Annotated in this window: 98 protein-coding genes, 2 tRNA genes and 2 pseudogenes (1 of these 102 running past the window's edge); 51 read left to right on the forward strand and 51 right to left on the reverse strand. The window is 67.2% G+C overall.

Annotation, left to right across the window (positions count from 1 at the left end):
* Positions 1-335: 335 nt before the first annotated feature.
* Together pip and Q0053_RS09260 are read right to left on the reverse strand one after the other, a co-directional pair.
* Entirely contained in the window at positions 336-1,331 is a 996-nt protein-coding gene (gene pip / locus Q0053_RS09255; protein WP_298099168.1) for a prolyl aminopeptidase, read from the reverse strand.
* A 24-nt stretch (positions 1,332-1,355) separates the two neighbouring features.
* Complete coding sequence (locus tag Q0053_RS09260; RefSeq protein WP_298099171.1) at positions 1,356-1,727, reverse strand: DUF423 domain-containing protein; 372 nt, start codon at positions 1,725-1,727, stop codon at positions 1,356-1,358.
* Here Q0053_RS09260 and Q0053_RS09265 point away from each other — a divergent pair.
* The gene (locus Q0053_RS09265; protein WP_367276683.1) at positions 1,726-2,955 is read left to right on the forward strand and encodes an MFS transporter; all 1,230 of its coding nucleotides are present in this window, start codon (positions 1,726-1,728) and stop codon (positions 2,953-2,955) included. The two genes, Q0053_RS09260 and Q0053_RS09265, sit on opposite strands and share 2 nt — an antisense overlap.
* Here Q0053_RS09265 and Q0053_RS09270 read toward each other — a convergent pair.
* The 3 genes from Q0053_RS09270 to Q0053_RS09280 all read right to left on the reverse strand — a co-directional run bounded on the left by Q0053_RS09270 (position 2,919) and on the right by Q0053_RS09280 (position 6,620).
* The gene (locus tag Q0053_RS09270) at positions 2,919-3,515 is read right to left on the reverse strand and encodes a hypothetical protein (protein ID WP_298099174.1); all 597 of its coding nucleotides are present in this window, start codon (positions 3,513-3,515) and stop codon (positions 2,919-2,921) included. The two genes, Q0053_RS09265 and Q0053_RS09270, sit on opposite strands and share 37 nt — an antisense overlap.
* A gap of 114 nt (positions 3,516-3,629) precedes the next feature.
* Positions 3,630-6,005 carry a tipN gene (locus Q0053_RS09275; protein WP_298099176.1) on the reverse strand — a complete coding sequence of 792 codons (2,376 nt, stop codon included), beginning with the start codon at positions 6,003-6,005 and terminating at the stop codon, positions 3,630-3,632.
* A 270-nt stretch (positions 6,006-6,275) separates the two neighbouring features.
* A complete protein-coding gene (locus Q0053_RS09280; protein WP_298099178.1) occupies positions 6,276-6,620 on the reverse strand; it encodes a hypothetical protein in 345 nt (114 codons plus the stop codon).
* 33 nt (positions 6,621-6,653) lie between these two features.
* Between Q0053_RS09280 and Q0053_RS09285 the strand changes: the two genes are divergently transcribed.
* Positions 6,654-8,135 carry a phospholipase D-like domain-containing protein gene (locus Q0053_RS09285; RefSeq protein WP_298099180.1) on the forward strand — a complete coding sequence of 494 codons (1,482 nt, stop codon included), beginning with the start codon at positions 6,654-6,656 and terminating at the stop codon, positions 8,133-8,135.
* On the opposite strand, the gene Q0053_RS09290 is transcribed toward Q0053_RS09285, so the two are convergent.
* From Q0053_RS09290 to folD, 5 genes are all read right to left on the reverse strand, one after another.
* Positions 8,107-8,844, reverse strand: a complete 738-nt coding sequence (locus tag Q0053_RS09290) for an endonuclease/exonuclease/phosphatase family protein (RefSeq protein ID WP_298099182.1) — start codon at positions 8,842-8,844, stop codon at positions 8,107-8,109. The two genes, Q0053_RS09285 and Q0053_RS09290, sit on opposite strands and share 29 nt — an antisense overlap.
* An 82-nt stretch (positions 8,845-8,926) precedes the next feature.
* Positions 8,927-9,619, reverse strand: coding sequence for a TPM domain-containing protein (locus Q0053_RS09295; protein ID WP_298099184.1), 693 nt, complete (start codon positions 9,617-9,619; stop codon positions 8,927-8,929).
* Complete coding sequence (locus tag Q0053_RS09300) at positions 9,613-10,440, reverse strand: TPM domain-containing protein (protein ID WP_298099186.1); 828 nt, start codon at positions 10,438-10,440, stop codon at positions 9,613-9,615. Before Q0053_RS09300 ends, Q0053_RS09295 begins: the two co-directional genes overlap by 7 nt.
* Positions 10,437-11,120, reverse strand: coding sequence for a LemA family protein (locus Q0053_RS09305; protein WP_298099188.1), 684 nt, complete (start codon positions 11,118-11,120; stop codon positions 10,437-10,439). Before Q0053_RS09305 ends, Q0053_RS09300 begins: the two co-directional genes overlap by 4 nt.
* A 52-nt stretch (positions 11,121-11,172) precedes the next feature.
* On the reverse strand, positions 11,173-12,096 hold the full coding sequence (folD, locus tag Q0053_RS09310) for a bifunctional methylenetetrahydrofolate dehydrogenase/methenyltetrahydrofolate cyclohydrolase FolD (RefSeq protein WP_298099190.1): 924 nt from the start codon (positions 12,094-12,096) through the stop codon (positions 11,173-11,175).
* Between the two features lie 98 nt (positions 12,097-12,194).
* Between folD and Q0053_RS09315 the strand changes: the two genes are divergently transcribed.
* The gene (locus Q0053_RS09315) at positions 12,195-14,018 is read left to right on the forward strand and encodes a PPC domain-containing protein (protein WP_298099192.1); all 1,824 of its coding nucleotides are present in this window, start codon (positions 12,195-12,197) and stop codon (positions 14,016-14,018) included.
* A 33-nt stretch (positions 14,019-14,051) separates the two neighbouring features.
* On the forward strand, positions 14,052-15,080 hold the full coding sequence (fni, locus tag Q0053_RS09320; protein WP_298099194.1) for a type 2 isopentenyl-diphosphate Delta-isomerase: 1,029 nt from the start codon (positions 14,052-14,054) through the stop codon (positions 15,078-15,080).
* Between the two features lie 445 nt (positions 15,081-15,525).
* Here fni and hutH read toward each other — a convergent pair whose 3' ends face one another.
* The gene (hutH, locus tag Q0053_RS09325; protein ID WP_298099196.1) at positions 15,526-17,055 is read right to left on the reverse strand and encodes a histidine ammonia-lyase; all 1,530 of its coding nucleotides are present in this window, start codon (positions 17,053-17,055) and stop codon (positions 15,526-15,528) included.
* A 169-nt stretch (positions 17,056-17,224) separates the two neighbouring features.
* Positions 17,225-18,895, reverse strand: a complete 1,671-nt coding sequence (gene hutU / locus Q0053_RS09330; RefSeq protein ID WP_298099198.1) for a urocanate hydratase — start codon at positions 18,893-18,895, stop codon at positions 17,225-17,227.
* A gap of 300 nt (positions 18,896-19,195) precedes the next feature.
* On the opposite strand from hutU, the gene Q0053_RS09335 reads away from it, so the two are divergent.
* Both Q0053_RS09335 and hutI read left to right on the forward strand, forming a co-directional pair.
* Positions 19,196-20,083: an agmatinase family protein gene (locus Q0053_RS09335; RefSeq protein ID WP_298099200.1), complete on the forward strand. Its 888-nt coding sequence runs from the start codon at positions 19,196-19,198 to the stop codon at positions 20,081-20,083.
* Positions 20,080-21,297, forward strand: a complete 1,218-nt coding sequence (gene hutI, locus Q0053_RS09340) for an imidazolonepropionase (RefSeq protein ID WP_298099202.1) — start codon at positions 20,080-20,082, stop codon at positions 21,295-21,297. Before Q0053_RS09335 ends, hutI begins: the two co-directional genes overlap by 4 nt.
* A 4-nt stretch (positions 21,298-21,301) precedes the next feature.
* On the opposite strand, the gene Q0053_RS09345 is transcribed toward hutI, so the two are convergent.
* Complete coding sequence (locus Q0053_RS09345) at positions 21,302-21,904, reverse strand: nitroreductase (protein ID WP_298099204.1); 603 nt, start codon at positions 21,902-21,904, stop codon at positions 21,302-21,304.
* A gap of 46 nt (positions 21,905-21,950) precedes the next feature.
* On the opposite strand from Q0053_RS09345, the gene Q0053_RS09350 reads away from it, so the two are divergent.
* The 3 genes from Q0053_RS09350 (at position 21,951) to Q0053_RS09360 (ending at position 23,718) form a co-directional block, all read left to right on the forward strand.
* Positions 21,951-22,601 carry an NUDIX domain-containing protein gene (locus Q0053_RS09350; RefSeq protein ID WP_298099207.1) on the forward strand — a complete coding sequence of 217 codons (651 nt, stop codon included), beginning with the start codon at positions 21,951-21,953 and terminating at the stop codon, positions 22,599-22,601.
* 20 nt (positions 22,602-22,621) lie between these two features.
* Positions 22,622-23,443: a serine O-acetyltransferase gene (gene cysE, locus Q0053_RS09355; RefSeq protein ID WP_298099209.1), complete on the forward strand. Its 822-nt coding sequence runs from the start codon at positions 22,622-22,624 to the stop codon at positions 23,441-23,443.
* A 62-nt stretch (positions 23,444-23,505) separates the two neighbouring features.
* On the forward strand, positions 23,506-23,718 hold the full coding sequence (locus tag Q0053_RS09360) for a DUF3126 family protein (protein ID WP_055832479.1): 213 nt from the start codon (positions 23,506-23,508) through the stop codon (positions 23,716-23,718).
* Positions 23,719-23,796: 78 nt separating this feature from the next.
* Here the strand turns inward: Q0053_RS09360 and Q0053_RS09365 are convergent, their stop codons facing one another.
* Positions 23,797-24,360 carry a hypothetical protein gene (locus tag Q0053_RS09365; RefSeq protein WP_298099211.1) on the reverse strand — a complete coding sequence of 188 codons (564 nt, stop codon included), beginning with the start codon at positions 24,358-24,360 and terminating at the stop codon, positions 23,797-23,799.
* Between the two features lie 94 nt (positions 24,361-24,454).
* Between Q0053_RS09365 and Q0053_RS09370 the strand changes: the two genes are divergently transcribed.
* From Q0053_RS09370 to Q0053_RS09380, 3 genes are all read left to right on the forward strand, one after another.
* Entirely contained in the window at positions 24,455-25,324 is an 870-nt protein-coding gene (locus Q0053_RS09370; RefSeq protein WP_298099214.1) for a 50S ribosomal protein L11 methyltransferase, read from the forward strand.
* Positions 25,325-25,417: 93 nt separating this feature from the next.
* Positions 25,418-27,229 (forward strand): aminopeptidase P family protein, encoded by a 1,812-nt coding sequence (locus Q0053_RS09375; RefSeq protein ID WP_298099217.1) that lies wholly within the window; start codon positions 25,418-25,420, stop codon positions 27,227-27,229.
* A gap of 58 nt (positions 27,230-27,287) precedes the next feature.
* Positions 27,288-28,277, forward strand: coding sequence for an aldo/keto reductase (locus Q0053_RS09380; protein WP_298099220.1), 990 nt, complete (start codon positions 27,288-27,290; stop codon positions 28,275-28,277).
* Here the strand turns inward: Q0053_RS09380 and ligA are convergent.
* Complete coding sequence (gene ligA, locus Q0053_RS09385; RefSeq protein ID WP_298099224.1) at positions 28,274-30,613, reverse strand: NAD-dependent DNA ligase LigA; 2,340 nt, start codon at positions 30,611-30,613, stop codon at positions 28,274-28,276. The genes Q0053_RS09380 and ligA overlap by 4 nt on opposite strands.
* Before the next feature lie 159 nt (positions 30,614-30,772).
* Here ligA and Q0053_RS09390 point away from each other — a divergent pair, with 159 nt between their 5' ends.
* The 3 genes from Q0053_RS09390 to Q0053_RS09400 all read left to right on the forward strand — a co-directional run bounded on the left by Q0053_RS09390 (position 30,773) and on the right by Q0053_RS09400 (position 33,088).
* Positions 30,773-31,753, forward strand: coding sequence for a M28 family peptidase (locus Q0053_RS09390; protein ID WP_298099227.1), 981 nt, complete (start codon positions 30,773-30,775; stop codon positions 31,751-31,753).
* A gap of 96 nt (positions 31,754-31,849) precedes the next feature.
* Positions 31,850-32,482 (forward strand): isoprenylcysteine carboxylmethyltransferase family protein, encoded by a 633-nt coding sequence (locus Q0053_RS09395; protein WP_298099230.1) that lies wholly within the window; start codon positions 31,850-31,852, stop codon positions 32,480-32,482.
* 60 nt (positions 32,483-32,542) lie between these two features.
* On the forward strand, positions 32,543-33,088 hold the full coding sequence (locus Q0053_RS09400) for a hypothetical protein (RefSeq protein ID WP_298099232.1): 546 nt from the start codon (positions 32,543-32,545) through the stop codon (positions 33,086-33,088).
* 7 nt (positions 33,089-33,095) lie between these two features.
* On the opposite strand, the gene Q0053_RS09405 is transcribed toward Q0053_RS09400, so the two are convergent.
* From Q0053_RS09405 to Q0053_RS09415, 3 genes are all read right to left on the reverse strand, one after another.
* On the reverse strand, positions 33,096-34,604 hold the full coding sequence (locus tag Q0053_RS09405) for a Ppx/GppA phosphatase family protein (RefSeq protein WP_298099235.1): 1,509 nt from the start codon (positions 34,602-34,604) through the stop codon (positions 33,096-33,098).
* Complete coding sequence (locus Q0053_RS09410) at positions 34,604-36,826, reverse strand: RNA degradosome polyphosphate kinase (protein WP_298099238.1); 2,223 nt, start codon at positions 36,824-36,826, stop codon at positions 34,604-34,606. The genes Q0053_RS09405 and Q0053_RS09410 overlap by 1 nt, the downstream gene beginning before the upstream one ends.
* 103 nt (positions 36,827-36,929) lie before the next feature.
* Positions 36,930-37,946 (reverse strand): RcnB family protein, encoded by a 1,017-nt coding sequence (locus tag Q0053_RS09415; protein WP_298099241.1) that lies wholly within the window; start codon positions 37,944-37,946, stop codon positions 36,930-36,932.
* A gap of 391 nt (positions 37,947-38,337) precedes the next feature.
* Here Q0053_RS09415 and Q0053_RS09420 point away from each other — a divergent pair, with 391 nt between their 5' ends.
* Positions 38,338-38,640 (forward strand): sel1 repeat family protein, encoded by a 303-nt coding sequence (locus tag Q0053_RS09420; RefSeq protein ID WP_298099244.1) that lies wholly within the window; start codon positions 38,338-38,340, stop codon positions 38,638-38,640.
* A gap of 27 nt (positions 38,641-38,667) precedes the next feature.
* On the opposite strand, the gene Q0053_RS09425 is transcribed toward Q0053_RS09420, so the two are convergent.
* Positions 38,668-39,336 carry a heme-binding protein gene (locus Q0053_RS09425; RefSeq protein ID WP_298099246.1) on the reverse strand — a complete coding sequence of 223 codons (669 nt, stop codon included), beginning with the start codon at positions 39,334-39,336 and terminating at the stop codon, positions 38,668-38,670.
* Between the two features lie 119 nt (positions 39,337-39,455).
* A complete protein-coding gene (locus tag Q0053_RS09430) occupies positions 39,456-40,292 on the reverse strand; it encodes an enoyl-CoA hydratase-related protein (RefSeq protein ID WP_298099249.1) in 837 nt (278 codons plus the stop codon).
* Positions 40,293-40,372: 80 nt separating this feature from the next.
* Here Q0053_RS09430 and Q0053_RS09435 point away from each other — a divergent pair, with 80 nt between their 5' ends.
* Complete coding sequence (locus tag Q0053_RS09435) at positions 40,373-41,230, forward strand: NAD(P)-dependent oxidoreductase (protein ID WP_298099252.1); 858 nt, start codon at positions 40,373-40,375, stop codon at positions 41,228-41,230.
* 116 nt (positions 41,231-41,346) lie between these two features.
* Here the strand turns inward: Q0053_RS09435 and Q0053_RS09440 are convergent, their stop codons facing one another.
* Both Q0053_RS09440 and Q0053_RS09445 read right to left on the reverse strand, forming a co-directional pair.
* Positions 41,347-42,309 carry a hypothetical protein gene (locus Q0053_RS09440; protein ID WP_298099255.1) on the reverse strand — a complete coding sequence of 321 codons (963 nt, stop codon included), beginning with the start codon at positions 42,307-42,309 and terminating at the stop codon, positions 41,347-41,349.
* Positions 42,310-42,444: 135 nt separating this feature from the next.
* The gene (locus Q0053_RS09445; RefSeq protein ID WP_298099258.1) at positions 42,445-43,224 is read right to left on the reverse strand and encodes a polysaccharide biosynthesis/export family protein; all 780 of its coding nucleotides are present in this window, start codon (positions 43,222-43,224) and stop codon (positions 42,445-42,447) included.
* A 123-nt stretch (positions 43,225-43,347) separates the two neighbouring features.
* Here Q0053_RS09445 and Q0053_RS09450 point away from each other — a divergent pair, with 123 nt between their 5' ends.
* Positions 43,348-44,790: a chain-length determining protein gene (locus Q0053_RS09450; protein ID WP_298099260.1), complete on the forward strand. Its 1,443-nt coding sequence runs from the start codon at positions 43,348-43,350 to the stop codon at positions 44,788-44,790.
* Positions 44,791-44,838: 48 nt separating this feature from the next.
* Entirely contained in the window at positions 44,839-45,540 is a 702-nt protein-coding gene (locus Q0053_RS09455) for a hfsB (protein ID WP_298099263.1), read from the forward strand.
* A gap of 39 nt (positions 45,541-45,579) precedes the next feature.
* On the opposite strand, the gene Q0053_RS09460 is transcribed toward Q0053_RS09455, so the two are convergent.
* Genes Q0053_RS09460 through Q0053_RS09475 form a run of 4 tightly spaced genes read right to left on the reverse strand, consistent with a single transcriptional unit; the run spans position 45,580 to position 50,507 of the window.
* The gene (locus Q0053_RS09460) at positions 45,580-46,521 is read right to left on the reverse strand and encodes a glycosyltransferase family 2 protein (RefSeq protein ID WP_298099265.1); all 942 of its coding nucleotides are present in this window, start codon (positions 46,519-46,521) and stop codon (positions 45,580-45,582) included.
* Positions 46,521-47,459 (reverse strand): glycosyltransferase family 2 protein, encoded by a 939-nt coding sequence (locus Q0053_RS09465; protein ID WP_298099268.1) that lies wholly within the window; start codon positions 47,457-47,459, stop codon positions 46,521-46,523. The genes Q0053_RS09460 and Q0053_RS09465 overlap by 1 nt, the downstream gene beginning before the upstream one ends.
* Positions 47,456-48,904: a lipopolysaccharide biosynthesis protein gene (locus tag Q0053_RS09470; protein WP_298099271.1), complete on the reverse strand. Its 1,449-nt coding sequence runs from the start codon at positions 48,902-48,904 to the stop codon at positions 47,456-47,458. Before Q0053_RS09470 ends, Q0053_RS09465 begins: the two co-directional genes overlap by 4 nt.
* Positions 48,905-48,917: 13 nt before the next feature.
* The gene (locus Q0053_RS09475) at positions 48,918-50,507 is read right to left on the reverse strand and encodes an exopolysaccharide biosynthesis polyprenyl glycosylphosphotransferase (protein ID WP_298099274.1); all 1,590 of its coding nucleotides are present in this window, start codon (positions 50,505-50,507) and stop codon (positions 48,918-48,920) included.
* 136 nt (positions 50,508-50,643) lie between these two features.
* On the opposite strand from Q0053_RS09475, the gene Q0053_RS09480 reads away from it, so the two are divergent.
* Positions 50,644-50,735 (forward strand) — tRNA-Ser (locus tag Q0053_RS09480).
* Between the two features lie 276 nt (positions 50,736-51,011).
* Positions 51,012-51,509 (forward strand): hypothetical protein, encoded by a 498-nt coding sequence (locus Q0053_RS09485; RefSeq protein ID WP_298099277.1) that lies wholly within the window; start codon positions 51,012-51,014, stop codon positions 51,507-51,509.
* 390 nt (positions 51,510-51,899) lie between these two features.
* Here the strand turns inward: Q0053_RS09485 and Q0053_RS09490 are convergent, their stop codons facing one another.
* A complete protein-coding gene (locus Q0053_RS09490) occupies positions 51,900-52,526 on the reverse strand; it encodes a TetR/AcrR family transcriptional regulator (RefSeq protein ID WP_298099280.1) in 627 nt (208 codons plus the stop codon).
* Positions 52,527-52,632: 106 nt separating this feature from the next.
* Between Q0053_RS09490 and Q0053_RS09495 the strand changes: the two genes are divergently transcribed.
* The 3 genes and pseudogenes from Q0053_RS09495 to Q0053_RS09505 all read left to right on the forward strand — a co-directional run bounded on the left by Q0053_RS09495 (position 52,633) and on the right by Q0053_RS09505 (position 53,940).
* A complete protein-coding gene (locus Q0053_RS09495; protein WP_298099282.1) occupies positions 52,633-52,935 on the forward strand; it encodes an SCP2 sterol-binding domain-containing protein in 303 nt (100 codons plus the stop codon).
* A gap of 160 nt (positions 52,936-53,095) precedes the next feature.
* A pseudogene (locus Q0053_RS09500) lies at positions 53,096-53,242 on the forward strand (SUMF1/EgtB/PvdO family nonheme iron enzyme); the annotation flags it as partial.
* A complete protein-coding gene (locus tag Q0053_RS09505; RefSeq protein ID WP_298099285.1) occupies positions 53,239-53,940 on the forward strand; it encodes a glutathione S-transferase N-terminal domain-containing protein in 702 nt (233 codons plus the stop codon). The pseudogene Q0053_RS09500 and the gene Q0053_RS09505, both read left to right, overlap by 4 nt.
* Positions 53,941-54,098: 158 nt before the next feature.
* Here the strand turns inward: Q0053_RS09505 and pcaF are convergent, their stop codons facing one another.
* Positions 54,099-55,301 carry a 3-oxoadipyl-CoA thiolase gene (pcaF, locus tag Q0053_RS09510; RefSeq protein ID WP_298099288.1) on the reverse strand — a complete coding sequence of 401 codons (1,203 nt, stop codon included), beginning with the start codon at positions 55,299-55,301 and terminating at the stop codon, positions 54,099-54,101.
* Positions 55,302-55,387: 86 nt separating this feature from the next.
* Here pcaF and Q0053_RS09515 point away from each other — a divergent pair, with 86 nt between their 5' ends.
* From Q0053_RS09515 to Q0053_RS09530, 4 genes are read left to right on the forward strand one after another with little or no spacing between them, the layout of a single operon-like run.
* The gene (locus Q0053_RS09515) at positions 55,388-55,996 is read left to right on the forward strand and encodes a glutathione S-transferase family protein (RefSeq protein WP_298099289.1); all 609 of its coding nucleotides are present in this window, start codon (positions 55,388-55,390) and stop codon (positions 55,994-55,996) included.
* A complete protein-coding gene (locus Q0053_RS09520; RefSeq protein ID WP_298099292.1) occupies positions 55,993-56,898 on the forward strand; it encodes an amidohydrolase in 906 nt (301 codons plus the stop codon). The genes Q0053_RS09515 and Q0053_RS09520 overlap by 4 nt, the downstream gene beginning before the upstream one ends.
* Before the next feature lie 49 nt (positions 56,899-56,947).
* Complete coding sequence (locus Q0053_RS09525; protein ID WP_298099294.1) at positions 56,948-58,261, forward strand: MFS transporter; 1,314 nt, start codon at positions 56,948-56,950, stop codon at positions 58,259-58,261.
* A complete protein-coding gene (locus Q0053_RS09530) occupies positions 58,258-59,052 on the forward strand; it encodes an enoyl-CoA hydratase-related protein (protein ID WP_298099297.1) in 795 nt (264 codons plus the stop codon). Before Q0053_RS09525 ends, Q0053_RS09530 begins: the two co-directional genes overlap by 4 nt.
* 1 nt (position 59,053) lies before the next feature.
* On the opposite strand, the gene Q0053_RS09535 is transcribed toward Q0053_RS09530, so the two are convergent.
* Positions 59,054-59,794, reverse strand: coding sequence for a GntR family transcriptional regulator (locus Q0053_RS09535; RefSeq protein WP_298099299.1), 741 nt, complete (start codon positions 59,792-59,794; stop codon positions 59,054-59,056).
* Between the two features lie 153 nt (positions 59,795-59,947).
* Between Q0053_RS09535 and Q0053_RS09540 the strand changes: the two genes are divergently transcribed.
* From Q0053_RS09540 to Q0053_RS09560, 5 genes are all read left to right on the forward strand, one after another.
* On the forward strand, positions 59,948-60,376 hold the full coding sequence (locus tag Q0053_RS09540) for an OB-fold domain-containing protein (protein WP_298099302.1): 429 nt from the start codon (positions 59,948-59,950) through the stop codon (positions 60,374-60,376).
* A 9-nt stretch (positions 60,377-60,385) separates the two neighbouring features.
* Positions 60,386-61,528 (forward strand): thiolase family protein, encoded by a 1,143-nt coding sequence (locus Q0053_RS09545; protein WP_298099304.1) that lies wholly within the window; start codon positions 60,386-60,388, stop codon positions 61,526-61,528.
* A gap of 2 nt (positions 61,529-61,530) precedes the next feature.
* Entirely contained in the window at positions 61,531-62,739 is a 1,209-nt protein-coding gene (locus tag Q0053_RS09550) for a CaiB/BaiF CoA-transferase family protein (protein ID WP_298099306.1), read from the forward strand.
* An 89-nt stretch (positions 62,740-62,828) separates the two neighbouring features.
* Positions 62,829-63,416 (forward strand): carboxymuconolactone decarboxylase family protein, encoded by a 588-nt coding sequence (locus Q0053_RS09555; protein WP_298099307.1) that lies wholly within the window; start codon positions 62,829-62,831, stop codon positions 63,414-63,416.
* Between the two features lie 4 nt (positions 63,417-63,420).
* The gene (locus Q0053_RS09560; RefSeq protein ID WP_298099309.1) at positions 63,421-64,908 is read left to right on the forward strand and encodes a 3-hydroxyacyl-CoA dehydrogenase; all 1,488 of its coding nucleotides are present in this window, start codon (positions 63,421-63,423) and stop codon (positions 64,906-64,908) included.
* Between the two features lie 4 nt (positions 64,909-64,912).
* Here the strand turns inward: Q0053_RS09560 and Q0053_RS09565 are convergent, their stop codons facing one another.
* A complete protein-coding gene (locus tag Q0053_RS09565) occupies positions 64,913-65,839 on the reverse strand; it encodes an alpha/beta hydrolase (RefSeq protein ID WP_298099312.1) in 927 nt (308 codons plus the stop codon).
* A gap of 309 nt (positions 65,840-66,148) precedes the next feature.
* Between Q0053_RS09565 and Q0053_RS09570 the strand changes: the two genes are divergently transcribed.
* The 3 genes from Q0053_RS09570 (at position 66,149) to Q0053_RS09580 (ending at position 73,350) form a co-directional block, all read left to right on the forward strand.
* Positions 66,149-68,944 (forward strand): TonB-dependent siderophore receptor, encoded by a 2,796-nt coding sequence (locus Q0053_RS09570; RefSeq protein WP_298099314.1) that lies wholly within the window; start codon positions 66,149-66,151, stop codon positions 68,942-68,944.
* 63 nt (positions 68,945-69,007) lie between these two features.
* The gene (locus Q0053_RS09575) at positions 69,008-71,188 is read left to right on the forward strand and encodes a nuclear transport factor 2 family protein (protein ID WP_298099317.1); all 2,181 of its coding nucleotides are present in this window, start codon (positions 69,008-69,010) and stop codon (positions 71,186-71,188) included.
* A 29-nt stretch (positions 71,189-71,217) separates the two neighbouring features.
* Positions 71,218-73,350: a nuclear transport factor 2 family protein gene (locus tag Q0053_RS09580; protein ID WP_298099318.1), complete on the forward strand. Its 2,133-nt coding sequence runs from the start codon at positions 71,218-71,220 to the stop codon at positions 73,348-73,350.
* Positions 73,351-73,369: 19 nt separating this feature from the next.
* On the opposite strand, the gene Q0053_RS09585 is transcribed toward Q0053_RS09580, so the two are convergent.
* Entirely contained in the window at positions 73,370-74,017 is a 648-nt protein-coding gene (locus Q0053_RS09585) for an A24 family peptidase (RefSeq protein ID WP_298099321.1), read from the reverse strand.
* 372 nt (positions 74,018-74,389) lie between these two features.
* On the opposite strand from Q0053_RS09585, the gene Q0053_RS09590 reads away from it, so the two are divergent.
* From Q0053_RS09590 to Q0053_RS09600, 3 genes are all read left to right on the forward strand, one after another.
* Positions 74,390-74,695: an SCP2 sterol-binding domain-containing protein gene (locus tag Q0053_RS09590; RefSeq protein WP_298099324.1), complete on the forward strand. Its 306-nt coding sequence runs from the start codon at positions 74,390-74,392 to the stop codon at positions 74,693-74,695.
* Between the two features lie 74 nt (positions 74,696-74,769).
* Positions 74,770-75,978 carry an acyl-CoA dehydrogenase family protein gene (locus Q0053_RS09595; protein ID WP_298099326.1) on the forward strand — a complete coding sequence of 403 codons (1,209 nt, stop codon included), beginning with the start codon at positions 74,770-74,772 and terminating at the stop codon, positions 75,976-75,978.
* A 108-nt stretch (positions 75,979-76,086) separates the two neighbouring features.
* Positions 76,087-77,364 carry an amidohydrolase family protein gene (locus Q0053_RS09600; protein WP_298099329.1) on the forward strand — a complete coding sequence of 426 codons (1,278 nt, stop codon included), beginning with the start codon at positions 76,087-76,089 and terminating at the stop codon, positions 77,362-77,364.
* Positions 77,365-77,368: 4 nt separating this feature from the next.
* Here Q0053_RS09600 and alr read toward each other — a convergent pair whose 3' ends face one another.
* Positions 77,369-78,406 (reverse strand): alanine racemase, encoded by a 1,038-nt coding sequence (gene alr, locus Q0053_RS09605; RefSeq protein ID WP_298099331.1) that lies wholly within the window; start codon positions 78,404-78,406, stop codon positions 77,369-77,371.
* Between the two features lie 85 nt (positions 78,407-78,491).
* Complete coding sequence (locus Q0053_RS09610; RefSeq protein WP_298099333.1) at positions 78,492-80,684, reverse strand: DEAD/DEAH box helicase; 2,193 nt, start codon at positions 80,682-80,684, stop codon at positions 78,492-78,494.
* Positions 80,685-80,912: 228 nt separating this feature from the next.
* On the opposite strand from Q0053_RS09610, the gene Q0053_RS09615 reads away from it, so the two are divergent.
* Complete coding sequence (locus tag Q0053_RS09615; RefSeq protein WP_298099336.1) at positions 80,913-82,013, forward strand: hypothetical protein; 1,101 nt, start codon at positions 80,913-80,915, stop codon at positions 82,011-82,013.
* 37 nt (positions 82,014-82,050) lie between these two features.
* Here the strand turns inward: Q0053_RS09615 and Q0053_RS09620 are convergent.
* A tRNA-Val gene (locus tag Q0053_RS09620) sits at positions 82,051-82,125 on the reverse strand.
* Positions 82,126-82,170: 45 nt separating this feature from the next.
* Positions 82,171-82,888, reverse strand: a pseudogene (locus Q0053_RS09625) (HAD hydrolase-like protein); the annotation flags it as partial.
* 60 nt (positions 82,889-82,948) lie between these two features.
* Between Q0053_RS09625 and glmU the strand changes: the two are divergent.
* The 5 genes from glmU (at position 82,949) to trpE (ending at position 90,688) form a co-directional block, all read left to right on the forward strand.
* Positions 82,949-84,304, forward strand: coding sequence for a bifunctional UDP-N-acetylglucosamine diphosphorylase/glucosamine-1-phosphate N-acetyltransferase GlmU (gene glmU, locus Q0053_RS09630; protein WP_298099341.1), 1,356 nt, complete (start codon positions 82,949-82,951; stop codon positions 84,302-84,304).
* Positions 84,301-84,984, forward strand: coding sequence for a ribose-5-phosphate isomerase RpiA (gene rpiA, locus Q0053_RS09635; RefSeq protein WP_298099344.1), 684 nt, complete (start codon positions 84,301-84,303; stop codon positions 84,982-84,984). The genes glmU and rpiA overlap by 4 nt, the downstream gene beginning before the upstream one ends.
* Positions 84,985-85,014: 30 nt before the next feature.
* On the forward strand, positions 85,015-86,400 hold the full coding sequence (gene gor / locus Q0053_RS09640) for a glutathione-disulfide reductase (protein ID WP_298099347.1): 1,386 nt from the start codon (positions 85,015-85,017) through the stop codon (positions 86,398-86,400).
* A gap of 851 nt (positions 86,401-87,251) precedes the next feature.
* Positions 87,252-89,180 (forward strand): peptidylprolyl isomerase, encoded by a 1,929-nt coding sequence (locus Q0053_RS09645; RefSeq protein WP_298099350.1) that lies wholly within the window; start codon positions 87,252-87,254, stop codon positions 89,178-89,180.
* On the forward strand, positions 89,177-90,688 hold the full coding sequence (gene trpE, locus Q0053_RS09650) for an anthranilate synthase component I (RefSeq protein ID WP_298099352.1): 1,512 nt from the start codon (positions 89,177-89,179) through the stop codon (positions 90,686-90,688). The genes Q0053_RS09645 and trpE overlap by 4 nt, the downstream gene beginning before the upstream one ends.
* A gap of 8 nt (positions 90,689-90,696) precedes the next feature.
* Here trpE and Q0053_RS09655 read toward each other — a convergent pair whose 3' ends face one another.
* Positions 90,697-90,882 (reverse strand): peptidoglycan-binding protein, encoded by a 186-nt coding sequence (locus Q0053_RS09655; protein ID WP_298099354.1) that lies wholly within the window; start codon positions 90,880-90,882, stop codon positions 90,697-90,699.
* Positions 90,883-90,984: 102 nt separating this feature from the next.
* On the opposite strand from Q0053_RS09655, the gene Q0053_RS09660 reads away from it, so the two are divergent.
* From Q0053_RS09660 to lexA, 4 genes are all read left to right on the forward strand, one after another.
* Positions 90,985-91,575: an aminodeoxychorismate/anthranilate synthase component II gene (locus tag Q0053_RS09660; RefSeq protein WP_298099357.1), complete on the forward strand. Its 591-nt coding sequence runs from the start codon at positions 90,985-90,987 to the stop codon at positions 91,573-91,575.
* Positions 91,575-92,609 (forward strand): anthranilate phosphoribosyltransferase, encoded by a 1,035-nt coding sequence (gene trpD / locus Q0053_RS09665; RefSeq protein ID WP_298099360.1) that lies wholly within the window; start codon positions 91,575-91,577, stop codon positions 92,607-92,609. Before Q0053_RS09660 ends, trpD begins: the two co-directional genes overlap by 1 nt.
* The gene (gene trpC, locus Q0053_RS09670) at positions 92,606-93,397 is read left to right on the forward strand and encodes an indole-3-glycerol phosphate synthase TrpC (RefSeq protein WP_298099364.1); all 792 of its coding nucleotides are present in this window, start codon (positions 92,606-92,608) and stop codon (positions 93,395-93,397) included. Before trpD ends, trpC begins: the two co-directional genes overlap by 4 nt.
* Before the next feature lie 95 nt (positions 93,398-93,492).
* Positions 93,493-94,185 carry a transcriptional repressor LexA gene (lexA, locus tag Q0053_RS09675; protein WP_298099367.1) on the forward strand — a complete coding sequence of 231 codons (693 nt, stop codon included), beginning with the start codon at positions 93,493-93,495 and terminating at the stop codon, positions 94,183-94,185.
* Here lexA and Q0053_RS09680 read toward each other — a convergent pair.
* Entirely contained in the window at positions 94,166-96,334 is a 2,169-nt protein-coding gene (locus Q0053_RS09680) for a ComEC/Rec2 family competence protein (protein WP_298099370.1), read from the reverse strand. The genes lexA and Q0053_RS09680 overlap by 20 nt on opposite strands.
* Between Q0053_RS09680 and gltX the strand changes: the two genes are divergently transcribed.
* Both gltX and gltA read left to right on the forward strand, forming a co-directional pair.
* Positions 96,333-97,757: a glutamate--tRNA ligase gene (gltX, locus tag Q0053_RS09685; RefSeq protein WP_298099373.1), complete on the forward strand. Its 1,425-nt coding sequence runs from the start codon at positions 96,333-96,335 to the stop codon at positions 97,755-97,757. The two genes, Q0053_RS09680 and gltX, sit on opposite strands and share 2 nt — an antisense overlap.
* Before the next feature lie 66 nt (positions 97,758-97,823).
* Positions 97,824-99,125 (forward strand): citrate synthase, encoded by a 1,302-nt coding sequence (gene gltA / locus Q0053_RS09690; protein WP_298099376.1) that lies wholly within the window; start codon positions 97,824-97,826, stop codon positions 99,123-99,125.
* A gap of 31 nt (positions 99,126-99,156) precedes the next feature.
* Here gltA and lpxB read toward each other — a convergent pair whose 3' ends face one another.
* The 14 genes in view from lpxB to Q0053_RS09760 are tightly spaced (at most 55 nt apart) and all read right to left on the reverse strand, a layout consistent with a single transcriptional unit that may run on beyond the window.
* The gene (gene lpxB / locus Q0053_RS09695) at positions 99,157-100,329 is read right to left on the reverse strand and encodes a lipid-A-disaccharide synthase (protein ID WP_298099379.1); all 1,173 of its coding nucleotides are present in this window, start codon (positions 100,327-100,329) and stop codon (positions 99,157-99,159) included.
* Positions 100,326-101,156, reverse strand: a complete 831-nt coding sequence (locus tag Q0053_RS09700; RefSeq protein ID WP_298099381.1) for an LpxI family protein — start codon at positions 101,154-101,156, stop codon at positions 100,326-100,328. The genes lpxB and Q0053_RS09700 overlap by 4 nt, the downstream gene beginning before the upstream one ends.
* Positions 101,157-101,169: 13 nt before the next feature.
* A complete protein-coding gene (gene lpxA / locus Q0053_RS09705) occupies positions 101,170-101,958 on the reverse strand; it encodes an acyl-ACP--UDP-N-acetylglucosamine O-acyltransferase (protein ID WP_298099384.1) in 789 nt (262 codons plus the stop codon).
* A complete protein-coding gene (fabZ, locus tag Q0053_RS09710) occupies positions 101,955-102,422 on the reverse strand; it encodes a 3-hydroxyacyl-ACP dehydratase FabZ (RefSeq protein WP_298099387.1) in 468 nt (155 codons plus the stop codon). Before fabZ ends, lpxA begins: the two co-directional genes overlap by 4 nt.
* 24 nt (positions 102,423-102,446) lie before the next feature.
* Positions 102,447-103,448 (reverse strand): UDP-3-O-(3-hydroxymyristoyl)glucosamine N-acyltransferase, encoded by a 1,002-nt coding sequence (gene lpxD / locus Q0053_RS09715; RefSeq protein WP_298099389.1) that lies wholly within the window; start codon positions 103,446-103,448, stop codon positions 102,447-102,449.
* Positions 103,449-103,455: 7 nt separating this feature from the next.
* Complete coding sequence (locus Q0053_RS09720; protein WP_298099392.1) at positions 103,456-104,034, reverse strand: OmpH family outer membrane protein; 579 nt, start codon at positions 104,032-104,034, stop codon at positions 103,456-103,458.
* A 32-nt stretch (positions 104,035-104,066) separates the two neighbouring features.
* Positions 104,067-106,511, reverse strand: a complete 2,445-nt coding sequence (bamA, locus tag Q0053_RS09725) for an outer membrane protein assembly factor BamA (protein WP_298099395.1) — start codon at positions 106,509-106,511, stop codon at positions 104,067-104,069.
* 32 nt (positions 106,512-106,543) lie between these two features.
* Positions 106,544-107,758, reverse strand: coding sequence for an RIP metalloprotease (locus Q0053_RS09730; RefSeq protein WP_298099398.1), 1,215 nt, complete (start codon positions 107,756-107,758; stop codon positions 106,544-106,546).
* A 23-nt stretch (positions 107,759-107,781) separates the two neighbouring features.
* Positions 107,782-108,978, reverse strand: a complete 1,197-nt coding sequence (gene dxr / locus Q0053_RS09735; RefSeq protein WP_298099401.1) for a 1-deoxy-D-xylulose-5-phosphate reductoisomerase — start codon at positions 108,976-108,978, stop codon at positions 107,782-107,784.
* Positions 108,975-109,790: a phosphatidate cytidylyltransferase gene (locus Q0053_RS09740; RefSeq protein ID WP_298099404.1), complete on the reverse strand. Its 816-nt coding sequence runs from the start codon at positions 109,788-109,790 to the stop codon at positions 108,975-108,977. Before Q0053_RS09740 ends, dxr begins: the two co-directional genes overlap by 4 nt.
* Positions 109,790-110,572 (reverse strand): polyprenyl diphosphate synthase, encoded by a 783-nt coding sequence (gene uppS, locus Q0053_RS09745; protein WP_298099407.1) that lies wholly within the window; start codon positions 110,570-110,572, stop codon positions 109,790-109,792. The genes Q0053_RS09740 and uppS overlap by 1 nt, the downstream gene beginning before the upstream one ends.
* A gap of 30 nt (positions 110,573-110,602) precedes the next feature.
* On the reverse strand, positions 110,603-111,160 hold the full coding sequence (gene frr, locus Q0053_RS09750) for a ribosome recycling factor (protein WP_298099410.1): 558 nt from the start codon (positions 111,158-111,160) through the stop codon (positions 110,603-110,605).
* A gap of 35 nt (positions 111,161-111,195) precedes the next feature.
* The gene (gene pyrH / locus Q0053_RS09755) at positions 111,196-111,936 is read right to left on the reverse strand and encodes a UMP kinase (RefSeq protein ID WP_298099413.1); all 741 of its coding nucleotides are present in this window, start codon (positions 111,934-111,936) and stop codon (positions 111,196-111,198) included.
* Between the two features lie 55 nt (positions 111,937-111,991).
* Positions 111,992-113,033, reverse strand: the 3' portion of a protein-coding gene (locus Q0053_RS09760) for a ribonuclease J (protein ID WP_298099416.1). The gene runs 632 nt beyond the window's last position; 1,042 of the gene's 1,674 nt are visible here — the last part of the coding sequence; its start codon lies beyond the right edge, outside the window; the stop codon is at positions 111,992-111,994.

Below are 113,033 nucleotides of genomic sequence, written 5' to 3' on the forward strand. Positions count from 1 at the left end.
ATGTCGGCGGGCTGTGGTCGAGCGATGAAGCCCGGGGGACGGATACTCCGGGGGTCCTCGCAGGGGTCGATGGATGGCTCCTGTTTGCTCGCCGCGCGCTTCCCGCGCGGACCGCTGGCACCTGTCGCCATGTCCGCCGCGCGTCGGCGCCCGCAAGGGCGAAGGCGTGATCCGGTCAGGTCCGAACTCAGGGCCACTACCCGGAAGGCGCGTGGAAAACGGCTGCGCGGGGCGATCTGTCTCGTCGAAACGGTAAATCTACAACAGCACCGGGCGAGGCCCGGCCGCCCCGCGCCCTCCCCAACCTCCGGCGACTCTCCGCCGGGGGCGACGACTCACGTCCGGTCTTTGAAAACCTGGAGTCCTGCGGCCCAGTCCGTGGCCCGCACCAGACTGTCCACGATACCCGGCTCGCTCGAGGCGTGGCCGGCGTCCCGGATGATATCCAGCTTTGCCTCGGGCCAGGCCCGGTGCAGGGCCCAGGCGCTGGCGATCGGGGTCACCACATCGAACCGGCCCTGGGCGATCCAGCAGGGAATGTGTTTGATCCGGCTGACGTTTTTGAGCAGCCAGCCCTCTTCGGGAAAGAAGCCGCCGTTCATGAAATACCAGCATTCGATCCGGGCGAAGGCGACGGCGAACTCGGGTTCGGCGAACTTTTCCGGTCGGGCGTCGGGGCCCTCGACACTGACCGTCTCGCCCTCCCAGCTCGACCAGGCCACGGCACACCGCTCGCGCTCGGCCTTGTCGTCGCCGATCAGCCGCTTGTAGTAGGCCCCCATAAGGTCATGACGCTCGTCTGCCGGGATGGGTGCGACGAACCGCTCCCAGGCGTCCGGGAAGATGTTCGAGGCCCCGTCCTGATAGAACCAGTGCAGCTCTGGCCGGGTCAGCAGGAAGATGCCCCGCAGCAGCAGGGCCGTGACCCGTTCGGGATGGGTGATGGCATAGGCCATAGCCAAGGTTGAACCCCAACTGCCGCCGAACACGACCCATTTGTCGATACCCAGCAGTTCGCGAAGGCGTTCGATGTCCTCGATCAGCGTCCAGGTCGTGTTGTCTTCCAGCGACGCATTCGGCCGGCTCTGGCCGCAGCCCCGCTGGTCAAACATGACGACCCGGTAGCGGGCCGGATCAAAATAGCGCCGCATGCCGGGATTGACCGCACCCCCGGGTCCGCCGTGCAGCACGACGACCGGAAGGCCCTGCGGATTGCCGGATTCCTCATAGTAGATCTCGTGTACGCCGTCGGTCGCCATGAAGCCTGAGGCATAGGGCTCGATCTCGCGGAACAGGTCGCGACGCGGGGCGTCGGGCGCGGGGAAGGCCATGGGGGTGATCGGACTCTCTGCTCGTCAGGCGACTGTGGACGCCGACCGCAATGCGGCAACCAGCACCAAAAGCCAAGCCGCGATCATGAGCACGCCCCCGACCGGTGCGACGGCGCCCATGATCGGAAGGCCCAGCAGACCGATCGCTGCCAGGGACAGGCAAAAGACCATGCCGCCCCCTGCCGCCAGCCAGCCTGCCAGGCCGACCAGCCGGCTGCGGCCCGGCCAGATCGCACAGACCAGCGCGAGGACGGCATGAACCATCTGGTAGTGGCCGCCGGTCGTCAGCAGGGCCTTGACCTCGGGAGCCGCCCCATGGGCTGCAAACGCCCCGATCAGGACGGCGAGGGCTCCATTCAGCGCCGCAAAGGCCGTCAGACTGCGAGTCGCGTTCATGCCGCAGACGGTAGCCGACAGAATCCCGCGCGTCTGCTATGCGCCGACCATGACCGCCGCCCAGCGCATGGCCCTGCAATATGTGTTGCTCTTCGGTGCCACAGGCGTGAGTCTCCCGTTTGCAGGCCTTTGGCTCAGCGCCCAGGGGCTGACCGGGGCCCAGGTCGGAGCCGTTCTGGCGGCACCGATGCTGGCGCGACTTGTCACCGGACCGCTGCTGGCGGTCTGGGCCGACGGCTTCCGGCTCAGGCGCACGCCGATCGCCCTGCTCGGTCTGGTCATGGCGCTGGGCTATGGCCTCGCGGGGCTCGCTGACGGTTTCGCCGCGCGCGCCGCCGGCTGGTTCATCGGCGCCACCGCCATGGGGGCGCTGGTGCCCCTGACGGATGTCATGACCCTGCGTCTGGCCTCCCGTCTCGGTTTCACCTTTGCCCTGCCCCGGGGCCTGGGCTCCACCGCCTTCGTCGTCGCCAATATCGGCATGGGCGTGCTTCTGCTGGCGACACCGGTCGACGCCATCATTGTCTGGATCGTGGCCGCGTCCATCGCCTTCGCCGCCGCCGCTGTCCTGGCCTTGCCGCCGGAGCCCGTGGCGGACGGTGCGCCGCTGCTCGGCCGCGAGCGGTTCCGGGGACTGGGCCGCCTGCTCGTTGATCCGGTCTTCCTGATCACCATATTCGCCGTCGGGGCCGTCCAGGCCGCCCATGCCTTCCAGTACGGCTTCTCCGCCCTTCTGTGGAAGGCGCAGGGCATCAGCGAGGCCGTGACCGGCCAGCTCTGGGCCTTCGGTGTCGTGGTCGAGATCGCGCTGATGTGGTTGTTCGAGCCCTGGCGTCGCCGGATCGGCATCGGGCCCTGGAGCCTGCTGATGGTCGGCTCGGCCGCGGCCATCCTGCGCTGGAGCGTCATGGCCCTGGCCCCGCCGCTCTGGCTGCTCTGGCCCCTGCAGGCGCTGCACGCCCTGACCTTCGCCGCGACCTTCCTCGCCGGGGTCCAGCTGGTCGAACGCCTCTCGCCTCGGGGCACCCACACCGCGGCACAGACGCTCAGCTCAGTCCTGTCCGCAGGTGTGTTGATCGGCCTCGCAACCGCCGTCTCGGGCCCGTTGTACGATCGCTTCGGTGCCGGCGGCTATTGGGCGATGGCGGCCCTCTCAGGGGCAGGCCTGCTGGCTGCCATCCCGCTACGCGGTCAGTTGGCGCGGGACCGGGGCAATGGCGACATGTGACGGGCCATGGCCTGGGCGGCGGCCTTGACCGCCCGCTGCACCGCTCCGTCTGTCTCATGCTCGGGCGCGCGCAGCAGCCCGATCGCCGGCGTGTCCGGCCCGTCCGGCAGGCCAGACAGGACGCGATACAGCAGATAACTGCCGGCATCCTCCTCGGACTCGGAACTCGCGGCCGCGGCCAGTCCGGCTTCGTTCAGCGCCCGGACAATCTCAGCGACAGGGGCGGTTGCCCGCGCCATTCCCGGCCCGAAGCCATCCAGCCGGCCGCCGTCCAGTGACCGGTTTTCTGCCCGGATCTGGAGTCGAAAGGCGTCACTGCGCCGCGTGCGTCCCACCAGCAGCAGGCCACGGCAGTTTCGGTCACTGAGATGGACGGAGAGGGTCGTTGCGAGGGCCTCGGGCTCGCCGGCAGCCACCGCAAGGGTCCGCGCGCCGACCGGACTCCACGGCCTGCCCGACAGGTCCTCCACCGGATCCCAGCCGGCTTCATCAAGGTCCCAGGCGCAGATGACGAGCGCCGGCCGATAGTCCGGGGCGGCCTCATCCGATGGCTCAAGCATGACCGGCCTGTGTATGACGGAAACGTGACAGTGACTGCTACGGTGTCGCTACCCACGGTCCGGCGTCAAGGCGCAATCACCGTCGGAGAGGTCAAGGAGCGTGAAATTCACGCTTCAGGCGAGATCGCCGACAGCAGCATCCAGCAGCATGAAGGCCCGTCCGCCCGCCGAAGTCAGGCGGCCCAGAATCCCGGCTCCGTCGTTTGCGGCGGCCCGGGTCGCAAGGTCGCGTGAGAAGCCACGAACAAAGGCCTCGGCGTCTGCGCGCAGATCCGGATCGGTGAGGACCCGACGCGAGACGCTTCGCACAGCCGCCGGTGCGACCCGACGAACAATCTGTCGTGCCCGATCCGGATCGCGCCCGGCCAATGCGTGTGCCGCTTCTTCGACCCGGGAGCGGGGCAGGAGGGCGTTGGGATCGACGCCCATCCGCCGGATCGCCGCCATGATCCGCTCTTCCAGCGCCTCCGACGACTCTGTGGGCATGGCGGGCGTATCGAGATCCTGCGGGGGGGCACCGGGACCGTCGTCGACCAGATCATTCCAGTCCAGCCCGTCGCTGGCCAGGGTGTCCGCTCCTGCCATGGGTTCCAGCTTGAGCCGTCCGCGAAGTCCCGACGGGCGCGGTTCGTCGCCTCTGGCCTTGGGCAAGCGCCCGGCATCGGAACCGGCGGGGTCTGTCCCGGTGGCCGGCACCGGCTCGCGCCGTCGCAGGACGGGTGCGTCGCCCGATACCACGCCCATGAGCCGGACCGCCTCGGTCAGCATGTCATAGTTGCGCCGCACCCGCTCCTGGAAGCCGACATCGAGCGCCTCGGTGTCTGCGGCGGCCTTCCGCGAGGCAGCGGCCAGGGCGTCGAGGCCTTCCTCCACGGAGGCGCGGACAGCCTCGACCCGCTTCTGGGTTTCCTCAGGCAGACGGGCCGCGCGTTCATCCAGGTCCCCGATCGTTTCATCGATACGGGTGAGGGCAGAGGTCATCCGCTCCACCGTCAGTTCGAGGCGCTCCAGCGCCCGGTCCCCGGCGACATCGACCAGCCCGGTAGTCTCGATGACAATCTTGCGAGCCGAGTCGATACGGGCGTCTGCCGCCTGGTCGGCTTTCTGGGCTGCGTCGAACAAGGCCTCGCCCAGGCGTTCGGCGCGAATCCGGGCCTGTTCAGCCGCATGACTCGCGGCCTCGCGGGACTCCTCGGCCGTTGCCTGCAGCGCGTTGAGAGCGGAGCGGGTTTCCTCGACCAGGACGTCCCGGGCCTCAGCGGCCAGGGCTTCAAACCGGTCCAGGGCCATTTTTGTCGCTGCGTCGAAGCCATCGGCTTCCCGTTGGGACATCTCGACAAGGGCCCTGAATTGGTCAGTTGCCGCCTCGACCAGATCCTTGATGCTTTCAGTCGTCCGGGAAGAGGTTGCGCCCAGTTCCCCCGCAGCGGACCGGGCCGCAGAAAGCTGTTCGCTAAGCTGCGCCCGCTGGCTCTCGACCTGGGCAGAGAAGTCTTCCTGATCGGTCCGCAGGGCATAGGCGGCGGTAACGAGGGCAGCACGCTGCTGGCCCAGGCCTTCTTCGACCGACTGGATCTGTTCGGTGACCCCCGACCCCGCATTCTCCAGCCGCAAGGTCTGGCGCGCCAGGTCGTCGGCGGCGACCCGGGCAGCGTCCTGGGCTTCATTCGCGGCAGCGGCGAGGTCGGCAGCCCGGGCCGCGAGTGCAGCCTCCGCTTCCCGGAGCTGGGTTTGTGCGAGGTCGGAGGCGTCAACCACCATCCGGGACTGCCGCTCGACGGCCTCGATCACGCCGGACGCCTGGCTGTCCATACGCGTGGCCAGAACCTGCATTCTCTCGCGCTCATTGCCCAGCTGTTCAGCGAGGCGACGCGCGGTGCCGCCGGCCGTTTCTGCGGCCTCGTTCAGGCGGGTCGTTTCCTGAAACAAAGCCTCACGCAGCATGGCCATATCGTTGCGAGCCCGCTCGGCCGCCAGTGACGCCTGGTCAATCTCGTTACGCAGAGCGTGCAATACGTCTCCAGTTTGCCGGGCGGCCAGCGCGGTCGGGGCGATCAGGGCTTCTGAAAGCTCACGGGCGCGGCGGGTCTCGACGACCAGGCCAGAGCCCTGGCGAACCGCGTGGGCCAGCATTATGGCCATACCGGCCGGGGCCAATGCGATCAGTGCATAGACGGCGAGGCGAAGCGGCTCCAACTCGACGGCACCCGAACCCACCTCGAATGCAAGCCAGGCGGCAATCCCGCCGATCCAGAGCGCCGAGGCCACGCCGGCGACTACATAAGCATTGCGCCCGGACGGGGCGGAACCTTCGCGACCCGACTGCAGGGCCGGTGCAGGTGGAGACTGGTAGGTGACCGGGGTCGCGTCCGACGACACGGCGAGCTCGGGCAGAACTGCCTGCGCTGCGGCGCGTTCGGCCTCTGCCAGAGCCATTTCCCCGGCGCGACGTTGCTCATCCGCGAGACGCCTCCGCCGGCGTTCTGACATGGAACGTTCTGCGTATCCGGCTGGTGGGCGGTCCGGTGCAAAACCATCGTCGAAGGGCTCAACGCGCGGCTCGGGGACCATTGCCTCCGGCTCCGGTTCGGTCAGGTTCATGGCGGGCCGTTGACGGGGTGGTTTCATGAAGAGGCGATCTCGTCACAGGACGCATCGATAGCGGACACGCAAGAGGACGTTGGGACCCTAACGGGTCATTCGCGGCGCGCAAAGTCAGTGCTGAATGATTTCGGGGACAGCTGAGGCCCTGAAGGGAGGTCAGCAGTCCTGTTTGCGTTCGGTCGAAGCTGTAAGCGCCGGGACGGAAGGGCTTTCGCTGCAGTCCCGGACGCGATGGATTTCACGTTGAGGTGCTTGCCGTGGATCCAGGTCGACCCCGAACTGCGACAGGGCCGCGGCCGCAAGCATGGCGACGAACCCGGCGATAAACTCGATCAGCGCCTGCATCGCCGATCTCCCCTGTTCGAACGGCCCGACGTTTATGCCCTCAAAACCGCGTTCGAACAATCCCGCGCCGCATGAACAAAGCGTCACCATTGACCGGGTGTAGCCGTGCATGGAACGGAAGTTGGGGGTGCCGCCGTTTTGGAAACCGGCGCGCATACCGCCGTCACGCGAATCGGCCAGACCTGCGGCATGAATGAACCGGGCAAAGACCAGACCGCCAGCCTTCTGATCCCGGGCCGGAATTGCTGGCGGGTCGAGACAGCGGACCGTTTCGCGGTTCTCATGGAAAACTCGGCCTTTTTTGACGCCTTGCGATCAGCGCTGGGCAGGGCGCGCCGCTCGATTGTTATTCTGGGCTGGCAGTTCGATCCCCGAACGCGGCTGGACCCGGAGAGCGCCGACGACGATCCTCTGGCACAGATCGGGCACCAACTGCTGATGCTGGCGAAAGCCCGGCCGGAGCTGGATATCCGGCTACTGATCTGGAAATCGCCACTGCTGATCGCGGCATCGCAGGATTTCTATCCCCACAGGGCCCGGGCTTGGTTCAACAGGCGAATGGTCGAGTTCCGGCTCGATCCGCCGCCGGCCTTGGGTGCCTGTCACCACCAGAAGGTCATCATCATTGATGACGCCGTAGCCTTCTGTGGTGGTGGCGATATCTCCACCGATCGGTGGGATTCCGAGGAGCATCTGGACAGTGACCCACGTCGCTCCCAACCGTCCGGACTGATCCCGCCGCCCCGCCACGAGGTCATGGCAGTCCTCGACGGTCCCGCCGCGCGGGCGCTGGGCGATCTGGCGCGGGAACGCTGGTTCCGGGCCACCGGTGAGCGGATCCGTGTCGATGAAGCGGACGGCGATCCCTGGCCCGCCGGTGTGCAGCCTGATCTGCGCGGGGTGCCCGTCGGCATCGTCCGTACCGAGCCGTCGGCCGGCGGTCGTGCTGAGGTCCGGGAGAATGAGGCGCTTCACCTGGACGCCATCCGCCGGGCGAAACATCTCATCTATATGGAAAACCAGTATTTCACCTCGCCCGTCCTGGCCGCCGCACTGGCGGCCAGGCTCGCGGAGCAGGAGGGGCCTGAGGTCATACTGGTCTCGACCGGAACCAGTCCGAGCTGGTTCGACCGGATCACTATGGATACGGCCCGTTCGGAGGTTCTGTTTCGACTGGAACAGGCTGACCGGCACAGTCGATTCTTCGCCTTCACGCCTCAAACCCGCGAGGGCGCGCGGATTATCGTGCACGCCAAGGTCTCGATCTATGATGACGCAATACTGCGCATCGGCTCGACGAATCTGAACAACCGCTCGTTCGGCTTCGACACCGAGTGCGATGTCGCCGCGGAACCCGCGGATGCGGCGGGCCGGGCGGCTATCCAACGGTTTCGTCATCGCACCATCGGGCACTGGATCGGCGTCCCAGGCGAGACCTTCGGTGTGACTGAAGCCGATACAGGATCGGTAGGAGCCGCGATCCACCGCTTCGATACGGGCCGGATGAAGGTACTGGGCGCGACGCGGCCGTCACGAACAGAGCGCATCATCGCTGAGTTCCAGCTGGGAGACCCGACCTCGACCCGGGACGCCTTCCGCCCCTGGAAACGGCGTAGCCGCTCGCATCGCAGCCTGCCGGCACCTAAAGAGCCTTTAGCTCGAAATCGATGACCAGGGGCAGGTGGTCCGACGCCATGCGGGCGAGAGGTGAAAACGGCGCGCTCACCGCCGTGACCAACACCTCCGGGCTGGTGAAACAGTGGTCGATCCGGATGGCCGGAAAGCTGGACGGAAATGTCTTGATCGTAGGCTTCAGCCCCAGACTGCGCTGGCAGTCGGCCAGGTGTCGGGTGAGTGTCTGGTAAGGCCGCGTGACCGAGGTCGCGTTGAAGTCGCCGGTCAACAGCGTGGGCCCGACACAGTCCGGATGGCCCAGCCATTCTGGTCCCACCAGTGCGGCTGCCTGCAGGCGTTGTTCCCGGGGAACGAGGCCGAGGTGGGTGTTGATGACATTGACCCGGATGCCATCGAGGTCGATCGCTGCCCACAGGGCACCGCGGGGCTCCAGCCCCGGTACGCCCCGGATGGTGGGGAGTGATCCGGACTTCACCAACCGCTCGGGCCTGAGGGTCAGGACGGCGTCGCCATACTGTTCGGCCTCAACCTTCATCGCGGCGTTGAAATGGAAGGTCATGGCCAGGCCGTCAGCGATGGACCGGGCCTGGTCGACATGGCCGGTGCGGGCGCGGCCGACATCGAGCTCCTGGAGACAGACAATGTCCGGCTCATGCTCGGCGATGACACCCACGATCCGGGCCACATCGAGCTTGCGATCGACGCCGACGCAGCGATGCACATTGTAGGTCAGCAGACGGGGCATGATGTCCTGAAAACGGGCCGGTCGGCCGTCCGGCCCATACCACGGGTAATGCGACACCAAAGCGTCGCCGGACATCCCGGGTTCAAATCAGGACCAGTCGATCCCCGAGCTCGTTGGGGTTCGTTGTCCGCGGCGGGAAATGTTCTGCAAGAACGTCGCTGCAAAGACCGATCGCGGCCTCGAAACCGCCGGCCGGGTCGCCGTTCTTCATTCTCAGGGCCAGCGCCTCTACCGCGTCGCCCCAGACGGCCTGGTCGACCTTGCTGTGGATGCCCTCATCGGCGACGATTTCGACCTGGTGATCGGACAGGGCCGCGAAGATCAGAACGCCCGTCCGGTCCTGGGTAGTGTGCAGGCCGTGAGCGAGGAACTGTTCCATGGCGGCGCGGCGCACCCGGGCCCGGCGAATGCTGCGCGGTGTCACAAGGCGACGAACGCCAGGGATCGAGGTCAGCAGCAGAGCGATCACGAACACGACGGACTGGACCAGGGCGAAGGCGGCCAGGGACTGACCCACAACGACATCGGTGGACGACAGATGCGCAGCCTGCCAGCCGTCTCCCAGGCCTGGAAACCAGGCCGGATCAAAACCGAGCGGGATAAGGCCGAGCGGCAGAAGCAGGGCCGCCGCAGCCGCCCAGCCGAGTGAGATATCGCGATAGGATGAGACCTGCCGCGCCAGCACACAGAAGATTTCGCCCGAGGTTCTGACCTCGGCCGCCGCGATCGCGTCGCCGATACGGCCCTGAACCTGGGGTGTCAGCTTGATCACCATCCGCCGGACGCTCCTCCGCCACCGAAACTGCCGCCGCCGCCGCCAAACCCACCACCGCCGCCGAAGCCGCCACCACTGCTGCTGCCGCCGCCGCCATTCTCCCGGGTCGACGCCAAGGCCGCTGCCCAGAGCAGGGTGTGCAGAACGCTGCCGGCGCGTCTGCGTCCGCGCCCCCCAGCGCCGCCGATCATGGCCAGAAGCAGCAGCAGGAAGATCACGCCGATGGGCGAAATGATGCCCAGCGGGGCCGCTGAACTCGGCCGTTCCGCCGCCGCAGCCCGCGCTTGCGCCTCCGCAGGGTCCAGCCTCAGTTGCCGATCAATGGCATCAACGCCCTGTTCGATGCCGCGCTCGAAATCGCCCTCGCGAAAGGCGGGCAGAATCTCGTTCTGGATGATCAGGGCCGACAGGGCATCGGTCAGCACGGGTTCGAGCCCATAGCCGACCTCGATCCTGACCTTGCGTTCGCGGGGCGCGACGATGAGCAGGACGCCGTTGTTCTTCTCGGCCTGACCGATGCCCCAGGCCCGGCCCAGCTGATACCCGTAGTCCTCGATCTCATAGCCCTGGAGATCGGGCACGGTGACGACGACGACCTGATCGCTTGTGTCCCGTTCCAGCGCCTCCAGCCTTGTGGCCAGCGCCAGTTCCCCGGCGTCGGAGACCAGATCGCCGTGATCGATGACGCGCCCGTTCAGGGGCGGAAAGGTTGGACCGGCGGCGAGGGCCGGAGCGACCGCTGCCAGCCAGACAGCGGCCAGCAGTGCCGCGATCAGCCCTGCGGCCCGGATCACACTGTCAGTCTGAAGCGTGCGGATCACTGCGCCGCCGGTGCCGCGGGCGGAGCCGAGCCGGGTGCCGAGCCGGGTGCCGCAGCGCCGGGCCCTGCCGGGTTCAGGGCGTCGAAATTCACGCCCGGAGCCGATTGAGCCGCCTCGGTGGCCGAGAACAGCTGCATCGGCTCTGATCCGCCGTGAAGGGTGTTGGCCCAGATCACCGTCGGGAAGGTCCGCAGCGTGGTGTTGTAGTCCTGCACGGCCTCATTGTAGTCGCGCCGGGCGATGGCGATGCGGTTCTCGGTGCCCTCCAGCTGCGACTGCAGGGCGATGAAATTCTGGTTCGACTTGAGGTCCGGGTAGCGTTCGACGACCAGCAGCAGCCGCGACAGCGCCTGGGAAAGCTGGCCCTGGGCGGCCTGGTAGCGCTGGAAAGCGGCAGGGTCGTTCAGCGTCTCCGGCGTGACCGTCGCGCCGGTCGCCTGGGCCCGGGCTTCGATGACCTGTGTCAGGGTGGTGCGCTCGGCGATGGCTGCACCCTGCACGGTGGCCACGAGGTTCGGCACCAGATCGGCGCGGCGCTGGTACTGCGACTGGACATCGGCCCAGCGGGCCTTGGCGGCCTCTTCCTTGGTCGGAATGGCATTGATCCCGCAGCCCGCGACAGCGGGGGTCAGGATCACAACGGCTGCGAGGGCCGAAACACGGGGTGAGAAGCGGATCATCGACGTCTCCTGACTGGCCAGGATCCGACTATCGGTGTTCAGCGGCGAGGGTTCAAGCGTCGAGGCGTTCGGGCATGACACCGACCGAGCGACAGGCGGCGGAGTAGGTGTTGGCCAGAAGGCAGGCGATGGTCATCGGCCCGACCCCTCCGGGCACCGGTGTGATGCGCCCGGCGACCCCGGTCGCCTCTGTGAAGGCGACGTCGCCGACCAGCCGTGTCTTGCCCTCGGCGGCCTTGACCGGGTCGCGCGACGGCACACGGTTGATGCCGACGTCGATCACGGTCGCGCCGGGCTTGATCCAGTCGCCGCGGACCATTTCAGGCCGTCCGACTGCAGCGACCAGAATGTCAGCGGTGCGGCAGAGGGCCGGGAGGTCGCGGGTCCGGGAGTGGGCGACGGTGACTGTGCAGCTCTCGGCCAGCAGCAGTTGCGCCATCGGCTTGCCGACGATGTTGGAGCGCCCGACGATGACAGCGTTCAGCCCGGACAGGTCGCCCAGTTCGGCCTTCAGCAGCATCAGGCAGCCCAGCGGGGTACAGGGGACCAGGCCCGGCAGGCCCACGGCCAGTCGGCCGGCGTTGACGACGTGAAACCCGTCCACGTCCTTGTCCGGGTCAATGGCGTCGAGCACGGTCGCGGCGTCGATATGGCCGGGCAGGGGGAGCTGAACGAGGATTCCGTGGATGCCGCCGTCAGCGTTCAGCGCAGCGATCAGGGCCAGCAGGTCGGCCTGTGAGGTCCCGGCGGAGAGCCGATGGGTGTCGGACCGCATGCCGGCGCGTTGGGTCGTTTCACCCTTGTTGCGGACATAGACCTGACTGGCGGGGTCGTCTCCGACGATGATGACGGCCAGGCCGGGCTTGACGCCATGGGTCGATTCCAGCCGTGCCGAGGCGGCGGCGACGCGCTCGACCAGTCCGGCTGCGAAGGCCTTTCCGTCGATCAGGGTCGCGCAGGCGGGGTCGGCCGTCATGGATTTCGGCTCCGGATATCGGGAATCGTGTGGTCGCCGCGATTTACAGACGCCATGGTTCGGCGTCTATGATCGGAGTCGCATTCAAGGGGATATCCATGCGCCGTCATACCATTCTCGCCGCCGTCAGCCTGCTGGCCCTGTCGATTGCAGCGCCGGCCCTGGCCCAGCGCGCGGAGACCCTGGCTCCCGGTCGCACCGTTGAGGGTCAGATCGCGGACGGCGACGGCACGGCGGCTGACGGGGCCTATCGCTATGACGATTACCTGATCCGGGCCCGCGCCGGACAAAGGCTCGAGGCGGTCATGCGCGCCGACAACTTCGACGCCTACCTTGAGGTCTTCCGCCAGGGCGAAGGCGAGGTGATCGCCAGCGATGATGACGGTCTGGGCGAAGGCACCAATTCGAGGCTTCGTTTCACAGCCGATCGCGCCGGAACCTATGTGCTTCGTGCCCGGACGCTGGCGGGTATCGAGGGCGGTGCCTATTCGCTCGCCCTGAACCAGCGGCCGCGGGCCGGCCGTCCGGGCCGTCCGGCGGCCATCCGGATCGGCCAGTCCGTCCAGGGTGCATTGAGCGCGGGCGATCCGGAGAGCGAAGACGGTCTGTCCTACGATGCCTATACGTTCCGGGCCCTTGCGGGCGAGCGGTTTGCCATTGACCTGACTTCAGACGCCTTCGATCCCGTGGTCCGGGTCGGCCAGACGCGGGACGGCGAGTTCATCGAACTGGCCATGAATGACGATACGCTGGAGACGGGCCTGAACTCTAGGCTGATCTTCACGGCGGCGGAGGCAGGCGACTACGTTATCCGGGCCACACCGCTGGGTCAGGGTGCCGAGGGGGCCTATACACTGGCGCTGGCGCAGGGGCCGGAACTGCCCGCCGCCGAGCCGATCGCGTTCGGCAGCCCGGTCGAAGGCGCGCTGACGGAGAGCGACGGCAAGGGCGTGGGCGACGCCACGGCCGATACCTACCGGTTCGACGGCCAGGAGGGCCAGCGCATCCGGATCGACATGAGCTCCGAGTCTTTCGACACCTATGTCGAGCTGTTCGACGCCAACCGTGTCAGCCTGGCGCAGGACGATGACGGGGCCGCCGGCACCAATTCGCGGCTGACCTTCACCCTGCCTTCAACCGGCGTCTATTTCATCGAGGCGCGGGCCTTCTCCGAGGCGACGGGGGCCTATTCGCTGTCGGTCTCCGAGGTCGAGCCGGAAAAGGCACCCGAGACGCTGGCCTTCGGTTCACCGATCGAGGGCGAGATCAGTGAAACGGACGCCAGGGATGGTGACGATCGCGGCTTTGACGCCTTCGCCTTCAGCGGCGTCGCGGGCCAGCGGGTGCAGGCGATCATGCGGTCCGGTGATTTCGACACCTTCGTTCAGGTCGGCCGGGCGGGGACGGAGTTCGAGGCCCTGGCCTCCGACGACGACGGTCTGGGCGAGGGGACGGACTCGCGGCTCAGCTACACCCTGCCGGAAGACGGTGACTATGTGCTGCGGGTTTCGCCGCTGGGGTCGGAAGGAGAGGGCCTCTACGCCCTGGAGCTGAAGGACCGGGGGCCGCAGCCGATGCCGGGCAGTGTGCTGGTCGGGGCCACGGCGCGCGGCCTGCTGACCGAAGCCGACGCCACGGCTGAGGACAACAGCTTTTACGACGCCTACCATGTGACGCTGAAGGCGAATGAGAAGCTGCTGATCACCATGGTCTCCAATGAGGTCGACAGCCTGCTCGTTGTCGGTCAGGTGCAGGAGGACGGGTCGTTTGAAGCGCTGGAGTCGGATGACGACAGCCTGTCGGATACCCATGCCAAGCTGGAATGGACCGTGCCGGCGGACGGGGTCTATGAGTTCCGCGCCGGGACATTCCAGCAGGGGCAGACCGGGGCCTATGCGTTGAATGTCGAGAAGCAGCCCTGAGCGCCCGCCCGGGTGCTGGATGACGCGCAGGGTATGCCGGTGCCCGATATCGTGAACCGCAAGGATCAGCACCTCGACGTCATCCTTGCGGGAATGGCGAGGCATGGTCTTGGCAATGGCTTCGCGGAGGTTCGCTTCGTGCACGAAGCCTTGCCTGATCTGGATCACGGCAAGATCGACCTCGGTACCGATTTCCTTGGCCGGCGGTTGAGGGCCCCGCTGTTGATCAGTTCGATGACCGGCGGCCCGGCCCGGGCCGAGGCGATCAATGCCCGGCTGGCCGAGGCGGCGCAGCATCTGGGCATTGCCCTGGCGGTCGGGTCACAGCGGACGGCGCTGGCCGCGGACGGCGCAACCCCGGGGCTGGATATGGCGCTGCGGCTCAAGGCACCCGATACGCCGATCCTCGCCAATATCGGCGCGGCCCAGCTGACCCGCGGTTTCGGCGTCGACGAGGCCCGGCGGGTGCTGGACATGATCGCGGCCGATGCCCTGATCGTCCATCTGAACCCGTTGCAGGAGGCCTGCCAGCCCGAGGGCGACCGCGACTGGTGGGGCGTCGGCGCAGCCCTGGAGGCGCTGGTCAAGGCGCTGGACGCCCCGGTGGTGGTCAAGGAGACCGGGGCCGGTCTGTCGGCGGCCACGGCCAGACGCTTGTTCGCCATGGGCGTGACAGCCGTGGATGTGGCCGGGGCCGGCGGCTCCAACTGGGCCATGGTCGAGGGCGCGCGGGCCGAGGACGAGAGCGACAAGGTCCATGCCGCGGCCTTCGCCGACTGGGGTATTCCGACGGCAAGAGCCATTGCCGAAATCCGGGCGGCGTGTCCGGGTGGGGGCATCATCGGCTCCGGCGGAATCCGCGACGGTGTCGAGGCGGCCAAGGCTATTCGGCTGGGTGCCGACATGGTCGGTCAGGCGGCGGGGGTCCTGACGGCGGCCACGATCTCGACCGAAGCGGTCGTCGCGCATTTCCAGACCGTGATCCGCCAGATGCGGACCGTCTGCTTCTGCACCGGCTCGGCCAATCTGACCGCCTTGCGCAAGGCACCGCTGCAGGCCTGACGCGCCGCCGGTGAGGGGCGGAAAGACACTGTTTCAGCCGAAAAATTGCGTCGTATTTTTCGGCGACGGCAGGGGTGTGCCTTCGGCCTTGGTGGACAGGCCTCTTTGCGGTCCTGTCGGAAGATTTCAGCGTGTCAAAGACCGCGCCCGTGGGCGTTGGAGCATTGATACATGTGGCTGCGTCGATTTCGGTCGTGGGCAGGGCGGGGCTGCGAATTCGGCCGTCCCGGAGGGGTCGAAAGGGACGTTTCGGGGTTCAAAGGGACGGGAAGATGGGGGGCGAGAATACACTGTTCCGCTATCGTCATTCCGGGCGGAGCGCAGCGGAGACCCGGAACCCAGCGGCGCGCAGGGCGCGAACTTGCCGGGAGCGCGGCTGGACAGGTCGCCTTCGGCGCCGCTGGGTTCCGGCCTTCGCCGGAATGACGATAGCGGGTGGCGGGGACTACGCCGACGGCAGCAAATCCCCCGCAAACATCCGGTAGCGGCCTGCCCGCACCCCATCCGTCGCGCGGGCGATGTCCGGCGCGAAATAGTGGTCGGAGCCGTAGGCGGCGGCGGCCTCGCGGACGATGGCCCAGACCTTTTCCAGATCGGGCGACGAGGTCAGGGGGCGGTGGAATTCCAGTCCCTGGGCGGCGGCCAGCAGTTCGATGCCGACCACGGCGGCGGTGTTCTCGGCCATGTCCAGCAGGCGCCGCGCACCGTGGGTGGCCATGGAGACGTGGTCCTCCTGGTTGGCCGAGGTCGGGACGGTGTCGATGCTGCACGGATGGGCGACCATCCGGTTCTCGGCGACCAGCGCCGCGGCGGTGACCTGGGCGATCATGAAGCCGGAGTTGAGGCCGCTCTCCTTCACGAGGAATGCCGGCAGTTCACTCATCTTCGGATCGACGAGGATGGAGGTGCGGCGTTCGGAGATATTGCCGATCTCGCACAGGGCCATGGCGATCATGTCGGCGGCGAAGGCGACGGGCTCGGCGTGGAAATTGCCGCCCGAGATGACATCGCCGTCCTCGATGAAGACCAGCGGATTGTCGGTGACGGCATTGGCCTCGCGCTCGAGTGTGGCCGCGGCGTTGCGCAGCACGTCCAGCACCGCCCCCATGACCTGGGGCTGGCAGCGCAGGGAGTAGGGGTCCTGCACCTTGTGGCAGCCCTCGCGGTGGCTGTCGCGGATGGCCGAGCCGGCCATCAGGGCGCGCAGGCGGGCGGCGACGGCGATCTGGCCGGGCTGGCCGCGCAGGGCGTGGATGCGGGCGTCGAACGGGGCGTCGGAACCCTTGAGCGCATCGACCGACAGGGCCCCGGCGGCGATGCCGGCGGCGAAGGCGGCCTCGGCCGCAAACAGGCCGGCGAGTGCCAGGGCGGTCGAGCACTGGGTGCCGTTGAGGAGGGCCAGGCCCTCCTTGGGCCCGAGTACCAATGGCTTGAGGCCGACGCGGGCGAGGGCGTCCTCGGCGGACAGGGTTTCGCCCTTGTGGCGGGCCTCGCCGACGCCGATCAGGACGCAGGACATATGGGCCAGCGGGGCGAGGTCGCCCGAGGCGCCGACCGAGCCCTTGGACGGGATACATGGCAGGATGTCGGCATTGACCAGGGCGATCAGGGCTTCGAGCGTCCCGCGCCGGATGCCGGAGGCCCCCTTGGACAGACTGGCGATCTTCAACACCATCAGCAGGCGGGTGACGTTGTCGGGCAGCAGGGCCCCGACGCCGCAGGCGTGGCTGAGGACGAGGTTCTTCTGCAGGGTCTCGAGATCCTCGGTGGCGATGGAGGTGTTGGCCAGCAGGCCGAAGCCGGTGTTGACCCCATAGACGGTGCGCCCCTCGGCCACGATGGCGGCGACCACAGCCGCGCCCCGCTCGACGGCGGTCCAGGCGGCGGGGGCGAGGGAAACGCTGGTCGGGCCTTCGATGACCGTGCGCAACTGATTGAGAGTCAGCGGGCTGGAGCCGATTGTGATCTGGGTCATGGAGGGTTCGCTCAAAACTTTCGTCATTCCGGGGCGCTCGTCAGAGCGACCCCGGAACCCAGCGGCGCCCGGAGGGCGAAAGGGTGGAAATGCGTTCGTCCAGCGGTGTTTCGCCGCTGTCGCGGCGCCGCTGGGTCCCGGCCTTCGCCGGGATGACGAAAGCGGAAAATCACTTCAAGCCCGGGAGGTTGAGGCCGTTCTCACGCGCCGCCGCCTTCGCGATCTCATAGCCCGCATCCGCGTGGCGCATCACGCCCGTCGCCGGGTCGTTCCACAGCACGCGTTCGAGACGTTTCGCCGCTTCCGGCGTGCCGTCGGCGACGATGACCACGCCGGAGTGCTGCGAATAGCCCATGCCCACGCCGCCGCCGTGATGCAGGGAGACCCAGCTGGCGCCCGAAGCCGTGTTCAGCAGGGCGTTCAGCAGGGGCCAGTCGGAGACGGCGTCAGAGCCGTCCATCATGGCCTCGGTCTCGCGGTTGGGGCTGGCGACCGAGCCGCTGTCGAGGTGGTCGCGGCCGATGACGATGGGGCCGCTGAGCTCGCCCGAGGCGACCATGTCATTGAACATCAGGCCGGCGCGGTGGCGGTCGCCGAGGCCGATCCAGCAGATGCGGGCGGGCAGGCCCTGGAAGGCGATGCGCTCGCCCGCCATGTCGAGCCAGCGGTGCAGGCCGGCGTTGTCTGGGAACAGCGTCTTCATCGCCGCATCGGTCTTGCGGATATCCTCCGGATCGCCGGTCAGGGCGGCCCAGCGGAAGGGGCCGATGCCGCGGCAAAACAGGGGGCGGATATAGGCGGGCACGAAGCCGGGGAAGTCGAAGGCCTTCTCCACACCGGCATCGAAGGCGACCTGGCGGATGTTGTTGCCATAGTCGGTGACGGGGATGCCCATGGCCTGGAAATCCAGCATGGCCTGAACATGGTCAACGATTGATTTCGTCGCCGCTGCGGTCACGGCGGCGGGGTCGGAGACGCGCTTGTCCTCCCATTCGGCCACGGTCCAGCCGGCCGGCAGATAGCCATTGACCAGATCGTGGGCGCTGGTCTGGTCGGTCACCATATCCGGGCGGATGCCGCGCCTGACCATTTCAGGCAATACATCAGCCGCATTGGCTAACAGACCGACGGATATGGGTTTGTTTCCTTTGCGGCCCTGTTCGATCAGGGCCAGGGCCTCGTCGAGGCTTTCGGCCATGACGTCGAGATAGCGGGTGCGCAAACGCATCTCGATGCGGCTGCGCTGGCATTCGATGGCGAGGCAGGAGGCCCCGGCCATGGTCGCCGCCAGCGTCTGGGCCCCGCCCATGCCGCCGAGGCCGGCGGTCAGGATCCATTTGCCGGACCAGTCGCCGCCATAGTGCTGGCGTCCGGCCTCCATGAAGGTCTCATAGGTGCCTTGAACAATGCCCTGGGTGCCGATGTAGATCCAGGAGCCGGCCGTCATCTGGCCGTACATCATCAGGCCCTTGCGATCGAGTTCGCTGAAATGCTCCCAGGTCGCCCATCGGGGCACCAGGTTGGAGTTGGCGATCAGCACGCGCGGGGCGTCGGCATGGGTGCGGAACACCCCGACCGGCTTGCCCGACTGGACCAGCAGGGTCTGGTCGGCCTCGAGGTTGCGCAGCTCGGTCACGATGCGATCGAAAGACGGCCAGTCGCGCGCGGCCTTGCCGATGCCGCCATAGACCACGAGGTCCTCGGGGCGCTCGGCCACCTCGGGATCGAGGTTGTTCATCAGCATGCGCAGGGCGGCCTCGGCGGCCCAGGTCTTCGCCGTCATCTCCGGGCCCCGGGGGCTGCGGATGACGCGGGTGTTCGGGGTCTGTTGAGTCGTCATGGGAGCGTTCTAGCGCCTTCTCCCCGCGAGGGAGAAGCCATCGGCCCCTTGTCATCCCGGAATCGCCGAAGGCGATATCCGGGACGGCTTGCGATGCTGCGTGCTCCTCCCGGAAGCCGCCAAGCGGCTGTCCGGGAGAAGGGTGGGGATGTGTCCGGCTGTCTCCCGGCTCAGCCCTGAAGGGCTGTCCGGGAGTATGGAGGTGTGCGCGCGGCCCGTCCCGGCTCTTCGCTTCGCTTCGGCCGGGATGACAAGGACGGCGGCCTTCTCCCGTGCGGTAAGAAGGGGTTATGTGGGCGGATGACAGACTCAGAAGCCCTTCGCTGGACCAGTCTCGCCGACCTCGTCGGACACCATCCCGACGCCCCCGTCGCCCTGATCGGCGCGGGATTGAACGAGCGGTCGCTGACGCCGGGGCGATGTGACCTCGGGCCGAAGGCGTTCCGGGCCGTGCTGCCGCGGTTCTCGACCTATGATGTCGAGACCGGAGAGACGCTGGATGTCCCGGTGCATGACGCGGGCGATCTGGCGCTGAAGGCGGTCACCCCGGCTGACGCCTTCGGGCCCGTGCGCGATGCGGTGGCGGCACAGGCGAGGCGCGGGCTGACGGTGCTGATCGGCGGCAACAACGCCATCACCCGGCCGGGTGTGCACGGCCTCGGCCTGGCGCGGACGGGGCTGCTGACGCTGGACGCCCATTTCGACCTGCGTGACACCGACCAGGGCCTGACCAACGGCAATCCGGTGCAGGCGCTGCTGGAGGACGGGCTGGCGGGCGAGCGGATCAGCCAGATCGGCCTGGCACCCTTCGCCAACACCTGGCGGGCGCATGAAAAGGCGAAGGCGGCGGGGATTTCGGTGCGAACGGCGCGGGAATGCCGCGACGCAGGGCTGGCGTTGGTGGTCGCTCAGGAGCTGGAGCGGCTATCGGGGCTGTGTGAGGTCATCTATGTCGATTTCGACATCGATGTGATCGACCGCAGCCAGTGGCCCGCCTCGCCGGGCGCGCGGCCGGGCGGGGTGTCCGTGCAGGACTTCTTCGAGGCGACGCGGGTGATCGGAGCGCATCCGAAGGTGCGGGCGGTGGACCTGACCGAATATGACCCGTCGCTGGAGATCGGCGACCTCGGCTCGCTGACGGCGGGGCGGTGGTTCTGCGAACTGCTGGCGGGGTTTCAGGGGCGATGAGCCGCGCGGACAGGCTGATCACCGACTGCCGCCTCGCCACCATGGCTGAGGGCGGTTCGGCCTATGGCGCGATCGAGGACGGGGCGCTGCTGGTGCGGGACGGGCGGATTGTCTGGGCCGGGGCGCGGGGCGACCTGCCGGCGCATGAGGCGGCCACCATCGACCGGCTGGGCGGGCGCTGGGTCACGCCGGGGCTGGTCGACTGCCATACCCATCTGGTGTTCGGCGGCGACCGCTCGGGCGAGTTCGAACAGCGGCTGGGCGGGGCCACCTATGAGGAGATCGCGCGCGCCGGGGGCGGCATCGTGTCCTCCGTGGCCGCGACGCGGGCAGCGTCGGAGGATGCGCTCCATGCGTCAGCGGTCGCGCGGCTGGCCGGGCTGAAGGCGACGGGGGTCACCACGGTCGAGATCAAGTCGGGCTACGGGCTGGATCAGGACAGCGAGCTGAAGATGCTGCGTGTCGCGCGGCGGATCGGGCGCGAGGCGGGGGTGCGGGTGCGCACCAGCTATCTGGGCCTGCACGCCGTGCCACCGGAGTGGAAGACGGACCGGGGGCGGTATGTCGATCTGGCGGTGGACCAGATCCTGCCCGCCGCCCATGCCGAGGGGCTGGTCGATGCCGTCGACGCCTATTGCGAGCCGATTGCCTTCTCGACCGAAGAGGTCGCGCGGCTGTTCGACAGGGCGAAGGCGCTGGGCCTGCCGGTCAAGCTGCACGCGGACCAGCTGTCGGACGGCGGCGGGGCGGCGCTGGCGGCGAGATATGGTGCGCTGTCGGCGGACCATGTCGAACACACGAACGCGGCCGGGGTGCAGGCGATGGCGGCGGCGGGGGTGGTTGCGGTGCTGTTGCCGGGGGCCTGGCTGATGCTGCGCGAGACCGTGCTTCCGCCGATCGATCCGTTCCGGCGGCACGGGGTCGCGATGGCGGTGGCGACGGACTGCAATCCGGGCACCTCGCCGGTCGCCTCGATGACGGCGGCGATCAATCTGGCCTGCGTCCAGTTCCGCCTGACGCCCGAAGAGGCGCTGGCCGGGGCGACGCGGATCGCGGCGCGGGCGCTGGGGCTGGAAGCCGAGGTCGGCACGCTGGAGGCCGGCAAGGCCGCCGATCTGGCGGTCTGGGACATCGAACGGCCGGCTGAGCTGGCCTACTGGCTGGGCAAGCCTCTGCTGGCGAAGCGGATGGTGGCCGGGGTCTGGGACGTCTGAGGCCTCAGTCGCGCCAGGTCGTCTTCGCCGCGACATCCGGACGGGGGCGTTCCAGCGGCGGCTCGGCCAGGGTTCCGATATGGATGAAGCCCGCGACCCGCTCGCCCGCGCCGACACCGAACAGGGCCAGGGCCTCCGGGTCATAGCTGTACCAGTCGGTGATCCAGCTGGCGGCATAGCCCAGCGCATTGGCCGCGTGTTCCAGGTTCATGCAGACGGCGCCGGCGGAGAGCTGCTGCTCCCATTCCGGCACCTTGTGGCCGATGACGGGGGCGGAGAGCACCAGAAGGGTCAGGGGCGGGGCGGTCAGTTTGGACAGGACCTTGGCGGCCTTGCCCGGATCGGACTGCCGGGCGGCCAGCGGGGTCAGGGCGGCGGCGAGGGCGGCGCGGCTCTGTGGGCCCAGGACCACGAACCGCCAGGGAAACAGCTTGCCATGGTCCGGCGTGCGGGCGCCGAGCAGCAGGATGCGCTCGATCTCCGCCCGGGTCGGGCCGGGCGCGGCCAGCGACTGGGCCGATGCCGAACGGCGCCGCGCGAGGCGGTCCTGCATTTCGGCGGACGGAACGGGCAGGGGGAGGGCGGCTCCCAGATCGGCGTCGGTCATGGGCCAGACCTAGTCGCGCGCGGGCCGGTGCGCCATACCCGGGGCCATGAGCGACTCTCACAAAGCCTTCGACGAAGACCGCCCGCTGCCCGGGTGGGACGACGGGACCGACCGGCCGCCGCCGTGGCGGGACGCGGGTTCGAGCGTGATGTTCGAAAACCCCTGGCTGCAGATGACCCGGCACGACGCGACCGCGCCGACCGGCGTCAAGGCGGACTATGTGGTGATGCGGCCGCGCAACCTGTCGGTCGGGGTGCTGCCGGTGCATGCGGACGGCACGGTGACCCTGGTGGGCCAGCAGCGGTTCGCCCTGATGAACTGGTCGTGGGAAATGCCCGAGGGCGGGGCGCCGTTCGACGAGGATCCGGTCGAGGGCGCGCGCCGGGAGCTGGCCGAGGAGGCCGGGCTGGCGGCGGCGCACTGGCGGCCGGCCTACAAGGCCGAGATGAGCAATTCCGTCACCGACGAGCGGGCCATGGCCTGGATCGTCTGGGGTCTGGCCCCCGTGCCGGTTGCGCCGGATCCGACCGAGATCATCCGCGTCGTCCGCGTGCCGTTCGGCGATCTGCTGCGCGAGATCGGAACCGGGGCGATCCGGGACATGTTCACCCTGGCGACGGCATTGCGGGCCTACCATATGGCGCGCGAAGGCGAACTGCCGCCCGAACTGGCGAAGGCCATGCTGTCGGGCGTATGATCCGGTCGAAGGAGCCCTCAATGCCGAAGCTCGAAATCGTCTCACGACGCCCCGACGGCTGGTCCCACCTGCGCGCCTCCGCCGAGGCTGCGACCCGGGACGAGCCGCATCTGGCGTCCCAGATGAGCGCGGTCATCCTCGCCCACGCGGATCTGGCCAGCGCCCTCAGCTTCCAGATCGGGCGCAAGCTGGGCGACAGCGAACTGGGACCGATGAGCGTGCGCGAGGTCTGCCGCGACGCCTTCGCCGCCGACCCGTCCATTGTCGCCGCCGCCGAGGCCGATCTGCAGGCCGTGGCCGAGCGCGATCCGGCGATCAAGACGCTGTTGCAGCCCTTCCTCTATTTCAAGGGATTCCAGGCGCTGCAGGCCTGGCGGGTGTCGCACTGGCTCTGGACCCAGGGCCGCGAGACCCTGGCCTTCCACTTCCAGAGCCGCATCTCCGAACTGTTCCAGGTCGACATCCATCCGGCGGCGAAGCTGGGGTCGGGCCTGTTCCTCGATCATGGCACCGGCATCGTCATCGGCGAGACGGCGGTGGTCGGCGATGAGGTGTCGATGCTGCATGCCGTGACCCTGGGCGGCACCGGTGCCGAGCGCGGCGACCGGCATCCCAAGATCGGCAAGGGCGTGCTGCTGGGTGCCGGGGCCAAGGTGCTGGGCAACATCACCGTCGGTGACTACGCCAAGGTGGCCTCGGGCTCGGTCGTGCTGAAAGACGTGCCCGCCGGCTGCACCGTCGCCGGCGTGCCCGCGCGGCTGGTCAACTGTCCGACCGACGCGACCCCGGCGCGGACGATGGACCATACGCTGGCCGACATGGTCTATGACTTCGTCATCTGACCTTCCCCTCGCGGACGGCTTTCTCTAGGGTCCGCGCGAAATTCGAGAACAAGGGCTTACCCATGAACACCGCCGACATGAAGCGCGTCGAGACGCACCTGAAGCGCACCTTCAACACCGGCGGCATCATTCTGAAGCCGCGCGGCAAGCCCAATGACTCCTGCGAGGTCTATGTGGGTGACGAGTTCATCGGCGTCGTCTTCGAGGACGAGGACGAGGCCGGCAGCTTCATGTTCGAGATGGCCATTCTCGCGGAAGACCTGCCGCAGGACTGATCGGTCCGGCGCGCGCCGCGCACGAAAAAGCGCCGGTGGAGCGATCCACCGGCGCTTCGTCGTTTCAGGTCGTGACGCCTACTTCGTGCCGAAGATGAACCGGCCGAGCGCGGCGAAGAAGCCCTTGCTCTCGGCAGGCTTGGCAGCGGCCGGAGTGGGCACCGGTGCGGGCGCCGGGGCCGCAGCCGGAGCGGCGGGCTTCGGAGCCGGGGCCGGAGCGGCGGCGGCCGGTTTGGCGGCCGGCTTTGCAGCGGCCTTCGGCGCGGCCTTGGCGGCGGGTTTCTTCACGGCCGGCTTGGCGGCGGGCTTGGCAGCAGCTTTGGGAGCAGCCTTGGCCGCGGGCTTGGCGGCGGCCTTCGGCGCAGGCTTGGCGACCGGTTTGGCAGCGGGCTTGGCAGCCGGTTTCGCGGCAGCCTTCGGAGCAGCCTTCGGAGCAGCCTTCGGAGCAGCCTTGACCGCGGCGGGCTTGGCTGCGGCCTTCGGCGCGGCCGGCTTGGCAGCGGGCTTAGCGGCGGGCTTTGCAGCCGGTTTTGCAGCGGCTTTCGGCGCGGCGCTCGACTTTGCCGCCGGTTTCGGCTTGGAAGCAGCGGGCGCTGCTTTCGGTTTGGCAGCCGCCTTAGGCTTGGATGGTGCTTTGGCCATGAATTCCCCGACCCCTCGGTTCGATTGGTTGATGCCGGCACCCGTGAGAACACCAGCGCCTGCCTTGATTCGCAATGATAGCGGTGTTTGAGAAATGTCCGAGTCCGCAGTGCAAATAATCGCGCGGGGGCCGCGCGCCGTCGCCGAGGCCGCCGCCGTGTCGCTGGATTCCGATCCGCTGCTGGAGGGCGCGACCTATTCCATTCTCGAGGAAGACGAGGACAAGGGCATCTGGCGCATCGACGCCTTTCCCAATGACGCCGACGACGCGCGCGGCATCGAGGCGCGGCTGAAGGCGCACGACGGTCTGACCGTGAAGGTGGAGAAACTGGCCGACGCCGACTGGCTGGCCATGTCCCTGTCGGGCCTGCCGCCGGTCCGTGCCGGCCGGTTCTTCGTCTATGGTGCCCATGACGAGGGGATCGTTCCGAGCAACACCGTCAAGCTGAAGATCGATGCCGGCGCCGCCTTCGGCACGGGCCACCACGGCACCACGGTCGGCTGTCTGGTCGCCTTCGACGAACTGCTGAAGAAGGAGCGGTTCGAGCGCGTGCTCGACGTCGGCTGCGGCACGGGCGTGCTGGCTATCGCCGCGGCGAAGACGGGATCGAAGGTCGCGGTCGGCACCGACATCGACCAGCCCTCGGTGCGGATCGCGAACGAGAACGCCAAACTGAACATGGCCGACGCCCGCTTCGTCCACGCCTTCGGCCTCAACGACCGCAAGGTCCGCCAGCACGGCCCCTATGATCTGGTCTTCGCCAACATCCTGGCCCCGCCGCTGGTCTCGCTGTCGCAGGACATCAAGAATGCGCTGAGCCTCGGCGGGGTGGCCATCCTGTCGGGCCTGCTGCGCACCCAGGAGCGGCGCGTGTCGGCGGCCTATCTGTCGCGCGGCTTCGTGCTCGAGCGGCGGATCCACCGGGATGCCTGGAGCGCGCTGGTGCTGAGGCGGGTAGGGTAGGGCCACGCAACGCAGTCTCCCTCCTCATGAAGGGGAGGGAGAACACGACAGCGACCCTCCCCATGACGGGGAGGGAAATGCTATGCCTCACCCATGCGCCAGTCCTTCGATGAAACCACCGATCCGTCCTTCGGGGCCAGACACCTTCCCCGCGTCCGCGCCAGGATGGCCGAGCAGGGGCTCGACGGGCTGCTGGTCCCGCATGAGGACGAGCATCAGAACGAATATCTGCCGGCCGCCAACGACCGGCTGGCATGGCTGAGCGGCTTTACCGGCTCGGCCGGGGCGGGCGTGGTGATGACGGACCGGGCGGCGGTGTTCGCCGACGGCCGCTATACCGTGCAGGTCCGGGCCCAGGTCGATGCGGCGCAGTTCGAGATCCTCGACCTCGTGGAGGGCGGCGTGCCGGCCTATCTGGAGCGCGCGCCCAGGGGTTCGGTGATCGGCTATGATCCGCGTCTGCACAGTCCGGATGCGCTCGCCACGCTGAAACGCGCGGCGAAGAAGGCCGGGGCGGAGATGCGGCCGGTCGATCCGAACCCGCTCGATCTGGCCTGGGCCGACGAACGCCCGGAGCAGCCGACCGCACCGGTGGTGCCGCACGAGGACCGCTACAGCGGTGAAACCAGCGTCTCCAAACGCGCGCGCATCGGCGAGGCCGTGGCGAAGGCCGGGGCCGAGGCGGCGGTGCTGACGGCACCGGCCTCGCTAGCCTGGCTGTTCAACATCCGCGGCGGCGACGTGATCCGGACCCCCCTGCCGCTGGGGCAGGCGGTGGTGAGGGCCGACGGCACGGCCCAGCTGTTCCTCGATCCGCGCAAGGTGACCAATGAACTGCCCGGCTGGCTGGGCGATGCGGTGACTCTGGAGGCTCCGGCTGCCCTGGACGCTGCGCTGGACGCCCTCTCGGGCCAGAAGGTGCTGGTCGATCCGGGCCAGTCGTCGGCCTGGTATTTCGACCGGCTGGAGGCTGCGGGCGCGACCGTGGTGCGCGGCATGGACCCCTGCACCCTGCCGCGGGCCTGCAAGAATCCGGTCGAGATCGAGGGCACGCGTCAGGCCCATATCCGCGACGGCGCGGCCCTGACCCGCTTCCTGCACTGGGTCGATACGGTGGGGCAGGCGACCCTGCCGGACGAGCGCCAGATCGCCGAGGCGCTGGAGGGGTTCCGCGAGGCCACCGGGGCGCTGAAGGACTTGTCGTTCGACACCATTGCGGGCTGTGGGCCCAACGGCGCCCTGCCGCACTACAAGCCGGTGACCCGCACCATCCGCCGGATGGAGAAGGGCAGTCTGCTGCTGGTGGATGGCGGCGGCCAGTATCTGGACGGCACGACCGATGTCACCCGCACCATGGCCGTGGGTGAGCCGACGGCGGACCAGCGGCGCATGTTCACCCTGGTGCTCAAGGGCCATATCGCCATGGCCGTGGTGCGCTTCCCCGTCGGCACGACCGGGTCCCAGCTGGATGCCATGGCGCGCCTGCCGCTGTGGATGGCCGGCCATGACTATGACCACGGCACCGGCCATGGCGTCGGTAGCTATCTGGGCGTCCACGAAGGCCCGCAGCGCATCGCCAAGGCCGGCAACACCCAGCCCCTGCTGACCGGGATGATCCTGTCCAACGAGCCCGGCTACTATCGCGAAGGCCACTGGGGCATCCGCATCGAGACCCTGCAGGTGGTCATGCCACCGACGCCGATCCCCGGTGGCGAGCGCCCGATGCACGGGTTCGAACAGCTGACGCTCGCGCCGCTGGACCGCAGGCTGATCGACGTCGAACTGCTGACGTCGGAGGAGCGCGCCTATGTCGACGCCTACCATGCCGAGGTGCTGGCCAAGGTCGGGCCGCTGCTGGACGGCGAGGTGCTGGACTGGCTGAAGGCGCAGGCCGCGCCGCTCTGACCTTGCGCAAGGCGGTCGGGGCCCCGACCTCAGCCCATCTACTGACAGGAATACGCCCATGAAAACCCGTCGTCTCGGCAAGGCCGGCCCCGAAGTCTCGGCCATCGGCCTCGGCTGTATGGGTATGGCGGCCTTCTATGGTCAGGGTCTTGAAGAGGCCCAGGCGACAACGGTGATCCACCGTGCGCTGGAACTGGGTGTCACCTTCCTCGACACCGCCGAGATGTACGGCCCGCACACCAATGAGATCCAGATCGGCAAGGCGCTGGCCGACCGGCGGGACAAGGCCTTTGTCGCGACCAAATTCGGCATCGGCTACAATGCCGAGCGCACCGCCCTGACCGTTGACGGCTCGCCGGCCAATGTGCGCCGGGCCATCGAGGGCAGCCTGAAGCGGCTGGGGATGGACCACGTTGATCTCTACTATCTGCACCGCGTCGATGCGAACACGCCGATCGAGGAGACGGTCGGGGCGATGGGCGAGCTGGTGAAGGAGGGCAAGGTGCGCTTCCTCGGCCTGTCCGAGGCCTCGCCGGCGACCCTGCGCCGGGGCCATGCCGAACACCCGATCACCGCCCTGCAGACCGAATATTCGCTCTGGAGCCGCGAGCCCGAGGACGAACTGTTCGCCACCTGTGACGAACTGGGCATCGGCTTCGTGCCCTACAGTCCGCTGGGCCGGGGCTTTCTGTCGGGCGAGATCAAGTCGATCGAGGATCTGGCCGAGGGTGATTTCCGGCGCTCCAACCCGCGTTTCATGGGCGAGAATTTCCAGAAGAACATCGACCTGGTCCACGCCGTCGCGGCCATTGCGGCGGACAAGGGCGTGACGGCGGCGCAGCTGGCCCTGGCCTGGGTGCTGGCACAGGGCGAGACACTGGTGCCGATCCCCGGTACGCGCCGCATCCGGACGCTGGAAGAGAATGCCGCGGCCGCCGATCTGGTGCTGACGCCCGACGACCTGGCGCGGATCGAGGCGGTGTTCCCCAAGGGCTCCGCGTCCGGGCACCGCTATGCCGAGGCGGCGCGAGGGTCGCTGAACCGCTAACCGCCGATCAGGGCCAGCCACTCGTCCTCGGTCAGGACCGTGACGCCGTGTTTGAGTGCATCGGCCATCTTGGAGCCGGCGCCCGGGCCGGCGACCAGATAGTCGGTCTTCTTCGAGACGGAGCCGGACACCTTGGCCCCGAGCGCCTCGGCGCGGGCCTTGGCCTCGTCGCGGGTGAAGCGTTCGAGGGCTCCGGTGAAGACCACGGTCCTGCCGGCGACCGGGGTGTCGGTCTTCGGTTTCTCGGCATCCTCGATCCGCGACATCTCGGCGACGAGGGCGTCGACCATGGCGCGGTTGTGGGTCTCGCGGAAGAACAGGGCCAGCGCCCGGGCGGCGACCGGGCCGACGCCGGACACGCCGGCGATCTGGCCGAGGCCTTCGGACGGGCCTTCGTCGCGGGCGATAGCGGCCAGCCGGACCAGTCCGGCCCAGTCGTCGGCCAGGGTTGCGAGACCGCGGCGGGCGGGGGCGGCGAGGCTTGGGAAGGCGAGGGCGATCTTCTGGTCGATGGGGGCCTCGGGCCACGGATCCCCGGCGGGCGGTGAAGCCTCGGCGAGGGTGGCGACCACGCGCGGCGACACGGCCGGGGCCTCGTTCAGCCGGACCCAGTCCTCGCTCGGGATGCCGTCGGCGGCGGCGAGACAGGCGGCCTCGAAGGCGGGCCAGGTCTCGAAGGCGCGGGCGAGGACGATGGAGGTCTGCTCACCGATGTCGCGCACGCCGAGGCCATAGATGAACCGGTCGAGGCTGATGGTGCGGCGGGCGTCGATGCCGGCGACCAGATTGCCGACGCTGGTCTCGCCATAGCCGTCCTCGGCGCGCAGGGCATCGAGCTTTTCCGCATCGCGGGCGAGGCGGAAGATGTCGGCGGGTTGGCTGATCCAGCCGCGTTCATGAAAGGCGCCCAGCTGTTTCTCACCCAGACCCTCGATGTCGAAGGCCCGCCGGCTGCAGAAATGCTTGAGGTGTTCGATGCGCTGGAACGGGCAGGCCAGTTCGCCGGTGCAGCGGCGCACCACGCTCTCGATGCCGGACGCATTGGTTTCCTTCACCAGCGCCGTCTTCAGCGGGCAGGCGCAGAGGTGAGGGAAGGCCCAGGGCCGGCCCCGGTCCGGGCGGTCGGCGTCGACCACGCCGAGGATCTGGGGAATGACGTCACCCGCGCGCTGCAGGGTGACGGTGTCGCCGAGGCGGACGTCGAGGCGGGCGATCTCATCGGCGTTGTGCAGGGTGGCATTGCGCACCACCACGCCGCCGACGGTGACGGGATGCAGCCGAGCGACGGGTGTGTGCGACCCCGTCCGCCCCACCTGGATGTCGATCCCTTCCAGCACCGTCGTCGCCTGCTGGGCCGGGAATTTGTGGGCGATGGCCCAGCGCGGGGTGCGGGCGACAAAGCCGAGGCGGGCCTGCCAGTCCAGCCGGTCGACCTTGTAGACCACGCCGTCGATGTCATAGCCGAGGCCTGCCCGGTCGCGTTCGAGTTCGGCGTAGAGGGTTTGCAGCCCGGCGGCGTCCGCGACCTTGCGGGACCGGACGTTGACCTGAAAGCCCCAGTTTTCCAATGCCGTGAGGGCGTCGGCTTGCGTTTCAGCAAAGGCGGCCGAGGTCTCGCCCCAGGCATAGGCGAAGAACCGCAGGGGCCGTTTGGCCGTGATCGCCGGGTCCTTCTGGCGCAGGGAGCCGGCGGCGAAATTGCGCGGATTGGCATAGGTGCGCTGGCCCTCCGCCTCGGCCGCGGCATTGAAGGCGTCGAAGGCGTCGTTGGGGGCATAGACCTCGCCGCGGACCTCGATGACCTCGGGCCAGCCGCTACCGGACAGGGTCTGCGGAATGTCGGCGATGGTGCGAAGATTGGCCGTCACATCCTCGCCGGTCCGGCCGTCGCCGCGCGTGGCGCCGGTGACCAGCACGCCGTGCTCATAGCGCAGGCTGGCGGAGAGGCCGTCGATCTTGGGCTCGCCGACAAAGGCCACGACTTCATCGACCGGCAGTTTGAGGAAGCGGCGGATGCGGGCGACGAAGTCGGTCACCTCTTCCGTCGAAAAGGCGTTGTCGAGCGACAGCATGGGCACGCCGTGGCGGACCGGGGCGAACTGGCTGGAGGCGGCGGCCCCGACCACCTGCGAGGGCGAGGCCGGGCTGGTCAGGTCGGGGAACAGGTCCTCGATCTCAAGGGCCCGCCGCTTGAGGGCGTCATAGTCCGCGTCGGAGATCTCGGGAGAATCGTCGGCATGGTAGAGGGCGTCGTGGCGGGCCAGGTCGGCCGTCAGGCGGTCGAGTTCCTCGCGCGCGGCGGACTCGGTCAGCTGGTCGACGGGGATGTCGGACATGAAGGGCTCGCCGGAGGGAATCTGGCGGTTGTTCTAGCATCGCCCGGCCGGGTTTCGAGGCCTGCTGTCGGATGGCTGTCACAGAATCCCGTATCACAGCGAGTCATGCTGACACCGTGCCGTCGCTCCGCTAGCGTCTGCCGATTCCCTGGAGTTCCCATGCGTCACGCCCGTCTTCTCGCCCTGTCGACCGCCCTCGGCGGGGCCCTGCTGCTTTCGGCCTGCGGCAGTCTGTTCGGGTCGGAGGCGTCACCGCCGGCTGCAACGGTCGCGCCGGCACCTTCGGCGATGCATGTCCAGTTGCTGGAGGATGTGCGAATCCTCTCCACCGACGCCATGCAGGGTCGCGACACCGGCGCGCCGGGCGGGGAGATGGCGCGCAACTATATCGTCGGCCGGCTGGACGGGCTGGGCGTCGTCGCCCCGCCGATGGGCCGGCTGCAGCCCTGGGAAATGCAGGGCCGCACCCGCGCCGGGCCCCGGACCTTCAATGGCGTCAATATCATCGGATTGATCCCGGGCACCCGGGTGACCGACCGCTACATCGTCGTGACCGCCCACTATGACCATGTCGGCGTCAATGCCGAGGGTCAGGTGTTCAACGGGGCCGATGACAACGCCTCGGGCGTCGCCACCATGCTGGCGCTGGCGGCCGATCTGAAGCGTCAGGCCCCGGAGCACAGCGTGCTGATCGTGGCCCTCGACGGCGAGGAGCGCGGGCTTCTGGGCGCCCGGCATTTTGTCGAGGCCCCGCCGATGCCGCTCGAAGCGATCACCATGAACCTGAATTTCGACATGACGGCGCGGGCCGAGACCGACGGCAAGCTGTGGGTTACGGGCACCTACCAGCACCCGAACTTCCGGCCGATCCTGGAAGGCATTCCGGCCAATGGGGCGGTCGCCCTGGCCTTCGGCAAGGACACGCCGCAGGACACCGGCGAGGACAATTGGGTCGAGGCCTCGGACCATGCAGCCTTCTACCGGGCCCAGGTGCCGTTCCTTTATCTGGGTGTGAACTACCATCCCGACTACCATCGGCCGTCGGATGATTTCGAGAAGATCACGCCCTCGGTCTTCATCAGTGCGACCGAACTTTCGATCGCGGCCTTCAGGGCTCTGGACCGCAGCCTGGATCGCTAGAATCTGATCCTGTCGGCGGCGCGACTGCCGGTCGCACAAATCCTGCTTGAATTTGTCACGTTTCGGTCGTCTGGTCCGGCGCAGGGAGGCGACTTCATGACGGCCACAGACCGACCGAACCTGGACCTTGCGACGGTCCAGCGAATCCGCAAGCTCGCCGTCCTTCTGGCCCTTGTGGGGCTCGTGGGTCTGGCATCGGTCACCCAATCCATCGGCGGCGTCGACAGTGACTGGCACGAGCACGTGGAGTCCGTCGGCCTTGTCGCCATGGTCTTCTCGATCGTCGGCCGGGCCTGGTGCTCGCTGTATATCGGGGGCCGCAAGAAGGCCGAGATCGTCGACCGCGGGCCCTATTCCATCACCCGCAACCCCCTCTATGTCTTCAGCTTCATCGGGGCCTTCGGGATCGGGGCGCAGAGTGGCAGTGTCACCATCGGCCTCGGCTTCGTCCTTGCCGCCATGGCGGTCTTCTACATGACGGTCCGGCGTGAGGAGGCTTTTCTCGAGCAGGAGTTCGGGGCCGTCTATGCCGCCTACAAGGCCCGCACACCGCGTTTCTGGCCGCGCCCCTCGCTCTGGCGCGATGAAGAGCTGCTGACCATCCGGCCGGACCTGTTTCTGACGACGATCCGCGACGGACTGATGTTCCTGGTGGCCATACCGGTGTTCGAGCTGGTCGACTTCGGCCAGATGTCGGGATGGCTGCACGTCGTCGCCAACCTGCCCTGACGGTGGACAGCCGCACCGCGGCGTGATGCGGTCGAAGGCCCGGCTTCAATGAGGATGGCCATGAGACGTTTGATCGGCCTTTCGCTGGGCCTGCTGCTGCTTGCATCCTGTGACCGGTCTCAAGGTCCGGCTGAAGCGCCACCTGCCGCTGCCGCCTTCCGTCACAGTATGACCTCTGACCTCTCCGGCTACTACAGGCCGGCAGAGGAGGTGCGGGTCGGTAAATCGTCGCTGGACCACGTCTTCATCGGTCAGGCCGCGGAGTTCCGGGGCTGGGAAGCCGGCGGCCGGAGCGGGACGTTCGGCCCGGTCATGCTGCAGTTCGAAGACGCGACCAGCCCGATGGTCCAGACGGAGACCGGCGAGTCGCGCAGCCTCTCCGCCCGGGTCCTGCCGACGGCCTATTCGGTGTCTGATACCGCGATCCGTTTCCGGGGGCGGTCGGCGGAGCTGGGTCTGGTCCGGTTCGAGGGCGTGCTGGATCCGGGCGCCCTGGCGACCGCGCGCCGCAACCTCGGTGATGAGGGCGTTGTGCTGACGGGCCGGCTGACGGTGGGCGACGCTCCGGCGCAGACCGTGCGGCTGCGCTGGTGGGGCGGCGACTGACCGCCGCTCAATCGCCCGAGCGGATGTCCAGCTTCAGACCCATGGCCTCGGCCAGGGCCTTGCCGCGGCGTCGGGTCTGCTCGCCCAGCAGGACATCGGCATAGCCGTCGCCGGCGCTCAGGATCAGGGCTCCGGCGCTGACCCGTGCACGGGCATTGACCAGCAGCTGGGGCGAACGGCCGGAGAGATCGCAGGCCAGCCTGATGGCGAGACCGAGTATCCGGGCCCCCTGCCGCTGCTCCTCATTCAGGAGACGGGCCACGGTCCTGGGCTCCGGTGTCGCGCCGCCGCCGCCGTAGCGGGCGTTGACCGCAGCGGCCAGATAGGCGCGTTCGGCATGGTTCTGGCCCGGAATCGGCGCGCGCAGGACCTGATCGAACGCCAGCTCGACCCGGTGATCGGGGTGCAGCCGGGCCCCGAGGTCCGCAAGGCGGCAGGCGGCATCGGCCAGCAGGCCATCGCGGTCGCGACCGAACACCGGCGGCAGGGCCGCCAGCAGCGGCGTGATCCAGCCCAGAAGCGTGCCCGGCAGAGCCGGCGAAATGCCCTGACGGGCGCCGAGCGCCGAACACCCGGCCAGCAGCGGGTCGATCGCGGCGACCTCGGGCTCCAGCGCTTCGTAAAGCAGGCCCTCTCGTACGCCCCAGGCCGACAGGACGATCCGTTTCAACTCCAGTCGCTCGATCAACCCCTCGAGAACGAGGGCTGCGTAGGGAAGGGTATCGGCGCGCTTGCGCGACAGACCCGGCCATTTCTCGAGCGAAGCCTTCGATGACCGGGCAATGAGTCGGGCCGTATCCATCAGGTCGGCCGCGTCTATCTCGTACTGATGCACAACACGCAGCGGATAGCCGGTGATCTCCATATGCACCTGGGCGAGGGTCCGCCAGGCACCGCCGACGGCATAAAGGGTGTCGGCCCGCGCGTCGCCTACGGGCTGCAACCGCCCGGCGATGGTCTCGCGCAGCCGGTCCGGATCGAAGCCGTTCGCATCCGCCAGGGCAAAGGGGCCGAGCGGGAGGGTGACGCCACGGGCCGGCCGGCCTTCGGCGAGCCGCACAAGTTCGAGGCTGGATCCCCCCAGATCCCCGACCATCCCGTCGGCGCAGGGAATGCCCGCGACGACCCCGAGGGCGGCGTAGCGCGCTTCTTCCTCGCCGGACAGGACCCGGATCTTCAGCCCGGTGGCGGCGGCGACGCGGTCGCAGAAGGTCTGGCCATCCGCAGCGTCGCGCACGGCAGCGGTGGCGGCGACGAAGGTGTGGGCGGGCTGAACGCCCTCGATCACGGCCGCAAACCGCTTGAGGGCCGTCAGGGCCTGGGCCGAACCCTCCACTGACAGGCGTCCGGTTTCAGCCAGGTCGCGTCCGAGGCCTGCCAGCACCTTCTCGTTGAACACGGTCCAGATGGCGCGGCCTTCCAGCCGGTAAAGCACCAGGCGCACCGAGTTCGAGCCGATGTCGATGGCGGCGACGTCGCGAGGCGCGCCGATCGCCGATAGCAGGGCTTCGGGCATCAGCGCTTCTTTCGGGAGGGCTCGTAGCTGAGTTGCCCGGGCAGGGTCTTCACCTTGCGGCCCCGGCCCGACAGGCTGGGGTTGGTCATGAAATAGTTGTGTGCGGAGAAGGGCCGTTCGGGATCGACGGCGGCGACCCGATGGTAGGTTCCGTCGGCCGCCAGCGCCCAACTCTGGGCATCGTCCTTGAGGTTGGCCACCATGATCTGGTCGAGCACCTGGTCATGCACCGTGGCGTTCAGCACCGGGGTCATCAGCTCGACCCGCCGGTCCAGGTTCCGGTTCATCCAGTCGGCGGACGAAATGTACAGTGTCGCCTTGTCGTGTGGCAGCTCGCGTCCATTGGCGAAGGCGACGATCCGGCTGTGCTCCAGGAAGCGGCCGACGATGGATTTGACGCGGATGTTCTCTGAAAGACCCGGCACGCCGGGACGCAGGCAACAGATGCCGCGGATGACCAGCTCGATCCGGACGCCGGACTGACTGGCGCGGTAAAGGGCGTCGATGACCCGGGGATCGACCAGGGAGTTCATCTTGGCCCAGATGGCCGCCGGCTTGCCCTTGGCTGCGGCCGCCATCTCCTTGCCGATCAGGTCGATCAGCGTGGTCTTCATGTTCAGAGGGGAGACCACCAGCGCTTCGAGTTCGTCGGGCTGGGCATAGCCGGTGATGTAGTTGAACACCCGTGAGGCGTCGCGGGCCAGCATGGGCTCGCAGCTGAACAGGCTCAGGTCCGTGTAAACCCGCGCGGTCACGGGATGGTAGTTGCCGGTGCCGAAATGGCAGTAGGTCCTCAGCGCATTCCCCTCGCGGCGCACGACGACGCTGAGCTTGGCGTGGGTCTTCCATTCGACAAAGCCGAAGACGACATGGACCCCGGCCCGCTCCATGGCCCGGGCCCAGCGCAGATTGGCTTCCTCGTCGAACCGCGCCTTGATCTCGACCAGGGCGGTGACGTTCTTGCCGTTCTCGGCCGCCTCGATCAGGGCCGCGACGATCGGACTGTCCTTGGACGTCCGGTACAGCGTCTGTTTGATCGCGATCACATTCGGGTCGCGGGCCGCCTGACGCAGGAACTGGACCACCACATCGAAGCTCTCGAACGGGTGGTGGATGAGCATGTCCTTCTCGCGGACCGCCGCAAAGATGTCGCCGCCGTTGTCGCGGACCCGCTCGGGATAGCGCGGCTCATAGCCCTTGAACTTCAGGTCGGGATGGCCCGAAGGGATCAGGTCCGCGACCTGGGCCAGACCCAGCATGCCGTCGACCAGCACGATGTCCTGGGGCGCGGCGTCGAGCTCATTGGTGATGAATCTGCGCAGATCTTCGGGCATCGAGGCCTCGATCTTGATCCGCACGACCGAGCCGAGACGACGCTGTTTCAACGCCTCCTCGAACTCCATGACCAGATCCTCGGCCTCCTCCTCGATCTCGATGTCCGAGTCGCGGATCAGGCGGAAGACGCCGCGTTCCAGCACATCGCAACCGGGGAAGAGGTGGTCGATGAAGAGCATGAGCAGGCTCTCCAGCGTCAGATAGCGTTTGCGACCGGGGGTCGAGCGGCCGTCTGTCGCCAGCGGCCAGAACCGTTTCACCTGGGTCGGGACGGGCACCAGGGCATAGAGGGTGCGGTTATCCGACCGCCGCTTCAGCTTCAGCGCCAGGGAGAAGCCGAGGTTGGGCAGGAAGGGGAAGGGGTGGGCCGGATCGATCGCCATGGGCGTCAGCACGGCGAACAGCTGGTCCAGGAACTCCGGCTCCAGCCGTTCGCGCTCGGTCTTGGTGATCCGGGCGGCATCGACGACCTCGATGCCGACGCCTTTCAGCTCCGTGCGCAGTTTGCGCCAGCGGCGCTGCTGCTCGGCCATCAGGGTTCCGGCCGCAAGATTGACCTTGTACAGCTGCTCCGCCGGGGTCAGGCCGTCGGCGGACAGGACGCGCACGCGCTCACGCACCTGGCCTTTGAGGCCGGCGACGCGGGTCATGTAGAATTCGTCGAGGTTGTTGGCCGAGATCGACAGGAAGCGCAGCCGCTCCAGCAGCGGATGGGCCGGATTGGCCGCCTCCTCCAGCACCCGGCCGTTGAAGGCCAGCCAGGAGAGTTCGCGGTTGAAGAACCGGGTCGGCGAGCCCATCAGGGCCGTCGACAGCGCCAGTTGGGGCGCGCGCGAGGAAGGGACCTCCTCGCCGGTGGTTGAGTCGCTGATCGCCGCATCGCTCATGTTGCCGGTTCTGGCCCGGCGCGGCGATGGCCGCAACCATGCTGACAACGGAAAACGCCGTCCGACCCCGGGGTCGGACGGCGTTGCCGGCGATTTGTGCGGCTTACCAGCGCCAGGCGTCGAAGATGACGTCGATGATGTAGCCGTCGTACTGGTCGATCAGATAGATGTGGTTGTCGACCAGCACCCAGCGCGTGCCCGCCGGCGGATAGCCGAGGCCATAGGTGCGCCAGTCGTCCAGCTGATAGCGCCAGAAGATCGACGGCAGGTAGTCACCGACGTAGTAGCGCTGGCCCCAATAGTTGCGGGGTACGCTGTAGTAGCCGTAGCCCGGCGCGAAATAGAAGCCGATGCGCAGGCCGGTGTATCCGCGGAACCGACGGTCATTGCGCCACCAGTCGCCGCGGTGGCTGCGGTTCCAGTTGCGCCGCCACTGGTCGCTGTTGAAGCGGTTGCGGAACTCCCGATACTCGCGGCGGTCCTCCCTGCGATCCCAACGGTCGTCCCGGCGATCATCCCGACGGTCCCAGCGGTCATCCCGGCGGTCATCGCGACGGTCGTCGCGGCGATCCCGGGGGTCCCGGGGGTCCTGCGGCCGGTCAGGCCTGTCGGGCGAGCCGCCGCCGCCGGTATTGGGCCGGTCGGGACGATCGGGCCGATCGGGACGGCCGCCGCCGCCACCGCCGACGTTGCCGCCACCGCCGCCTGTGCCGGGATTGGGCCGGTCGGGACGGTCGGGACGGTCAGGACGATCGGGCCGGTCCGGTCTGTCAGGACGATCAGGCCGGTCCGGTCTGTCAGGCTGGCCACCGCCACCGCCCCCACCGCCGCCCAGCAGTCCGGGGCCGGTCGGCCGCTCAGGACGGCCGCCGCCGCCACCGCCGCGGTCACCGCCACCGCGGTCACCGCCACCGCGGTCACCGCCGCCGCCTTCACTGGAGGGCCGGTCCGGCGTGCTGGGGCGGTCGGGGCCCGTTTCGCGGGATTCATCACCGTTCTGGCGGGCAGCGCCGCGGCGACCCCCGTCCCGTTCTCCGTCCTGGGCCAGGGCGGTCAAGGGGGCCATGGCCGGTACGGCAAAAGCGGCAACGGCTGCGGCGACCATCAATGAGCGTTTCATTTTCATACTTCCTTGCAAGCCCCTGTCAGACGGCTTGAGGGGAGGGTCGCGTCTTGATGATGAACCGTGACTGAATGGATCAAGGCACTATCTGGGCCGAACGCCAATTCCGTGCGGCGGCGCGCCGGGTGTTGTCCGGTCAGCGAGCGCGGTAATCCTTTTTAATCTTGTCGGTTATGTTCCGTTAGGGTTCCAGTCACCTGCGGTTAGCAGGTATGAATCAGGGATTTCAGAACTATTTCAGAGGTCTGAACAGGTGCGGAGTATTCGGTAGAACTGTACTGAAAAGGCCTCAAATGGCCCTTGCTGTTAACTTTACCTTCAAACCGCGGGTATTTGATCGCGTCTCAGAGGACGGGGCCAGAACGGCACCGGTTCGGGAGATACGGTGATGAACGCGCAAGAAATGGCGCCCAAGGCCAACGAAGAGCAGGGTCTGCCCCTGCCGACCGCCGACATGAGCGGTGATGATCTTTTCCGGCTGGGCATGATGTATTCGAGCGGCCAGGGCGGTTGCCCGATGGACCGGGTCTCGGCCCATATGATCTTCAACCTCGCGGCCATGAAGGGCTCGATCGAAGCGCGCGTCTATCGCCGCGAGATGAGCCAGGAAATGGAGCAGGATGAGATCGCCGAGGCCCAGAAGGCGGCTCGCCGCTGGATCGATGCGGGCGTGGTCCGTCTCGCCGCCTGACGCCCCGACGACATCAGCCGCCGGGCCTCAGGGCTGGCGGCGGATGACCCGCACGGCGACCTCATTGCGTCGCGCGGGCGGCAGGGTCCACGGCGGATCATAGAACCACACGACAGGGTCACCCTGGCTGACCCAGCCGCTGCCCGTCAGACCGGCCTCCAGCTCAGCCTGTTTGCTGGCCACCGTCTGTGCCGAGCCGAGGCCGCTGAAACGCAGGACGGCATAGGTTTCGGCCGGAACCACGGTCAGGACGACCGCAGGGTCCCGCGGAACCGGCAGCGTTTCCATTGTATATTCTGCAGGCATGAAGAACTGGATCATCCACCGGTCCTGCCCGGCACCGCCCTGGGCGACGGGGGCGGTCATGGCGATGCTCTGCGACCGGCCTGACCCTGCGTCAGAGCCCTGGGCCACCGGAGCCGTCATGGCGATGCTGGTCCGTGCCGCATTGCCACCGAAGATATAGCCGGCCAGCCGCTGGAAGCCGCGGTTGCGCGCCGCCTCGTTGGAGCCGGTGACCATGGTTTCGGCCGCGATCCGCTCCCCATAGGTCCGGATCTGGATGTCGCCGATCCGGGCGACTTCGGTAAAGGCGGGCTCCTCGGTGCCGGAACGGACACCCACGGTCGAACAGGCGGTGGTCAACAGGGCCGCAGCCACGGCGACAAGTTTCGATTTCATGGTCTTGCGGTCCATCGTGGATTGTCAGGTCTTGGCCAGCGGAAGCCGGCTGCGGCGTCTTTCGTTCCATTCATGGGCCAAAGTCGTCGCCGCGCCCAGACCCATTGTGTCACAGCCGAACCGGGGCCGGAGGGTCAGTCTGCCGCCGTGCCGAAGCCGGTATGGGGTGCGAGCGGGGCGAATTCGGCGGGGGTCCGCGTCATCCGGCCCTGGATGGCGGCCAGGATGTCCGCCGTATTCCAGATCGATCCCTGCATCAGCGCGGCCCACTCCAACCCCTCGGCGACCGTGTGGTCCCGCGCATAGGTGACCGCAGCCTTTGAGCCCGCGATCGCCAACGGGGCCTTGGCGGCGATGGCCTGGGCCATCTCCAGGGCGGCAGCCACCAAAGCCCCGGCGTCCGGCAGCACCGCATTGACGAAGCCCAGTCGCTCGGCCCGGTCCGCCGTCAGGGAGCTGCCCAGATAGGCCAGTTCGCGGACCACGGCCTCGGGCAGGACATAGGGCAGCCGCTGCAGGCTGCCGACGTCGGCCATCATGCCGATATTGATTTCCTCGATCCGGAAATACGCCCCCGTCGCCGCCAGCCGCAGATCACAGGCGGCGACGAGGTCGAGGCCGGCCCCGACGCAGGCGCCCTGGACAGCCGCAATGACCGGAAACCGCACCCGCTCGATCATGGTCAGGGTTTCCTGCAGCTCACGCGCGGCCTGATGGAAGGCCTGCCGCTCCGCTGCCGTGTCCGTCTTCAGAATGGCCCCGCCCGAGAAGACGGAGATGTCCATGCCCGCGCAGAAATTGCGGCCCTCGCCGGAGATGACCAGGGCGCGGACCTCGCCCGTCGCATCCAGCGCCCTCAGGGCCGGCCCGAAATCCCGCCAGAACGACAGGTCCAGGGCGTTGGAGGCCTCGGGCCGCGACAGCTTCAGATGGGCGACGGCACCGTCGCGGGTGATCTCGAAGGCCGACATGGGTCTTTCGCTCCTGTGCGGAATCTGCGTCATTGGCGTTCGAAGCGTTTTCTATTGAAACCAACCGGGAGCCAAGCCTCATGTCACTTCAGGGCAAGACGCTGTTCATCACAGGGGCCAGCCGTGGCATCGGACTGGCCATTGGCCTGAGGGCGGCGCGCGACGGGGCCAATGTGGTCATCGCCGCCAAGACCGCCGAGGCGCACAAACACCTGCCGGGCACCATCTATTCCGCCGCCTCGGAGATCGAGGCCGCCGGGGGGCAGGCCCTGCCGCTGACCGTCGACGTGCGCGACGAGGCCTCGGTGATGGCGGCGGTCGAGGCGGCGGTGGCGCGCTTCGGCGGCATCGACATCTGCGTCAACAATGCCTCGGCCATCCAGCTGACCGGCACCCTGGCCACGGACATGAAACGCTATGACCTGATGCACCAGGTCAATGCCCGCGGGACCTTTCTGGTATCCAGGGCCTGTATCCCGCACCTGAAAAAGGCAGCGAACCCGCATATTCTGGCCCTGTCGCCGCCCCTGGACCTGTCGCCCCACTGGTTCGGCCCGCATGTGGCCTACACCATGGCCAAATACGGCATGAGCCTGGCCATGCTGGGCATGGCGGAAGAGTTCCGGGAGGACGGCATTGCCTGCAACGGCCTCTGGCCCCGCACCGGCATCGCCACCGCGGCCATCGAATTCGCCCTGACCGGCAAGGAGGGCCTGGCCTATTGCCGCACGCCCGAGATCATGGCCGACGCCGCCCACGCCATCTTCACCAGCCCGTCGCGCGAGCTGACCGGCCGGTTCCTGATCGATGACAGCTTCCTGTACGAGCGCGGCGAGCGGGATTTCGATAAGTACAGTGTCGAGCCCGGAAAGACCCTGATGCCGGACTTCTTCGTCCCGGCGGACAGCGTGCCGCCGCCGGGGGTTACTGTGGGGTGAGGGGGGGCATGCTTGCCGCGACACTCCGCCGGGGTCAAATGCATTTGACTACCGAAAGGATGCGCACGCCCCAGAGTCAACCAAGACCAGATTTGCCTTGATCAGACCGCCTGCCTCTATTGCGGCCTCTGCCCTGCAGTTTGAGCCTGACGCGCCTGAATCTCTCCCTCGAGTTCACGCAAATCATGCTCGCGTTGCTCTCTCCGTCGATCACTGTACGAAGAACCTGATTGATCTGAAGGGGCCGCGTACCTGATCGGTGCGCATGTGCCCTGGAAGTCCCAATACTCGATACACTCTACGGTCGAGCCGCGGATACGGGCGCTGGCCCAACCTTGGCTCCCGCCGTTGTAGGTGTAGCTTCCCCTGACGATGGTCACGTCATTGGATGGGGATGGCAGAGTGACCACGTCATACAGTTCGCCTTGATCGAGTCTGTTCATAAACCAGAATTGCGAGTCCTGATTGATGGCCTGGGCCAGCAAGGTGCTCTGGGCCCGGGTTGCTCTCGGGCGGGACCGAATGAAGGCTTCGGCCTCTTGCTGCTGCTGAATCAGTTGGGCCTGATAGGCTGCGCGCTGCCGTTCAGTTTCAATGCGAGCGATTTCTTCTTGTCTTTGTTGCTCCAATACATCAACCGCATTTGTACGGCGCGTATTGAGGGTCATGGCCAAAGAGCCCGAAGAGTCTGTGTTTGTCTGATTGTATTCAAATGAATCGAACGTACAAACAGCGCGAAGTCGCAGCCCGTTGTTGTCCGTTATGTCACATATATTTCCCGTTCGTGTTCCCTGAAACGTTGTTGTCCCACCGCCGGATTGAGGACTGTTAAGGGTCAGGGAATCTGAACCAGAAACAGAGTTTCCGTTGTAAGTCACATTAACGCGGTAAGCGCCCGATACAGGAATAGCCCTGCCGTCATTTGCAGTGAACCTGCCCTGCATTTGACCGTCGTATGTTATGCGGACGTGGCCGCCCTGCGCAAAAACAGAACTAACGTCAGTGACTTGGGCATAAGAAAAGGAATGGAAGGTCGTTGCGAACAAAAATGTCGAGACGAAACAGAACCACTTTTTCATGTCGAATGCTCTTGCGGCGTCACAAAACACGGATTTTCAAGCTATCGCCCGCGCGTGATGTTTTTATGTCGATCGTCTGGACCCTCGCGCCCGGAGCGGAAGGACCTGGAGCCCAGACTTTGTCAGCCTTGCCGTTCAGAACGACTGATACTGCCCGCCGATCGCATAGCTGAACCCGACCGGCAGGGCGTTGCGGAACAGGGTGACGAAATTGGCGACCTCGCCCAGGGTCGAGCGCGGCACAAAGATGATGTCGCCGCGTCTCAGGGCGATGACCTCGCCGCGCCGGGGCCGCAGGTCGATCGCCCGCATCATGCGCACGCCGCCCGGCCCGCGCCGGATCAGGGCCACTTCACCCTGTCTGGCGGTCGGGAGGAAGCCGCCCGCCTGGATGACGGCCTGATACGCGTCGATATCGCCGGCCATGTCGAAGACGCCGGGTGTCCGCACCTCACCGTCGACCCACACCTTCAGCGGTCCAGCCGTCTTCAGGGTGACTTCCACGATGGGGCGGCGCAGCTGGCTGGCGAAGGCGTCTGAAGCATCGCGCTCGACCTCGGCGATGGTCCGGTCCGCCGCCATGATCTGGCCGACGAGGGGCAGGGAGATGCGACCGTCGGGGCCGATCCGTTGGGTCCTTGTCAGCTCGGCGGCTGTCGGGGTTGCGATCTCGATCTCGTCGCCGGGATAGAGGACGTATTCCGGCTCCGTCTCGGTCCAGTCGGCAAAGCCGATCTCGGGGAAGGCGGTCCGGCCGGCATTCCGGATCCGGTTCGCATCGCCGCCGCGCGCGCGGGGCAGGGGCATGCGCGAGCCATAGTCGTCCCCGCCCAGTCCCCGCCCGCCGGCACAGCCGCTGACCATCGCGCCGACGCCGGCCAGGCCAAGCAGCAACAGACGACGGTCGATGGACATGGGGACTCACTCCGCGATTTCAGCGTCGGGTGCAGGGTCGGCGGTTATGGGTAACCAGTGGTTAACGCCGCTGCCCCAAGTCTGTCGGCTCACGTCCAGTTCGATGGAATCATTCTGCCCCTCATGCGCACGTCGGCCTACACGACTGTCCGCCCGCGCTACGGCTTCTTCGATGTCGTCGGCCTGCTGTTCCGTGAATCCCTGCTGATGATCGTGATCTTCGGGGTCGTTGTCGCCATCGGTACGGCGGCGGTGCTGACGCTGAAGAAAACCTACACCGCCACGGCCAGCGTCTATGCCGGTGCGGGGCAGGAGTATGTCTATCAGTCCCGGGTCGGTGCCATCGACCCCAGCCAGCCGCTGGAAGCCGACGCCGTGGCCGGGTCGGAGGCGACCATTCTGGGCAGTCTCGAAGTCAAGCGCCGCGCCGTCCGCGCCGTTGGTGCCGATACGGTGCTGGGCCCGCGCGCGACCGGCACGCCGGCGGAAAAGGAAGCCGCAGCGCTCAGGGCGCTGGACGCCAACCTCGGGGTCGGGGTCACGCCGGGCAGTGCGATCATCGCCGTGTCCTACAAGGCCGATGATCCTGTCCGGGCCGCACAGGTTCTGAACGCCGTCGTCGATCAGTATCTGGTCCGGCGCCGACAGATCTTCCAGGGCTCGACCCCACCGGCCTATGCGGCCCAACGGGTTGCGTTCGAGGACGATCTGGCCACCGCCGACGAGGCCTACAGCGCCTTCCTCGCCTCCAACGACATCGGCGACTTCGCCACCTTCAAGGCCAGCCTCGCGGCCAACTATCAGACCACCCAGGCCGATGCCCTGTCTCTGCGCGCCCAGCTGAATCAGGCGACCCAGCGGCTGGCGACCCTTGAGGTCCAGCTGGCGGAGCAGCCGGCCGAGGTGGTGCTGCAGCAGGACCTGAACATATCGGCCCAGGACCAGATCCTGCAGCTGCGCACCCAGCGCGAGGCCCTGCTGTCGCGCTATACGCCCGAGGCCCAGCCCGTGCGCGACATCGATCAGCAGATCGCCGACCTGCAGGCCTATGTCGCCACCGGCACCACGGTTGGGCCCAAGGAGGTCCGCACCGGCCCCAGCACCATCTTCACCGAGATCGAGACCGCCCGGATCACCGCCGCCGCCGACCGCGACGGCCTGGCGGCCCGGCTGGCCGTGGCCGAAGGCCAGCTGAGCCAGTTGCGCTCGCGTCTGGCCGAGATGACCCGGCTGGAATCGACCAATGCCAATCTGTCCGGCAACCGCGAGGTCCTGACGACGCTGGTCCGTGACTTCCAGCAGCGCGAGAGCGCCGCCCGCGCCGACAGCGCCCTGGTCGCCGCCGGAGCTGACAACGTCAATGTCATCGAGCGCGCCGAGGCCCCGACGAAGGGAACCAGTCTCAAGGCGCCGTTGCTGGCGGCAGTTCTCCTGTTTGCCGCCTTTACCGCCCTCTGCGCCGGCCTGCTGCGCGTGTTCACGCGGCGGGGCTACGTGACCCCGGCCTCGACCGGCCGGACACTCGAAATGCCGGTCCTCGCGGTCGCGCCTGTGAAGGCTCCATGACCCGGCCCGTGCTAGCGTGTGGCCGGTATCCGGGCGCATAGCGATTCGATGGTCGATCTGACATCCGAAATGGCGGCTCTCTGGGCCGCTCTGGGACCGGTGCCGGGTCATCGCGGCCGCGTGGTCCAGATCGCCGCCGCCGGCTCGGGCGAGGGCGTGTCTACGGTCGCGCGCGAATACGCCCGGTTGGCGGCCGTGCGCGCCCGCCGTCCCGTCTGGCTGATCGACGCCGATCTGGCCCGGCAGGGTCAGATGGATGCGGTCGCCGCCCAGCCTCAGCGGTTCGGCAGTCTGGGCAAGGCCGCCATCGCCACGCCTGACGGTTCGATCTTCTTTGCCGTCACGCCGCGCATCATGGACCGGGCCGGCAAGCCCGTGCATCCGGCGCGGCTGATGACCGCCCGGCCCTGTCTCGGCGGGCGGCTCTGGGTGACCCGGTTTGCGGCCGAGCACCTGCGTTCGGGGCAGCGGGCCGAGGCGGTCAGCGACGCCCGCTACTGGGACGCGCTGCGCAAACATGCCGATACGGTGGTGATCGACGCCCCCGCCGCCGACCGCAGCGACACGGCCATCACCCTGGCACCCTATGTCGATGCGACCGTCCTGGTCGTGGCGGCCGAGCGCGGGGCGGCCAGCGAGCCGCTGATGCTGCGCGACGAGATCGAGGCGGTGGACGGCCGGATCGCGGGGGTGGTGGTCAATCGCTCGACCTACAATCCGCCGGCGTTTCTGAAACGGCTGACCGGTTGATGCCTTTCTGAGGGCCCGGGTTCGTTGTGATGAACCAGCTCAGAGTCCCGCCGCCTCCAGCCGCGCCACTTCGCGCGCGCCGTAGAAGCGGGGCTCGAAGCCCTTCATCCAGAACAGTTTTCCGATGCCGCGTGCCGTGCGGTCATACATTTCCGCGCGCTTCGGGCTGGCGATGAGGGTCAGGGCCGCCGAGGCGGCGCCGAAGACCGCGGTCTGGCCCGCGCCGATCACCATCCAGCGTGCCACGGCGGGCCAGTCCTTCGCTGCCGCCGCCGTCTGGCTGGGCCCCTGGCCGTAGGCGAAGGCGCGCGCGAGGGCGTAGTTCAGCGTCGCGCGATGGGCGGGCGCGAACTCCTCGACCCGGGCGTCCGCCGCCCAGCCGAAGCGTCCACCGCGGGCCGCGAGCGCAGCGAACAGGGCGTCGTCCTCGCCGCCGGCCTGGTCTGTGCCGGTATCGAACGGCGCGGGGCCGGGCAGGGCGGTGGCCCGCACCATCAGGGAATTGCCGCAACCGAAGGGCTGGTCGATCAGCCCGGTGTGCGCGGGTCCCTCGCGGCTGAAGAAGCGCTCAAGCCAAGGCTTCAGCCAGGTCGCGGCGTCGGGCGCCCGGCCGGTGATCGGGCCGAAGACGGCGTCGGCACCCGTCTCCTCCCGGGCCCTGAGCAGGGCCGCCAGCCACCCCGGCGAAGCCGCTTCGTCGTCGTCGAGGAAGGCGATCAGCGGAGCGTCCGTTGAGGCCAGCCCGGCATTCCGCGCCGTGGCGACGCCGGGTCTGGGGGCGTGCACACAGGTCAGGGGCCAGGGGGACCCCGACCGCAGGGCACCGACGGTCGCGGCCGCCGATCCGACCGGATCATTGTCGACCACGACGATCTCCGACACCCGGTCGGCGACGCCGGTCTGTGCGAAGAGTGAGCGCAGGGCCCGCTCCAGACTTTCGGGTCGCCTCAGGGTCGGGACGATGACGGCGACATCGCGCATCACACCGCGTCCGCATAGAGGGCGGCGCGGTACAGGCGCAGCGAGAAGGCCCGCGCCGCGACCGGCAGCCAGCCTGTCTCTGCCCCGCGCCGCATCATCCGACGCAGCCCCGGCAGACCGGGCAGCCGCTTCAGCAGCCGGGCCGCCCTGTAGCTGGGATAGGTCGCGACGATCGCCGGATGGCGCTCGGCCATGCGGGCGAAATTCGGTGCTGACTGCTCGTATTTTCCGGCCAGGGAGGCCACCGTATCGAGCCCCATATGGGTCGCCGCATTGTCGAGGTGGACGACGCGGAACCGCCGCGAGACGCGCATGGCCCATTCCACATCCTCCCAGCCCCAGCCGGTGAAGCCGGGGTCGAAGGCCTCGGCCTCGAACACGTCGCGGCGGACCAGCAGGTTGGAGGTGTAGACGTATTTCTCGGGCTGCCTGGCGCGCTCCATCCAGGGCACGCACTCCGACTTCGCGGCCATGGCGCGGTGGACGGCGAAACGGGCGTCGGTCGGGGCCTGCAGCAGGGAGAAGCCGCCGAAGGCCACCGCCGGGTCCTCGCGCGCCGCCAGGTCAGCCCAGTCGCGCAGGAAGCGCCGGTGGTCCGGCCGCATGTCACTGTCGAGGAACAGCAGGCTGCCGCCGCGGGCGGCGGACGCCAGCCGGTTGCGCCCGATCGAGCGGCCTTCGTTCACTGTCAGGGTGATCAGCCGGACGGGCAGGGCCATCGCCTTGATCTGCCCGGCCAGCCGCGCCGTCAGGGCTGCGTCCCGGGTGCCGTCATCCAGTACCACGATCTCGACCGCACCGCCGACCGAGGCGGCCTCCTCGTCGAGCAGGTTCAGCAGCTCGGCCGGGTCGTCGCGCAGGAAGGGGATCAGCACCGAGACGGCAGGCTTCGCCGTCTTCCAGGCCGGACTGTCGGTCATCTTCGCCCGGGCGCTCATACCGTCGCGCTCCGGAGTCGGCGCTGCATCAGCAGTCGCCGGGCCAGGTCCCGCACCCCGGCGGCATTGAGCATCAGGGCCGCGGCGGCATAGACCAGTGCACCCACCCCCGCATCCAGCACCAGTTCGCCGAGCCCGCCGATCGCCGGCAGGTGGGAGACGACCAGGGCCATCAGGCCCGTGGCTGCGCTGCAGCGCGCCAGACTTTCCCAGGGAATCGGCAGGGCCACCACGCGGCGGCCGACCAGCCAGGTCGCGACCATGCCGATGCCGAAGCTGGCCGCCGTGGCCCAGGCCGCCCCGATCAGGCCGAACCTCGGCACAAGGATCAGGTTCAGGATCACATTCAGTCCGGCCGGAATGGCCATGGCGATCAGCAGCCGTCGGGTCTTCTTGCCCAGGGTGAAGGCCTGGCCGAAGTAATAGGCCGTGAGGCCGAACAGCAGGGCCGACAGGGCGATCCAGGGCGTCACACTGGCCGCGGCGGTCCGGAGTTGCTCACCGATCAGCACCTCGGACAGAGGTCGTGCCACCAGCGCCACCCCCGCCGCTGCCGGGAGGCCCACCAGCAGGAAGGTCGACAGCTGTTCGCGGGCAGCCACCTTGAGCCGCTCGATCCCGCCGCGCTCCAGTGCCATCACCAGAGCCGGCTGTCCGGCCGTGCCGAGCCACAGGAACAGGACGTCCAGCGTCCGGTTCGCGATGGAATAGCTGGCGTGATAGGCGCCCACCGCCGCCTCATCCATATAGACAGCGAGCAGGAACCGGTCGGTCGAGGCCAGCACCACGGTCAGGGCCAGCGAGGCGGCGATCGGATAGCCGTACAGGGCGTATTCGCGCACCCGGCCGGCTTCGAAGGCCCCGCCGCGCGCCTGTTTCAGCTCGCCGGGCAGGACGAAGGGCAGGGCGGCCAGCGGGGCCAGACCCAGGCCGAGCAGGGGGGCTGCCGCCCCGGCCCCGGCGAGGGCGAACCCGACGCCGATCGTCAAACCGCCGGCCGTGACCGCCATGTCCAGGCGCGCCGACTTGCCGACTTCGCCCTCAGCCCGAAACCGTTCCTGCGCCAGCTTGACCATGCACCGCGCGGGCGCTCCGGCCAGACCGGCGGCGAGGGCGAGCTTGAACAGGGGATCGGCGGGCAGCAGCCAGACAGCCAGCCCGACCACGATGAGAAAGGCGGCCCCCAGACCGAAGGCCGTACGATAGAGGCTGGCGAAATGGGCCTGGGCCGCGCCCGGGGTCTGGGCCGCCCAGAAGCGGGCCATGGCCGCCTCCAGCCAGCTGAATACCGCCACATGGGACAGGGTCACGACCGAAACGGCGAGGGCGTAGCGGCCGAAATCCTCGGGGCTGAGCAGGCGCGTGAACAGGATGATGGCCAGGAAGCCGACCACGCCCTGCACGATATTCGCGGGCAGATAGCCCCAGACGCCGCGCCAGAACATCAGCGCCCCTCCGTCAACGGATCGCCGCGCGGTCGCCCAGCAGCACCGGCACGGTGATGGCCATGATCCACAGATCCATCCACAGGGACTGACGCTCGATATAGTCGATGTCGAGCTGCACCCTGCGGCGCACGTCGGCGGCGGTGTGCAGCGGCCCGCGCGAGCCGTTGACGGCCGCCCAGCCGGTCATGCCCGGCTTGATGCGATGGCGGTGGGCATAGTCGGCGACCAGGCGGGCGCTTTCGACGTGGCCGGTCTTCATGCCGATGGCGTGCGGACGGGGCCCGACCAGCGACATCTCTCCGGCAATCACATTCAGCAGCTGGGGCAGTTCGTCGAGGCTGGTCTTGCGGATGAAGCGACCGATCCGGGTGATGCGGTCGTCGTTGTCCGTCACCTGCCGGCTGGCCGTGGGGTCGGCGGATTCCGCCTTCATCGAGCGGAATTTCCAGACCACGATTTCCTCCTGGTTGAAGCCGTGGCGGCGCTGGCGGAAGAAGATCGGTCCCGGGCTGTCCAGCCGGATGAACAGGGCGAGGATCGCCATGGGGATGGCCAGCAGGACGAGGGCCGCCAGGCCGAGAACCAGATCCTGCACCCGTTTGTTGAAGGCGCGTCGGTCGTCGTCGACGGGTCTCCGGACATCGGCCAGCGGCGCCGCCGCCAGCCGGTCCAGCGCCGACTGCGTCTCGGCCATGCCGTCCGGCTCGACCAGCAGTGTGACCTCATGCGGCAGGGTCCCCAGGGCGGCATTGAGCTGGCGCACCCGCGCGTCGGCCCGGGGGTCGATGGTCAGCACGATGCGGTCGACAAAGGGCGTCATCTTGTGGGTCAGCAGATCGGCCGCCGTGCCCAGCACCGGGACACCCTCGATGGCCCGCGGGCTGCGCGCCAGACGGTCGTCGAAAATGCCCAGCACATTGAGGTCGCGTCGTTTCAGCGCCTCGCGGATCAGGGTCTCGGCATGCTGCGTCGCCCCGACCAGCACGATATTGGGCGTCAGGGTGCCGGCCGCCCGCCACCGGCCGACCATGTCGCTCCAGCCGATGTGCAGGGCGTGGAGGGTGATCAGCACCAGCCCGGCCCAGACCAGATAGGCGGACTCCTGCGCCGCCGGGCCGCGCAGGGCCCAGCCGCTGACAAGGGCGGTCGCGGCCCCGGCCAGCACCGTGGCGGCGACGATGGCCAGGTGCCAGGCCGTCTTCTGGCCCCGCGAGAACCGGTAGCGCCCCAGCAGGCGCATCATGCCCAGAATGGCCGCTGCCCCCATCCCGAACGGCAGCACCTGTGACACCTGGGCATGGATCAGGGGCCCCGACGTCGCGGCCCCGGCGCACAGCAGGCTGACGGCGACCACCGCCAGGCTGTCGAGGGCGCGGAAATAGTGGGCGGCCAGCCGCGAGGCATGGCGCTGGCGGGCGTTCAGCCAGACCTCGGGCCGGAACGGCCCGCGGCGTGCGCTCTCCTCCGCCCCGGCCTCCGCCCCGGCCTCCGGCCGCGCGGAAACGGCCGGGCCGGCGAGGGCCTGCAGGCCGGGCACATCCAGGGTGCCCGCGGTCGACACGGCGGTATCGAACGAGGGGCGGCGGGCAGCTTCGGTCATGGGGCTCGCGGCGGGAGGGAATACAACCATCATGCACACCCGCCCTGACTGTCCCGTTAACACAGGCGCTTTCGGGCCCGACTTCCGTCTTGCCCGTTGCGCCGCACGGTTTGCTCGGCTAATCACCGCCCCTGCTGGAGACGTGGCCGAGTGGCTGAAGGCAACGGTTTGCTAAATCGTCGTACCCTGTAAGGGGTACCCAGGGTTCGAATCCCTGCGTCTCCGCCAGACCTTCCTTCGTCGAACCCTCTCTGAAGCCTGGTCGGCGCTCCAGGCCACGGTCCAGCCTTCTAAAAGCCAACGCATACCGGGGCAGGATCACTTTTCCCGGTTCAGATATCCCTGCTCCCGTTTCGATCCGGCAAGGGCGGCCGCGGTCATGCGCGCATGTCGGCCCCTCAGGGAAGCCGTCCTCCAGCCTCGGAGAATCCAGTTTACGGCGAACAGGCTTGACGGTTAGCTTGGCCGCGCAAACGTCGACTTCGTCCGGCCGGGAGCATCAGGATGATCAGAATTCTTGGATTGGCGGTCGCTCTCTCGGTCTTGCCGCTCACAAACGCCCTGGCCGAGCCGCCCCCACAACCACAGGCACCCGGTGCCCGCACCGATGCCCAGCTGGTGGCGTTGTTTGATTACTGGATGACAGAACAGGCTGCTGGTCGCATGAGCCGTGAGCAGGCGCGGGCACAAGCTCAGAGCCTTTCGCCAGAAGAGCAGCAGCGGCTGCGCGCCGCGGTAACAGCACGTAGCGATGCAGCCTTAGCAGAATCAGAGGAACGAGCTCGCCGTTCAGCGGCAGCCTTAGCAGAATCTGAGGAACGAGCTCGCCGTTCAGCGGCAGCCTTAGCAGAATCAGAGGAACGAGTTCGCCGTTCAGCTGAAGAGGCGCGCCGTTCAGCGGAAGAGGCGCGCCGTTCAGAGGAAGACCTTCGCCGTGCTCAGGAAGAGCTTCGCCGGGCACACGAGGCTGCCCAAAGGGCTTTGGGCGGCCCTCGTTCTTGAGGGGGTGGCCACGGTCCTCTTCGTCGGATTAGACGGTGTGCTGCTGCGTGCGATTGTTCTCCCGAGGCCCCCCCCGGGCTGAAACGGAACGACAGCCCCACGGCATGACGGGTCGCGACCCCCGGAAACCGGTGACGCCTGCACCAATGCGGCTTCATGCAGCATCATCCCCGTCAGCGGTCTGCGTCGTCCCGGGTGGAGACGCGTCAGCGTTGGACTGACAGCTCCGCCCGACCTTCCGGAACAGCCGCCGGGCCCCTTAAAGCGCAAGTCCGTCCCGACCGGTTGTTCGGCTCAAGCCCGAGACCCATCGATCACGCACCGCAGACCGTCTATCCGTCCCGGCTCAGAGGCTCAGCAAGGCCAGGTGGGTCAGGGCGGCGGCCAGGGTCAGCCGGCCGGGGTTCGCGCGGCCAGCAGCAGCGAGCGCAAAGTGTGCTCCATCACCCGTCGGGCCTCGACCACGGTCAGCTGCTGGTCGCGGCGCATGCCGATCCATGTCGGCCAGGACGAGGCCAGGACCATGGATCGCAGGAACAGCTCGCGATCGGCCTCGGCTGCGAGGCCGAGCGAGGTCGAGAAGACGGTGTTCAGATAGTTGCGGTGTGTGGCCTCATCCTCGCGCAGCATCCGGTCGATGACCGGATTCTGGGCCCGCATGGAGCGCGCGACGTCGCGGACGGGGCTGATATACTCCCACATCCGGCCCAGTCTCTGCGCCACGGCCGTGATGAGCTCGGTTTCCGGCAGGTTGCTGATGTCCCGCCAATGAAACCGGGCGAAGACCTCATCGCGCTGCAGCTGGGTTGCCGCGACGATCAGCTCATTGGTATCGGCGAAATGCCGGAAGACGGAGCGCCGGGACACATCGGCCCGGTCGGCGACGGCGTCCATCGTGGGCATCTGACGCGTTTCGCGAACCAGGTCGAGCAGGGCCCGGGCGACGGCCGAGCGGCTGCGCTGACTGCGGATACGCCGGCCGTCGACAACAGACAGATCGCCCGCGCGTTCCAGCAAACCACTGCTCCAAATATTGACATCCGGAATGCCGAAATATTACGCATCCCGCGTGGCAATTCCAGCCACCCGGACCTGATCTGTTTCCATACCGAAGGAACCTGACATGACGCTAGATGAAATCACCTCGGAGATCCGGGGCCGCGTCGCGGCCAGCGGTGGCATCAAGGGTAAGACGGTGAAGTTCCATTTCGGCGACGACGGTGCCATCCGGATCGACTCGAAGGGCGGCGAAGCGCTGGTCGACAATGAGGACAGCGCCGCCGATTGCACGGTCAAGATCTCGAAAGCCGACTTCCTCGAAATGGCTGCGGGCCGGTTGAACCCGACCGCCGCCTTCATGTCGGGCAAGATCAAGATCGAGGGCGACATGGGCCTGGCCATGCAGCTGGGCAATATCCTGAACTAGAGAACAGACGGGCCGGTCGCTCACTCCGGGAGGCCGGCCCACACCTTGCGGCTCCCGATCAGGTCGAAGGTCAGCGGCCGGGACGGCCGGATCGTCCCCCCATCTCCGAACCGTTCGAAAATGCAAGCGATGACCGACTGTCGGGGTCCGGCAGACGCGGAAGGGCGGCTCGTACCTGAGTGCCGCTGAATGTTGCGCGCGCTACCGGCCCGCCGCTAGAACCGGACTGCCGCCCGAAACCTCGACCGGACACATCGGTTTTCGATGTGCCGTGGCTCTGATTTCCAGCCTGGACGAAGCCCCATGATTTCGCTCTACACCGCGCCGACCCCGAACGGCTGGAAGGCCTCCGTTGCCCTTGAGGAACTGGGCCTGCCCTATCGGGTGCATGCCATCGACCTGCTGTCGGGGGCGCAGCGGGCACCGGACTATCTGGCGATCAACCCCAATGGCCGTATCCCGGCCATCGTCGATCATGAGGCCGATGATTTCGCGGTCTTCGAATCCGGCGCGATCCTGATCTACCTCGCCGAAAAGACCGGCCAGCTGATGCCCGTGGACGCCAAAGGGCGCAGTCGGGTGCTTCAGTGGCTGATGTTCCAGATGGGCGGGATCGGCCCGATGATGGGTCAGGCCAATGTCTTCCATCGCTATTTCCCCGAGAAGATCCAGGTCGTGATCGATCGTTACCAGGGCGAGAGCGGACGACTGTTCGGCGTCCTTGACCGGCAGCTGGCGGATCATGAATGGCTGGCCGGGGACTATTCCATCGCCGACATCGCCAACTGGTGCTGGGTCCGGACCCACAAATGGTCGGGGGTGGACATCGGACCGTTCGAAAATCTCCAGCGCTGGGTCGCGGCCATTGCGGCCCGTCCGGCGGCCCAGGCGGGCATCAAGGTGCCTTTCGACCTCGAGGCCATGATGGCGGCCACCCGCGGCGGTGCCGAGACCTTCGCCCGCGGGGGGCAGACCCTCGTCAACATGGGTGGGTCCAAGGATTGACCGGCGTGTTTTCCGCGCTCTGACGCGAGGTTCGGCTCCTGCGGGGCGGTCGACCGTCATGCCGCGCGGGTGGCGATCCTGTTCGAGGAGGCGCGCTGGACCTGTGCCGACCTCGGAAGCCGGGCCAACGCCATGCCGCCCGGGCGCTGGACAGAAGGTCAGACGCGTTCGAGCGCGAGGGCGACGCCCTGTCCCACGCCCACGCACAGGGTGCAAAGCGCACGCCGGCCGCCGGTGGCTTCCAGGGCGTGGGCCGCGGTCAGGGCCAGACGGGCACCGCTGGCGCCCAGGGGATGCCCCAGCGCGATCGCGCCGCCGTGCGGGTTCACATGGGGCGCGTCATCGTCCAGACCCAGCTGCCGCAGGACCGCGAGGGCCTGGCTTGCAAAGGCTTCATTCAACTCGATGACATCGAAGTCGGCGATCTCCAGCCCGAGCCTGTCCATCAGCTTGCGGGTTGCCGGCACCGGCCCGATGCCCATGACGGCAGGATCGACGCCTGCGGTCGCCATGCCCAGGATGCGGGCGCGCGGAACGAGGCCATGCCTGACAGCCTCGGCTTCCGAGGCGATGATCAGGGCCGCGGCCCCGTCATTGACGCCCGATGAATTCCCGGCCGTGACTGAGCCACCCTCGCGAAAGGGAGCCCGGAGCCTTGCAAGGCCCTCCAGCGTCGTGTCCGCGCGTGGGTGCTCATCTTCGCCGAAAGGCCGGGTTCGGCCCTTCGCATCGGCGACCTCCATGCCGATGATCTCCTCCGCAAAAAAGGCCTTCGAATTTGCCGCCCGCTGCTGGCTTCTCAGGGCAAAGGCGTCCTGCTCCTCGCGGCTGATCTGGTAGCGAGTGGCGACATTCTCGGCCGTCTCCGGCATGGAATCGACGCCATGGGCGGCGCGCATGGCCGGATTGATGAAGCGCCAGCCGATCGTGGTGTCGTGAATCTCGGCCGTCCGCTGAAAGGCGCTTTCGGCCTTGGCCATGACGAGGGGAGCCCGCGTCATGGACTCGACGCCTCCGGCGATTGCGAAGCCGATCTCTCCGGCGCGGATGGCCCGCGCGGCCGACCCGACGGCGTCGAGCCCCGAGGCACAGAGACGGTTGATGGTGGTGCCCGGAACCGAGGTCGGGAGACCCGCCAGCAGGGCGGCCATCCGGGCGACATTCCGGTTATCCTCGCCGGCCTGGTTGGCGCAGCCGAGGAAGACCTCGTCCAGCAGTGACCAGTCCACCGAGGGGTTTCGTTCCACCAGTGCCTTGATCGGAGTCGTCGCCAGATCGTCAGCCCGCGTAAACGCCAGGGCCCCGCCGAAGCGGCCGATGGGTGTACGGACGGCGTCGCAGATGTAGGCTTGGGTGCTCATGGTCCAGTCTTTGTCCTTGTCCCGGCGGTCATCTAGCAGCAAAAGGGCAAAAGACTAGTCTTTGCCTTGGGGTGGGAGTTGGCATCATGATTCTGCATTGGTCACCGAAGTCACCTTTCGTCCGCAAGGTCATGGTGGCCGCCCATGAGAAGGGGCTGACAAACAGGCTGGCGCTGGTTCGCAATCCGGTCGCAATGACCGCGCCCAATGCGGAGCTGATGCGGGCCAACCCGCTCAGCAAATTGCCGACCCTGGAGCTGCCCGAAGGAATCGTCCTGCAGGACTCGGGCGTCATCTGTGCCTATCTCGATGCGCTTGAGGGCCCGCCGATCCTGTTTCCCGTGGCCGGAGAGGCCTTCTGGCAGGTCCATGCGCGGCATTCCCTCGTGACCGGACTGCTCGATGTGCTGATCCTCCTGCGAAACGAACGCGAGCGCCCCGACGGTGCCCGTTCCCAACCTCACATCGATGCGTTCGACGTCAAGAAGGCCGCCGCGCTGAGGGAGATCGCTTCCTGGGCGCTTGAGCCCTGCGGTCAGACCATCGACATCGTCCAGATCACCACCGGATGCCTGCTCGGCTATCTGGACTTCCGCTTCGCAGACGAGGACTGGCGCGGTGCCCACCCGGCGCTGGCGCAGTGGTATGAGACCTTCGCCTCCCGACCCTCGGCGATCGCGACCATGCCGTCATGATCCTTGACCCCATCCCCGGCCGGCCGGTGAGTTCACCGCAGGAGCCGCTGCCTGAAGGGGCGTGCGACTCCCATACCCACATATTCGGCCCGTTCGACCGGTTCCCGCTGGTCCATCCGCCGGCCTTCCCCGCGCCGCTGGCACCGGTCGCGGCGCACCGGGCCTACTGGGCGCAGTCGGGGCTGGACCGCGCCCTTCTGGTCCAGCCCGCCCATTACGGGTTCGATCACTCAGCCCTGGTGGACGCGCTTGCCGCCTGCCCGAATACGCGCGGGGTCGCCCTCGCCGATGGCAGCGCAAGCCCGTCCGTCCTCGAGGCCCTGGCCGGCGCAGGGGTCGTGGCCCTCCGGTTTTCCGACTTCCCGGCCCCGGGCGGCGGTGTCCGACCGGGCAGTGTCAGCCTCTCCCACCTGCAAGCGCTTGCGCCGGTCATGCGCGAGCTCGGACTGCACGCCCAGATCTGGGCACCCGCTGAAACGATCGTGGAGCGGCTGCCGGAACTGCGCGCGATCAACATACCGGTTGTTCTGGATCACATGGGCATGCCGGATCCGGCGAAGGGCGTCGCCGATGCGGCGTTTCAACAGCTGCTGCAGGCGGCGGCCGACGGCACCATCTGGGTGAAGCTCTCGGTCTGCCGCGTATCGCAACAGGGACCGGACTATGATGACGCCGCGCCGTTCCATCGTGCGTTGGTGGCCGCCGCGCCGGACCGCCTGCTCTGGGCGTCGGACTGGCCCTTCATCCGCATGGACAACGGGGGCCCCGATGTGGGGCTGCTTCTGGACCGGTTCACGGCCTGGCTGGACGGAGACAGCGGCCTGCGGCAACGAATTCTGGTGGACAATCCGGAAGCGCTATTCGGCTTTGACCGCGCCAAAAAAGCTAATAAGCTAGCCTAAAGAAAACAATGTCTGACGCAGGCGCGCGTCACCTGGGCGAGGGAATCGAATGGCCGCAGCACACGCACCGGGGACGCCCGCAGCCGAACTGGACGAAACCTATCGCATCGTCTCGCGCCGACTGATCCCCTTCCTGATCGTCTGCTACATCATGGCCTACATCGACCGGTCGAACATCGGGATCGCCAAGCTCGGCTTCATGGACACGCTCGGCTTTTCCGAAGCCGTCTACGGTCTTGCGGGCGGGCTCTTCTATCTCGGCTACAGTCTGTTCGAGGTGCCCAGCAATCTCTGGATGAAGCGTATCGGGGCCCGGCTGACCATCGCCCGGATCATGTTCCTGTGGAGCCTGTTCTCGGCCATGACCGCCTTCATGCTGGTCCCCTGGCATTTCTACACACTGCGGTTCCTGCTGGGGGTCGCCGAGGCCGGCTTCTTCCCCGGGGTTCTGCTCTATCTCAGCTACTGGGCCCCGGCCGCCCGCCGGGCGCGCATGACGGCCCAGTTCATGGCGGCCATGGCGCTGGCCGGGATCATCGCCAATCCGCTGGGCGGGGTCATCATGACCAGTATGGAAGGCGTCGCCGGGCTTCATGGCTGGCAGTGGCTGTTCCTCATCGAGGGCCTTCCGGGCTGCGCCCTGGCCGTGGTGGCCTTCTTCTACCTCACCAACAAACCGTCCGAGGCGAAATGGCTGACGGACCGACAGAAGACGCTGCTGGCGGAAGATCTCGAACGGGAAGCCGTCGTGACCGGGGTGCAGAAGCACGGCCGCTTCGTCGACGCCATCAAGGATCCGCGCTTCTTCAGTCTCGCCATCATGGCTGCAGCCATGATTTCCGGCCTGGCCGGTCTCGCCCTGTGGATCCCGACCATCATCCGGGAGTCCGGGATCAAGGACATGGTGACGGTGGGCTTGCTCTCGGCGCTGCCCTATGTGTTCGGCGTCGTGGCCCAGCAGATGATCGCCCGCAGCTCTGATCGTCGGCAGGAGCGGCGGTGGCATGCGGCGGCACCCGCCCTGTTCGGTGCCCTGTCCTGGCTCTGTCTGCCTCTGGCCCAGGGCAATGTGGTCCTGTCGGTCATGGCGGTCTGTGGCATAGGCATCGGCATGTTCGGCGCGACCGGGCCGTTCTGGAGCCTGCCGGCGACCTATCTGAAGGGTACGGCCGCTGCCGGCGGCATTGCCATCATCACGACCTGCGGGGCCGCTGCCGGCTTCGTCAGCCCGATCATTGTCGGCTGGTTGATCGACCATACCGGCTCAATGGCCTCGGCCCAGATCTATTTCGGCAGCCTGCTGGCCTTCGGCGCGACCCTGCTGGTGGTGCTTGCGGGAGCCAAACCCAAGCCGGCCGCATGACCGGGCTTTCAGACAAGGCTGACGACCTCGTCCTGTTCCGCGTTCTGGATGGCGGGGTGGCGCTGATCAGCATCAACCGGCCCGAGCGTCTGAACGCCCTGAACATGGCGGTGAAGACCGGGCTCCAGGCCGCGATCGAACGGGCGGATGCAGATCCCGCCGTCGCGGCCCTGGTGCTCACGGGCGGCGCGAAAGCCTTTGTGGCGGGGACCGACATCTCCGAAATGCGGGACATGACCCCGGAGCGGCATGCCGAACTGGGCACAAACGAGGTCTTCCTCGCCCTGCGCGCCTGCACCAAGCCGGTGATCGCCGCTGTGGAGGGCTATGCGCTGGGCGGTGGCTGTGAGCTGGCGTTGAACGCGGACATCATCATCGCGGGGGAGGGCGCGCGCTTCGGCCAGCCGGAAATCCGCGTCGGCATCATGCCGGGTGCCGGCGGAACCCAGCTCCTGTTGCGCGCGGTCGGACGATACAGGGCGATGAAACTCTGCCTGACCGGGGATCAGATTTCGGCCGAGGAGGCCGAGCAATACGGTCTCGTGTCGGAGAGGGTGCCGACGGGTGAGGCGACCGACCGGGCGATCGCCCTGGGCCGGCAGATCGCCACCATGCCGCCCCTGGCCGTAAAGGCCATCAAGTCAGTCATCAGGTTCGGCTCGGATAACGGGCTGGACGCCAGTCTCGCCGAAGAGCGCAGGCTGTTCACGAGCCTGTTCGCGACGGCTGACCAGAAGGAAGGCATGACTGCCTTTATGGAGAAACGTCCGCCCGTCTATCGCGGCGGCTGACCTATTTCAGCCGGATGTCGACCCGTACGACATCGCCGCGGTAGATCCCGTTTGAGACCAGGACGAGACGGCCGCGCTGGTCGACAGCCGAGCGCGTCACATGGCAGATCGGTGCGTTCAGCGGCAGGCCAAGCAACTGTGCGGTCTCGATATCGGCGGTTCCGATCGTGAGGGTCTGCTGGGCCTCGGCGATCTTCACACCCGCCACACCGGACACGAGCCGGAGGGCGGTTTTTGTCCTCAGATCGGCATCACTGAGCTTGGAAGCGACCCGCTCATCAACATAGATGTCGGCCAGAAGGAAGGCCTGGCCGTTCATCGAGTGCCGTCGCCGCAAACGGCGATAGGTCTGGCCGGCCTGGCCGATGGCGTGATGAACCAGCGGCGCGCCGCCCTTTTCATCGACCAGGACCTCGATCTCCGCACCTTCGCGTGAACTCAGCAGGCCCTGCCAGTCGGTTTCCACGCCGCACCAGAGCAGGTCCTGGGGGCGACGTTTTACGAAGGTCCCCTTGGCCCGGAAACGCTCGATCAGACCCTCTGCCTCGACGAGTCCGAGGGCCTGGCGAATGGTCGCCCGCGCCACGCCGCACTCCAGGGCCAATTCGTCGACCGTCGGAGTCTGCTGACCGACCGGCCACTGGCCGGACTCAATTCGGCGACGGAAAAGGGTAGCAAGCTGGATATACCGGGAGACTGCGCTGCGCCCGAGCCCGGCGTCGCCCTCGTTCAATTCAATCATCAGACTCCTATACTGCCGCTCTTCGAAATCCTCAACGCGTGCATTGTTCGACCGTTGAGAGTCGACTTGACCCCGCGCGATCTCCGCGCCAGAAAGGACAGAAGATTAGTCTTTTTGACTAACCTCAATGTTGGATCGGCGGGAAGAGCGGAAATGACGGATTCGGCGCCGCGGCGGTCGTTGCGCGAGGGGTTGCTTTGGGGCGACCTCGAGGACATGGAGCGCACAACCCTGTGCGGCACGCTCTGTCGATCATGCGGGGAAACGACGCTCGGCGCCAACAGCATCTGCCCGGCCTGCGGCGGCGACGCGGTGGAGCACAAGCCCCTGAGCCGGGAAGGGGTGCTGTGGACCTATACGATGGTCCGCCATCGTCCGCCCGGCAACTACCAGATGCCCGAGCCCTTCAAGCCCTTTGCCATGGGGCTGGTGGATCTCCCGGACGGCCTGAAGGTCCTGTCCCGCGTTGAGGTCGAGCCGGATGCCATCACGATCGGCATGCCGCTGAGGTTCCACCCCTTCGTGCTCCGGCGGGACGAAGCGGGAGCTGAAGTGGTCGCCTTCGATTTTCAAGCCGCCTGAGATCCGACCATGACTGAAGTGTACATCCTGGGCACCGGCATTCACCCCTTCGGGCGCTTCGACAAGCCCTATGAGGCCATCGGTGCGGAGGCGGCGGCGGCGGCCCTCAAGGACGCCGGTGTTGAATGGCGTGACATCCAGGCGGCCTATCTCTCGCGGATGTATCTCCCGGCGACGTCGGGCGCTCGCATCCTGCGCCGGCTGGGCGGGACGGACATTCCGATCGTGGACATCGAGGCGGCCTGCGCCAGCGGCGGCGCGGCGCTCCGTCAGGCGGTCCTGGCGGTCAAGTCCGGTGAAGTGGACCTGGTTCTCGTTTGCGGATGCGAGAAGATGCCGCGCGGTTTCATGGACCCGTCCATGATCTATGCGCCCTGGCAGATCGAGCTGGGGATGTCCCTGAACCCGAGCTACTGGTCGATGCGGGCCATGCGGCACATGCATGAGTATGGAACGACAGACCTGCAGATCGCCAAGGTCGCCTACAAGAACCACCGCAACAGCGTCCACAACCCCAATGCCATGTACCAGAAGGCCTTCGGTCTGGAGGAGATTCTGGAGTCGCCGCTGGTTTGCGATCCGATCCGTCGGCTTGAGATCTGCGCGCCGAATGACGGTGCGGCAGCCGTGGTCGTGGCGTCAGAGCGCAAGATGCGTGAGTTGGGAGCCAACGGCATTCGCATTGCCGGTGTTGCCCACACGATCGCGCGTTTCTCGGCGGATTTCCGCTGCCCGGCGGACAGCATGAGCTCCACGGTCAATAACGAGGGACCGACGGAAGTCACCGCACGCGAGGCCTACCGGAAGGCCGGTCTCGGCCCATCCGATGTGAACTGCTTCGAGGTCCAGGACACGGACGCGTTCTGCGAGATCGAGATCTATGAGGAACTCGGCCTTTGCCCGGTCGGGGAGGGGGGGCGCCTGATCGACGAAGGCGTAACCGAGATCACCGGCAAGCATCCGGTGAACATGAGCGGGGGATTGATCAGCAAGGGCGAGCCCGTCGGCGCGTCGCACCTTGGGCAGATCGTGGAGATCGTGTCGCAGCTGCGCGGACACGCCGGTCCCCGGCAGGTCGAAGGTGCCAGGGTCGGTCTCGCCCATGTGCTGGGTGCCGGCGGCAACTGCGCCGTGACGATCCTTCAGGCCTGAGCATGGCGGGTCCCCTGTCCCATGTTCGGGTGCTGGACCTCAGTCGCATCATGGCGGGTCCGTGGGCGACCCAGATCCTCGCTGATCTGGGCGCTGACGTGATCAAGGTCGAAAGGCCGGATGTCGGAGACGACACACGCACCTGGGGGCCGCCCTTCGTGGAAGGTGAGGACGGCGAGAAGCTGGCGAGCGGGTATTTCCTGTCCGTCAATCGCGGCAAGCGGTCGATCGCGCTCGACATGTCCCGAGCGGAAGACCAGGCGGTGATCCGTGACCTGGCCCGCGCCTCGGACATCGTGGTCGAGAATTTCAAGGTCGGTGCCCTGGCGAAATACGGCCTCGGCTATGACGATCTTCGTCAGATCAATCCGGCCCTGATCTACGCCTCCGTCACCGGTTTCGGTCAGACCGGACCGCGCCGTGAACAGTCGGCCTATGACTTCATGGTCCAGGCCATGGGCGGATTGATGAGCGTGACCGGCGAACGCGATGACAAGCCGGGGGGCGGTCCCCAGAAGGTCGGCGTGCCGATCGTGGATCTGATGACCGGCATGTACACGGCCGTGGCGGTCCTCGCCGCCCTGAACCATCGGGAGAAGACCGGCAAGGGCGAGTATATCGACGTCGGCATGCTCGACGTCCAGACGGCCTTCCTGGCCAACCAGGCCCAGAATTTCCTGCTGTCCGGTCGCGAACCGCGGCGGTCGGGAAACAGCCATCCGAACATCCAGCCCCAGGACGTCTATCCGGTCCGTGACGGTCACATCGTCCTTGCCGTCGGAAATGACGGTCAGTTTCGCGCCTTCAGCCAGGCGATCGGTCGCCCTGATCTGGCCGATGACATCCGGTTTTCGCGGAACGCCGAACGTGTCCGCAATCTGCCGGAGCTTTCAGCGATCATTCGTGAAGCCCTGGTCCAGGAAGATCTCGCCGTCTGGGTCAAGCGGCTGGATGCTCTCGGCGTCCCTTGCGGTCCGATCAATACGATCTCGTCCGTGTTCGCCGACCCGCAGGTCCAGGAACGGGGCCTGCTGAAAACCCTTGATCATCCGCGCATGGGGCCGGTCAAACTGGTCACAAGCCCCATGCGATTTCATCAGGCTCCGCTCAGTTTCGATCGGCCCCCACCCTTGCTGGGTGAGCATACCGAAGAAATTCTGGAGGAGTTCGGCTTGCGGGCGCCGGAAGTTGGCGCAGGAAGGCAGCTATGACGAGCACCAACGGAATCGGTCACGGGCGCATAAGGTTGTTCGACGGTGATGGTCTGACGCCCGCGCAAAAGGCGATTTACGACACGGTCGTGAATGGACCCCGTGGGCGGATGGTCGGCCCGCTCAGGGCGGCGCTTCACTCGCCGGAGCTGGCCGACCGCTGGTCGAAACTCGGCGAGTATCTTCGCTACAAGACATCGTTGTCTCCGGTACAGAGCGAACTGGCGATCCTCGTTACCGCCCGACACTGGAGCAGTGATACCGAGTGGGCGATCCACGCGGACATCGCGCGTGTCGTGGGCCTGGATTCCGGGATCATCGAGGCCATCCGCCGGTGCATCACACCGCCGTTCACCGATCCCGACCAGGCCCTGATCTATGAGTATGCCCGGCAGCTGCTCCAGACCGGGCATGTCAGTGGCGAGATCTACAATCTGCTGCACAAGCGTTTCGAGGATGTCTGGCTGGTCGAGCTGACCGCGCTGATCGGCTACTACTCCATGGTGGCGATGACCCTGAACGCTCACAGCATCCCCAGACCGCATAACTCCCGTGAGAGTCTGCTCCCGATCGGTGGCGAGCCCTCGCGGCTGCCGGAGATTTCTCCGGACGCCATCGGCGCGTTGTTCGCCGGCAATAGCCTCTCCCGTGTCGCAGACGTCCAGCCTGCGGAGTAGACCCTTGCGTGTTGGAGTGGTGGGCGCAGGGGCCATGGGCTCCGGGATCGCCTCGGTGGCGGCCCAGGCCGGCTTTGGCGTCAAACTGTATGACCGTGTGCCCGGTGCGGCGAGAGCCGCCCTGATCGGACTCGCCTCGGATCTTGCCCGTCAGGTGAAGAAGGGGCGGTTCACGGCCGCGGAGGCGCTGAAGATCCAGTCAGGACTGGAGGCCGTTGAGTCTCTCGAGGAACTCGCCGACAGCGACCTCGTTATCGAGGCCATAGCCGAGAACCTCGGGGCCAAGGTCGATCTGTTCCGCGCGCTCGATGACATCGTCGGGCCGGACGCCATCCTGGCCACCAATACCTCTTCGCTCAGTATTGATGCGATCGCTGCGCCCACCCGTTGTCCCGGGCGGGTGGTCGGCATGCATTTCTTCAACCCGCCGGTCGCCATGCGGCTGGTCGAGGTTGTGTCCGGAGCCATGGTCAACCCGGCTGTGGCCGACCGGATCTTCGCGCTCGCCGCAGACTGGGGAAAGTCACCGGTTCGCTGCGCCTCCACGCCGGGCTTCATCGTCAATCGTGTCGCCCGCCCCTTCTACGGCGAGGCCCTGAAACTGCTGGAGATGCGTGCCTGTTCTCCGGAGGTGATCGACACGGTCGTAAAACAGGGCGGCGGCTTCCGGATGGGGCCGGTCGAACTGATGGATTTCATCGGACACGATGTGAATTTCGCGGTGACCCAGTCGGTTTTCGACGCGTTTTTTCACGATCCCCGCTATCGCCCCTCCCTGGTCCAGAAGGCCCTGGTCGATGCGGGCCGGTTGGGCCGCAAATCGGGCGCGGGCTTCTATGTCTATCAGGACGGCCAGCCGACTTCGGCTCTTCCGGCACCGGCCTGGCCCGCCCCGGGCACTGTCCGGCTCGGGTGCGATGCGACATCAGGTCTGGCCGGAAGGTTCCGGACCAGTGACCTCGAACCGGTCGTGCATGACGGGACCGGCGGGGTGCGCATCGGTGATGTACTGATCGTCGAGACGGACGGCCGGACGGCCCTTCAGTGCGAGCTCGAGACCGGAGAGCCGGTCGTGGTCGTCGATCTGGTGATGGACGAGGAAACCGCCACAGCCCGGTCTGCGGCAGTATCCCCCGGGGTCTCCGATGCGGCGCGCGATGCCGTCGGCGCGGCCTTTGCGGGTCTGGGCCAGACCCTCCATTTCATGGACGACGTTCCGGGTCTGGTGCTCGGCCGAACCCTCGCCATGATTGCAAACGAGGCCGCTGACGCCCTTCAGCAGGGCGTGGCTTCGGCGGCCGACATCGACGCCGCCATGGTCAAGGGAGCCAACTATCCGGTCGGCCCCCTCGCATGGTCGGACAAACTGGGTTCGGGACGGCTGGTGTCCATTCTGGATGCCCTGGCCCTGGCGGCCCCCGATGGTCGCTATCGCCCGTCGCCCCTGCTTCGGCGGGCGGCCTTGACCGGCGCGAGCCTCGCGCCGGCCTGACCGGTCAGGCCCGGAGGAACTCCAGCACCAGGCTGTTGAACGCCTCATACTGTTCCCAGTAGGCCGAGTGCCCGGCCTCTGCGATCACGGCGGTCCGGACATTGGGCAGATGGCTGGCGTACTGCCGCATCACGGCCGGCGGGGAGTAGAGATCCGCAGAGCCCGTGAACAGCAGGGCCCGTGTCTGGATCCGGCTCAGGGCCTCGCCGGTAATGTCATTCCGGCTGGGCTGGCGAATGCGCGCGCCGTGTTTGGAAGCCTGCTCAAGCGCCTCCCAGGCCGCCGTACCCTCCGGATTGGCCGCACGGTAGGACGGCCCCAGTTCCCGGAAGCTCGCCGCCATGTCCGAGAAGCCGGGGGCCGAGATCCGACGGATCGATGCGCGATAGTCGGGATCCGTTCCCCCGCCCTGCGAGCAGGCGATGGTCAGGCTGAGAAGCCGTTCCGGATAGGAGAGGGCGAAGTCGGGGACGACAAAGCCGCCCGCCGCCGAACCCAGGATGTGGAACCGGTCGATTCCGAGGTGGTCAACGAGGGCCTTGAGGTCGTCGGCGGCACTGACGGTTGTCCCGTCAGGGCCCCGTTCGGAGCCGGCATGACCGCGCCGCGAATAGCCGACCACGCGGTAGCCGGCGGCGGCGAACACACCTCTCTGATAGGCCCAGATGTCCTTGGAACCCGTCGCCGGATGGAGCAGGACCAGGGCCGGTCCCGAGCCACCCGTGTCCCAATAGGCGAGACGGGCTTCGCCGACGTCGGCCATACCCTCTGTGGCTGATGTGACAGGCGGCGTGATCCAGCTTGTCTGTGCCGGGATCAGGCGGGTTTCCGACGGGGCTGCTGCGGCTCTGGCCGGGTGGGCGACGAGCGCGGCCGCCGCGGCCGCTACCGTCATCGGGCCGAGTCCCCGGCGCGTAATCTCGTGGCTCACTGCGATTCTCCTAACCGAAAAGCTAGACTATCGGCCTTTAACCCAAATTTGCAACACCGCGCGACCTGGCCGGGCCCGACTGTAGCGGAGAACCGGTGCTCTGCTAAGCTAAAATACGCGATAAAAAACAATATCATGAACCTTCCTTCCCGAGGGCTGTCCGATGCCGGGCAAGCTGCAGGTTGACATTGATCTCAAAGGACAGGCTTAGTGCCTTTTGAAGGCGGGGAATAAACCGCGCCGGGACTTCAGCAGAATGGCCGGTCAGCGGCGACTGTTGAGCAGGGCAGCAGATCCTCGGGAGGGATTATGAAAGTCGAATTGAACGCACCCAAGGGGGCATTCCGCCTCGCGCTTCAGGGCTCGGTGAGCCTCGGTGTCATGGCCATGGCCTTCGCGCTGGGGGCCAGCCCCAGCCTTGCGCAGACGGCACCGGCGCCGCAAAGCGGTGCGGAAGCCGGCAGCGATCCGGCGGCGACGAGCATCGACGACATCGTCGTAACGGCCACCCGTATCGCCCGCCCCGGTTTCGTGGCCCCGACGCCCCTGACGACAGTGGGAACGGAAGAGCTGGAGGCCCGCGGCGCGACCCATGTTCGCGACGTCCTCTATGATCTTCCGCAGGTCGTGCGCGCTTCGCCGGGTGGCACCGGTAGCGGTAACCCGGGCGGCCAGTACGTCAACCTGCGCAACCTCGGCAATGCAAGAACCCTGGTCCTCGTCGACGGACGCCGGGTCGTTCCGACGAACATTGCCGGCAACGTCGACCTGAACATCATTCCGTCTTCACTGGTGGAACGCCTTGAAGTCGTAACCGGTGGTGCCTCGGCGGCATGGGGCTCCGATGCCGTTTCCGGCGTGGTCAACATGATCCTGAAGCGGAACATCGAGGGGATCGAGGGCACGATCCAGTACAACGTGTCCGAACTGGGCGATAACGACCAGACGACCCTGGAGCTGGCCGCCGGTCATGAATATCTGGACGGCCGGTTGCGGATGGTGATCGCGGGTGAAATCTCGGATCTCGAGGGGATCGCTGACGGCGACACCCGGGACTGGGGCCGTCAGCAGCGCGCTTTCATCCTGAACCCCACCTACACGGCGACGAATGGTCAGTACCGTCTGCTCCCGACCAACACGGCGACATTCTCGCGCATGACCGCGGGCGGGGTGATCTTCAGCGGCCCCCTGGCCAATACCCAATTCGGGCCCGGCGGCGCGCCGATTCCCTTCACGCTGGGGACCAACGTGGCCTCCCTGTTCATGGACGGCGGCGGCGGGGGCTGGTTGAGCAACCGCATCAACCTGGTATCGCCGCTTGAGCGGAACAACTTCTATTCGCGGGCGGCGTTCGACGTCAGCGACAAGATCACGGTCTTCGCCGAGGCGTCCCACGCCCGTTCGCGGACAGTTTATGACATCATCACGCCCTACGATCAGGGAACCATCCGGATCCAGCGCGACAACGCTTTCCTGCCGGCCGCGACCCGGGCTGCCATGGTCACGGCGAACATCACGAATTTCCTGATGGGCCGGGTGAACTACGAGCTCGGCGACGATATCTCGGACGGCACCTATGAAACCAACCGCTTCGTTCTCGGTGCGGACGGAAGGTTCAATGACAACTGGCACTGGTCCGCCTACTACCAGAAGGGCAAGAGCAACTATGACCTCGATATCACCAGCCGTTATGAAGATAACTGGCTGCTCGGCATCGACAGTGTCATCAACCCTGCAACCGGACGGCCGATCTGCCGCTCGACCCTGACGAACCCCACAAACGGGTGCGTTCCGATCAACCTGTTCGGTGCCGGCTCCATCTCTGCCGAAGCCGCTGACTATGCGATGGGCGTGGGATCCACCCGCTCTGTCTATAATCAGGAGGTTTTTGCGGGGGAACTGACGGGCGACCTCGGGGCCACCTGGGCCGGGCCGATTTCCTGGGCCACCGGCTTCGAGTTCCGGAACGAGACGCTGAACGTTCAGACCGATGCGGACTCCCAGGCCAACCGCTTCCGTCTGGGCAATGCCAAGCCGCAGGCGGGGGAGGAGAGCGTCAAGGAGGCCTTCATCGAGACGGTCATCCCGCTGGCGCGTGACCTGCCGTTTGCCCTGTCGTCCGACATCAACGCTGCAGCCCGTTCGACCGAATACGATCTGTCAGGGCCCGCAACCACCTGGAAGGTTGGCTGGACGCACGAGTTCAATGAACAGGTTCGACTGCGCGTCACCCGTTCGAGGGACATTCGCGCGCCCCGGCTCAACGAGCTGTTCGCGCCGGGCGGCCGGGGGAGCGGCGTGCTCCTCGATCGTTTCACCAACACCCAGCCCCGCGTCGTCACGATCACGACCGGCAACCTCAATCTGACGCCGGAAATCGCGGACACGCTGACCTACGGTATCGTGTTCCGGCCCGCCGCCGTTCCGGGCCTGCAACTGGCTTTCGACGCCTACGATATCAAGATTGAAGACGCGATCGGGAACGTCAGTGCCCAGCAGACCATCGACCGCTGCTTCGCCGGGACATTGTCGCTCTGCCCGAACATTACCCGGGTCGGCGGCGTCATCACGGAAGTCACCAGCTCCCAGCAGAATTTCTCCCAGGAGCGGACGACCGGGTTCGATATCGAAGCGGCCTATGCCATGGAGCTGGAAGCCGGTGGCAGGCTGAGCTTCCGCCTGCTGGCCAGCAAGATGAACGAGATCTCGACCGATGACGGTTTCGCGGTCACGGATATCGCCGGTGAAGTCGGACGGAACTGGCGCATAAGCGGCAATGCCTCCTACCGCAACGGCCCGCTGACTCTCTCCGCCAACATGCGCTATATCGGCGGCGGAGCGATCGACAACGAATACAATGTCATCGCGCTCGATGTTCAGGACAACTATCAGGATGCCGTGGCCTATTTCGGCGCGTCCGTCCAATACATGGTCATGGAAACCGACAGCTCGGAGGTCACCGCATTCGGCAGGGTCGATAACCTGTTCGATACGGACCCGCCGATCCTCTATGCGACCGGTCAGCAGCCCCAGCAGAGCAACTACGCCCTGTATGACACGGTCGGTCGGAGCTTCTCGGTCGGTCTGCGCTTCAAGTTCAAATAGCCTCCCGGGTGACGTCTGCAGCCTGGCTGCAGACGTCACCGCCTTTTCGGCCTTGAGGGTCCCATGATCAGTCGCAGAACCCCGGGCGCGCTCGCCTTTGTCGTTATGGCAGGGCTGGCCTCTTCGGCCCTGTTGATCCCGTCAGGTGCCGCCTGGGCCAATCCGGCTGCCGCTAACGCGACACCCGTGATTTCCGCCGAGACCGCCGGTGAAGTCGCCGTGGTCGAGGCCGAGATTGAGCGCGCGGCTGCCCTCCGGGCGGCCAAGACTCTCCAGCACACCTACGCCCAGTATGGAGAGTATGGTCTCTGGACCGATATGGCCGCGCTGTTCAGCCGGAACGGTGAGCTGGTGATCGGCGACCGGACGATCTCCGGACCGGCCGCCATCGAGGCCTACCTCCGCAATGAAATCGGCCTGGGCCAGGACGGCCTGCCGCCCGGGGCCGTCAATACCCAGCTGATGATGGCCCCCGTCATCACCCTGGCCGCTGATGGCCAGACGGCAAGGGGGCGGTGGCAGGAACTGACGCTGCGCGGCCGCATGGGTGGGACCGCCGATTGGTCCGGCGGCATGCAGGTCAATGACTACGTCCGTGAGGACGGGGTCTGGAAGATCGCCCGCATGCACGTGATTCCGCAGTTTGCGGGACCCTATGAAACGGGCTGGTTCAGCATCGGGCCGGAAATCCCCTTCGTGCCCTATCACTACACCTCGGAAGAGGCGGGCCGGCCTGTCTCGCCCCTGACGCCCGGGCAACTCGACGCCCTTCGCAGCGCGGGCACGCAGAGCTCGCTCCCCGATCTGGAGCGTCGCGTCGCCCGGATGAACGACGAGGATCAGGTCCGGAACCTTCAGAACATCTACGGCTACTATCAGGACCGGAAGATGTGGGACGACGCGACCGACCTGTTCGAGTCGGGCGCCGTGTTCGAAATCGCCGGCCTCGGCGTCTATGAGGGCGTGGCCAGTATCCGCCGGGCGTTTGAACTGCAGGGTCCGCAGGATCTGCAGCGTGGTCAGGTCAACGACCAGCTTCAGCTTCACACCGTCGTCTCGGTCGCCCCCGGGGGTACCGAAGCGGTCGCACGCGGCCTGCAATTCGGCATGCTGACCCCGGAGCTCGGCCAGGCCTACTGGTCGATCTCCACCTTCGAGAACCGCTATGCGAAGGGGTCCGACGGCAAATGGCGCATCCGGGAAATGCGCATCTATCCGCGGATGAAGACGGACTATTATCAGGGATGGCACCGCAACGCGGTCGTTGATCCCGTGCCGACGGGCGTCGGTGCACCGGATCGGCCTTCCCCCGCCCCGACCTCGCCCCAGGTCGCCAATGTGATCCCGGCCTTCTTCAACAACCCCGTGACCGGACGCCCGGTGACGATCCCGACGGGGTTCGCCGTCGTCGGCGATCTGGGCCTGCTGCGGGACCACGGCGCCTCATCCGCCTCCGGTGGCAATGAGACCGAACGTCTGGCCGACCTGCGCCGGCGCCTCGATGTGTCCGAAGCCTACGATGCCGTGGAGAACATCTCGTCCACCTTCGGCTACTACCTCGATGACTACCAGTGGCAGCGCTACGTCGAGAACTATTCGGTCGACGGCTGGCGGCGGAAGGGTACTGGCGCGGTCTATGCCGGACGCGCTGCGATCTTCAAGGCCGAGTCCCTGTCCTATGGACCCATGCCGGTCGTGCGGGACTGGATCCGTGTGCACACCCGGCTTCAGCCTGTGATCGACGTCGGGCCGGATGCCCAACGCGCCTTCATCCGCACCCGCATGTTCCTGTATTTCGCTAACTCTCGCTCACCCGGATCCTGGAACAGCGGGATGTATCCGAACGACCAGGCTGTCCTCGAGGACGGTGTCTGGAAGATGAGGGTCGGCGGCTGGATCGACGAGACCTATTTCAACTCCCGCAGCTATGCCCTCGGCTGGGCCCGGCCGGATGCGCCGTCGACCGAGCGTCAGCAGGGCGGGGCACCGGCGGATCAAAGCGCACGGGGCTCGCCGGTTTCCTTCCCCCCCAGCATTCCGGCCGACCAGCTCGGACGTCGCGGCTATGGTGTGGTGCGTGGCTATCCGGGCTTTGCCGCCTGGCCAGAGATCAAGCCGATGTGGTTCCACTACCGCAACCCCATCAGCGGCCGGACGCCCCCCCTGTTCTGCGCCGATGTGACGGTCTGTGTGCTGGAACCTGGAACCGGGACACCGCACCCGGTCGAGGGCTCCGGGGACTGATGGCAGGTTCAATCTTGAAAGGATTTCCGATGACGGCAGGTATCAACCGGTTCAGGCCCCTGGGAATTCTTCTGGCCGCCGCTCTTGTCCTCGGCGCGCAACTGGCGCTGCCCGGGTCGGCTTCTGCCCAGCGCATGACGCCGCCGCGGCAGGATGATCCCGTTGAGATGCTGGCCCGGGACGTGGAACGCGCCCGCTCGATCCGGCAGGTCAAGGACCTGCAGTATTCGCTCACCCACTATGCCCAGTTCGGCCTGGTCGATGAAATCATGACGCTGTTTTCGGAAACGGCGGTGATCGAGCAGGTTTACGAAAACCGGACGATCCGGGGACCGGCTGCGATCCGTCGCTACTGGACCGAAAAGCTCGGCGGCCAGAACGGTCTGGGTCCGCAGCAGCTGTTCCACCAGATGTTCATGTCACCGACCGTGACGCTCAACTACGACGGTCGCGGCGCGTCGGGCCGATGGACCGAACTGACCATGCGCGGACGCTGGAACGGCAACAATCCTTCGGCAGACTGGTCCGGCGGGATGCAGGTCAACGACTATGTTCGGGAGAACGGCGTCTGGAAGATCTCCCGTATCCGCGACTATCACCAGCTTGAGGGGTCCTGGTACGACGGCTTCTTCGCCGCCCATCCGGAACTGCCGCTGGTGCCCTATCATTTCTCGCCCCTGCAGGTGGGTCGCCCCGTGCCCACCGAGCCCGGCGATGTTGACCGTTCCCTGCGCGGCCTGACGATGGAGCAGATCGAGGCGCAGATCGACGCCATGAATGCGGAAGACGAGATCCGCAGTCTGCAGAACATGTACGGCTATTACGTCGACCAGAAGATGTGGGACGACGTCACCGATCTGTTCGCGACCGATGGCGCGATGGAGATTGCCGGTGTGGGCATCTATGTCGGGTCCCAGAGCATCCGTCGCGGCCTGGAGCGGGATGGACCGCTGGGCCTCCAGCGGGGTCAGATCAACGACAACATCCAGCTGCATACGGTGGTTGAGGTTGATCCCAACGGCTATGAGGCCCGTGTCCGCGGCACCCAGCTCGGCATGCTGACGCCCGAACTGGGTACCGCCTTCTGGTCGGTCTCCACCTTCGTCAACCGGTATGTGAAGGGGGCTGACGGCAAATGGCGCATCCGGGAAATGCGCATCTTTCCGGACGTGAAGGCCGACTATTATCACGGCTGGCATCTCAGCCAGGTCGTGGACCCGGTCCCGACGGGCCGTCTCGCCCCCGACCGGGCCTCCGGTCCCGATCAGTCTCCCCAGGTCAGTGCGGTCATGCCGGCCTTCCTGCGGAATCCCGTCAATGGCCAGGGCGTCGGCTATCCGCGAGGCTTCTCGGTCGTCGGTGATGACCGGCTGGTTGATGCACCTGCCGCCAGAGCCGCGCCGGCCCGCGCCGGCACGCCGGCCCAGAGAATGGCCGAAGCGCGCCGCAAGCTGAACGTGGCCAAGGCCTATGACGCCATCGAAAACCTGTCCGGTGCCTTCGGCGACTACCTCGACGACTGGCTGTGGGACGAGTTCTCCGCGATCATGGCCGAAGACGGCACGCGTCCGCAGGGCAGCGGTTTCCACGTCGGCCGGAACAACGTCTACAACGCCATGACGGAGTCGCATCGCGCGCCGCCGTCGGCGACCAACCCGCGCGACAATGTCCGCCCGCACAAGCGCATCCAGCCGGTTATCCAGGTTACCCCGGACGGACGCCGCGCGACGCTGCGGACCCGGCTGTTCCTGTATTTCGCGAACGACGTCCGCGCCGGGGCCTTCAACGGCGGCATGTATCCGAACGAGACCCTGGTGCTCGAGGAGGGTGTCTGGAAATACCAGGTCGGCGGCGTCATCGACCAGACCTACATCGGATCGACCAGCTATGAAGACGGCTGGGCGCGGCGCGGCCTGGATCTGCCGCCGAGCCCTCCGCGTCGCGAGATGGGGCGTGGTAACGATGAGGGCGAGGAGTCGCGCTACTTCAACAGCGACATCAGCCGACCGGCCGACATTCCCTGGTCCCTGTTCAGCTACCGCCGTGGCGGAAATGCGCGCTTCCCGGATGTAAAGCCGATGTGGTTTGCCTATCGGAACCCCATCAGCGGCCGCACGCCACCCTACTATTGCCCGGACATCCTCACCTGTTTCGGGCCCTGAGGCAGGACCGGGCGCGCGACTAGAAGCCCAGTGGACCCAGCAGCCAGGTCAACCAGATTCCGGCCGCGAGGCAGGGTCCGAAGGGCATCCGGTCCGTCGCTGACACAGGTGTTCCGACCAGCAGTCGTGCTGCGACGAAACTCAGTCCGGCGGCGGAGGCCCACAGGAGCACGCTCGGCAGACCGATCCAGCCGACCCAGGCACCGCCGGCCGCGAGCAATATGGGGTCGCCGTCGCCGAGCCCCTCACGGCCGCGCAGCCGGCGATAGGCAAACGCCAGCAGCCACAGGCCGGCAAATCCGGCGGCCGCGCCGGCTATGGCGTCGAGCAGGGTGGTATGGTCCAGCAATGCCGCTGCCAGTCCACCGGTCGCGAGCAGGGGCAGGGTCAGTGCATCCGGGAGGCTGAAATGCTCGCCGTCGATGACCGCGATCAACAGCAACTGCCAGCCCAACAGGGCAGTCAGGACGGCGGCGAGGGGCACTGGCTGGGCCAGGGCGGCCCAGCCACCCAGCGCCGCTGCGGCCAGGACCATGAAGGCGAGCCGGCGCGGACCCGGGCGCGCGCCGGCGGCGCCGTGCGGCAGGGCCAGGCTGATCCGGGCGAGCATGGCGCCGACGATCAGCCCCGCGCCGCCCAACAGTATTCCGACGATCGCTGGCGTCACGGTCCGGCCTCTGAAGCAAGGCACCGCGCTCACGGCCCTTTGTCCGCGATCGTTTAGCCCGGACCGGGTGATGGGGCTACGGCCGGGCCTGAACCCCACAGGCAAGAACCGCGACCGCATCCGGGACGACGGGTCACGGTTCCCATGAGGAAATGGACGGCGGTGACCTTGACCCCTCATGTTCGGGGTGGGGAGATCAGCAGAAAAATCGCCCTTGCGCCGCGCTATTTCGCCGCGAAGTGGGCTTCAGCCTGTTAATGTCCCTCCAACTTGACCCCGCGTGACCTTGGCAGCCGCCCGGGCGCGGTTTAGTTCGTTGGCCCTATCCGATCACCGGCCCACAGGGGGTCGAGCCTTACGGGAGAATTGCGCATGGCCGATCTGGCCCAGGTTACCGAACACATCCGCAGCGCCGTCGGCGACAACTCCGGTCTGGGCAAGACCGTCAAGCTCGACCTCGGCGACGCCGGCAAGATCTTCATCGACGGGGCCTCGGTGCCGAACACCGTTTCCAATGAGGACAAGCCCGCCGACGCCACCGTGTCGATGAGCTGGGATGACTTCATGGCCCTTTCGGACGGCCAGCTGGACCCGATGATGGCCTTCATGCAGGGCAAGCTGAAGATCGCCGGCGACATGATGATCGCCCAGAAACTGGCCCCGCTGCTGAAGCGCTGAGGCGCGGGACGACGAACTGACTTCCAGGGCGCGGCTCCTCCCGGGGCCGCGCCGTTTCGTATCGGAGCACGACCATGGATTTCCGGCATAGCGACAAGGGCCTTCACTGGCAGGAGCGGGTGCGCCGCTTCCTCGATGACCACGTCATCCCGCGTGAAGCCGAGTACTGGGCCCAGGTCCGGGAAGACCACAACCGGCAGCCGCCGGTCATGGAAGAGCTCAAGGTCCTGGCCCGCGAGGCCGGCCTCTGGAACATGTTCCTGCCCGGTCATCACGGGGCCGGACTGACCAATCTCGAATACGCCCCTCTGGCCGAGATGATGGGCCACCACATGTGGACGTCGGAGGTGTTCAACTGCAACGCCCCCGACACCGGCAATATGGAGGTGCTCCACCTGTTCGGTAACGCCGAACAGCAGGCGAGATGGCTGACCCCCCTGATGGACGGCAAGATCCGCTCGGCCTTCCTGATGACCGAGCCCGCGGTCGCCTCCTCGGACGCCACCAATATCCAGACCCGGATCGAGCGCGACGGCGACCACTATGTGATCAACGGCCGCAAATGGTGGTCCAGCAACATGGCCCATCCGAACGTCGCCGTGACCATCGTCATGGGCAAGACCGACCCGGACGCCGCCACCCACGCCCAGCAGTCCCAGGTCATCGTTCCGACCGACACCCCCGGGTTCCGGGTCGAGCGTCTGCTGTCGGTATTCGGCTATGACGAGCGCCCGATCGGCCATGCCGAGGTGGTGCTGGACAATGTCCGGGTCCCGGTCGAGAACCTCATCGCCGGGGAAGGGCGTGGCTTCGAGATCGCCCAGGGGCGGCTCGGGCCGGGCCGTATCCACCACTGCATGCGCACCATCGGCCTGGCCGAACGGGCGCTGGATCTCATGGTCGCGCGCCTTCTGTCGCGCACGGCCTTCAAGAAGCCGATCGCGGAGCATTCGGTCTGGGAACAGCGGATCGGCGAGGCCCGGACCAATATCGAGATGTGCCGCCTGCTGGTGCTGAAGGCCGCCTGGATGATGGATGAGGCCGGCAACAAGAACGCCAAGTCCGAGATCGCCCAGATCAAGGTCGCGGCCCCGCGCATGGCGCTCAAGATCATCGACGACGCCATCCAGGCCTTCGGTGGGGCCGGTGTCTCGGGCGATACGCCCCTGGCCGAGATGTATGCCATGGTCCGGACCGTCCGACTGGTCGACGGCCCCGACGAGGTCCACAACCGGACCATCGCCCGGCTGGAATATGCCAAACACGGCGGTCGGGGCGGCTAGGCCTCATCGTCTCCTCCCCGTTCGCCCGGCGGACGGGGAGGTGGCGCAGTGAGTTGCCCCGGCGGTCTCGCCATGCGAGCTTCGCCGCCGCTTTTGGGGAATACCACCATGTTGAAACGTCTGGCCGCCGCCGCCGCCCTCGCGCTTGTCCTCGCGACTCCGGCCCTTGCCGATACCCTCGTCGTCACCGCGGCGCGCATGGTGGATGTCGAACGCGGCCGCTATGTCGACAATCCCGTGGTCGTGGTCACCGATGGCCGGATCACGGCAGTCGGGACGGCCGTGCCTGCCGGCCTGCCGGCCGATGCCCGCCGCCTCGACCTGCCGGGGCTGACCCTGCTGCCCGGCCTGATCGACATGCACGTCCACCTGGCCTCGACGCCCTATGTCTCGGGGTGGAACGAGCTGGACTATGCCGATGACTTCGGCGCCATCCTTCAGGTCGTCCATGCCCGCGCCAACCTGATGGCGGGTTTCACTACGGTGCGGAACCTGGGTGGCCCGGCGTTCGCCGATGTGGCCCTGCGCCAGGCCATCGACGGCGGTTTCGTCGAAGGACCGCGGGTCATTCCCTCCGGTGCCTCGTTCGGCGCGACCGGCGGCCATTGCGACGTCACCGGCATGCCGTACTCCATGGCCCAGGCCAATCCGTTCAATACCGACGGCGTCGAGAACGCCCGCCATGCCGTGCGCGAGGTGCGCAAATACGGGGCCCAGGTGATCAAGGTCTGCGCGACCGGCGGCGTCTTCTCGCGCAATACCGAACCCGGCCAGCAGCAGATGACCCTGGCGGAGCTGACCGCCGTCGCCGATGAGGCGCACATGTGGGGCCTGAAGGTCGCCGCCCATGCCCACGGTGCCTCGGGTATCGCGGATGCCATCCGCGCCGGCATCGACACCATCGAACATGCCTCGATGATCGACGCCGAGGGCATCCGTCTGGCGGTCGAGCACGGGACCTGGCTGTCGATGGACATCTACAACACCGACTTCACCCAGGCGACGGGCACGGAGTTCGGGGTCACCGAGGACAATCTGCGCAAGGATCGCGAGACCGCCCAGGTCCAGCGCGACGGCTTCCGCGCCGCCCACCGCGCCGGGGCCCGGATGGTGTTCGGCAGCGACGCCGCCATCTATCCGCACGGCCAGAACGCGCGGCAGTTCGCGATCATGGTCGAATACGGCATGACCCCCGCCGAGGCGATCCGCGCCGCGACGTGGAACGCCGCCCAGGCGCTCGGGCGGGAAGGCGATGTGGGGGCCATTGTGACCGGCCGCTACGGCGATCTGATCGCGGTGTCCGGCGACCCGCTGGCCGATGTGCGGATGCTTGAGACCGTGCCTGTGGTCATCAAGGGCGGGGCCGTGGTGCGCGACGCCCGCTGAGGTTTCAGCCGACGTAGACCCGCGGCACCCGGGCCGTGACCGAGGTCAGCAGCTCATAGGCGATCGTCCCGGCGGCGGTCGCCGCGTCGTCCAGCATCCGGTTGGCGCCGAACAGCTCGATCCGGTCGCCGACGGCCAGGTCCAGCCCGGTCACATCGACGGCGCAGGCGTCCATCGACACCCGCCCGACGATGGGACGGCATTCACCCGCCACGAAGACCTCGCCACGCGGGCTGTAACTCCTCAGCACGCCGTCGGCATAGCCCGCCGCGCAGGTGGCGATCCGGGTGGGCCGCGTCGCCATGAAGCCGCGCGAATAGCCGACCGACTCGCCGACGGGCACCTCGTGCAGCTGCAATATCTCCGCCGCCAGCGTCGCCACGGGCTGGATGCGGCCCTCGGGGCGGCCCTCGGGTCCACCGCCGTACAGGCAGATACCGGGCCGGGTCGCATCGAACGCATAGTCGGGGCCCAGGAAGACGCCGCCCGAGTTGGCGAAGGACCGCACCGCATCCGGATAGCGCGCCGCTGCGGCCGCAAAGGCCGTCCGCTGGCGGACGTTCATGGGCTCGGCCGGATCGTCGGCACAGGCGAGGTGGCTCAGAACCAGATCCAGCCCTTCGAACGGCGTCGGCGCGGCCTCCGGGCGGAAGCCCAGACGGTTCATGCCCGTGTCGATCTGGATACCGCAGGCACCGCCGCCGGCCGCCTGCCATTCCGCCAGCTGGGCGTCGGCGTTGAGCACCGGGCGCAGGCCCGCGGCCCTCAGCCGGGCCCCGCAGCCGGGCAGGCAGCCGTCCAGCACATAGATGGCCGGTGTTTCACCAAGCGCCGCGCGCAGCCGCTCGCCCTCGGCGGCCCGCGCCACGAAGAAGGTTCGCGCGCCCTCCGCCATCAATCGCCGGGCACAGGCGGCGGCTCCGAGGCCATAGCTGTCGGCCTTCACCACGGGATGCACGGGAACACCGCCCAGCGCTTCCAGCGTGCGGAAATTCGCGGCGAGGGCGTTCAGGTCGACGGTGAGTGTGGCCGGTGCAGGCATTCCGCCATCTATGGCGACCCGCTTGTGCGATGCAACACACACCTCATCCCCGGGTCAGGCCTGAGGATAACGGGGGGCAGGGGCCCTAGCGCGGTCCCTTGGCCTTGTAGGGCTTGGCACCGGCGGGCTTGCCGCGCGGGTCACGGGCCGCCCACGGGCGGTCGCCGCCCTTGGGCTTGCCCTTCCACGGCCGGTCGCCGGCGGCGGCAGCGGGCGCGGCCTCCGCGTCGGAGCGCGGGGCCCAGGGTGTCTTGCCTTCGCTCGCCGGCTTCTTGACCCAGGGCTTCTTGCCGGGAGGCGTCGGGTCGGCAGGGGTGCGTTTGACCCACGGCTTCTTGCCCTCAGCGGCCGGGGCCGGGGCGTCGTCGCGCTTCACCCAAGGCTTTTTCTCGGCCTGCGGACGATCCTCGCGAGCCTTCCAGGCGGGCTTTTCAGCGGTCTCCTCGCGTTTCACCCAGGGCTTCTTGCCTTCAACGGCAGGAGCGGCGTCCTCGCGCTTGACCCACGGCTTCTTCGCGCCTTCGGGACGATCTTCGCGCGGCTTCCAGGCGGGTTTTTCGCCGCCTTCCTCGCGCGCCTTCCACGGCTTCTTGTCGGGACGGTCGCCGCCGGCAGGCTTCTTGTCCCAGCGGCTGACGGGCTTCTCCGACGGGCCCGGCTTGACGGCCGGATCGATCTTCACCCCGTCCTCGAGCCCAAGCGCGATGGCGGCCTCGAACCTGGCCTGCATCTCCTGGGTGATCTCGAACTTGGTCTCGCGTTCGAAGATCTTGATCGCGCCGATGTCGCGCTTGGTCACATGGCCGAGGCGGCAGATGGTCGGCATCAGCCATTTCGGATCGGCATTCTTGTCCCGACCGATATTGATCCGGTACCAGGTCATGTCGCCGCCGCGGGCGAAGTCCGTATAGGGGACGTCGGGCTGGCCCTTGTCGTTCTTGCCGCTCTCCTGCTGCCGCTTCATCCGGTCGTCGTCATAGACGTCCTCGGGGGCCGGCAGCTTCTGCTGGTAGAGGCGGATCAGGGCGGCGGCGACCTGCTCCGGCGTGGTCTTTTCCAGCAGTTGGCGGCCGAGGGCCAGCATGTCCTCGTCCTCGACCGGCGCGGTCAGGACCGGGTCGGCGAGCATACGTTTGCGGTCGTTCTCGAGGATCATCTCGGCCGAAGGCGGGCCCGACCATTCGGCCTTGATCGAGGCCGATTGCAGCATCAGCTCGACCTTGCGGCGGCGCGTATAGCTGACCAGCAGGACCGAGACGCCCTTCTTGCCGGCGCGGCCGGTGCGGCCCGAACGATGCAGCAGCCCGGCCTTGTTGACCGGGATCTCGGCATGGATGACCAACCCCAGATCGGGCAGGTCCAGACCCCGCGCGGCGACGTCGGTCGCGACGCAGACCCTGGCATGGCCGTCCCGCAGGGCTTGCAAGGCCTCGGAACGCTGGCTCTGGGTCAGTTCGCCGGACAGGCCGACGACCGAGAACCCGCGCTCGCGCAGGCTGGAGGTCAGGTGTTTCACCCGCTCGCGGGTGTTGGCGAACACCAGGGCACCGGGGGCCTCGAAATAGCGCAGCACATTGACGACCGCGAGCTCCACCTCGTTCGGCGCGACACGAATGGCCTTGTATTCGATGTCGGCGTGGGACGCGTTGCCGGCGACCGTATCGATCCTCAGGGCGTCGCGTTGATAGGTCTTGGCCAGCTGCACGATGTCGCGCGCCAGGGTGGCCGAGAACATCAGGGTGCGGCGCTCGGCCGGGGCGGTCTCGAGGATGAAGGTCAGGTCCTCATGAAAGCCCATGTCGAGCATTTCGTCGGCTTCATCCAGGACGACGGCCTGCAGGGTCGTCAGGTCCAGCGAGCCGCGCTCGAGATGGTCGCGCAGGCGGCCGGGGGTGCCGACGACGATGTGGCAGCCGCGATTCAGCGCCTGTCGTTCGACCTTGGGGTCCATGCCGCCGACGCAGGAGACGATGCGCGCGCCGGTCTTGGCGTAAAGCCACTGCAGTTCATTGGAGACCTGCAGCGCCAGCTCGCGGGTCGGGGCGATGACCAGGGCCACCGGCGCGCCGAACTCGGCGAATTTCTCGGCCTCGCCGAGCAGGGTCGGGGCAAGCGCCAGGCCGAAGGCGACGGTCTTGCCCGAACCGGTCTGGGCCGAAACGAGCAGATCACGGCCCTGTTCGGCTTCCAGCACGGCGGATTGCACCGGCGTGGGCTCGGCATAGCCGCGCTCGGAAAGGGCGCGGTCGAGCGCAGGATGGCTTGCGGGGAAGGGCATGGGGCGGTCCAATAGCACGATTCAGCGCGCGAATAGTCGGCGCGACAGTCGGCGGACGCCGGCTCATGCGGGTGAAAAGCGGCAAAATGGTGGAGCCGGTTCAATCCGGTCGCCGCGCCGTCCCCAAAGGGGCGGAATCGCCTGATTTTCCGTCGGATATCCGCCCGTTATCGTTCTGGAAACGTCCCCGTGCGTTAATGTTACCGCAATCGTGCCTGAAGGGCCCTTATGTCAGATCGCGCTGTTCGCAGCCTTGAGTTTCTGGAGAAATCGGCCTCGACGGCCCGGGTGCTGAACCTGTTCCAGATCTACAAGGTCCACGGTCATACCAGTGCATGGCGCGAACAGCCTCTGTTTGTGTCGCCCGGGCTGAACCAGGCGCTGGTGATCAAACACAGGCTGCGCCGCAACGAGACCGATCTGTTCAGGGGTTCGCGCCGGGTCGCGACCAAGATTGTCGTGCCGATCGACAGCCGCGAGCTGAAGGCTGGCGGTCGCTACGTCTTCTTCGAACAGATCAACTATGCGGCCATTCTCAAGGAGGTGTTCGGCATCACGCCCGAGCACCCCGACTTCCGGACACTCAAGCTGATCGACCAGCTCCCTTCGCTGGACCCCTTCCTGTTGCGGGAACAGCTGAGTCGGGCCGACATCCATCCGGCCCCCTGCTATTTCGCCATCAGTGAGGCGGACATGCAGAAGATGCTGAGCTTCGTCCAGCGCGAGATCGAGCCCCTTGTGCAGCTCAGCCTCGGGGACGCGACGGCCTCGACCAGTTCCATTGCCCGTATGGCTGCCAAGATCCTCTCGAATGCCCCCGGTGACCGTATGGACGGTCTGGGCGAGGTCCTGAGGCTGAACCCGGAGCAGTATGAGGAAGGCATCTTCTGCTGGAAGGGCTTCCTCTATTTCAAATGGATGCTCGGCAGCATGGCGGAAGATATCGCCGGCGTCATGGCCAAGGTCGCCAGCATCAAGGCCGTCGGGCCCATGGACAGTGAGGCGCGGGAATATCTGGTCCGTGGACGCGAGGTCGTCCGCGAACAGATCAAGCGGGCCCGGGCGGAGACCCGGGAGACGATGAAGATCTATGACGAGGCCTATGCCGGTCTGACGAAGAACGGCGATCCCCTGATCTTCCGCGACTTCCTGCTCAAGGCACCCTCGCTTTTCGCTCGCCTTGGCGATCAGCTGGGCGCCATTCAGCATGTCATCAGCTTCTGGAATTTCCGCTTCGGCCCGAAGTCCCCTCCGCCGAGTGTCTCGGAGCTGATCGACATCTTCATGGATTTCGAAACGAGCCTGAAGGGCCGGAACGAACCGACCTGACCGCGCCCCCGGGGCCAGAGGTGCCGGGGGCCGTGAATGGTGGATGCGACAGGGATTGAACCTGTGACCCCCTCGGTGTGAACGAGGTGCTCTCCCGCTGAGCTACGCATCCGGCCGGTTCAGGAGGCGCGGACATAGCCCGCTCGTCCGGGGCTGGCAAGCCGTCAGATGGCGACGGACACCTCTGCCCGGCACAGGCTCCCGACCGCCGTGATCAGGTCCGGAAAGCGGTCGATGACGATGTCGCCGCCCAGGATGTCCAGGGGCGCATCATTGTAGCCGAAGCTGCAGACGACACAGGGCACACCCGCCGCCCGGGCGCTGCCGGTGTCGGTCGTGGCGTCGCCGACCATCACGGCCCGGGCCGGATCGCCGCCGGCCAGCAGAACGGCCTCGCGCACATGGGCTCCGTCAGGCTTTCGCGCACTGACCCGGTCGGGACCGGCGATCACAGGGAAATGGCGGGTCAGACCCACGGCCCCGATCAGGGCCACGGCCAGATCGGTGCGTTTGTTGGTGGCGACGCACAGAACGGCCCCGTGCGCCGACAGGTGATCCAGGGTCTCCACGACGCCGTCGAACGCCCGGCTCTCGTCAGCGATATGGGCGACATAGTCGTCGATGAAACGGTCGAACAGTTCGGGCTCTGCGGCCTCGTCCCACACCGTCCCGGCCTCGGCAAATCCATGGCGGAGCAGGGCCCGGGCACCATGGCCGACCAGATGCCGGGCAGAGGACACCGGCACAGGCGGATGGCCGCGCGGCGCCAGCATCCGGTTCAGGGTGCCGATAAGGTCCGGTGCGGAGTCGACCAGGGTGCCGTCCAGATCGAAGGCAATGGTCCAGCCTTCAAGATCGCGTATGCGCATCGACATCTCCCCCGGACTGCCGGGATGGGCTAGACCGCTGCCGACGACTAACCGCCGGACCGATTCATGACCAGCACCCGCGCACCCCGCGCCGCCATCATTCTCGCCGCCGGACAGGGCACGCGGATGAAGTCGCCCCTGCCCAAGGTGCTGCACCCGGTCGGTGGCCGGGCCATGCTGGATCACGCCATCGACGCGGCCGAGGCCCTGGGCTGCGAGCGGATCATCGTCGTGGTCGGCAATCACTCGCCGGAGGTCCGGGCCCATGTGTCCAAGCGCCTGGGCGAGGCCGCCATCGCGGTCCAGGACCCGCCGATCGGCACCGGCCACGCCGTGCGCGCCGCCGAGGCCGCCATGGCAGGCTTCACCGGTCAGGTGGTCATCACCTATGGCGACGTGCCCCTGCTGAAGGCGGCCGATATCGAGCCGGTGTTCGCCTCGACGGACGGCGTCACCGTGATCGGCTTCGAGGCGCGCGATCCGGGGGCCTATGGCCGGCTGGTCATGGACGGCGACACCCTAGCCGCCATCACCGAAGCCAAGGAGGCGTCGGCCGAGGTTCTGGCGATCACCGCCTGCAACTCCGGCGTCATGGCCGCGCCCTCGGCCCTGCTGTTCGAGCTGCTGGCCGAGGTGCGGAACGACAATGCCAAGGGCGAATACTATCTGACCGATGTGGTCGAACTGGCCCGTCGCCGCGGCGAACCGACCCGGGTGGTGTTCGCCGGCGAGGATGCGGTCATGGGGGTCAACGCCCAGGCCGAACTGGCCGTGGCCGAGGCCCTGTTCCAGTCAGCCCGGCGCGAGGCGTTTCTGGCCGCGGGCGTGACGATGCCGGACCCCGGGACGGTCCATTTCTCGTTCGACACCGAGGTCGGCGGCGGGACGACGATCGAGCCCTATGTCGTGTTCGGTCCCGGCGCGAAGATCGCGGGCGGGGCCCGTATCCGCAGCTTCAGCCATGTCGAGGGGGCCAGGGTCGCCGCCGGCGCCGAGGTCGGCCCCTATGCCCGCCTGCGCCCGGGCGCCGATCTGGGCGAGGGCGCCAAGGTCGGAAATTTCGTCGAGGTGAAGAATGTCCGCATGGGACCGGGCGCCAAGGCCAACCACCTCGCCTATCTCGGGGACGGCGAGGTCGGGGCCGGGGCCAATATCGGCGCGGGCACCATCTTCTGTAATTACGACGGCTTCTTCAAACACCGCACCACAGTGGGCGAGGGGGCCTTCGTCGGCTCCAACAGCTCGCTGGTCGCACCGGTGACCATCGGCGCGGGTGCCATGGTCGGTTCGGGCTCGGTGATCACCCGGGACGTGGAATCCGGCGATCTGGCCCTGGCCCGCGGCAAGCAGGAGACGCTGCCCGGCTGGGCCAAACGGTTCATGGAGACCATGCGGGCGAAGAAGGCGGCGAAGGCGAAATGAGCGACACCTGGAAGAGGAACGCCGGCGAGGCCGCTGCGCTCCGCGTCGAGGCCGGCATGGTCGTCGGCCTCGGCACCGGCTCGACCGCGGCCTGGTTCGTCAAGGCGCTGGCGGCGCGCAATCTGACCGGCCTGCGCTGCGTGCCCACGTCCGAAGCCACGGCCGAACTGGCGCGCGAACTGGGCCTGACCCTGTCGACGCTGGAGGACACCCCCCGCATCGACCTGACCGTCGACGGCGCCGACGAGGTCGGTCCCGGCCTGGCCCTGATCAAGGGGGGCGGCGCGGCCCTGCTGCGCGAGAAACTGGTGTGGGAGGCCTCTGCCCGCTGCATCGTCATCGCTGACAAGGCCAAGGTTGTGCCCGTGCTGGGGGCCTTTGCCCTGCCGATCGAGGTGGTCACCTTCGGCCACAAGACCACCGCCAACCGGATCGCCGACGTGCTGGCCGATCATGACATCGCCATGCCGGCGCGGGTGCGGACGGCCGAACGAGGGCTGGTTCGGACCGACGGCGGCAATCTGATCTATGATGCGAAATGTGCCGCCATCCACGACCCGGTGCGGCTGGCGGACGACCTGAAGCTGATCACCGGCGTGGTCGAGCACGGCCTGTTCCTCGACCTGGCCGATGAGGCGATCATCGGTTTGGAATCCGGCATCGACGTCCTAAGTCCGTAACCTCGACCTCCGCCGCTTCGAAAGCAGACCATGGCCGATTCCTACGACTACGACCTCTTCGTCATCGGCGCCGGTTCGGGCGGCGTGCGGGCGGCGCGACTGACCGCCCTCGGCGGCAAGCGGGTGGCCATCGCCGAGGAGCATCGGGTCGGCGGCACCTGCGTGATCCGCGGCTGCGTGCCCAAGAAATTCATGGTCATGGCCAGCGATTTCGCCCACCAGTTCCATACGGCCGAGGGCTATGGCTGGACGGTGGATGCCCGCTTCGACTGGCCGAAATTCCTTGAGGCCAAGGACATCGAGATCGCCCGCCTGTCGGGCATCTATGCCGCCAACCTCGGCAAGGCCGGGGTCGATCTGATCAATGGGCGGGCCGTGTTGAAGGACGCCCATACCATCGAGATTCTGGGCAAGGATCAGACCATCACGGCCGAGCGGATCCTGATCGCCACGGGCGGGCGGCCCTGGGTTCCGGAGGATCTGCCCGGGGTGGAGCACGCCATCACCTCGGAAGAGGCCTTCCATCTTCCGCAACTGCCCAAACGCATCCTGATCGCCGGCGGTGGCTATATCGCCGTCGAGTTTGCCGGCATTTTCGCCGGCCTCGGGGTCGAGACCACCCTGATCTATCGCGGCCCCAACCTCCTGCGGGGCTTTGACGACGATGTGCGCGCCCATCTGGCCGGCGAGATCGAAAAGCGCGGGATCAAGGTGATCCTCGGATGCCGACATGCCGCGATCGAAAAGACCGCCACAGGCTTGCTGAACCGGCTCGAGAACGGCCACGAGATCGAGACCGATGTGGTCATGTTCGCCACCGGCCGCGTGCCCTACGTCAAGGCGCTGGGGCTGGAGACCGCCGGGGTCGCGCTGAACGACCAGGGCGCCATCAAGGTCGATGCCCTGTCGAAGACCACGGCCGACAACATCTGGGCCATCGGCGACGTCACGGATCGCATGAACCTGACGCCCGTGGCCATCCGCGAGGCGGTGGCCTTCCATGAGACCGTCTATCGCGACAACCCCCAGGCCTTTGACTATGAGGCCGTGGCCACCGCCGTGTTCAGCCAGCCGCCGGTCGGCACGGTCGGCCTGACCGAGAGCGAGGCCCGGCACAGCCTGGGCGGCGCGGTTGACGTCTATCTGACCCGGTTCCGGCCGATGAAATACGCCTTCACCGGCTCGGACGAGCGGGTGCTGATGAAACTGGTTGTCGACGGCCAGAGCCAGAAGGTGGTGGGTGTCCACATCGTCGGTCCGGAGTCGCCCGAGATGATCCAGCTGGCCGCCATCGCCGTGAAGGCCGGCCTGACCAAGGCCCAGTGGGACGCCACCTGCGCCGTCCACCCCACCATGGCCGAGGAACTGGTGACCCTGAAGGACAAGCAGCAACCGGGGCAGATGTCGGCGGGGTAGGGGGGTCGCCCCCGTCTCCTCCCCGCTTCGCGGGGAGGGGGACCGTCCGGAGCCTCGCAGAGGCGAAGGAGGGTGGAGGGGCGCCACCCCAGTCTCCTCCCCGCTTCGCGGGGAGGGGGACCGTCCGGAGCCTCGCAGAGGCGAAGGAGGGTGGAGGGGCGCCGACCGCACGCTCCTCCCTACCCCTCCACCATCCTTCGGATGGTCCCCCTCCCCATTCGCTACGCGAACAGGGAGGAGACGGGATGCCTACAATCCGCCGATTGCCAGCATATTCCGCCCGCCCAACACTCTGATTTAACGAACCTTTCAAAAAACACAGCGTCACGAACCATCCGCGCCAGGCCCCATGCCAGACTCCTGCCCATCCCGTCGGCGGGGAGGGCGTCGGATCCAGCGCCCCGATGTCGGCGGGCTGTGGTCGAGCGATGAAGCCCGGGGGATGGATACTCCGGGGGTCCTCATGGAGGTCGATGGATGGCCTCCGTTTGCTCGCCGCGCGCTTCCTGTGCGGACCGCCGACGAAAGTCATGTCCGCCGCGCGCCGTCGGCAGCAATGTCTGCGGGGCGATCCGGTCAGGTCCGAACTCAGGGCCACTACCCGGAGGGCGCGTGGAAAACGGCTGCGCGGGGCAGGTCTGCTTCGTCGAAACGGTAACTCTACAACAGCACCGGGCGAGGCCCGGCCGCCCCGCGCCCTCCCCGACCTTTCCGGCAGCGATGCCGGAGGGCGCTTCAGCCTGCGCGAAGCGCGGCTGAAGCCCAACAATGATGCCATCGTCTTGCCGTGCGGGCCGCTGACACCCTATAGGCCAAGCAGCACCCTTGCCGCTGATCCGCCAGGACCGACCATGCTCACCGCCTTCCGCACCTTTGCCAAATCGAAATGGGCCGTCGGCCTGCTGGTCGTCCTGGGTATCGCCCTGGTGGTCACCGGTGGAACACAGATGGATGTTCTGACGAACCTCGGTCCGAAACATGTGGTTTCGGCGGGCGACCGGAACATGAGCCAGGCCGAGTTCCGCCTGGAACTGGACCGTATTCGCGAGCAGGCCCAGCAACAGGCCGGCCGGGCCCTGTCCTTCGAGGAACTGATTGGTGAAGGCGGGCTGCGCCAGTTCCTGGAACAGAAGTCGCAGCAGCTCGGTTTTGTGAACTGGGCCTGGAAGGCCGGCATCCGCCCGGGCAAGGAACTGGTCCTCCGCCAGATCCGCCAGGCCCCGGCCTTTTTCGACAGCGTCACCGGCCAGTTCAGCGAGGAGCAGTATCGCACCGCCCTGGCCGAGGGCAACGTGACCCCCGAGATGTTCGAGGCGCAGCTGCGCGATCAGTATTCCACCCAGCACTATGGTGCCGCCCTCGGGGCCGGCATGCGGCTGCCGCGCATCTTTGGCGCTGTCCTGGCCAGCCAGGCGCTTGAGACCCGTGATGCCCGCTGGTTCACCGTGACCCAGGCCATGGCCGGCTCGGCGGGCACCCCGACCGACGCCCAGCTGACCGCCCTGATGAACGAGAACGCCGACCAGCTGCGGATGCCCGAATCCCGCACCGCCTCGGTCGTGCTCTTCGACGACGGTGCCGCCGCCCCGGCGGAACTGACCGAGGCGCGCATCCTTGAGCGTTTCAACTTCCGCCGCGACGCGCTGTCGCTTCCCGAGCGGCGCAGCTTCGTCACCCTGACCGCGCCGGACCGCGCCGCGGCAGACCGCATCGCCGCCGCGCTTCGTGCCGGTCAATCGCCGGCCGACGTGGCCCGTGCCAACAGCATCCAGCCCGCCGAATATGTCGACACGCCGCGCAGCGCCCTCGGCGACCCGGCCGTCGCAGCCGCCGTCTTCGGCCTCGCCAGTAATGAAGTCTCGGCACCGGTCCGCGCCAGCGTGGGCTTCGTCGTCGCCCGTGTGAACGCCATCCAGCCGGGTCGCGCCGCGACCCTGGCCGATGTTCGCGACCAGGTCGTCGCCGAACTGCGCGCCGAGGATGCCCGGGCCGCCGTCTACCGGCGTGTCGAGGCCTATGAGAAGGCCCGCCAGGACGGCAAGACCCTGGACGTCGCCGTGCGCGAGGTCGGTGCCCGCCTGATCCGGATTCCGGCGATCCGGCAGGACGGCAAGCTCCGCAACGGTCAGGAAATCAATCCGGCCCTGCCGCCGCAGCTGCTCCAGTCCATGTGGAGCCTCGGCAAGGGCGCCGAAAGCGAAGTGATCGACATGGGTCAGGGTCAGTATTTCGTGGTCCGCCTCGATGACATCTTGCCGGCGGCCCTGCCCCCGCTCGCCGGAATCCGTGAACCGCTCGCCCGGCAATGGGTGCTGCGCGAGAATGCGCGACTTCTGAGCGCCCGTGCCGACGCCCTTGCGGCTCGCGTCCGCGGCGGTGAGGACCTCGCCGCCGTCGCCGCCTCGGTCGGTGCCACCCTGCAGACAGGCAGCGGCCTGAACCGCCAGTCCGCGGAGCAGAACGGTCAGGGCGTCATCAACGGCGTGTTCAGCAGCGGGCGCGGCCAGCCCTTCTCGCAGCAGAACACCGCCGATACCTTCGTCATCGGTCGGACCGACCGGATCAGCACGGCGGTGCCGGCCCTGGCGGCCCCGGCCGCCGAACAGTTCCGGCAGCGGATGGCCGGTGACCACGGCAATGCCGTCGGCGAGGCGGCCATCACCGCCGCCGCTGCCCGCAGCAAGGCGAAGTTCGACGAACCCCTGGCCCGGACCGCGCTGGGCCTCCCGGCCGAGGCTCCCGCGGCACCCGCAGCGCCGGGTGCCCCGGCGGCGCGATGACGGCTGGCGACCCGGACGGGTTCGACGCTTTCAGCCGCGGCTGGTCACTGGGCCGGCCCCAGGTAGTCGTCCGCCGGCTGGTGGACGACCTTGAGACCCCGGTCTCGGCCTTCCTGAAGGTCGGGCACGGCCGTATCCATGCCTTCCTGCTGGAATCGGTCGAGGGCGGCGCGGTCAATGGCCGCTATTCCATCATCACCCGCGAGCCGGACCTGGTCTGGCGCTGCCGCGGTGGCCGGGCGGAGCTGGCGCGCGGCGCGGACATCGCCGCGGACCGGTTCGTGCCGGAGCGCATGGATGCCCTGACCTCGCTGCGCGCCCTGATGGCGGCGTCGCGGTTCGAACTGCCCGCCGGGCTGCCGCCCATGGCCGCAGGCCTGTTCGGGGTGTTCGGCTATGACATGGTCAGGCTGCTGGAGCCCCTGGGCGCCCCCAACCCCGATCCCCTTGACCTGCCTGACGCCGTCCTTACCCGCCCGGCCCTGGTCGCCATCTTCGACTCCGTCAGCCACGAGATTGTATTGGTCTCAACCGGCTATCCGGACAGCGGTCTCGACGCCAAAAGCGCGTTTGCAGCCGCTGTTTCCAGACTCGATCGCTTCGAAGCCGAGCTCCGCGCACCGCTCCCGGCCCTGCCCGCGCCTATCCAGACCGCCATCGCACCCTTCCGCTCGCCCGTCGCTGAAGCCGACTTTGCCGCCATGGTTGCCCGGGCCAAGGACTATATCGCCGCCGGGGACATCTTTCAGGTCGTGCTCAGTCATCGCCTCGCCGCGCCATGGACGACCGATCCCTTCGCCTTCTACCGCTCCCTGCGGCGGCAAAATCCTTCGCCCTATCTGTTCTTCCTCGACTTCGGCGACTTCCAGCTCGCCGGCTCCAGCCCGGAAATCCTCGTCCGGCTCAAGGACGGGCGCGTCACCATCCGCCCGCTGGCCGGCACCCGGCCGCGCGGCCAGACACCCGAGGCCGACCGCGCCCTCGAAGCCGAGCTGCTGGCTGATCCCAAGGAGCGATCCGAACACCTGATGCTGCTGGACCTCGGTCGCAATGACGTCGGCCGCGTCGCCGCACCCGGCACGGTCGAGGTCATCGAGAGCTTCCGCATCGAACGCTACAGCTCGGTCATGCACATCGTCTCCGAGGTCCAGGGCGACGCCCATCCCGACCTTGATGCTGTCGACACCCTGCTGGCGGCCCTGCCCGCCGGAACCCTGTCCGGCGCGCCCAAGGTCCGGGCCATGGAGATCATCGACGAACTGGAGAGTGAAAAGCGCGGCGTCGGCTATGGCGGTGGCGTCGGCTACATTTCAGCCGGCGGCGAGGCCGACATCTGTATCGTCCTCAGGACGGCCCTGTTCGCCGACGGCAAGATCCATGTCCAGGCCGGCGCCGGGGTAGTCGCGGACAGCGACCCGTCAGCGGAATATGCCGAGACCCTGGCCAAGGCCGGTGCCCCGATGCGCGCCGCAGACGACGCCTGGCGATATCCGTCCGGCAATCGCTGAGTTTGGCGCTAGGGCTGTGCAGAAATGGCGGGCTCGTCGAACCGAACGCCCGGACCAATCACCATCACCCCGGCCATCAGGACCGCAGCCGTAGCTGCCAGCGCCGCAGCCCCAAGCGTCGCATAGGGACTGGCGCTCCGCGGTGCGGCGGGCGTCAGCAGTTTGCGCGCCTTGTTGATGCTGGTGTGCGCCATGGAACTCCCCGAAGCTGCCCGCAGGGTCTGGCCGATCCGGTTAACGAACGCTTACCGCCGCAGCCGCTTGGCGCAGCCTCCCTCAGCCCCTAGAAGCCGCACATGATCCTCGTCGTCGACAACTACGACAGCTTCACCTGGAACCTCGTCCACTACCTCGCGGAGTTGGGCGCGGAGACGCGTGTCGTGCGCAATGACGACCTGACCGTCACCGAGGCCTGGGCCCTCAAGCCCGAGGCCGTCCTGCTCTCGCCCGGTCCCTGCACCCCCAACGAGGCCGGCATCTGCCTGGCCATCCTCGACACCGCACCGCTGGACATGCCGATCTTCGGCGTCTGCCTCGGCCATCAGGCCATGGGCCAGGCCTTCGGTGGCGAAGTGATCCGCGCCAAGGCCCTGATGCACGGCAAGACCTCACCGATCGAGCATGAGGGCCGCAGCGTCTTCAGGGGCCTGCCCTCGCCCTTCACCGCCACCCGCTATCACTCACTCGCCGTCCGCCGCGAAACCCTGCCCGACGTGCTCGAGATCACCGCCTGGACCGCCGACGGCGAGATCATGGGCCTGGCCCACCGCACCCGGCCGATCCACGGCGTCCAGTTCCACCCCGAGTCCATCGCCACCGAACACGGCCACGACCTGCTCGCCAACTTCCTCGACCTGGCCAACGTCAAACGCACGGCGATGGTCTGATGGCCGAAGGTTTCAAACCCCTGCTGGCCAAGCTGGTCGACGGCCGTATCCTGTCGGCGGACGAGGCCCACGCCTTCTTCGCCGCCTGCCTGCGCGGCGAGCCGACCCCGGCCCAGGTCGCCGCCGCCGTCACCGCCCTGCGTATCCGCGGCGAGACGGTCGAGGAAATCACCGCCTTCGCCACCGCCATGCGCGAGGCCGCCCGCACACTCGACCACCCGTATGACGCCATAGACACCTGCGGCACCGGCGGCGACGGCCAGCACACCTTCAACATCTCAACCGCCGCCGCCCTCGTCCTGGCCGGTGCGGGGCTGAAGGTCGCCAAACACGGCAACCGGGCCATGAGCTCGAAGTCCGGGTCTTCGGACGTGCTCTCGGTGCTCGGCGTCAACCTTCAGGCCGGCCCGGCCCAGCAGCGCCGCTCACTGGATCAGGCCGGTATCGCCTTCCTGTTCGCCCCCGCCTATCACGGGGCCATGCGCCATGTCGGGCCGGTTCGGGCCGAGATCGGCTTCCGCACCGTCTTCAACCTGCTCGGGCCACTGTCCAATCCGGCGGGCGCCAAACGTCAGGTCATGGGCGTCTATGACCCCCGCCTGCTGGAGCCGCTGGCCGAAGTGCTGGGCCGGCTCGGCGCGACCCGCGCCTGGACCGTGCACGGTCAGGGCCTCGACGAACTGACCACCACGGGCGAGACCGAGGTGGCGGAATGGAAGGACGGTGCCGTCCGCCGCTTCACCGTGACGCCAGAGGACGCCGGCCTGCTCCGCGCCGATCTCGCGGCCTTGCGCGGCGGTGATGCGGAGGAGAACGCCCTCGCCCTTCGCGCCCTGCTGGACGGCGCGACCGGCGCCTACCGCGACATCGTCCTCCTCAACGCCGCCGCCGCCCTCATCGTCGCCGACCGTGCCGCCGATCTGGCCGAGGGCGCGGCCCTTGCCGCCGCCGTGATCGACGACGGCCGCGCAGCCAGGGCCCTCGCCGACCTGGTCGAAGCCACCAACGCCGTGATCGAGGAAGATCCGACGTGAGCGACGTCCTCGCCGGCATCGCCGCCTACAAGCGCATCGACGTCGCCACCCGAAAGGCCGCGACCTCGCAGGATGCCGTCGAGGCCCTGGCGCGCACCGCATCGCCCCCGCGCGGCTTCCGCGCCGCCCTCGAACGACGCGTCGAAGGCACCGGCCGCCCCGCCCTGATCGCCGAGATCAAGAAGGCCAGCCCCTCCAAGGGCCTGATCCGCGCCGATTTTGACCCGCCCGCCCTCGCCCGCGCCTATGAGCGCGGCGGTGCCACCTGCCTGTCGGTGCTCACGGACGGCCCCAGCTTCGAGGGCGACGACGCCTTCCTGGCCGCCGCCCGCGACGCCGTCGCCCTGCCCTGCCTGCGCAAGGATTTCCTCGTCGATCCCTGGCAGGTGGCCGAAACCCGGGCCCTGGGCGCCGACTGCATCCTGATCATCCTCGCCATGATCGACGATGCGCTGGCCGCCGACCTGCTGGCCGAGGCGGAGCGGTTCGGTATGGACGCCCTGATCGAGACCCACAACGAGGCCGAAATGGCCCGCGCCTGCGCTTTGGGCGGCGATCTGGTCGGGATCAACAACCGCTCCCTGCGGACCTTCGAGGTCGACCTCGCCGTCACCGAACGGCTCGCCCCACTCGCCCCTCCCGGGGCTTTGCTGGTCGCCGAGAGCGGCATCTTCACGCCCGAAGACGTGGCACTGGTGTCTGACGCCCATGCGAAGGCGGTACTGGTCGGGGAGAGCCTGATGCGGCAGCCCGATGTCGAGGCGGCGACACGAACCCTGCTCCGGTAACCGGACCTTAACCGGAACAGCACAGGAACACCTTGTGGACGTTTGCGGTTTGTTCCGCTAGCGTTCTTCCAACGGGATTCGTCTTCGAGGTCGCCATGCTCACGCGCAAACAGCACGAACTGCTGATGTTCATCCACGAACGGATCAAGGAGACCGGCGTCTCCCCCTCGTTCGACGAGATGAAGGAGGCGCTCGATCTCGCGTCCAAATCGGGCATTCACCGGCTGATCACTGCGCTGGAGGAGCGCGGCTTCATCCGGCGTCTGGCGCACCGCGCCCGGGCGCTCGAAGTTACCAAGATGCCGGATCAGGCGACCGCAGGCGCGCCGCGCGGCCGGGCGGGATTTGCGCCTTCGGTCATCGAGGGTGGCGGACGCCCCATGGCCCCCGAACCGGCCAATGACACCCGCGAACTGTCCCTGATGGGCAAGATTGCCGCCGGCACCCCGATCGCCGCCATCGAACACGAAACCGCCCGCTATCCGGTGCCCGAGGCCATGCTCGGGGCCGGTGAACACTATCTGCTCGAGATCGAAGGCGATTCCATGATCGAGGCCGGCATCCTCAACGGCGATCTCGTGATCATCAAATCGACCGATACCGCCACCTCGGGTGAGATCGTCGTCGCTCTGGTCGAGGGCGAGGAAGCCACCCTCAAACGCCTGCGCAGGAAGGGTGCCTCGATCGCGCTGGAGCCGGCCAACCGCAACTACGAAACCCGCATCTTCGGCCCCGACCAGGTCGAGGTCCAGGGCAAGCTGGTCGGCCTCATCCGCCGCTATCACTGAGCTCGGGGTCGCCACCCCGGCTCCAGGGCCGGTCGCCGCGCACCTCCGCCGCCCAGACCGCGCGCCAGCGGTTCTCTGACGTCGGCCCAACCCGCCACAGCTCGATCGCCCCGCCGCGCGCATAGTCGGTTCCGTCCAGCACCAGCCGCCCCGTGCATGAGGGCGGCAGCACAACCACGCTCGCTCGCACACTGACCACCGGCGCGGATCGGCACAGGGCGTCAATCTCATCCGGCGACGGCACTCGACGGCCCCACCACATCGCCAACGGCCCGGCCCCGGGCTCGGCCGGCGCACACGAAAACCGCGTACAGGCCCAGCCCTCCAACGCCCGCTCCGCCGGCTCAAGGCCCCGCCGACGGGTCCATACATCCACCGCAAACTGCCGCACGGCCGGTCGCATCACCACGGCCTGACCCGCCTCGACAAAGGCGGCATTGGTCCCGCCGTCTCCGATCCACAGATCCGGCACTGGCGCGCGCGGCCACAGCATGACTGAGGCCGCCAGGGGCAGGCCCAGCCACCGCAGCGGTCCTCGCCAAAGACAGCAGAACAGCACCCCGAGGAAGGCGATCGGCAGGACGAAGTCCGGCGCGCTGGCCACCGTCTTCACCGCCCCCGGCAGGCCCGCAACCCATTCGCCGACGGCCAGCATCATCCCGATACCCTGCCCTGCCAGCCACAGGAACGGCGCTCCCAGCCCCATCGGCTCCAGCAAGGCACCGAGCGCCAGCGCCGGCATGATCAGAAAATCCGACAACGGCGCCGTCGCCAGATTGGCCCCGAGCCCGTACATAGCGGTCCGGTTGAAATGCTGCATGGCGAAAGGCCCGGTCGCCGCCCCCGCCACAAGGCTGGCCATGATCGCCATGCCCAGCCAGGCCCCGAACCGCTGGACCAGCAGGATCGGCCAGGGCGCGGAGATTTCGCGCGGTCGGACGGGCCAGGCCTCGACCAGGGCCACCAGCGCCGCCGTTGCCGCAAACGACATCTGGAAGCCCGGCGTGACGATGGCTTCGGGCTGAAGCAGAAGAACCACGAAGGCCGCCACCGCCAGGGCATGCATGGTGATGGCCGGCCGGTCCAGCAGGATGGCCAGAAAGGCAATGGAGGCCGTGATCGCCGCTCGCTCGGCCGGCGGCGGGTGCCCCGAGACGATGAGATAGGTCCCCACCGCCAGCAGTCCCGCCCAGGCCGCCACCTTCTTGCCCGGGACCCGAAGCGCCAGCCAGGGCCATGCCGCGACAAGCAAGCGCACCAGAAAGAAGCTGAAGCCCCCGACCACCGCCATATGCAGACCCGAGATCGACAGGATGTGCGCGAGGCCGGAGTCTCGCATGACATCGACCTCGGCCGGATCGAGCCAGGCCTCATGGCCCGTGGTCATGGCCGCAGCGACCCCGCCGGTCCGTTCCCCCAGCCGCGCCACGATCCGCTTGGCCAGGTCATAACGCAGGCCGTTGACCGCCATGGCCGCCCGGACCGTCCAGGGCGGCGACGAAAGATAGGCTGGACGGGTCTCCGACAGCGAAAAGGCCACGCCGCCCATGCTCTGGAAAAACGCATTGCGGCCGAAGTCATAGGCCCCGGGGCTGGCCGGCGCCGGGGGCGGGTTCAGCAGGGCAAACAGCCGGATCGCATCACCCGGCTCGGGTGCAACGCCCTGCACCGTGGCCCTGAGGCGGGTTGGTGTGTCCCTCGGTGCCAGCCCCTCGATGCGAGCCGGTGCGATCACCACCCGGGCACCGGACTCGCCGGGGCTGTCGACATCAATGACCCAGGCTTCCACCACGGTCGGCCGGGCCATGGCCGGGGCGATCGGTGCCGCCACCGCATCCGTCCGAAGCTTGGCCGCCGCGATCCCAAGGGTGAAGCAGGCCAGCAGCATCAGGCCAAGGGTCCAGACCCGCGCCAGTGCCAGTCTGCGTGCCCCGAGCCAGAAAGCTGCCGACACCAGAGCGCCGGTGATCAGAGGCCAGGCGGGTGGTTCAGACTTGAACGCGAAATAGACGGCGCAGCCGCCGCCGAACGCCACCGGAGCCCAAAGTCGCCAGCGTAGCGTCTGGGCCGCGACCTGCGCGCCCAGGAAATGCCGGGCGCGCTCACCGAGACTGGGATTTGCCGGTGCCGGCGCTATAACGCCCGGCATGACCTCCCCCTCCAACTCCGCCCCCGCTGTCGTCACCCGCTTTGCCCCCTCGCCGACGGGGTCCCTGCACATCGGCGGTGCCCGCACCGCCCTATTCAACTATTTGTATGCCAAGGGACGCAACGGTAAGTTTCTTGTGCGGGTCGAGGACACCGACCGCGAGCGCTCTACCGACGCGGCCGTGAAAGCCATCTTCGACGGTCTGAGCTGGCTGGAGCTGATCGCCGACGAGGAGCCGGTGTTCCAGTACAGTCGCGCCGACCGCCACCGTGCGGTGGTCAACGAACTGCTGGAGCGCGGCGAGGCCTATCGCGACTTTACCTCGGCCGAGGAAACCGGACGCCTGCGCGATCTGGCCAAGGCCGAGCGCCGCACCTTCGAATCGCCGTGGCGCGACCGCGAGCCGACCGTCGATGACCTGGGCCAGCCCCATGTTGTCCGGTTCCGCCGCCCCCTGCCCGGCAAGGTTACGGTCGAGGACGAGGTCCAGGGCACGGTCAGCTGGTCCAATGACGACCTCGACGATCTGGTCCTGCTCCGCAGTGACGGAGCCCCGACCTACAATCTGGCTGTGGTGGTCGATGACCACGACATGGGTGTCACCCATGTGATCCGGGGCGACGATCACCTGAACAACGCAGCCCGCCAGAGCCTGATCTATGACGCCCTCGGCTGGACCCGGCCCGTCTTCGCCCACATCCCGCTGATCCACGGGCCCGATGGTGCCAAGCTGTCCAAGCGGCACGGGGCACAGGCGGTGCATGAATACGCCGAGATGGGCTATCTGCCCGAGGCCATGCGCAACTATCTGGCCCGGCTGGGATGGGCCCACGGGGACGAGGAACTGTTCAGCGACGCCCAGGCGCGCGCGTGGTTCGACCTGACCGGCGTGGGCAAGGCTCCGGCCCGGCTGGATTTCGACAAACTGGCCCACGTCAACGCCCACTGGATCCGTCTGGCCGACGACACGCGGCTGGCCCGGATGACGCTGGACGTCCACCTGGCCCGAGGCCACGCCCTTCGCCCGAACGACGAGACCCGGTTGTTGCAGGCCATGCCCTATATCAAGGATCGCGCGAAGACCCTGCTGGAACTGGCCGACCAGTCCGCCTTCGCTCTCAAGGTCCGGCCGCTGACAATCTTTGAAAAGGCCCTCCCGATGCTGACCGGGGAATCAGGCGAGCGAATCAGCCGCCTGCGCGACCGGCTGAGGCTTTTCGCCAGCTGGGATGTCTTCGCCCTCGAGGCCGAACTGAAGGTTTTCGCCGAAGAGGAGGCCGTCGGCTTCGGCAAGATCGGCCCCGCCGTGCGTGCAGCGCTGACGGGAGACGGCGTTTCGCCGGATATTGCAAAGACTTTGGCAGCCTTGGGGCGGGAAGAAAGCCTCGGGCGCTTGGATGATGCGCTGCAACAGACTATCTGACATCTACACACGGATCACGACCCGACGCCTCCCCGCCGGGCCCTGCACCTTCACCATGGGGCTGACATGACAGACCAAGCCAAGGCCGCCCGTACGGCCACGCTGACCTTAGGCGACAAGACCGTCGAACTGCCGGTCCTTTCGGGCTCAACCGGCCCCGATGTCATCGATATCCGCAAGCTTTACGGGGCGACGGACGCCTTCACCTACGACCCCGGTTTCACCTCCACGGCGGCCTGCGAAAGTGCTCTGACCTTCATCGACGGCGATGTCGGCACGCTGCTGCACCGCGGCTATCCGATCGACCAGCTGGCCTCGCAGTCGAACTTCATCGAGGTCTGCCATCTGCTGCTGCACGGCGAACTGCCGACCGCCGCAGAGTACGAGCCGTTCGAACGCAGCATCACCATGCACACGATGCTGCATTCGCAATTCGACCGCTTCTTCGAGGGCTTCCGCCGCGACGCACACCCGATGTCGATCATGGTCGGCACCGTCGGTGCCCTGTCGGCCTTCTATCACGACAGCCTCGACATCCACGATCCGGTCCAGCGCAACATCTCGGCCATCCGTCTTATCGCCAAGATGCCGACCCTCGCCGCCCGTGCCTACAAATACCACGTAGGCCAGCCCTTCGTGTCGCCGCGCAACGACCTGAGCTACGCCGAGAATTTCCTGCGTATGTGTTTCGCGGTTCCGGCCGAGGACTATGTGGTCAATCCGGTGCTGGCCAAGGCCATGGACCGGATATTCATCCTCCATGCCGACCATGAGCAAAACGCCTCGACCTCGACCGTCCGCCTGGCCGGTTCGTCGGGTGCCAATCCGTTCGCCTGTATCGCGGCCGGCATCGCCTGCCTCTGGGGACCCTCGCACGGTGGGGCCAATGAGGAGGCGCTGAACATGCTCAAGGAGATCGGCACTCCGGACAGGATTCCGGAGTTCATCGATGGCGTGAAGGCCAAGAGGTACAAGCTGATGGGCTTCGGCCACCGGGTTTACAAAAACTACGACCCGCGCGCCAAGGTGATGAAGGAAAGCGCCGACGAGGTGCTGGCCGCGGTCGGTGATCCCAATGACCCCCTGTTCCAGGTCGCCAAGGAACTGGAGCGTATCGCGCTGAACGACGAGTATTTCATCGAGCGCAAACTGTTCCCCAACGTCGACTTCTATTCGGGCATCACCCTGTCGGCGATGGGTTTCCCGACCTCGATGTTCACGGTGCTGTTCTCGCTTGCCCGCACCGTTGGCTGGATCTCCCAGTGGCAGGAAATGATGGAAGACCCCGGCCAGAAGATCGGCCGCCCGCGCCAACTCTATACGGGCCCGACCGAGCGCAACTACGTGCCGATACAGCTGCGCGGCTGATCCGCTTTCCAGACAGCAAAAACGCCGGGGCTCAGGCCCCGGCGTTTTTTGTCTGGATGACCCTTAGCAACGCATCCGCCGCGATCTCCGACGGATCCCGTCCCTCGCGCCCCATCCGGTCCAATGCCGCCGTCTGGCGCGCCGCCTGATGCGCCCGGGCAGCCGGGTCTCCCAGCAGCCGGCCGACCTCGGCAGCCACCTTCTCGGGCGTGGCATCGTTCTGGATCAGCTCACGAGCGATTTCCTCGTCAGCGGCATGATTGAACAGGGTCGCATATCTCCCGGTGAAGAACGGCTTCATGATCGCATAGCTGAGCGGCTGGAAGCGGTAGGCAACGACCACAGGCGTGCCGGCAAGCGCCAGCTCGGTGGAGACGGTGCCACTGGTCGCGAGGGCCACGGTAGCCGCCCGCATGGCGGCGTATTTCTGATCTTCCCCGACCACATGGGCGCGGAACGGCCAGGTGGCGACACGACCGGTGACATCGGCGGCCACCGTCCCGGCGGCGACCACAGCGATCTCCAGCGCCGGATCGGCGGCCTTCAGCCGGGCGACCGCCGCCTCATAGACCGGCGTCATCAACTTGATCTCCGACGGCCGACTGCCCGGCAGCACGACCAGCAGGGGCGCAGCGGCAGCGATGCCGCGCGAGGCACGGAAAGCCACCGGGTCGGCACCACTCATATCCACATGCAGGGCCTGGGACCCGACCACAGTGGTCGCAAGACCCTCGCGCTCGAACCACGGCGCGTCGAAAGCATAGAGGGCCAGCAGGTGATCCACCGCCGCCGCAAGCGTCTTCGCCCGCCCGGGTCGCGACGCCCAGACCTGTGGCCCCACGTATTTGATCAGCGGTGTTCCCGGCAGGGCCTCCCGCAGGGCTTTGGCAACCCGGATGGTGAAACCCCAGCTGTCGATCAGCACCACAGCATCGGGCTTCTCGGCCCGGGCGAGCGCCACCGTATCGGCGACACGGCGCTTGACGATGCCGTAGGCCTTCAGCCCCTCGATCCAGCCCAGCACCGACAGGTCTGCAATATCGAAGGGGCTTTGGACCCCCTGTTCCGTCATCCGCGGCCCCCCGATGCCGACGAAGGTAACCTCGGGGCCCAGTCTTGCCTTCAGCGCGCGCGCCAGCCCGGCTCCGAGCGCATCGCCGGAGGCCTCGGCGGCGACCAGCATGACCTTCAGCAGCTGGCTCATCGCTGCTCACCCCAGACGAACAGCCCCAGCCGGTCAGCGGCCTCGATCAGTCCGGCCCGGTCGATCAGGATCAACCTGCCCGCGACACCTCCGACCCCCGCCAAACCGGCTGCGGCGGCCATCTCGACCGTTCGGGCTCCGATCACCGGCATGTCTACCCGCATGTCCTGGATCGGCTTCGGCGCCTTGCCGAGCGCGCCCTTGCGCTCTCGCGCCGAGCCGCGCAGGTCGGAGGGCAGACCCGCGACGCGGGCCAGCATGGCGTCCGTGCCCTCCTGGGCCTCTACCGCCAGCACCAGCCCTTGGCAGACCACCGCCCCCTGGCCGATATCCAGTTCGCCCGCCTTCTCGGCAACATGGAGCGCCTTTCTGAGATCAGAAAGCTGCTCGTCAGTCGGCCGAACCGCGCCGAGCGCACCGGCCGGCAGGGTCTCGCCGCCCAGAATGTCGTCAGCGCCCTCGATGGCGTAGCCCTCGCCCTCGAACACCGAAAGGATCTTGCGCAACAGCGCGTCATCTCCCCGGGTCGCGGCGGCGATGATGCCCGGCATCAGGGCGGCCCCCTTCAGATCGGGCTTCAGGGTCCTGAAATCCGGACGGCTGACCGTGCCTGCGAAACAGACAGCCGTGCAGCCCGCCTTTTTCAGCGCCGACAGAATCCGGCCAAACTCGGCCATGCCCGCTTCAAGACCGGGGTGCCGAGCCAGATGAACATCGGCGAACCCCGCCAGCCGGACCACGAAAACCGGACGGCCCTCGGCCTCGCAACGCGCAGCCACCGAGACCGGCAAGGCCCCGCCGCCGGCGATCAGGCCCAGCTTGTTCATTCGGCCAACTTTCCTAGACGCCCGGCAGGCAAAGCGGGCGCTTTCCAGCTTCGCGGATGAAGGTTGTGATTTCCATGATCTCGGGCAGGTCGACATAACCGGCTTCGACGGCATCAAGCCGCTCGGCAAAGGTTCCAGCACCCTCGAACAGCTCGCGGTAGCCCGCCAGCAGTCTCCGGATCGCGCCCTTGTCATAACCCTTGCGCTTCAACCCGATCAGATTCAGCCCGTGCAGCTGGGCGTGATTTCCCCATGCCGAACCATAGGGAATGACGTCACGGGTGACCGCCGCCAGCCCGCCGATGATGGCACCCTGCCCCACCCGCCCGAACTGATGGACCGCCGAAAGTCCTCCCAGAAAGACCCGGTCGCCGACCTCTGAATGTCCGCCGAGGGTCGCCTGATTGGCGAAGGTGACATGGTCGCCCACGATCGCGTCATGACCGACATGGGCTCCGGTCATAAACATGCAGCCCTTGCCGATCCGGGTCAGCCCGCCGCCGACCGGGGTTCCCCGATTGAAGGTGCTGTGCTCGCGGACGAGGCAGTCCTCGCCGATCTCGAGCCTTACCGGCTCACCCTTGTAGCCGCCGTGCTGCGGATCACCGCCGATGACGCAAAACGGATGGATTGTCGTCCGGGCACCCACCACCGTATCTTGCTGGATCACGACATGGCTGAGCAGACGTACGTCCTCGCCGAGCTCCACACCGGGTCCGACCACGCTCCAGGGTCCGATCTCGACCCCGTCGGCCAGAACCACACCGCTATCGACCATGGCTGTGGGGTGAATGCGGCTCATGATGCGGCCGACGGGTCGACCGTGACCATCATGGCCGCGAACTCGGCCTCTGACGCCAACTTGCCGTCGATGAATGTCTCGCCCCGGAATTTGAAGATGTCGCCCCGGACCTTGGTCACGACCACCTGCATCCGCAGCTGATCACCGGGCCGGGCGGGCTTGCGGAAGCGCACACCGTCGATCGACATGAACATGATCACCTTGCCCTCGACCTGGACGTCCATCGATTTGGACATCAGCAACGCGCCGGTCTGGGCCATGGCCTCGACAATCATCACGCCGGGCATGACGGGATCGATCGGGAAATGGCCGGGGAAAAAGGGCTCGTTGTGGGTGACGTTCTTGATGCCCGTAATCGAGGTATTGGCGACAAAATCCTCCGCCTTGTCGACCAGCAGAAAGGGATAGCGGTGCGGCAGCCTGCGCATCACCTCGGCATAGTCGATCTTGCCGTCGTCGCTCATCCTGCGGCCTCCTCACCATGCGCGTCAGGCGCGCCCCTTCGGTGACGTCTGTTTGGCGAGCCAGACGGCTTCGCGCAAGGACTGGCGGATAGGCTTGGCCGGATAACCCGACCAGGTCTCACCCGCCGGGATATCCGCCAGCACGCCGGCCCCGCCGGCCACGCGGGCCCCTGCGCCGATCCTGATGTGGTCCCCGACACCGGCCTGCCCCCCGAAGATGACATTGTCACCGACGGTGCAGGACCCCGAGATTCCGGTAAAGGCGGCCAGCAGACAGTTGCGGCCGATGACGCAGTTGTGGGCGATCATGACCAGATTATCGATCTTGGTATTCTCGCCGATGACGGTGTCGTCATAGGCTCCGCGGTCGATGCAGGAATTGGCCCCGACCGTGACGCCGTCCTGCAGGATCACCCGGCCGAGCTGGGGCACATCGACAGGACCGGTTTTTGACCTTGCCGCGCCGAAGCCCGCCTCGCCGATCCGCACGCCGGCGAACAGGCTCACGCGGTCCCCGATCAGAGCAAAGCTGACACTGACATTGTTGCCGATAACGCAGTCGCGTCCGATCTGGACACCCGGACCGATGACGGTGTTGGCACCGATACGCGTCCCTCGCCCGATACGCGCACCGGGGCCAACCACCACGCCGGGTTCGAACACCACGGTGTCGTCCTCGGCGGCCTCATCGCGATCCGCAGCGGTCAGGAAAATCGGGCGGTGGAAGGCCAGGGAGGCATGCGCCCAGGCGGCCTGGGGGTGGTCCGAAACGATCAAGGCCGCACCGGCCGGGGCGCTTTCGATCGCCGACCCGGGAAGGATCACACACCCGGCCCGGGTCTGGGCCAGGGCCGCAACGAATTTGCGATCTCCGAGAAAGGCGACGTCACGCGCTGAGGCGGACCCGAGCGGCGCCACGGCGGAGATCTGACGATCCCCGCCTCGCAGGACCTCGCCGCCGACCCGCCCGGCCAGCGCCGCCACGCTCAGGGCGGGCAGGCTGTCGAAAAAGCGCGGATCAGGCATGGGCGCCCTACTGTTGAACCTGGGCCGGCACTTCGAGACGGTTGAAGGAGATCGACGGAAGGCTGGTGTTCAGGCGCTGGATCACCAGGTCGGTCACATCCATGGCCGGGTTGGAGATATAGACTGCCGACCGATCCAGCAGCAGGCCGCAGCCACGCTCCTGGTACACGGCGACCAGAATGGGGTCAGCCGACTGGGCGATGGTCCGGATCTGCATCTGCTGCGTGTACTGCAGTTCGGCCTGACGACGCTGTTCCAGCTGCTGGGCCTCCTGAGCACGGGCCTGCCAGGCACGCATGCGCGTGCCGTCCGGATCGGCCGCCTGGCCGCCCTGTTGCAGGGCCTGTGCCTCGGTCTGAAGGGCGGCACCATAGGGCGCGAGCTCGCCCTGCACTTCGGTGATCAGCCGCTGCATACCGGCCTGGACGGACTGGCCGGCCATCGACTGGGCCAGCAAACGATCGTTGTGGAACACACAGACGCCCGGCAGGACCGGGCCCGGATTGGTCGGGGCCTGGGCTTGGGCTGCGGCAGCGCCGGCAGCCAGTGACGCGAGGGCGAAAGCGCCGATTGCGAACAGTTTCATCGTGAACCTTTGATGCGGAAAAATCGCCCGCGCTAGAACTGGGTGGAAGTCGAGAAGCGGAACGTTTCTGTTTTGTCGTATTCTTCCTGACCGATGATCTGGCTCAGGTCGAAGCGGATCGGACCCATTGGCGACTTCCAGTGGATACTCACGCCGGCAGAGGCCCGCAAGGCGAGCTCGTCGACGATGTAAACGTTCGGCACGCCGCTGGGCGTGGTCGTATAGCGGTCATCGAGGACTCCGAGGGTGCCGACATCGGCGAACAACGAAGTCCGGATGCCATACTCTTCTGGCAGGCCGTTCGGGACCGTCATTTCCACCGTGCTGACGGCGTAGAAATTGCCGCCGAGCGCGTCGTTGTTGGTTCCCGGGGTCAGGTCGCGCGGGCCGATACCCGCCGTCTCGAAGCCGCGGAAGCTGTTTCCGCCCTTGAAGAAGCGGTCATTGATACGGATCGGATCGCCACCCCAGCCGCCGATATAGCCCACCGAAGCCGTAGCCGTGACAACCCAGTCCGGCGTGATACCCCAGAAGGCCGATACGTCCGCCTCGGTCTTGATGTAGTTCACATCACCGCCGATGCCTGCGAAGTCCTGGCGCAGGGTACCGGTCCAGCCGCGCGTCGGCCGCACCGGGTCGTTCCGGCGATCGACCAGCAGGGTATAGCCGGCCGAGGAGTTCAGGAAGGAGCCGACCTGGTCACACAGGGCGTTGGCGCCACTGCCGCCGTTGCAGTAGCCCTGCGGTACGATGATTTCATCGCTCTTCAGGAAGTAGCGCGTGCTGAGCAGGGTATAGCCGTTCAGCGGATAGGACAGTCGCACGCCGCCACCGGTCGAACGGTAGTCGTAGGAAGAGAATTCACTGAGGTCGTAACGCGAGTGGAAGGCGTCAAAACCGGCACGCAGATCACGACCCAGGAATTTTGGCTCGGTGAAGCGGAAATCGATCTGCTGGCGGAGTGACCCCCACTCGACCCGGGCCACAACGTTCTGGCCCCTGCCGCGGAAATTGCGCTCGGTGATGCCCAGATTGACCACGAAGGAGTCGACCGAGCTGAACCCGGCACCGACGGAAAGCTCGCCGGTGGGCTGCTCCTCGACGGTGACATTGACCACAGACCGGTCGGCGGCCGTGCCGCGGGCCTCTTCGACGGTGACTTCCTTGAAGAAACCCAGGGCCCGCAGATTGTTGCGCGACCGCTCCAGAAGGGTGCGGTTGAAGGCATCGCCCTCGGTCAGCATCATTTCACGGCGGACGACATTATCCAGCGTCCGCGTATTGCCGATCACATTGATGCGGTCGACATAGACCCGCTGACCTTCCCGGATGTTGAAGGTGACATCCACCGTATCGGTCTCGGGGTTGGCGCGATAGTTCGGCTCGATCTCGACAAAGGCATAGCCCGCCGACCCGGCGGCGAACGTCAGGGCGTCGACCGCTGACTCGATCTTGTCGCTCTCGTACAGATCTCCGGTGCTGATCGGCAGCAGCAGCTTCAGGAAGTCGGGATTGAGACGGTCGTTCTCGGTGACGACGTCGACCTCGCCGAAATTATAGCGGTCGCCTTCGTCCACCGTCAGGGTGATGCCGAACGCGCTGTCGTCCGGTGCCAGCTCCGAAATCGCGGACAGGACCCGGAAATCATAATAGCCGCGGTTGGTGTAGAATTTCCGCAGTTGCTCGCGGTCGTAGTCCAGCCGGTTCGGATCGTAATTGTCGTTGGTCGTGAACAGGCGGTACCAGGCCGACTCCTGCGTCACCATGACTTCGCGCAGTTCGCTGTCCGAATAGGCGCTGTTGCCGAGGAAGGTGATGGATCGAACGCCCGTCTCGGGACCCTCATCGATCTCGAACACCACATCCACGCGGTTCTGGTCCAACTGGACGATCTTGGGCGTGACCGTGGCCGAAATCCGCCCCGACAGTCGGTAGAGCTCGACGATCTTGCCGACGTCTTCCTGGATGCGGGCCCGGGTATAGATGCCACGCGGCCTCAGCGTGACTTCCTCGCGAAGCTTGTCCTCGCTGACCGCGCCATTCCCTTCAAACACCACCTGGTTGATGATCGGGTTCTCGACGATCTCGACCACCAGGTCGCCGTTCGGCTGCACGCCCAGCTGGACGTCGGCGAAGAGCTGGGTCCGGGTCAGGGTCCGGACCGCGACATCCAGCACGGCGGCGTCGACCGTGTCGCCGGGCTGGATCGGCAGATAGGACAGGACCGTCGTCTGGTCGATCCTCTGGCTACCCCGCACGAGGATGCGACTGATCGTGACGCGCTGGTCCTGAATCGGAGCCGCCTGGGCTGCAGCGGGAGGCCCGACCTGCGCAGGGGCGGGCTGGATCACCGGAGCGGCCGGGCTCTGACCCTGTGCCATGGCCGGACCCGCCATCCCTGCGGCGGCCGCAAGGGCCATCAGGCTGGGACTCAGGGCCCTGACGAAACGGAGGGCGGACACATCTTGTCGGATCATACTGGAAACCATCGGGGGCTGGCGTCGGCTCGTCATGCGAACCCGCCGAGGAATTTGAACAGGCTCAGCTTCTGCAGGTCGTTCCACGTCGCGAACAACATCAATCCCGCCAGCAAAGCAAGACCGACACGATAGCCGACCTCCTGAACGCGAGCGGGTACTGGCCTGCGGGCCACAGCTTCATAGGCATAGAACAGCAGATGTCCCCCATCGAGAACCGGAATCGGCAGCAGATTAACAATGCCAATTCCGATCGAAACTATGGCGGCGAACTGAAGAAACGTCAGGGCGAGGTTGGCGGCGATATAGCCGGGGTCGGGATCGGCAGCCACAGCCTGACGGGTCGCCCCACCCGCCGCTCGTGCAATTCCGATCGGGCCGCTCAGCAAATCGCCGGATTCCTTGCCCGTGAAGATGCGGCCGATGTAGGTGCCGGTCGTCGCGACCGTCGTTCCGATCATCTCCACACCCTTTCCGGTCGCCTCGAGCGGATTCAGGCGACGGAACTGGAAGTCCTCCTGAAGAGGTCGAAGCGCGAGGCCGATCTGGGCGACCCGTATCCGCCCCGAAAGCTCGTCATCCTGCACCACCCGCCTTGGGGTAGCGACCAGTTCGAGTTGCCGACCGGCGCGGTCCACGGTGAAGCGCAACGGATCGCCGGCACTCATTATCACCGTCTGGGTGACCTCGGACTGATCCTGGATCAGTCGGCTGTTGATCGCGACAATCCTGTCGCTGGGCAGAAATCCGGCCTCAGCCGCCGGACTGCCCGGAACCACTGCCGCAACCCGCGGTGCCGCGATCCGTTCGCCGATCACACTGAACAGGATCGTGAACAGCACCAGTGCCAGAAGAAAATTGGCCGCCGGCCCCGCAGCGACGATCAGGGCGCGCTGCCAGACCGGCTTGAAATGGAAATAGTCGCGCTCGGCACCCGGACCCTTCTCGGCGATGACCCGTTGCCTGAGCTCAGCCAGCCCGGCCTCGTCCGGCACGCTCGATGCGTCCAGATCGCCCGAGAATTTGACGTAGCCGCCCAGGGGTAACCAGGCCAGCCGCCACTCGGTCCCGTGTTTGTCTGTCCGGGCCACGATGGTCCTGCCAAAGCCGATGGAGAACCGATCGACCTTCACACCGAATCTGCGAGCTACAAGAAAATGGCCGAGTTCGTGGATGGTGACGATAAACGTCAGCACCAGCAGGAAGGGTATGATGTAGAGCAGCGCCTGACCGAGAAAGCCCGTCATGCCGTTATCGGTCCCTTCGCCATTCAGGCTGCCGCCGCGATGCCGCGGATGATGGACTCCGCCATCCGCCGCGCCTGCGCATCGACGGCCAGAGCCGCGTCGCAGGCGTCGTCAGAACCGGAGTCCACGCCCGAAGCCGTCACACGCGACAATGTGTCGGCGACGACTGCGGCAATATTGAGAAAGCCCAGTCGACGGTCAAGAAAGGCCAGCGCCGCAACCTCATTGGCCGCATTGAACACGATGGGAGCCACGCCGCCCGCCTCTAACGCCTGCCGCGCGAGTTTCAGGGCCGGGAAGCGCTCGTCGTCGGGGGCCTCGAACGTCAGTCGGCCAAGGGCGGCGAGGTCCAGCCGCGGCGCATTCCAGACGATCCGGTCGGGCCAGGCCAGGGCGTAGGCGATCGGCGTCTTCATGTCCGGCGGCCCCATCTGGGCCAGGGTCGAGCCGTCGACATACTCCACCAGGCTGTGGATGATGGATTCAGGATGCACCACCACGCCGATCCGCTCGGCCGGCATGTCGAACAGATAGGCCGCTTCTATGGCTTCCAGACCCTTGTTGGCCATGGTGGCACTGTCGACGGAGATCTTGGCCCCCATGCTCCAGTTCGGGTGGGCGACCGCCTGTTCCGGCGTGATCGACTTGAGTGCCTCGCGCGGCGTGGTGCGAAATGGCCCGCCTGAGGCCGTCAGGACCAGTCTGGCGACCTGCTCCGGCGCGTGATGGGGGAAGACCTGATGGATGGCGGAATGTTCGGAATCGACCGGCAGCAACTGTCCGCCGGACCGCCTGACACGCTCGATCAGGGCCGGACCGCAGCAGACCAGGCTCTCCTTGTTGGCTAGGGCGAGCGTTGCGCCGGTAGCCGCTGCGGCCCAGGCCGAGCGCAGCCCTGCGGCTCCGACAATGGCGGCCATGATCCAGTCCGCGGGCCGGGCTGCGGCCTCGATCACCGCCTGGTCGCCGGCAGCGGCCTCGACCCCCGTCCCGGCCAGCGCCTCGCGCAGCACGTCGAGCTTGGCGGGATCGGCCGTGACCGCCACTTTCGGCTTCCAGCGCCGCGCCTGTTCAGCCAGACGCGCGATGTTTCCACCACCGGTCAGGGCCTCGACCTCGAACACGCCGGTCCCGGCGCGCTCGGCCTGATCCATCAGGTCCAGCGTCGAACAGCCGACTGAGCCTGTCGAACCGAGCACTGTTACCCGCCGCCGGATCATGCGGCCCCGCCCGTCATCCCGACAATCAGCCGACCGCAAGCCACCACCACAACGGCGAACATCAACCCGTCGACCCGGTCCAGAAGGCCGCCATGGCCGGGAATGAGCTTGCCGGCATCCTTGACGCCATAGCGCCGCTTCAGCGCAGACTCCCAAAGGTCGCCGGCCATCGTGGCCAATGCCGCAGCAAGTCCAAGCGCCGCACCCCAATAGGCACCGATGCCGAGGTCGAAAAAGGCGCCCAGCGCGGCACCGGCGATCGTACCTGCCAAAAGCCCTCCGATGAAACCGGACCAGGTCTTGTTGGGCGAAAAGCTCGGCCACAATTTGGGGCCGCCGACCAGGCTTCCAACCAGATAGGCCATGATGTCCGACGCCCAGGCGATGACGAACGCGGAGACCGTCCAGGCCAGACCACTCGGCGTATCAAGGTCACGGAGCCAGATCAGCAGCACCGCAGGCCAGCCGAGGTAGAGCACGCCATAGGCGGCATCCAGCGCCTCCTGCCCGCGATTGCGCGCAAACAGGCCAGCGGCAACGGCCCCGAACACCAGCATCACAAGCCCGAGCGACAGTTGTCCAGCGTGCGCTGCCACCACGCCCGCGACAACGCCGAAGGCCACGGCTCCGGCCATCACGCGCCAGGCCCGCGACGCGCTCATCATGGCCCATTCGATGGCCAGCAGGGTACAGGCCAGCAGCATCAGCGCCAGGAACCAGAGACCCCCAGCCCAAATGGCCAGCACGGCGGCCGGGGCCAGCACGACGGCCGAGGCGGCCCTCGGGCCAATGTCGCGCGCCCAGACCGCCATCAGCCGGCCGCAAGGGCGGGCACAGCGGCCTCGGCTGGGAGGGCCCGGCCACCGAAGCGGCGATCCCGATTACGGTACTGGTCGATCGCGTCAGCCAGCCCCTCGGCTCCATAGTCGGGCCAGAGGACGTTCTGATAGACGAGTTCGGCGTAGGCCGCTTCCCAAAGCAGGAAGTTCGACAACCGCTGCTCGCCCGAGGTGCGCACAATCACATCAACCGGCGGTGCGCCGGCGGTCGACAGGCCAAGGCCAAGGGTCTCCTCATCCAGCGGCCCGGTCGCCTTTCCGGCCAGAACAGCGTCGGTATGCCGCTGGGCGGCATCCACGATGTCGGCCCGCCCCCCGTAGTTGAAGGCGACCTGGAGTAAGAATTTTTCATTATGCGCCGTGCTGGCCTCGGCCCGGTCGATAATGGCGACGATGTCGGCCGGAAGACCGGAGCGGCGACCCAGAACCCGAACCCGCACGCCTGCGCGTTCCAGCCGCTTGAGATCGCTGGTGACATAGGAACGTACGAGGCCCATCAGATCAGACACCTCGTCCGCCGGTCGGCTCCAGTTCTCGGTCGAAAAGCCGAATACCGTCAGGCAGCGGATGCCGAACCGGGGTGCAGCCTCCACGGTCCGCTTCAGTGCCTGAACGCCCTCCCGGTGGCCCATGGCGCGCGGCAAGCCCCGGGCCTCGGCCCAACGCCCGTTGCCGTCCATGATCAGGGCGACGTGCTCCGGGTCCCCGGGGCGCGGTCGGTCCGTCGGCGCGTTATGAAGGGGTTCGGCGGGCATGAAGGGCGAATCCTACGGCATTTCGCGCCGTCAAACCTGCATGATCTCAACTTCCTTGGCCCTCAAGGCCTCATCGATGCGCTTGATGGCAGCATCGGTGTCCTTCTGGACCTCGGTTTCCATCCTCTTCTGCTCGTCCTGGCTGATCTCGCCGGCCTTTTCGGCCTTCTTGAGATCCTCATTGGCGTCGCGGCGAACGTTGCGGACGGCGATCTTCTGCTGCTCGGTGTATTTTCCGGCCAGTTTGGCCAGGTCCTTGCGGCGCTCCTCGGTCAGGGGCGGCACCGGAATCCGCAGGGTCTGGCCGTCAACGATGGGGTTCAGGCCGAGCCCGGCCGCGCGGATAGCCTTCTCAACCGGCCCGACCATCGACTTGTCCCAGACACTGACCGAGATCATCCGCGGCTCGGGTACGCTGATGGCGGCCACGGAGTTCAGCGGGGCGTTGGAGCCGTAGGCCTGCACCTGCACCGGATCCAGCAGACCCACGTTGGCGCGGCCTGTCCGCAGACCGTTGAACTCTTCCTTCAGGGCGGCCACGGACTTGTCCATGCGCTCGCGGTAGGTCTTAAGATCAGGCTTGGCCATGGTCGTTTCTCTCGCGTTTTCTTGTCTTCGGCCGCTCAGGCGGCCTTCTTGGATGAGATGACCGTAAAGGTCCCCTCCCCTGTCAGGGTCCGACGCAGCGAATTGTCCTCGCGGATTGAGAAGACCACGATCGGGATACCCGAGTCACGCATCAGGGCGATGGCCGAGGCATCCATGACCTTCAGGTCCTTTGCCAGCACATCGTGATAGGTCAGGGTCTCGTAGCGTGTGGCACTGGCGTCCTTCTTGGGATCGGCGGTGTAGACGCCATCGACACTCGTACCCTTCAGCAGGGCATCGCAGCCCATCTCGGCAGCTCGCAGGGCAGCACCTGAGTCGGTCGTGAAGAATGGCGCGCCCACGCCCGCGGCGAAGATCACGACCCGCCCCTTTTCGAGATGCCTCAGGGCCCGCCGGCGAATGTAGGGCTCGGCTACGGCGTTCATCTCAAGCGCGCTTTGCACCCGGGTCTGAACGCCGATTTTCTCGAGCGCGGCCTGCATGGCCAGGGCGTTCATGACCGTGGCCAGCATGCCCATATAGTCGGCAGTGGCCCGTTCCATGTCGCCCGCGGCCTTGCTCAGTCCCCGGAAGATGTTGCCGCCGCCGATGACGAGGCAGATCTCCACCCCTTCGCGCGCGACATCAGCTACGGCCTTGGCCACCGTGGCTACGGTCTTCTGGTCTATGCCATAGCCCTGGTCCCCCATCAGGACCTCTCCCGAGACCTTCAGCAGGACGCGCTTGTAGAGAAATTCGGGCGGGGCGTCGGGCATGGAGGGACCTTGGGCAGGGGATTCGGCTTCTTATAGACGAAGCCGCACCCCGGCTTCAAAGCCTCAGAATGATGGTCTCGACGATCGGTCGCCGATCCCAGATCTGCTGGCTGGCCTTCTTGAGCGCACGCGACACAGCCTGTTCGATGACCATTTCGTCCTCGAGGGCCGCGCCCTTGAGTTTCATCACCGCCGCCTCGGCGCGCTCTGCCAGCTCATCGAGGGCATCGCCCAGGGGCGATTCCGCATCACCCGGAAGACCGATCGCCCGCACATCGATGTCGCTGACGATCTTGCCGCGCTTGTCCATGGCGAAGCTGACGATCAGCACACCGTTGGTCGAAGCATGCCGCCGCTCGTGCAGGGCCTCGCCCTGTTCGGTGACGAGGCGGCCGCCGTCGACATAGAGCCTGCCATTGGGCACTTCATCGATGATTGCCGCGGGCCCGGGGGCCAGACGCACCATATCGCCGTTGCGCGGTGTCACCGTCTCGGGGATGCCGACATCCCTTGCCAGGTTGGCGTGCTCGGCAAGATGACGACGCATGCCGTGGGTCGGAACCGCGATCTGCGGCCGGGCCCAGGCGTACATCTGTCGGAGTTCGTCGCGGCAAGGATGGCCCGAGACGTGGATGCCGGGATGGTCGCGCTCGGTGTAGAGCCGCACGCCCCGATCCGCGAGCTTGTCCTGCAGCCGGCCGATCGACAGCTCATTGCCGGGGATGACCCGCGACGAGAAGATGCAATGATCGCCCTTGCTGAGCTTGATGTAGGGGTGGGTGCCCTCGGCCACCCGCGACAGGGCCGCCCGGGCCTCACCCTGGCTGCCGGTACACAGATACAGGATGCCGTCGGCCGGCCAGACACGAGCCTCCTCATCGGTCAGGAACGGCTTGATGTCGCTCAGCATGCCGACGTGTTTGGCGGCAGAGGTGATGCGGTGCATGGAGCGCCCCGCCAGGGACACGCGCCGGCCCGCGGCCTCGGCGGCCCGGATCACACTGTCCATGCGCGCGACGTTCGAAGCGAAACAGCCGACCGCGATCCGGCCCTTCAGCCCACCGATGAGCTCAATGAGGGCGTTGCGGACGCCGCCT

It is taken from the genome of Brevundimonas sp., from assembly GCF_027487935.1.
Lineage (GTDB): Bacteria > Pseudomonadota > Alphaproteobacteria > Caulobacterales > Caulobacteraceae > Brevundimonas.

Excerpts from the sequence above, each read along its gene's own strand:
- ligA (WP_298099224.1), bottom strand. The coding sequence starts at position 30,613 with ATGTCCGACATCCCCGTCGACCAGCTGACCGAGTCCGCCGCGCGCGAG.
- Q0053_RS09680 (WP_298099370.1), bottom strand. The coding sequence starts at position 96,334 with ATGCCGGGCGTTATAGCGCCGGCACCGGCAAATCCCAGTCTCGGTGAG.
- pyrH (WP_298099413.1), bottom strand. The coding sequence starts at position 111,936 with ATGCCCGACGCCCCGCCCGAATTTCTCTACAAGCGCGTCCTGCTGAAG.
- Q0053_RS09660 (WP_298099357.1), top strand. The coding sequence starts at position 90,985 with ATGATCCTCGTCGTCGACAACTACGACAGCTTCACCTGGAACCTCGTC.
- Q0053_RS09365 (WP_298099211.1), bottom strand. The coding sequence starts at position 24,360 with ATGGCCAAAGCACCATCCAAGCCTAAGGCGGCTGCCAAACCGAAAGCA.
- Q0053_RS09345 (WP_298099204.1), bottom strand. The coding sequence starts at position 21,904 with ATGACCGACGCCGATCTGGGAGCCGCCCTCCCCCTGCCCGTTCCGTCC.
- Q0053_RS09410 (WP_298099238.1), bottom strand. The coding sequence starts at position 36,826 with ATGAGCGATGCGGCGATCAGCGACTCAACCACCGGCGAGGAGGTCCCT.
- Q0053_RS09460 (WP_298099265.1), bottom strand. The coding sequence starts at position 46,521 with ATGCGCGATGTCGCCGTCATCGTCCCGACCCTGAGGCGACCCGAAAGT.
- Q0053_RS09530 (WP_298099297.1), top strand. The coding sequence starts at position 58,258 with ATGACCGGGCTTTCAGACAAGGCTGACGACCTCGTCCTGTTCCGCGTT.
- fni (WP_298099194.1), top strand. The coding sequence starts at position 14,052 with ATGCCGGTGCCCGATATCGTGAACCGCAAGGATCAGCACCTCGACGTC.
- Q0053_RS09435 (WP_298099252.1), top strand. The coding sequence starts at position 40,373 with ATGTCACTTCAGGGCAAGACGCTGTTCATCACAGGGGCCAGCCGTGGC.
- Q0053_RS09445 (WP_298099258.1), bottom strand. The coding sequence starts at position 43,224 with ATGTCCATCGACCGTCGTCTGTTGCTGCTTGGCCTGGCCGGCGTCGGC.
- dxr (WP_298099401.1), bottom strand. The coding sequence starts at position 108,978 with ATGATCCGGCGGCGGGTAACAGTGCTCGGTTCGACAGGCTCAGTCGGC.
- Q0053_RS09420 (WP_298099244.1), top strand. The coding sequence starts at position 38,338 with ATGAACGCGCAAGAAATGGCGCCCAAGGCCAACGAAGAGCAGGGTCTG.
- Q0053_RS09270 (WP_298099174.1), bottom strand. The coding sequence starts at position 3,515 with ATGCTTGAGCCATCGGATGAGGCCGCCCCGGACTATCGGCCGGCGCTC.
- Q0053_RS09740 (WP_298099404.1), bottom strand. The coding sequence starts at position 109,790 with ATGGCGGTCTGGGCGCGCGACATTGGCCCGAGGGCCGCCTCGGCCGTC.
- Q0053_RS09405 (WP_298099235.1), bottom strand. The coding sequence starts at position 34,604 with ATGCCCGAAGCCCTGCTATCGGCGATCGGCGCGCCTCGCGACGTCGCC.
- Q0053_RS09475 (WP_298099274.1), bottom strand. The coding sequence starts at position 50,507 with ATGACCGAAGCTGCCCGCCGCCCCTCGTTCGATACCGCCGTGTCGACC.
- Q0053_RS09360 (WP_055832479.1), top strand. The coding sequence starts at position 23,506 with ATGAACACCGCCGACATGAAGCGCGTCGAGACGCACCTGAAGCGCACC.
- alr (WP_298099331.1), bottom strand. The coding sequence starts at position 78,406 with ATGCCTGCACCGGCCACACTCACCGTCGACCTGAACGCCCTCGCCGCG.
- Q0053_RS09395 (WP_298099230.1), top strand. The coding sequence starts at position 31,850 with ATGACGGCCACAGACCGACCGAACCTGGACCTTGCGACGGTCCAGCGA.
- cysE (WP_298099209.1), top strand. The coding sequence starts at position 22,622 with ATGCCGAAGCTCGAAATCGTCTCACGACGCCCCGACGGCTGGTCCCAC.
- Q0053_RS09610 (WP_298099333.1), bottom strand. The coding sequence starts at position 80,684 with ATGCCCTTCCCCGCAAGCCATCCTGCGCTCGACCGCGCCCTTTCCGAG.
- rpiA (WP_298099344.1), top strand. The coding sequence starts at position 84,301 with ATGAGCGACACCTGGAAGAGGAACGCCGGCGAGGCCGCTGCGCTCCGC.
- trpE (WP_298099352.1), top strand. The coding sequence starts at position 89,177 with ATGACGGCTGGCGACCCGGACGGGTTCGACGCTTTCAGCCGCGGCTGG.
- glmU (WP_298099341.1), top strand. The coding sequence starts at position 82,949 with ATGACCAGCACCCGCGCACCCCGCGCCGCCATCATTCTCGCCGCCGGA.
- Q0053_RS09315 (WP_298099192.1), top strand. The coding sequence starts at position 12,195 with ATGCGCCGTCATACCATTCTCGCCGCCGTCAGCCTGCTGGCCCTGTCG.
- Q0053_RS09495 (WP_298099282.1), top strand. The coding sequence starts at position 52,633 with ATGACGCTAGATGAAATCACCTCGGAGATCCGGGGCCGCGTCGCGGCC.
- Q0053_RS09615 (WP_298099336.1), top strand. The coding sequence starts at position 80,913 with ATGTCAGATCGCGCTGTTCGCAGCCTTGAGTTTCTGGAGAAATCGGCC.
- hutU (WP_298099198.1), bottom strand. The coding sequence starts at position 18,895 with ATGACGACTCAACAGACCCCGAACACCCGCGTCATCCGCAGCCCCCGG.
- hutH (WP_298099196.1), bottom strand. The coding sequence starts at position 17,055 with ATGACCCAGATCACAATCGGCTCCAGCCCGCTGACTCTCAATCAGTTG.
- Q0053_RS09505 (WP_298099285.1), top strand. The coding sequence starts at position 53,239 with ATGATTTCGCTCTACACCGCGCCGACCCCGAACGGCTGGAAGGCCTCC.
- lpxD (WP_298099389.1), bottom strand. The coding sequence starts at position 103,448 with ATGCCTGATCCGCGCTTTTTCGACAGCCTGCCCGCCCTGAGCGTGGCG.
- Q0053_RS09335 (WP_298099200.1), top strand. The coding sequence starts at position 19,196 with ATGACAGACTCAGAAGCCCTTCGCTGGACCAGTCTCGCCGACCTCGTC.
- Q0053_RS09390 (WP_298099227.1), top strand. The coding sequence starts at position 30,773 with ATGCGTCACGCCCGTCTTCTCGCCCTGTCGACCGCCCTCGGCGGGGCC.
- Q0053_RS09595 (WP_298099326.1), top strand. The coding sequence starts at position 74,770 with ATGGATTTCCGGCATAGCGACAAGGGCCTTCACTGGCAGGAGCGGGTG.
- bamA (WP_298099395.1), bottom strand. The coding sequence starts at position 106,511 with ATGATCCGACAAGATGTGTCCGCCCTCCGTTTCGTCAGGGCCCTGAGT.
- Q0053_RS09485 (WP_298099277.1), top strand. The coding sequence starts at position 51,012 with ATGATCAGAATTCTTGGATTGGCGGTCGCTCTCTCGGTCTTGCCGCTC.
- Q0053_RS09425 (WP_298099246.1), bottom strand. The coding sequence starts at position 39,336 with ATGGACCGCAAGACCATGAAATCGAAACTTGTCGCCGTGGCTGCGGCC.
- pcaF (WP_298099288.1), bottom strand. The coding sequence starts at position 55,301 with ATGAGCACCCAAGCCTACATCTGCGACGCCGTCCGTACACCCATCGGC.
- Q0053_RS09550 (WP_298099306.1), top strand. The coding sequence starts at position 61,531 with ATGGCGGGTCCCCTGTCCCATGTTCGGGTGCTGGACCTCAGTCGCATC.
- gltX (WP_298099373.1), top strand. The coding sequence starts at position 96,333 with ATGACCTCCCCCTCCAACTCCGCCCCCGCTGTCGTCACCCGCTTTGCC.
- Q0053_RS09260 (WP_298099171.1), bottom strand. The coding sequence starts at position 1,727 with ATGAACGCGACTCGCAGTCTGACGGCCTTTGCGGCGCTGAATGGAGCC.
- Q0053_RS09265 (WP_367276683.1), top strand. The coding sequence starts at position 1,726 with ATGCCGCAGACGGTAGCCGACAGAATCCCGCGCGTCTGCTATGCGCCG.
- Q0053_RS09380 (WP_298099220.1), top strand. The coding sequence starts at position 27,288 with ATGAAAACCCGTCGTCTCGGCAAGGCCGGCCCCGAAGTCTCGGCCATC.
- Q0053_RS09275 (WP_298099176.1), bottom strand. The coding sequence starts at position 6,005 with ATGTCAGAACGCCGGCGGAGGCGTCTCGCGGATGAGCAACGTCGCGCC.
- Q0053_RS09730 (WP_298099398.1), bottom strand. The coding sequence starts at position 107,758 with ATGACGGGCTTTCTCGGTCAGGCGCTGCTCTACATCATACCCTTCCTG.
- Q0053_RS09285 (WP_298099180.1), top strand. The coding sequence starts at position 6,654 with ATGAATGAACCGGGCAAAGACCAGACCGCCAGCCTTCTGATCCCGGGC.
- Q0053_RS09430 (WP_298099249.1), bottom strand. The coding sequence starts at position 40,292 with ATGTCGGCCTTCGAGATCACCCGCGACGGTGCCGTCGCCCATCTGAAG.
- Q0053_RS09470 (WP_298099271.1), bottom strand. The coding sequence starts at position 48,904 with ATGTTCTGGCGCGGCGTCTGGGGCTATCTGCCCGCGAATATCGTGCAG.
- gltA (WP_298099376.1), top strand. The coding sequence starts at position 97,824 with ATGACAGACCAAGCCAAGGCCGCCCGTACGGCCACGCTGACCTTAGGC.
- Q0053_RS09465 (WP_298099268.1), bottom strand. The coding sequence starts at position 47,459 with ATGAGCGCCCGGGCGAAGATGACCGACAGTCCGGCCTGGAAGACGGCG.
- Q0053_RS09575 (WP_298099317.1), top strand. The coding sequence starts at position 69,008 with ATGATCAGTCGCAGAACCCCGGGCGCGCTCGCCTTTGTCGTTATGGCA.
- Q0053_RS09525 (WP_298099294.1), top strand. The coding sequence starts at position 56,948 with ATGGCCGCAGCACACGCACCGGGGACGCCCGCAGCCGAACTGGACGAA.
- Q0053_RS09535 (WP_298099299.1), bottom strand. The coding sequence starts at position 59,794 with ATGATTGAATTGAACGAGGGCGACGCCGGGCTCGGGCGCAGCGCAGTC.
- Q0053_RS09515 (WP_298099289.1), top strand. The coding sequence starts at position 55,388 with ATGATTCTGCATTGGTCACCGAAGTCACCTTTCGTCCGCAAGGTCATG.
- Q0053_RS09590 (WP_298099324.1), top strand. The coding sequence starts at position 74,390 with ATGGCCGATCTGGCCCAGGTTACCGAACACATCCGCAGCGCCGTCGGC.
- Q0053_RS09455 (WP_298099263.1), top strand. The coding sequence starts at position 44,839 with ATGGTCGATCTGACATCCGAAATGGCGGCTCTCTGGGCCGCTCTGGGA.
- lpxA (WP_298099384.1), bottom strand. The coding sequence starts at position 101,958 with ATGAGCCGCATTCACCCCACAGCCATGGTCGATAGCGGTGTGGTTCTG.
- Q0053_RS09655 (WP_298099354.1), bottom strand. The coding sequence starts at position 90,882 with ATGGCGCACACCAGCATCAACAAGGCGCGCAAACTGCTGACGCCCGCC.
- Q0053_RS09350 (WP_298099207.1), top strand. The coding sequence starts at position 21,951 with ATGAGCGACTCTCACAAAGCCTTCGACGAAGACCGCCCGCTGCCCGGG.
- Q0053_RS09700 (WP_298099381.1), bottom strand. The coding sequence starts at position 101,156 with ATGAACAAGCTGGGCCTGATCGCCGGCGGCGGGGCCTTGCCGGTCTCG.
- Q0053_RS09290 (WP_298099182.1), bottom strand. The coding sequence starts at position 8,844 with ATGCCCCGTCTGCTGACCTACAATGTGCATCGCTGCGTCGGCGTCGAT.
- lpxB (WP_298099379.1), bottom strand. The coding sequence starts at position 100,329 with ATGAGCCAGCTGCTGAAGGTCATGCTGGTCGCCGCCGAGGCCTCCGGC.
- fabZ (WP_298099387.1), bottom strand. The coding sequence starts at position 102,422 with ATGAGCGACGACGGCAAGATCGACTATGCCGAGGTGATGCGCAGGCTG.
- hutI (WP_298099202.1), top strand. The coding sequence starts at position 20,080 with ATGAGCCGCGCGGACAGGCTGATCACCGACTGCCGCCTCGCCACCATG.
- Q0053_RS09540 (WP_298099302.1), top strand. The coding sequence starts at position 59,948 with ATGACGGATTCGGCGCCGCGGCGGTCGTTGCGCGAGGGGTTGCTTTGG.
- Q0053_RS09520 (WP_298099292.1), top strand. The coding sequence starts at position 55,993 with ATGATCCTTGACCCCATCCCCGGCCGGCCGGTGAGTTCACCGCAGGAG.
- Q0053_RS09545 (WP_298099304.1), top strand. The coding sequence starts at position 60,386 with ATGACTGAAGTGTACATCCTGGGCACCGGCATTCACCCCTTCGGGCGC.
- folD (WP_298099190.1), bottom strand. The coding sequence starts at position 12,096 with ATGACGGCCGACCCCGCCTGCGCGACCCTGATCGACGGAAAGGCCTTC.
- Q0053_RS09440 (WP_298099255.1), bottom strand. The coding sequence starts at position 42,309 with ATGAAAAAGTGGTTCTGTTTCGTCTCGACATTTTTGTTCGCAACGACC.
- Q0053_RS09600 (WP_298099329.1), top strand. The coding sequence starts at position 76,087 with ATGTTGAAACGTCTGGCCGCCGCCGCCGCCCTCGCGCTTGTCCTCGCG.
- Q0053_RS09295 (WP_298099184.1), bottom strand. The coding sequence starts at position 9,619 with ATGGTGATCAAGCTGACACCCCAGGTTCAGGGCCGTATCGGCGACGCG.
- Q0053_RS09305 (WP_298099188.1), bottom strand. The coding sequence starts at position 11,120 with ATGATCCGCTTCTCACCCCGTGTTTCGGCCCTCGCAGCCGTTGTGATC.
- pip (WP_298099168.1), bottom strand. The coding sequence starts at position 1,331 with ATGGCCTTCCCCGCGCCCGACGCCCCGCGTCGCGACCTGTTCCGCGAG.
- uppS (WP_298099407.1), bottom strand. The coding sequence starts at position 110,572 with ATGCCCGCCGAACCCCTTCATAACGCGCCGACGGACCGACCGCGCCCC.
- Q0053_RS09415 (WP_298099241.1), bottom strand. The coding sequence starts at position 37,946 with ATGAAACGCTCATTGATGGTCGCCGCAGCCGTTGCCGCTTTTGCCGTA.
- Q0053_RS09580 (WP_298099318.1), top strand. The coding sequence starts at position 71,218 with ATGACGGCAGGTATCAACCGGTTCAGGCCCCTGGGAATTCTTCTGGCC.
- Q0053_RS09280 (WP_298099178.1), bottom strand. The coding sequence starts at position 6,620 with ATGCGCGCCGGTTTCCAAAACGGCGGCACCCCCAACTTCCGTTCCATG.
- Q0053_RS09645 (WP_298099350.1), top strand. The coding sequence starts at position 87,252 with ATGCTCACCGCCTTCCGCACCTTTGCCAAATCGAAATGGGCCGTCGGC.
- Q0053_RS09720 (WP_298099392.1), bottom strand. The coding sequence starts at position 104,034 with ATGAAACTGTTCGCAATCGGCGCTTTCGCCCTCGCGTCACTGGCTGCC.
- Q0053_RS09450 (WP_298099260.1), top strand. The coding sequence starts at position 43,348 with ATGCGCACGTCGGCCTACACGACTGTCCGCCCGCGCTACGGCTTCTTC.
- gor (WP_298099347.1), top strand. The coding sequence starts at position 85,015 with ATGGCCGATTCCTACGACTACGACCTCTTCGTCATCGGCGCCGGTTCG.
- Q0053_RS09400 (WP_298099232.1), top strand. The coding sequence starts at position 32,543 with ATGAGACGTTTGATCGGCCTTTCGCTGGGCCTGCTGCTGCTTGCATCC.
- Q0053_RS09375 (WP_298099217.1), top strand. The coding sequence starts at position 25,418 with ATGCGCCAGTCCTTCGATGAAACCACCGATCCGTCCTTCGGGGCCAGA.
- lexA (WP_298099367.1), top strand. The coding sequence starts at position 93,493 with ATGCTCACGCGCAAACAGCACGAACTGCTGATGTTCATCCACGAACGG.
- trpD (WP_298099360.1), top strand. The coding sequence starts at position 91,575 with ATGGCCGAAGGTTTCAAACCCCTGCTGGCCAAGCTGGTCGACGGCCGT.
- frr (WP_298099410.1), bottom strand. The coding sequence starts at position 111,160 with ATGGCCAAGCCTGATCTTAAGACCTACCGCGAGCGCATGGACAAGTCC.
- Q0053_RS09570 (WP_298099314.1), top strand. The coding sequence starts at position 66,149 with ATGAAAGTCGAATTGAACGCACCCAAGGGGGCATTCCGCCTCGCGCTT.
- Q0053_RS09370 (WP_298099214.1), top strand. The coding sequence starts at position 24,455 with ATGTCCGAGTCCGCAGTGCAAATAATCGCGCGGGGGCCGCGCGCCGTC.